Origin of the sequence: Rhizobium sp. MHM7A (genome assembly GCF_005862215.1) — a bacterium.
GTDB lineage: Bacteria > Pseudomonadota > Alphaproteobacteria > Rhizobiales > Rhizobiaceae > Rhizobium > Rhizobium bangladeshense.
The window spans coordinates 166,653-278,180 of sequence record NZ_VCHT01000005.1; the positions used below are offsets into that span (position 1 = coordinate 166,653).

At 61.4% G+C, this 111,528-nt stretch carries 115 protein-coding genes, 2 tRNA genes and 2 pseudogenes (2 of these 119 running past the window's edge); 67 read left to right on the plus strand and 52 right to left on the minus strand.

Going from position 1 to position 111,528, the window contains the following annotated elements; genetic code table 11:
• Positions 1-743, minus strand: the beginning of a protein-coding gene (xseA, locus tag FFR93_RS19010; protein ID WP_138394353.1) for an exodeoxyribonuclease VII large subunit. 838 nt of this gene lie to the left of the window's left edge; only the first 743 of its 1,581 coding nucleotides appear in the window; its start codon is at positions 741-743; its stop codon lies beyond the left edge, outside the window.
• A gap of 335 nt (positions 744-1,078) precedes the next feature.
• On the opposite strand from xseA, the gene FFR93_RS19015 reads away from it, so the two are divergent.
• Positions 1,079-1,321, plus strand: a complete 243-nt coding sequence (locus FFR93_RS19015) for a hypothetical protein (protein WP_064707678.1) — start codon at positions 1,079-1,081, stop codon at positions 1,319-1,321.
• A gap of 28 nt (positions 1,322-1,349) precedes the next feature.
• Here FFR93_RS19015 and FFR93_RS19020 read toward each other — a convergent pair whose 3' ends face one another.
• Positions 1,350-3,197, minus strand: a complete 1,848-nt coding sequence (locus FFR93_RS19020) for a hypothetical protein (RefSeq protein WP_138394354.1) — start codon at positions 3,195-3,197, stop codon at positions 1,350-1,352.
• 164 nt (positions 3,198-3,361) lie between these two features.
• Between FFR93_RS19020 and FFR93_RS19025 the strand changes: the two genes are divergently transcribed.
• Both FFR93_RS19025 and FFR93_RS19030 read left to right on the plus strand, forming a co-directional pair.
• Complete coding sequence (locus FFR93_RS19025) at positions 3,362-4,369, plus strand: glycosyltransferase (RefSeq protein ID WP_138394355.1); 1,008 nt, start codon at positions 3,362-3,364, stop codon at positions 4,367-4,369.
• Positions 4,366-4,743, plus strand: a complete 378-nt coding sequence (locus FFR93_RS19030) for a GtrA family protein (protein WP_138394356.1) — start codon at positions 4,366-4,368, stop codon at positions 4,741-4,743. Before FFR93_RS19025 ends, FFR93_RS19030 begins: the two co-directional genes overlap by 4 nt.
• 9 nt (positions 4,744-4,752) lie before the next feature.
• On the opposite strand, the gene FFR93_RS19035 is transcribed toward FFR93_RS19030, so the two are convergent.
• Entirely contained in the window at positions 4,753-5,739 is a 987-nt protein-coding gene (locus FFR93_RS19035) for a Gfo/Idh/MocA family oxidoreductase (RefSeq protein ID WP_138394357.1), read from the minus strand.
• Between the two features lie 181 nt (positions 5,740-5,920).
• Here FFR93_RS19035 and FFR93_RS19040 point away from each other — a divergent pair, with 181 nt between their 5' ends.
• Complete coding sequence (locus tag FFR93_RS19040; protein ID WP_138394358.1) at positions 5,921-6,883, plus strand: aldo/keto reductase; 963 nt, start codon at positions 5,921-5,923, stop codon at positions 6,881-6,883.
• The gene (locus FFR93_RS19045; protein ID WP_138394359.1) at positions 6,880-7,323 is read left to right on the plus strand and encodes a GNAT family N-acetyltransferase; all 444 of its coding nucleotides are present in this window, start codon (positions 6,880-6,882) and stop codon (positions 7,321-7,323) included. The genes FFR93_RS19040 and FFR93_RS19045 overlap by 4 nt, the downstream gene beginning before the upstream one ends.
• Here the strand turns inward: FFR93_RS19045 and FFR93_RS19050 are convergent.
• A complete protein-coding gene (locus tag FFR93_RS19050) occupies positions 7,313-7,930 on the minus strand; it encodes a hypothetical protein (RefSeq protein ID WP_138394360.1) in 618 nt (205 codons plus the stop codon). The two genes, FFR93_RS19045 and FFR93_RS19050, sit on opposite strands and share 11 nt — an antisense overlap.
• Before the next feature lie 147 nt (positions 7,931-8,077).
• On the opposite strand from FFR93_RS19050, the gene FFR93_RS19055 reads away from it, so the two are divergent.
• Together FFR93_RS19055 and FFR93_RS19065 are read left to right on the plus strand one after the other, a co-directional pair.
• Positions 8,078-8,575, plus strand: a complete 498-nt coding sequence (locus tag FFR93_RS19055; protein ID WP_138394361.1) for a ferritin-like domain-containing protein — start codon at positions 8,078-8,080, stop codon at positions 8,573-8,575.
• Positions 8,576-8,860: 285 nt separating this feature from the next.
• The gene (locus FFR93_RS19065; RefSeq protein ID WP_064707669.1) at positions 8,861-9,220 is read left to right on the plus strand and encodes a nuclear transport factor 2 family protein; all 360 of its coding nucleotides are present in this window, start codon (positions 8,861-8,863) and stop codon (positions 9,218-9,220) included.
• A gap of 81 nt (positions 9,221-9,301) precedes the next feature.
• On the opposite strand, the gene pheT is transcribed toward FFR93_RS19065, so the two are convergent.
• From pheT to infC, 5 genes are all read right to left on the minus strand, one after another.
• The gene (gene pheT, locus FFR93_RS19070; protein WP_138394363.1) at positions 9,302-11,725 is read right to left on the minus strand and encodes a phenylalanine--tRNA ligase subunit beta; all 2,424 of its coding nucleotides are present in this window, start codon (positions 11,723-11,725) and stop codon (positions 9,302-9,304) included.
• Positions 11,726-11,741: 16 nt separating this feature from the next.
• Positions 11,742-12,824: a phenylalanine--tRNA ligase subunit alpha gene (gene pheS, locus FFR93_RS19075; protein WP_138394364.1), complete on the minus strand. Its 1,083-nt coding sequence runs from the start codon at positions 12,822-12,824 to the stop codon at positions 11,742-11,744.
• Positions 12,825-13,067: 243 nt separating this feature from the next.
• The gene (gene rplT / locus FFR93_RS19080) at positions 13,068-13,472 is read right to left on the minus strand and encodes a 50S ribosomal protein L20 (protein ID WP_064693455.1); all 405 of its coding nucleotides are present in this window, start codon (positions 13,470-13,472) and stop codon (positions 13,068-13,070) included.
• 39 nt (positions 13,473-13,511) lie between these two features.
• The gene (gene rpmI / locus FFR93_RS19085) at positions 13,512-13,715 is read right to left on the minus strand and encodes a 50S ribosomal protein L35 (protein WP_011423646.1); all 204 of its coding nucleotides are present in this window, start codon (positions 13,713-13,715) and stop codon (positions 13,512-13,514) included.
• Positions 13,716-14,162: 447 nt separating this feature from the next.
• A complete protein-coding gene (gene infC / locus FFR93_RS19095; RefSeq protein WP_082928060.1) occupies positions 14,163-14,699 on the minus strand; it encodes a translation initiation factor IF-3 in 537 nt (178 codons plus the stop codon).
• Positions 14,700-14,876: 177 nt separating this feature from the next.
• Here infC and FFR93_RS19100 point away from each other — a divergent pair, with 177 nt between their 5' ends.
• Together FFR93_RS19100 and FFR93_RS19105 are read left to right on the plus strand one after the other, a co-directional pair.
• Positions 14,877-15,701 carry an alpha/beta hydrolase gene (locus tag FFR93_RS19100; protein WP_138394366.1) on the plus strand — a complete coding sequence of 275 codons (825 nt, stop codon included), beginning with the start codon at positions 14,877-14,879 and terminating at the stop codon, positions 15,699-15,701.
• A gap of 163 nt (positions 15,702-15,864) precedes the next feature.
• The gene (locus tag FFR93_RS19105; RefSeq protein WP_064707664.1) at positions 15,865-16,464 is read left to right on the plus strand and encodes a transglutaminase-like cysteine peptidase; all 600 of its coding nucleotides are present in this window, start codon (positions 15,865-15,867) and stop codon (positions 16,462-16,464) included.
• A 248-nt stretch (positions 16,465-16,712) separates the two neighbouring features.
• Here FFR93_RS19105 and mbfA read toward each other — a convergent pair whose 3' ends face one another.
• Complete coding sequence (gene mbfA / locus FFR93_RS19110) at positions 16,713-17,696, minus strand: iron exporter MbfA (protein ID WP_064707663.1); 984 nt, start codon at positions 17,694-17,696, stop codon at positions 16,713-16,715.
• A 171-nt stretch (positions 17,697-17,867) separates the two neighbouring features.
• Between mbfA and FFR93_RS19115 the strand changes: the two genes are divergently transcribed.
• Positions 17,868-18,335, plus strand: a complete 468-nt coding sequence (locus FFR93_RS19115) for a truncated hemoglobin (RefSeq protein ID WP_138394367.1) — start codon at positions 17,868-17,870, stop codon at positions 18,333-18,335.
• Here FFR93_RS19115 and FFR93_RS19120 read toward each other — a convergent pair whose 3' ends face one another.
• From FFR93_RS19120 to FFR93_RS19130, 3 genes and pseudogenes are all read right to left on the minus strand, one after another.
• Positions 18,336-19,229, minus strand: a complete 894-nt coding sequence (locus FFR93_RS19120) for an EamA family transporter (RefSeq protein WP_138394368.1) — start codon at positions 19,227-19,229, stop codon at positions 18,336-18,338.
• A gap of 92 nt (positions 19,230-19,321) precedes the next feature.
• Positions 19,322-19,873, minus strand: coding sequence for a recombination regulator RecX (gene recX, locus FFR93_RS19125; protein ID WP_064707661.1), 552 nt, complete (start codon positions 19,871-19,873; stop codon positions 19,322-19,324).
• Positions 19,874-19,881: 8 nt separating this feature from the next.
• Positions 19,882-20,908, minus strand: a pseudogene (locus FFR93_RS19130) (histone deacetylase family protein).
• Positions 20,909-21,051: 143 nt separating this feature from the next.
• Between FFR93_RS19130 and FFR93_RS19135 the strand changes: the two are divergent.
• The gene (locus FFR93_RS19135) at positions 21,052-21,702 is read left to right on the plus strand and encodes an HAD family phosphatase (protein ID WP_138394370.1); all 651 of its coding nucleotides are present in this window, start codon (positions 21,052-21,054) and stop codon (positions 21,700-21,702) included.
• On the opposite strand, the gene FFR93_RS19140 is transcribed toward FFR93_RS19135, so the two are convergent.
• Positions 21,679-22,197 (minus strand): GNAT family N-acetyltransferase, encoded by a 519-nt coding sequence (locus tag FFR93_RS19140; protein ID WP_138394371.1) that lies wholly within the window; start codon positions 22,195-22,197, stop codon positions 21,679-21,681. The genes FFR93_RS19135 and FFR93_RS19140 overlap by 24 nt on opposite strands.
• A 24-nt stretch (positions 22,198-22,221) precedes the next feature.
• A complete protein-coding gene (locus FFR93_RS19145) occupies positions 22,222-22,791 on the minus strand; it encodes an XRE family transcriptional regulator (protein ID WP_138394372.1) in 570 nt (189 codons plus the stop codon).
• 138 nt (positions 22,792-22,929) lie between these two features.
• On the opposite strand from FFR93_RS19145, the gene tenA reads away from it, so the two are divergent.
• The gene (tenA, locus tag FFR93_RS19150) at positions 22,930-23,628 is read left to right on the plus strand and encodes a thiaminase II (protein ID WP_138394373.1); all 699 of its coding nucleotides are present in this window, start codon (positions 22,930-22,932) and stop codon (positions 23,626-23,628) included.
• 77 nt (positions 23,629-23,705) lie between these two features.
• Complete coding sequence (lepA, locus tag FFR93_RS19155) at positions 23,706-25,538, plus strand: translation elongation factor 4 (RefSeq protein ID WP_064707655.1); 1,833 nt, start codon at positions 23,706-23,708, stop codon at positions 25,536-25,538.
• Positions 25,539-25,621: 83 nt separating this feature from the next.
• Here the strand turns inward: lepA and FFR93_RS19160 are convergent, their stop codons facing one another.
• The 3 genes from FFR93_RS19160 to FFR93_RS19170 form a co-directional block, all read right to left on the minus strand.
• On the minus strand, positions 25,622-26,074 hold the full coding sequence (locus FFR93_RS19160; RefSeq protein WP_138394374.1) for a GFA family protein: 453 nt from the start codon (positions 26,072-26,074) through the stop codon (positions 25,622-25,624).
• Positions 26,075-26,148: 74 nt separating this feature from the next.
• Complete coding sequence (locus FFR93_RS19165) at positions 26,149-26,706, minus strand: sugar O-acetyltransferase (protein ID WP_064707653.1); 558 nt, start codon at positions 26,704-26,706, stop codon at positions 26,149-26,151.
• A gap of 11 nt (positions 26,707-26,717) precedes the next feature.
• Positions 26,718-27,455: a type 1 glutamine amidotransferase gene (locus tag FFR93_RS19170; protein ID WP_138394375.1), complete on the minus strand. Its 738-nt coding sequence runs from the start codon at positions 27,453-27,455 to the stop codon at positions 26,718-26,720.
• Between the two features lie 123 nt (positions 27,456-27,578).
• Here FFR93_RS19170 and FFR93_RS19175 point away from each other — a divergent pair, with 123 nt between their 5' ends.
• A complete protein-coding gene (locus FFR93_RS19175; RefSeq protein WP_011423629.1) occupies positions 27,579-27,872 on the plus strand; it encodes a SelT/SelW/SelH family protein in 294 nt (97 codons plus the stop codon).
• Positions 27,873-27,881: 9 nt separating this feature from the next.
• Here the strand turns inward: FFR93_RS19175 and FFR93_RS19180 are convergent, their stop codons facing one another.
• The gene (locus FFR93_RS19180; RefSeq protein ID WP_138394376.1) at positions 27,882-28,292 is read right to left on the minus strand and encodes a BA14K family protein; all 411 of its coding nucleotides are present in this window, start codon (positions 28,290-28,292) and stop codon (positions 27,882-27,884) included.
• Positions 28,293-28,459: 167 nt separating this feature from the next.
• On the opposite strand from FFR93_RS19180, the gene FFR93_RS19185 reads away from it, so the two are divergent.
• Positions 28,460-28,544, plus strand: a tRNA-Leu gene (locus FFR93_RS19185).
• 133 nt (positions 28,545-28,677) lie between these two features.
• Here the strand turns inward: FFR93_RS19185 and FFR93_RS19190 are convergent.
• A complete protein-coding gene (locus FFR93_RS19190) occupies positions 28,678-28,968 on the minus strand; it encodes a DUF982 domain-containing protein (protein WP_064707650.1) in 291 nt (96 codons plus the stop codon).
• Positions 28,969-29,279: 311 nt separating this feature from the next.
• Between FFR93_RS19190 and rfbF the strand changes: the two genes are divergently transcribed.
• The 8 genes and pseudogenes from rfbF (at position 29,280) to FFR93_RS19230 (ending at position 35,898) form a co-directional block, all read left to right on the plus strand.
• Positions 29,280-30,053: a glucose-1-phosphate cytidylyltransferase gene (gene rfbF, locus FFR93_RS19195; protein ID WP_064707649.1), complete on the plus strand. Its 774-nt coding sequence runs from the start codon at positions 29,280-29,282 to the stop codon at positions 30,051-30,053.
• The gene (gene rfbG, locus FFR93_RS19200) at positions 30,044-31,108 is read left to right on the plus strand and encodes a CDP-glucose 4,6-dehydratase (RefSeq protein WP_138394502.1); all 1,065 of its coding nucleotides are present in this window, start codon (positions 30,044-30,046) and stop codon (positions 31,106-31,108) included. Before rfbF ends, rfbG begins: the two co-directional genes overlap by 10 nt.
• Positions 31,105-32,340, plus strand: a complete 1,236-nt coding sequence (locus tag FFR93_RS19205) for a class I SAM-dependent methyltransferase (RefSeq protein WP_138394377.1) — start codon at positions 31,105-31,107, stop codon at positions 32,338-32,340. Before rfbG ends, FFR93_RS19205 begins: the two co-directional genes overlap by 4 nt.
• Positions 32,337-32,879: a dTDP-4-dehydrorhamnose 3,5-epimerase gene (gene rfbC / locus FFR93_RS19210; RefSeq protein WP_138394378.1), complete on the plus strand. Its 543-nt coding sequence runs from the start codon at positions 32,337-32,339 to the stop codon at positions 32,877-32,879. The genes FFR93_RS19205 and rfbC overlap by 4 nt, the downstream gene beginning before the upstream one ends.
• 2 nt (positions 32,880-32,881) lie before the next feature.
• Positions 32,882-33,073 (plus strand): annotated as a pseudogene (locus tag FFR93_RS19215) (glycosyltransferase family A protein); the annotation flags it as partial.
• Between the two features lie 196 nt (positions 33,074-33,269).
• Positions 33,270-34,418, plus strand: a complete 1,149-nt coding sequence (locus FFR93_RS19220) for a DegT/DnrJ/EryC1/StrS family aminotransferase (protein WP_138394379.1) — start codon at positions 33,270-33,272, stop codon at positions 34,416-34,418.
• A 32-nt stretch (positions 34,419-34,450) separates the two neighbouring features.
• Positions 34,451-35,209 carry a CmcI family methyltransferase gene (locus FFR93_RS19225; protein WP_138394380.1) on the plus strand — a complete coding sequence of 253 codons (759 nt, stop codon included), beginning with the start codon at positions 34,451-34,453 and terminating at the stop codon, positions 35,207-35,209.
• 23 nt (positions 35,210-35,232) lie between these two features.
• A complete protein-coding gene (locus tag FFR93_RS19230) occupies positions 35,233-35,898 on the plus strand; it encodes a GNAT family protein (protein WP_138394381.1) in 666 nt (221 codons plus the stop codon).
• 5 nt (positions 35,899-35,903) lie between these two features.
• Here the strand turns inward: FFR93_RS19230 and FFR93_RS19235 are convergent, their stop codons facing one another.
• Both FFR93_RS19235 and FFR93_RS19240 read right to left on the minus strand, forming a co-directional pair.
• On the minus strand, positions 35,904-36,236 hold the full coding sequence (locus tag FFR93_RS19235) for a hypothetical protein (RefSeq protein WP_064707641.1): 333 nt from the start codon (positions 36,234-36,236) through the stop codon (positions 35,904-35,906).
• A gap of 61 nt (positions 36,237-36,297) precedes the next feature.
• Positions 36,298-37,908, minus strand: coding sequence for a GumC family protein (locus FFR93_RS19240; protein WP_138394382.1), 1,611 nt, complete (start codon positions 37,906-37,908; stop codon positions 36,298-36,300).
• A 136-nt stretch (positions 37,909-38,044) separates the two neighbouring features.
• On the opposite strand from FFR93_RS19240, the gene FFR93_RS19245 reads away from it, so the two are divergent.
• The 12 genes from FFR93_RS19245 to FFR93_RS19300 all read left to right on the plus strand — a co-directional run bounded on the left by FFR93_RS19245 (position 38,045) and on the right by FFR93_RS19300 (position 53,778).
• A complete protein-coding gene (locus FFR93_RS19245; protein ID WP_138394383.1) occupies positions 38,045-39,094 on the plus strand; it encodes a glycoside hydrolase family 5 protein in 1,050 nt (349 codons plus the stop codon).
• A 2-nt stretch (positions 39,095-39,096) separates the two neighbouring features.
• The gene (locus FFR93_RS19250; protein ID WP_138394384.1) at positions 39,097-40,377 is read left to right on the plus strand and encodes a hypothetical protein; all 1,281 of its coding nucleotides are present in this window, start codon (positions 39,097-39,099) and stop codon (positions 40,375-40,377) included.
• Positions 40,378-40,431: 54 nt separating this feature from the next.
• The gene (locus tag FFR93_RS19255; protein ID WP_138394385.1) at positions 40,432-41,448 is read left to right on the plus strand and encodes an acyltransferase; all 1,017 of its coding nucleotides are present in this window, start codon (positions 40,432-40,434) and stop codon (positions 41,446-41,448) included.
• Between the two features lie 315 nt (positions 41,449-41,763).
• On the plus strand, positions 41,764-42,648 hold the full coding sequence (gene purU / locus FFR93_RS19260) for a formyltetrahydrofolate deformylase (RefSeq protein ID WP_138394386.1): 885 nt from the start codon (positions 41,764-41,766) through the stop codon (positions 42,646-42,648).
• A gap of 119 nt (positions 42,649-42,767) precedes the next feature.
• The gene (locus FFR93_RS19265; protein ID WP_138394387.1) at positions 42,768-45,707 is read left to right on the plus strand and encodes an aminotransferase; all 2,940 of its coding nucleotides are present in this window, start codon (positions 42,768-42,770) and stop codon (positions 45,705-45,707) included.
• 519 nt (positions 45,708-46,226) lie between these two features.
• Positions 46,227-46,421 (plus strand): hypothetical protein, encoded by a 195-nt coding sequence (locus FFR93_RS19270; protein ID WP_064707634.1) that lies wholly within the window; start codon positions 46,227-46,229, stop codon positions 46,419-46,421.
• A gap of 127 nt (positions 46,422-46,548) precedes the next feature.
• Positions 46,549-47,544 (plus strand): P1 family peptidase, encoded by a 996-nt coding sequence (locus FFR93_RS19275; protein ID WP_138394388.1) that lies wholly within the window; start codon positions 46,549-46,551, stop codon positions 47,542-47,544.
• A gap of 55 nt (positions 47,545-47,599) precedes the next feature.
• A complete protein-coding gene (locus tag FFR93_RS19280) occupies positions 47,600-48,520 on the plus strand; it encodes a LysR family transcriptional regulator (RefSeq protein WP_064707633.1) in 921 nt (306 codons plus the stop codon).
• Between the two features lie 149 nt (positions 48,521-48,669).
• Positions 48,670-50,196 carry an ABC transporter substrate-binding protein gene (locus tag FFR93_RS19285; protein WP_171049216.1) on the plus strand — a complete coding sequence of 509 codons (1,527 nt, stop codon included), beginning with the start codon at positions 48,670-48,672 and terminating at the stop codon, positions 50,194-50,196.
• Positions 50,197-50,548: 352 nt separating this feature from the next.
• The gene (locus FFR93_RS19290) at positions 50,549-51,496 is read left to right on the plus strand and encodes an ABC transporter permease (RefSeq protein WP_138394390.1); all 948 of its coding nucleotides are present in this window, start codon (positions 50,549-50,551) and stop codon (positions 51,494-51,496) included.
• Between the two features lie 66 nt (positions 51,497-51,562).
• On the plus strand, positions 51,563-52,363 hold the full coding sequence (locus tag FFR93_RS19295) for an ABC transporter permease (protein WP_246661340.1): 801 nt from the start codon (positions 51,563-51,565) through the stop codon (positions 52,361-52,363).
• A 23-nt stretch (positions 52,364-52,386) separates the two neighbouring features.
• Entirely contained in the window at positions 52,387-53,778 is a 1,392-nt protein-coding gene (locus FFR93_RS19300; RefSeq protein ID WP_138394392.1) for an amidase, read from the plus strand.
• A gap of 282 nt (positions 53,779-54,060) precedes the next feature.
• Here the strand turns inward: FFR93_RS19300 and FFR93_RS19305 are convergent, their stop codons facing one another.
• The 3 genes from FFR93_RS19305 to FFR93_RS19315 all read right to left on the minus strand — a co-directional run bounded on the left by FFR93_RS19305 (position 54,061) and on the right by FFR93_RS19315 (position 56,840).
• The gene (locus FFR93_RS19305; RefSeq protein ID WP_138394393.1) at positions 54,061-54,930 is read right to left on the minus strand and encodes an NlpC/P60 family protein; all 870 of its coding nucleotides are present in this window, start codon (positions 54,928-54,930) and stop codon (positions 54,061-54,063) included.
• A gap of 10 nt (positions 54,931-54,940) precedes the next feature.
• Positions 54,941-55,291 (minus strand): MarR family winged helix-turn-helix transcriptional regulator, encoded by a 351-nt coding sequence (locus FFR93_RS19310; protein WP_011423607.1) that lies wholly within the window; start codon positions 55,289-55,291, stop codon positions 54,941-54,943.
• A 157-nt stretch (positions 55,292-55,448) separates the two neighbouring features.
• Positions 55,449-56,840, minus strand: a complete 1,392-nt coding sequence (locus FFR93_RS19315; RefSeq protein ID WP_138394394.1) for a M17 family metallopeptidase — start codon at positions 56,838-56,840, stop codon at positions 55,449-55,451.
• A gap of 141 nt (positions 56,841-56,981) precedes the next feature.
• On the opposite strand from FFR93_RS19315, the gene FFR93_RS19320 reads away from it, so the two are divergent.
• The gene (locus FFR93_RS19320; RefSeq protein ID WP_064707628.1) at positions 56,982-57,821 is read left to right on the plus strand and encodes a tetratricopeptide repeat protein; all 840 of its coding nucleotides are present in this window, start codon (positions 56,982-56,984) and stop codon (positions 57,819-57,821) included.
• Between the two features lie 40 nt (positions 57,822-57,861).
• On the opposite strand, the gene FFR93_RS19325 is transcribed toward FFR93_RS19320, so the two are convergent.
• The 10 genes from FFR93_RS19325 to FFR93_RS19370 all read right to left on the minus strand — a co-directional run bounded on the left by FFR93_RS19325 (position 57,862) and on the right by FFR93_RS19370 (position 67,463).
• Positions 57,862-58,494, minus strand: a complete 633-nt coding sequence (locus FFR93_RS19325) for a LysE family translocator (protein WP_064707627.1) — start codon at positions 58,492-58,494, stop codon at positions 57,862-57,864.
• A 157-nt stretch (positions 58,495-58,651) separates the two neighbouring features.
• A complete protein-coding gene (locus FFR93_RS19330; RefSeq protein WP_064707626.1) occupies positions 58,652-59,638 on the minus strand; it encodes a type II secretion system F family protein in 987 nt (328 codons plus the stop codon).
• A 14-nt stretch (positions 59,639-59,652) separates the two neighbouring features.
• The gene (locus FFR93_RS19335; protein ID WP_064707625.1) at positions 59,653-60,660 is read right to left on the minus strand and encodes a type II secretion system F family protein; all 1,008 of its coding nucleotides are present in this window, start codon (positions 60,658-60,660) and stop codon (positions 59,653-59,655) included.
• 4 nt (positions 60,661-60,664) lie between these two features.
• Positions 60,665-62,143 (minus strand): CpaF family protein, encoded by a 1,479-nt coding sequence (locus FFR93_RS19340; protein ID WP_138394395.1) that lies wholly within the window; start codon positions 62,141-62,143, stop codon positions 60,665-60,667.
• Between the two features lie 32 nt (positions 62,144-62,175).
• The gene (locus FFR93_RS19345) at positions 62,176-63,453 is read right to left on the minus strand and encodes a CpaE family protein (RefSeq protein ID WP_138394396.1); all 1,278 of its coding nucleotides are present in this window, start codon (positions 63,451-63,453) and stop codon (positions 62,176-62,178) included.
• 14 nt (positions 63,454-63,467) lie between these two features.
• Entirely contained in the window at positions 63,468-64,220 is a 753-nt protein-coding gene (locus FFR93_RS19350) for a CpaD family pilus assembly protein (protein WP_138394397.1), read from the minus strand.
• Positions 64,217-65,713 (minus strand): type II and III secretion system protein family protein, encoded by a 1,497-nt coding sequence (locus tag FFR93_RS19355; RefSeq protein ID WP_138394398.1) that lies wholly within the window; start codon positions 65,711-65,713, stop codon positions 64,217-64,219. The genes FFR93_RS19350 and FFR93_RS19355 overlap by 4 nt, the downstream gene beginning before the upstream one ends.
• A gap of 12 nt (positions 65,714-65,725) precedes the next feature.
• Positions 65,726-66,541, minus strand: coding sequence for a Flp pilus assembly protein CpaB (cpaB, locus tag FFR93_RS19360; RefSeq protein ID WP_138394399.1), 816 nt, complete (start codon positions 66,539-66,541; stop codon positions 65,726-65,728).
• 110 nt (positions 66,542-66,651) lie between these two features.
• Entirely contained in the window at positions 66,652-67,164 is a 513-nt protein-coding gene (locus tag FFR93_RS19365; RefSeq protein ID WP_138394400.1) for a prepilin peptidase, read from the minus strand.
• Between the two features lie 122 nt (positions 67,165-67,286).
• Positions 67,287-67,463 (minus strand): Flp family type IVb pilin, encoded by a 177-nt coding sequence (locus FFR93_RS19370; protein ID WP_037100569.1) that lies wholly within the window; start codon positions 67,461-67,463, stop codon positions 67,287-67,289.
• Positions 67,464-67,841: 378 nt separating this feature from the next.
• Between FFR93_RS19370 and FFR93_RS19375 the strand changes: the two genes are divergently transcribed.
• From FFR93_RS19375 to FFR93_RS19405, 7 genes are all read left to right on the plus strand, one after another.
• A complete protein-coding gene (locus FFR93_RS19375) occupies positions 67,842-68,252 on the plus strand; it encodes a pilus assembly protein N-terminal domain-containing protein (RefSeq protein WP_138394401.1) in 411 nt (136 codons plus the stop codon).
• A gap of 113 nt (positions 68,253-68,365) precedes the next feature.
• Complete coding sequence (locus tag FFR93_RS19380) at positions 68,366-69,001, plus strand: TadE/TadG family type IV pilus assembly protein (RefSeq protein ID WP_064707617.1); 636 nt, start codon at positions 68,366-68,368, stop codon at positions 68,999-69,001.
• On the plus strand, positions 69,001-69,582 hold the full coding sequence (locus FFR93_RS19385) for a TadE/TadG family type IV pilus assembly protein (RefSeq protein ID WP_138394402.1): 582 nt from the start codon (positions 69,001-69,003) through the stop codon (positions 69,580-69,582). The genes FFR93_RS19380 and FFR93_RS19385 overlap by 1 nt, the downstream gene beginning before the upstream one ends.
• Positions 69,583-69,684: 102 nt before the next feature.
• Entirely contained in the window at positions 69,685-70,905 is a 1,221-nt protein-coding gene (locus FFR93_RS19390; RefSeq protein ID WP_138394403.1) for a phosphopentomutase, read from the plus strand.
• Positions 70,902-71,870: an adenosine deaminase gene (locus tag FFR93_RS19395; protein WP_138394404.1), complete on the plus strand. Its 969-nt coding sequence runs from the start codon at positions 70,902-70,904 to the stop codon at positions 71,868-71,870. The genes FFR93_RS19390 and FFR93_RS19395 overlap by 4 nt, the downstream gene beginning before the upstream one ends.
• A gap of 157 nt (positions 71,871-72,027) precedes the next feature.
• A complete protein-coding gene (gene upp / locus FFR93_RS19400; protein ID WP_020920114.1) occupies positions 72,028-72,657 on the plus strand; it encodes a uracil phosphoribosyltransferase in 630 nt (209 codons plus the stop codon).
• Positions 72,658-72,783: 126 nt separating this feature from the next.
• A complete protein-coding gene (locus FFR93_RS19405; protein ID WP_064707613.1) occupies positions 72,784-73,353 on the plus strand; it encodes a TIGR02281 family clan AA aspartic protease in 570 nt (189 codons plus the stop codon).
• A 6-nt stretch (positions 73,354-73,359) separates the two neighbouring features.
• On the opposite strand, the gene deoA is transcribed toward FFR93_RS19405, so the two are convergent.
• The 9 genes from deoA to FFR93_RS19450 form a co-directional block, all read right to left on the minus strand.
• Complete coding sequence (deoA, locus tag FFR93_RS19410; protein ID WP_138394405.1) at positions 73,360-74,667, minus strand: thymidine phosphorylase; 1,308 nt, start codon at positions 74,665-74,667, stop codon at positions 73,360-73,362.
• Between the two features lies 1 nt (position 74,668).
• Positions 74,669-75,445 (minus strand): deoxyribose-phosphate aldolase, encoded by a 777-nt coding sequence (deoC, locus tag FFR93_RS19415; RefSeq protein ID WP_064707611.1) that lies wholly within the window; start codon positions 75,443-75,445, stop codon positions 74,669-74,671.
• Positions 75,438-76,247, minus strand: coding sequence for a purine-nucleoside phosphorylase (locus tag FFR93_RS19420; protein ID WP_138394406.1), 810 nt, complete (start codon positions 76,245-76,247; stop codon positions 75,438-75,440). The genes deoC and FFR93_RS19420 overlap by 8 nt, the downstream gene beginning before the upstream one ends.
• On the minus strand, positions 76,244-76,633 hold the full coding sequence (locus tag FFR93_RS19425) for a cytidine deaminase (protein ID WP_138394407.1): 390 nt from the start codon (positions 76,631-76,633) through the stop codon (positions 76,244-76,246). Before FFR93_RS19425 ends, FFR93_RS19420 begins: the two co-directional genes overlap by 4 nt.
• A gap of 2 nt (positions 76,634-76,635) precedes the next feature.
• Positions 76,636-77,607 carry an ABC transporter permease gene (locus FFR93_RS19430; protein WP_138394408.1) on the minus strand — a complete coding sequence of 324 codons (972 nt, stop codon included), beginning with the start codon at positions 77,605-77,607 and terminating at the stop codon, positions 76,636-76,638.
• 10 nt (positions 77,608-77,617) lie between these two features.
• Positions 77,618-78,721 (minus strand): ABC transporter permease, encoded by a 1,104-nt coding sequence (locus FFR93_RS19435; protein ID WP_138394409.1) that lies wholly within the window; start codon positions 78,719-78,721, stop codon positions 77,618-77,620.
• Between the two features lie 7 nt (positions 78,722-78,728).
• Positions 78,729-80,240 carry an ABC transporter ATP-binding protein gene (locus FFR93_RS19440; RefSeq protein ID WP_138394410.1) on the minus strand — a complete coding sequence of 504 codons (1,512 nt, stop codon included), beginning with the start codon at positions 80,238-80,240 and terminating at the stop codon, positions 78,729-78,731.
• Between the two features lie 88 nt (positions 80,241-80,328).
• Positions 80,329-81,321 (minus strand): BMP family ABC transporter substrate-binding protein, encoded by a 993-nt coding sequence (locus FFR93_RS19445; protein ID WP_064707605.1) that lies wholly within the window; start codon positions 81,319-81,321, stop codon positions 80,329-80,331.
• A 319-nt stretch (positions 81,322-81,640) separates the two neighbouring features.
• A complete protein-coding gene (locus tag FFR93_RS19450) occupies positions 81,641-81,958 on the minus strand; it encodes a hypothetical protein (protein ID WP_064707604.1) in 318 nt (105 codons plus the stop codon).
• Positions 81,959-82,185: 227 nt separating this feature from the next.
• Here FFR93_RS19450 and FFR93_RS19455 point away from each other — a divergent pair.
• The 3 genes from FFR93_RS19455 to FFR93_RS19465 all read left to right on the plus strand — a co-directional run bounded on the left by FFR93_RS19455 (position 82,186) and on the right by FFR93_RS19465 (position 83,213).
• A tRNA-Ser gene (locus FFR93_RS19455) sits at positions 82,186-82,275 on the plus strand.
• 144 nt (positions 82,276-82,419) lie between these two features.
• Positions 82,420-82,629, plus strand: coding sequence for a KTSC domain-containing protein (locus tag FFR93_RS19460; RefSeq protein WP_138394411.1), 210 nt, complete (start codon positions 82,420-82,422; stop codon positions 82,627-82,629).
• 344 nt (positions 82,630-82,973) lie between these two features.
• Positions 82,974-83,213, plus strand: a complete 240-nt coding sequence (locus tag FFR93_RS19465) for a CrpP-related protein (protein ID WP_064707865.1) — start codon at positions 82,974-82,976, stop codon at positions 83,211-83,213.
• Here the strand turns inward: FFR93_RS19465 and pncB are convergent.
• The 7 genes from pncB to FFR93_RS19500 all read right to left on the minus strand — a co-directional run bounded on the left by pncB (position 83,195) and on the right by FFR93_RS19500 (position 91,993).
• The gene (gene pncB / locus FFR93_RS19470) at positions 83,195-84,499 is read right to left on the minus strand and encodes a nicotinate phosphoribosyltransferase (protein ID WP_064707603.1); all 1,305 of its coding nucleotides are present in this window, start codon (positions 84,497-84,499) and stop codon (positions 83,195-83,197) included. The two genes, FFR93_RS19465 and pncB, sit on opposite strands and share 19 nt — an antisense overlap.
• A 168-nt stretch (positions 84,500-84,667) precedes the next feature.
• Positions 84,668-85,030 carry a hypothetical protein gene (locus FFR93_RS19475; RefSeq protein ID WP_082928061.1) on the minus strand — a complete coding sequence of 121 codons (363 nt, stop codon included), beginning with the start codon at positions 85,028-85,030 and terminating at the stop codon, positions 84,668-84,670.
• Between the two features lie 144 nt (positions 85,031-85,174).
• Positions 85,175-86,131, minus strand: coding sequence for a glyoxylate/hydroxypyruvate reductase A (locus FFR93_RS19480; protein WP_138394412.1), 957 nt, complete (start codon positions 86,129-86,131; stop codon positions 85,175-85,177).
• An 8-nt stretch (positions 86,132-86,139) separates the two neighbouring features.
• Positions 86,140-87,777 carry an ABC transporter ATP-binding protein gene (locus FFR93_RS19485; RefSeq protein ID WP_064711845.1) on the minus strand — a complete coding sequence of 546 codons (1,638 nt, stop codon included), beginning with the start codon at positions 87,775-87,777 and terminating at the stop codon, positions 86,140-86,142.
• Entirely contained in the window at positions 87,774-88,922 is a 1,149-nt protein-coding gene (locus FFR93_RS19490) for an ABC transporter permease (protein ID WP_064711846.1), read from the minus strand. Before FFR93_RS19490 ends, FFR93_RS19485 begins: the two co-directional genes overlap by 4 nt.
• Complete coding sequence (locus FFR93_RS19495) at positions 88,922-90,010, minus strand: microcin C ABC transporter permease YejB (RefSeq protein WP_138394413.1); 1,089 nt, start codon at positions 90,008-90,010, stop codon at positions 88,922-88,924. The genes FFR93_RS19490 and FFR93_RS19495 overlap by 1 nt, the downstream gene beginning before the upstream one ends.
• A 150-nt stretch (positions 90,011-90,160) precedes the next feature.
• Positions 90,161-91,993, minus strand: coding sequence for an extracellular solute-binding protein (locus FFR93_RS19500; RefSeq protein WP_138394414.1), 1,833 nt, complete (start codon positions 91,991-91,993; stop codon positions 90,161-90,163).
• Between the two features lie 253 nt (positions 91,994-92,246).
• Between FFR93_RS19500 and mepA the strand changes: the two genes are divergently transcribed.
• From mepA to FFR93_RS19530, 6 genes are all read left to right on the plus strand, one after another.
• On the plus strand, positions 92,247-93,323 hold the full coding sequence (gene mepA / locus FFR93_RS19505; RefSeq protein WP_138394415.1) for a penicillin-insensitive murein endopeptidase: 1,077 nt from the start codon (positions 92,247-92,249) through the stop codon (positions 93,321-93,323).
• Positions 93,324-93,409: 86 nt separating this feature from the next.
• Entirely contained in the window at positions 93,410-93,790 is a 381-nt protein-coding gene (locus FFR93_RS19510; RefSeq protein ID WP_064707596.1) for a methylglyoxal synthase, read from the plus strand.
• Positions 93,791-93,807: 17 nt separating this feature from the next.
• Complete coding sequence (locus FFR93_RS19515; RefSeq protein WP_138394416.1) at positions 93,808-94,833, plus strand: glucokinase; 1,026 nt, start codon at positions 93,808-93,810, stop codon at positions 94,831-94,833.
• A 145-nt stretch (positions 94,834-94,978) separates the two neighbouring features.
• Positions 94,979-96,766 (plus strand): ABC transporter ATP-binding protein, encoded by a 1,788-nt coding sequence (locus FFR93_RS19520; RefSeq protein ID WP_064707594.1) that lies wholly within the window; start codon positions 94,979-94,981, stop codon positions 96,764-96,766.
• A gap of 15 nt (positions 96,767-96,781) precedes the next feature.
• The gene (gene dapB, locus FFR93_RS19525) at positions 96,782-97,606 is read left to right on the plus strand and encodes a 4-hydroxy-tetrahydrodipicolinate reductase (RefSeq protein ID WP_138394417.1); all 825 of its coding nucleotides are present in this window, start codon (positions 96,782-96,784) and stop codon (positions 97,604-97,606) included.
• 21 nt (positions 97,607-97,627) lie between these two features.
• Positions 97,628-98,263, plus strand: coding sequence for a 2,3-bisphosphoglycerate-dependent phosphoglycerate mutase (locus tag FFR93_RS19530; protein ID WP_138394418.1), 636 nt, complete (start codon positions 97,628-97,630; stop codon positions 98,261-98,263).
• A 43-nt stretch (positions 98,264-98,306) separates the two neighbouring features.
• On the opposite strand, the gene phnF is transcribed toward FFR93_RS19530, so the two are convergent.
• Positions 98,307-99,044, minus strand: coding sequence for a phosphonate metabolism transcriptional regulator PhnF (gene phnF / locus FFR93_RS19535; RefSeq protein WP_138394503.1), 738 nt, complete (start codon positions 99,042-99,044; stop codon positions 98,307-98,309).
• Positions 99,045-99,215: 171 nt separating this feature from the next.
• On the opposite strand from phnF, the gene phnG reads away from it, so the two are divergent.
• From phnG to FFR93_RS19610, 15 genes are all read left to right on the plus strand, one after another.
• Positions 99,216-99,692 (plus strand): phosphonate C-P lyase system protein PhnG, encoded by a 477-nt coding sequence (gene phnG / locus FFR93_RS19540; RefSeq protein WP_138394419.1) that lies wholly within the window; start codon positions 99,216-99,218, stop codon positions 99,690-99,692.
• Positions 99,692-100,300 carry a phosphonate C-P lyase system protein PhnH gene (phnH, locus tag FFR93_RS19545; protein ID WP_138394420.1) on the plus strand — a complete coding sequence of 203 codons (609 nt, stop codon included), beginning with the start codon at positions 99,692-99,694 and terminating at the stop codon, positions 100,298-100,300. Before phnG ends, phnH begins: the two co-directional genes overlap by 1 nt.
• Before the next feature lie 4 nt (positions 100,301-100,304).
• Positions 100,305-101,411 (plus strand): carbon-phosphorus lyase complex subunit PhnI, encoded by a 1,107-nt coding sequence (locus FFR93_RS19550; RefSeq protein ID WP_138394421.1) that lies wholly within the window; start codon positions 100,305-100,307, stop codon positions 101,409-101,411.
• Entirely contained in the window at positions 101,408-102,283 is an 876-nt protein-coding gene (locus tag FFR93_RS19555; RefSeq protein ID WP_064707587.1) for an alpha-D-ribose 1-methylphosphonate 5-phosphate C-P-lyase PhnJ, read from the plus strand. Before FFR93_RS19550 ends, FFR93_RS19555 begins: the two co-directional genes overlap by 4 nt.
• Positions 102,280-103,056, plus strand: coding sequence for a phosphonate C-P lyase system protein PhnK (gene phnK, locus FFR93_RS19560; protein WP_138394422.1), 777 nt, complete (start codon positions 102,280-102,282; stop codon positions 103,054-103,056). The genes FFR93_RS19555 and phnK overlap by 4 nt, the downstream gene beginning before the upstream one ends.
• A 30-nt stretch (positions 103,057-103,086) precedes the next feature.
• Positions 103,087-103,794: a phosphonate C-P lyase system protein PhnL gene (phnL, locus tag FFR93_RS19565; RefSeq protein WP_138394423.1), complete on the plus strand. Its 708-nt coding sequence runs from the start codon at positions 103,087-103,089 to the stop codon at positions 103,792-103,794.
• On the plus strand, positions 103,791-104,408 hold the full coding sequence (locus FFR93_RS19570) for a DapH/DapD/GlmU-related protein (protein ID WP_064707584.1): 618 nt from the start codon (positions 103,791-103,793) through the stop codon (positions 104,406-104,408). Before phnL ends, FFR93_RS19570 begins: the two co-directional genes overlap by 4 nt.
• A 117-nt stretch (positions 104,409-104,525) precedes the next feature.
• Positions 104,526-105,368, plus strand: coding sequence for a phosphonate ABC transporter ATP-binding protein (phnC, locus tag FFR93_RS19575; protein WP_064707583.1), 843 nt, complete (start codon positions 104,526-104,528; stop codon positions 105,366-105,368).
• A 69-nt stretch (positions 105,369-105,437) separates the two neighbouring features.
• On the plus strand, positions 105,438-106,349 hold the full coding sequence (gene phnD / locus FFR93_RS19580) for a phosphonate ABC transporter substrate-binding protein (protein WP_138394424.1): 912 nt from the start codon (positions 105,438-105,440) through the stop codon (positions 106,347-106,349).
• A gap of 68 nt (positions 106,350-106,417) precedes the next feature.
• Positions 106,418-107,398: a phosphonate ABC transporter, permease protein PhnE gene (phnE, locus tag FFR93_RS19585; protein ID WP_064707581.1), complete on the plus strand. Its 981-nt coding sequence runs from the start codon at positions 106,418-106,420 to the stop codon at positions 107,396-107,398.
• Positions 107,398-108,750 (plus strand): phosphonate ABC transporter, permease protein PhnE, encoded by a 1,353-nt coding sequence (gene phnE, locus FFR93_RS19590; protein WP_138394425.1) that lies wholly within the window; start codon positions 107,398-107,400, stop codon positions 108,748-108,750. Before phnE (FFR93_RS19585) ends, phnE (FFR93_RS19590) begins: the two co-directional genes overlap by 1 nt.
• A 119-nt stretch (positions 108,751-108,869) precedes the next feature.
• Positions 108,870-109,565, plus strand: coding sequence for a DUF1045 domain-containing protein (locus FFR93_RS19595; RefSeq protein ID WP_138394426.1), 696 nt, complete (start codon positions 108,870-108,872; stop codon positions 109,563-109,565).
• 13 nt (positions 109,566-109,578) lie between these two features.
• On the plus strand, positions 109,579-110,718 hold the full coding sequence (locus FFR93_RS19600) for an alpha-D-ribose 1-methylphosphonate 5-triphosphate diphosphatase (protein ID WP_138394427.1): 1,140 nt from the start codon (positions 109,579-109,581) through the stop codon (positions 110,716-110,718).
• Positions 110,715-111,320 (plus strand): phosphonate metabolism protein/1,5-bisphosphokinase (PRPP-forming) PhnN, encoded by a 606-nt coding sequence (gene phnN, locus FFR93_RS19605; protein WP_064707577.1) that lies wholly within the window; start codon positions 110,715-110,717, stop codon positions 111,318-111,320. The genes FFR93_RS19600 and phnN overlap by 4 nt, the downstream gene beginning before the upstream one ends.
• 9 nt (positions 111,321-111,329) lie before the next feature.
• A protein-coding gene (locus tag FFR93_RS19610; RefSeq protein ID WP_138394428.1) for a GrpB family protein crosses the window boundary here: on the plus strand, positions 111,330-111,528 show its start. The gene runs 305 nt beyond the window's last position; only the first 199 of its 504 coding nucleotides appear in the window; it begins with the start codon at positions 111,330-111,332; its stop codon lies off the right edge, out of view.

Consider the following 111,528-nt stretch of genomic DNA (forward strand, 5'->3'; position numbering starts at 1 on the left):
ACGGCGGAGATCAGCGGTATCCGGCTTGCGGCAGCAGCGCGCACGACGATCTCGTCGTTGAAACACCAGAGATCTTCCAGGCTGCCGCCGCCGCGCGCGACGATCAGCACATCCGGGCGCGGGATGGCGCCGGTCGGCTCGAGCGAATTGAAGCCGCGAATGGCGTTCGCCACCTCCTCGCCGGCCCCCTCTCCCTGAACCTTCACCGGCCAGACGAGGACATGCACCGGAAAACGGTCGGAAATGCGGTGAAGGATATCGCGGATCACGGCGCCGGTCGGCGAGGTGACGACACCGATCACATGCGGCATGAAGGGCAGCCGCTGCTTGCGGGCCGCATCGAACAAGCCCTCGGCGCCGAGCTTGCGCTTGCGCTCTTCGATCAGCGCCATCAGCGCGCCGGCGCCGGCCGGCTCCAACGTCTCGATAACGATCTGATATTTCGAGGAGCCCGGAAAGGTGGTGACCTTGCCGGTGGCAATCACCTCCATGCCTTCCTCGGGGCGGAACTTCAGCCGCGAGAACGTGCCTTTCCAGATAACGGCGTCGATGCGCGCACGGTCGTCCTTCAATGCGAAATAAGCGTGGCCGGAGGAGTGCGGACCGCGATAACCCGATATTTCGCCGCGCACGCGAACCTGATCGAAGGCGGTTTCGACGGTCCGCTTGATCGAGCCGGAGAGCTCCGAAACCGAATATTCGGCAAGGTTGGTCGGCGAATCGCTATCGAAGAGGTTGCTCATCCCTTCTTTCTATTTCCATTGGCGGGAAACGGGAAGATCGCGACCGCCGATGAGAACTGTTTTCCCGGCTGCTGAGCCGTTGGCGTGGAAAAAGGCGCCCATGCCATCAAAATCATGTCCAGGCATTGCGTGCATGCGCTCGTTGCAGCAGGTAAAATGACAAGAAAAACGGGAAAATTCGCTTCCCTGGGGAACGCATAGATAAAAGGCGCGTTTCCTATGAAAGGGATTGCTAACCACCGCAATACAAACGATTTTTGGCCGAGAGAGCCGGTAAATCTTTGTTAGTTGGCGCTTCCTATGCTTCCCCTCGTTCTCTCTGGGAAGGTGCTGAAATGATTATTCTCACAGCAGCAGCATTGGGCATCAGCGCCGGGTTAATGCGCTCGGCCGCCGGGATCGCGTTGGTCGCCGCGCTGATCGGCATGAGCTTCACGCTGGCGGCGATAACCTCGCCTGGGCCGGTGTCACTTCTGGCGCTTGTTTATGCCATTCTCGGCTATAATGGCGGCCTGATCCTCTTCGTCCTCGGGCTCTATGCCAGCGACCGTCTGCGGGCCCTCCGTACGTCGCACTGACGTCAGCGCATCATAAAGGCTGTCGGCGTCAATTCGCCGTCGGCCGGTAACGAAAGAACTGGATAACTGCGTCCGGAGCCTTCGGAAGTGGCTCAAGATAGGGCGGAATATTCCCTCTGCCGAGTTCAGCATAGAGACCATCCGGTTTCAGCTTTGCGAGCTCGCGCGTCTGCGGGTCCTTCGGGCAAAAGGCAAGCACCGTCACACCGGCCCCCTTCAGAAAGGCTTCCGCCTCTAGGGGCTTTGCCAGGCCGATATGCATCTCCGTCAGCATGCCGCCCTGATTGCGGTGATAGGGGGCGGAGAGAACCCGGTTTTGGGTGAAGCGCAGGATTGATACCCCCATTTCCGACGGCGCGGAGACCAGCCCGACCGAAAGCCCTGCAAGCGGCGCCAGCGCCTCCTTGGATGTGCAGGAAATCGCTTTTGTCGGCTCCCCTGCCTTCTTCTGCTGATCGTTTTCCATCTGCAGCGAGACAAGCCCGCCACCGATGGCCCAGACGGCCGGAACGCTCGCGAGTACGCTCATCACATAGACGAAGGCGGCGGCGATATTCTCGCTGTCGCTATTGGAGATGCGCCTGACATCGATGATCAGCAAGGCGAGCGGCAGGATGGAAAGCAGGTTAGAGAAAGCGGCGCCGCGCACCTGGACCAGCGCAATCGCCCAGCTCGTGGCCAGCAGGAAGAGCAGGACCAAGTGGATATGCACGCGGTCGCCCTGAATGATGCGAAAGATGCAGACGGCAATGCCGAGGAGGCCTGCCGCATAGAAGGCACCGATCGAGTGCGGATCGGTGCGCGCCAGCGCTAGGAGCGACTGGGCTTCCGAAACATGCCGCAGCCAGAGTTCGACCAGCATCGGATCGAGACTGCCCAGCGGATCGCTCAGGCATTGCGGTGAGATGAGGATCGCCGAACCGAAAACGCCGGCGCCGACAACGGCGAGAGCGGCAAAGCGCAAGGGCCGACGCAAGCGGCTTGCAAAAACCGCCGAAAACAGCAGGAGACTGCCGCCGATCGCCGCCAGACTGTAATAGCCGATCGAGAGATTGTCGCAGGTGACCATCGCATAGAGCCGGGGCGGCACCGTTGCGAAGAAAAGAATGTTGATCGCTATCGTCAGCGACAATCCGAATGCCCGGGCGGCGACGGCGACACTCTCTCCTTCCCATGCCCAGACCAGGGCGACTGTGAGGCAGACGGCAGCAACGAAAGGGGTCGTCTCAGCGCCGATGGCGATGGCGACAGCCGCGGCAACGCCGGCGATGGCATAGCACCAGCCGCGACGCTGCGGATCGACGAGCATCGCCACCATCGTCGCAACCAGCGCCAGTTGCACATTGTGATGATCGATGGCGCCCGGGGCGAAGCGGTTTCCGGTAAAGATCGTCAACGCGGTCAGACCGAGAGCGATGTGCATGCCGGCAATCCCGCCGATGCGCCGGCCGGCGAAGCCCATGGCAAGCATGACAGGAAAGATGAGCGATAGCGGCCAGACGGCGAGCGCCAGCGCCTCCGCCGTTTCGCGCGGCGCAAACAGGCCAAAGAACCAGATCAGCGAAGCGATCGGCAGATCGATCAGCCTCGACCAGTGCATCAGCGTACCGCCGGCAAGGCCGAGACGATATTGCATCAGATCGAACCAGCCCTGGCCGGCAAGAAAATCGCGAACCTCGACAAGACGCATGCCATCGTCATTGTCGGGACCGACATAGTCGGTGGCGCCGAAGAGTTTGGTAACAAGAATGACGGCGGCAAGGATGACGCTATAGGCGATGACGACCGGCCAGAGACGCGTCAGCAGCGCCCTGAGTCGGCTCCTCTGGGCGGCAGCGACGGACAATGCATTGGCGATCGGCTGCACGGCATTCATCGTGGTTAGTACTTCGTTTGCAGATGGCCGAACCTTAACGGGCGCCGATCAAGAAAGTGTAAAGCCGTCTGCGGATGCGGCCGATTTTGCCTGCGTCATAGGGTCTTATTAACGCTGCCTGTTTTAGTCTGGGTGACGGCTTCTTTAGTGTAACGAGTAGAGTCATGGCCCGAACGCGTACCGACCACCCGGACATTGCCGTCCTGCTTCCCTGCTATAATGAAGCTGCGACGATCGGCCCGGTGGTGCAGGGCTTCCGGGCGACACTCCCGGGTGCCGCGATCCACGTCTACGACAATAATTCCACCGACGGGACCGCTCTGCAGGCCATGCTGGCCGGCGCGCATGTCGTGCGCGAGCGGCGGCAAGGCAAGGGCCACGTCGTGCGCCGCATGTTCGCCGACATCGAGGCGGACATCTACATCATCGCGGATGGCGACGGAACCTATGCGCCCGGCGATGCCGAGGAGCTGGTGCGGACGCTTCTCACCGAACGCGCCGACATGGTCGTGGGCACCCGGCGAGGCGTGCATGCCGATGCCGGCCGTCAGGGCCATGCGCTTGGCAACCGGCTTTTCAACCTGCTCTACCGCACGATCTTCGGCCCCGACTTCACCGATATCTTTTCCGGCTACCGCGCTTTCTCGCGCCGCTTCGTCAAGAGCTTCCCGGCGGTATCAGGCGGCTTCGAGATCGAAACCGAAATGTCGGTGCATGCCTCCCGGCTGAAGCTTCCCGTCAGCGAACTGGAACTCGATTACGGCCGCCGCCCGGAAGGCTCCCACTCCAAGCTTTCGACGTTCCGTGACGGCGGCAAAATCCTCTGGATGTTCGCGATGCTGATGAAGGAGACCCGGCCCTTCGCCTTCTTTAGCGCGATCAGCGCCGCCTTCATGCTGACAAGCCTCGGCTTCATGGCGCCGGTGCTGGCGGAATATTTCGACACGGGCCTCGTCAGCCGCATGCCGACCTGGGTTCTGTCGATGGCGCTGATGATGATCTCCTTCATGCTTTTTACCGCCGGCGTCATCCTTGATTCCGTGGCTAGGGCCCGAGCCGAGCAGCTTCGCATCCATTATATGAGCCTGGAGACCCCGAGCGCCGCCAAGGCGCTGCTCACTGACGCAAAATCGGCATCGCGTAAACGTCCCGGAAAGGCGGATGCGGCATGAGAAAGCTCGTCCGCTTCGCGATCGCCGGGGGCATCGGCTTCCTTGTCGATGCCGGCATGCTGGCGGCGCTGCTCCATCTGACGCCGCTCGGGCCGTTTCTGGCGCGGTTCGTCGCCATCGCGGTGGCAATGGCGGCCACCTGGGCTTTCAACCGCAGCTTCACCTTCGATCGCTCCGGCCGTTCGCTTGCTGCCGAGGGCTTCCGTTACGGCTCGGTCGGGGTGACGGCGGCGCTTCTCAATTACGGGCTTTACTCTGCGCTGCTGCTTTCGCTGCCGACGCTCCAGCCGCTGGCGGCCATGGTGATCGCCAGCGTCGCCTCCATGGTCTTCAGCTTCCTCGGCTATTCGCGCTTCGTCTTCCGCCCGGAATGAGCGGAATAATCAGACTGCCTCCCAGCCGTCCTTCTCGCTGGCGCGGTAGATCGCATCTATCACCTTCTGGTTCAGCTTCGAGTTTTCGAGCGTGACGATCTCTTCCTTTCCGTTCTTTACCGCGCGAGCGAAGGCCTCGACCTCGCATCTGTATTGGCGGCTGTCCTGATAGCGGAAGATGCGCGATTCATTGTGGCTGCGATCGGCCAGTTCGATCTCTTCCGGCCCCCAGCGATTGGCGTTGAAGGGGGACTTGACCTCGATGTAACCTTCGGTGCCGTGGAAGACCATGACCTGGCGGTTGGCCATCTGCGTCGAGACATAGAAGCTCAGCTCGAAATCCCCGAAATCGGCCTTGACGCTCGAGTAGATGTCCGTGCCGAAGTCCGGATCGCGCTCGGTGGTCGCCTGGATCCGGAGCGGCTCCTTGCCGGTGGAAAAACGCGTGCTCATGACGGGATAGACGCCGATGTCGGGAAGACCGCCGCCGCCGAGTTCGGGAACGTTGCGCATGTTGGCGGGGTCGCGGTTGAAATAGGTGAAAGCGCCCTGCACATGGCGCAGCGAACCGATGGCACCCTCGCCGATCAGTGAACGCACCTTCTGCCAGACCGGGGCATAGGTGACCATGTAGGCTTCGGTGACCACCACGCGATTGCGGTCTCGGGCAGCGATCACGGCGTCAATATCATCGGCCTTCAGCGCCAGGGGCTTTTCGCAGAGCACATGTTTGCCGGCATCGGCTGCCTTGATCGACCATTCGATATGCTGCGAGGTCGGCAGCGGGATATAGACGGCGTCGATGACGTCGGACGCCAGCATTTCCTCATAAGAGCCGAAGGCATGCGGTACCGAGAAGCGATCCGCCATCTCCCTTGCACGCGCCAGATCGCGGCTGGCAACCGCGGTGACGACGCAATTTTCAGCGTCCTGGATGGCGGGCACGACATTGTCGCGACCGATCTTCGCCGTTGAAATGATACCGAAACGCAGCATGTGCGAGCCTCCCAAAATCGATGTTCGCGAACCATATTCAGGCCTCCGCCGCGACGCAATGGCGCGATATGAAATTGCCGAAGCCGGGTTTGCCTTGTGCCTGGATCGCGCTAGCTTAGCGGCGTTCTGCCTGTCCGCCGTTCAATACAGCCTTTGATATTTTATCCATTTGGAGAGCCTTATGGAAATGCGCCGGCTTGGAAAAACAGGTCTTTCGGTCGCACCGATCGTGATCGGCGGCAATGTCTTCGGCTGGACGGCCGACGAGAAAACTTCCTTTTCCATTCTCGACGCCTTTTTCGATGCCGGTCTCAACACGATCGATACGGCGGACGTCTATTCCGCGTGGGTTCCCGGTAACAAGGGCGGCGATTCCGAGGAGATCATCGGACGCTGGCTGAAACAGGCGCGAATCTCGCGCGACATGGCCGTCATCGTTACCAAGGTCGGCTCGGACATGGGCCTGGGAAGGACGCCGAAGGAGGGCTATATTCTGACGGCGGTCGAGGCGTCGCTGCGCCGGCTGCAGACGGACTATATCGATCTCTATCTCTCGCATTGGCCGGATGCCGATACGCCGCACGAGGAGACGCTCGGCGCCTATGCAAAGCTGAAACAGCAGGGCAAGATCCGCGCCATCGGCTGCTCGAACTACGATGCGGATCTGCTCCAGACGTCCTTCGACGCTGCCGAGAAAGCCGGCCTGCCGCGATATGACGTGCTGCAGCCGGAATATAATCTTTATCAGCGCGCGAGCTTCGAGGGGCCGCTTGCCGATCTCTGCGTCCGTCAGGATATCGGCGTTATCACCTATTTCAGCCTCGCCGCCGGCTTTCTCACCGGCAAATACCGCAGCAAGGCAGATACGCAAGGACGGGCGCGCGAAGGCCGCGTTTCGCAATATCTCGACGCAAAGGGCCTGCGCATTCTCGCCGCGCTCGACCGGGTGGCCGCCGAAACGGGCGCCAAGCCCGCGGAAATCTCGCTTGCCTGGCTGTTGCGCAAGAAGGGAGTGACGGCGCCGATTGCCAGCGCGACCAGTCTGTCGCAGCTTGAAAGCCTTGTGAAGTCGGCGACACTCTCCCTTTCCACTGAGGCAATGGCGCTGCTCGACGAAGCCGGCGCCGAAAGAAGACAGTCATGACCGCAACGATACGTGATGCCCGCCCCGAGGACCAAGCCCGCTGGCGCGAACTCTGGGCAGCCTACCTCACCTTTTATGACGTAACTGTCGATGCCGATATCACCGACCAGACGTGGCGCCGGATTTTCGATCCAGGCTCGGCGATCGGCATGCGCGTCGCCGAGATCGACGGCAGGATGGTGGGCTTTGCACTTTTCCTGACGCATGAGGGCACCTGGATCCGCGGCAGGGACTGCTATCTGGAAGACCTCTTCGTCGATCCCGATGCGCGCGGCAGGGGCGTCGGCCGGGCGCTTATGGACGATCTCGTCGCGCTCTGCAGGGCGAAGGGATGGTCGCGGCTCTATTGGCATACGAGCGAGAAGAACAAGACGGCCCGCGCGCTCTACGACAGCTATGTCGAAAGCGACGGCCACATCCGCTATCGCATCAGTTTCTGAGGGCCGGAAATCCCTTGTAGAAAGCACCGTGGTCACCTTCCCAGTTCGCCATACCTGGCTTTGTCAGAATGCCGCGCGGTCTGACATAGCTCTGGATCACCCGCCTCGGCCGTTCGTGCCACTGGATATTGAAGGCCCAGAGCTTCGGAAAGAAGCAGAGCGATGCGTAGGGCAGATGGTCGTGGATCCACCAGGCGAGCCGCTGCCAGTCGCTTTCATCGCGGTAACGGTCAATCATCCACGGCACGGCAATGCAGGCGGCGGCGCCCATGCACCCGTCGAAATCTCTGATATCCCAGATGTGATGCGCAGCGGTGGCGGCATTGGTGGAACAGTTCAGCTTGTTCTCGTTGCCAAACCGGTTGACCTCGGGCGAGCGGTAGCCGGAGCGAATGTGCAGGCGTCCGAACGTCGCTTCCAGCGGCTCCAGCAATTCCTCGCAAAGTCTTTTCCCGGCTTCGATCGCCAGTTCGGGATCCTCGGGAATATTGGGAATGCGGTAGAAATCGGCGATTTCCGAATGCAGGAAATCGCGGAAGAAGAAGTTTTGCGACAGCCGCACGCGGCCGAGATCCTCCAGACCTTTCATCGAACCCGGCTTTCGCATGCGTTTTCTTCCTCCACGTCAGCGGCGGGATGATTGCCCGGAGCGGTTTTGCAGTCCACCCGAAATCGATCGGGAACAATTAGCGCGATCTTCGCTTCTTAGTGTGTCGCCGCGTTCGCGGCCTTTCCCAAAAAAAGGATGGAGAAAATGGCCAAGGAAAAGACGTTGGAAGATCTCTTTTACGACACGCTCAAGGACATCTATTTCGCCGAGCGGCAGATATTGCGCGCTCTGCCGAAGATGGCGCGCGCCGCCCAGTCCTCCGAACTGAAGGCGGGCTTCGAAAAGCACCGCGAGGAAACCGAAGCGCAGGTCGAGCGCCTGCAGCAGGTTTTCGAAAAGTTCGGCAAGCGCGCGCAAGGCAAGACCTGCGAGGCAATCCAGGGCATCATTGCCGAGGGCGAAGAGATCATGGAGGAATTCAAGGGCACACCGGCACTGGATGCCGGGCTGATCTCCGCTGCGCAGGCAGTCGAGCACTATGAAATCGCCCGGTATGGCACGCTGAAGACCTGGGCAGCAACGCTCGGCCTGAAGGATGTCGTCGCCCTGCTCGACCAGACGCTGCAGGAGGAGACGGCCACCGACAAGAAGCTTTCCCAGCTCGCCACGACGGCGGCAAACCAGAAGGCGAAAGCTGCCTGACGGAACGACGAACCGGGCGGCCGTGCCCTTTTATCGGCCGCCCTTATCCTCGACATGTCTGAAGAAATCGATGAAGGCGCGCATCTGCCGCCGGCTCGTATGATAGACAAATGGCGGCCCCGGATAAGGCGCGCACCAATCCTCCAGCACCCGCACGAGCCTCCAGCTGTTCCGCATGAACCCGCACATCTGTAAATCGAAAGAAGCCACGGTCGGGAAGCGGCCGGGCTTGCCTTCGCAGCCCGCTAAACTATCTAACAGCATCTCGGAGAACGGGATGAAAACATGTCGGACAGGCAAGCAGTCGAACAGACGGTTCATCTCTATGTCGAAGGCATGGCCTTCGCCAATGCGGCAGCCTTGAAGAAGGCCTTCCACCCGAAAAGCTCGATCATCGGTTATTACCAAAACGCCGTCGAATGGCTGACACGGGACGAATTCATCGCCGCGATCCTGGCGGAGGAGCCCGCCCCGCCTGGCACACAGCCCTTCATGGATATTCAGAGCGTCGATGTCGAGGGCGACGCGGCGAGCGTGAAGGTCACCGACGACTTCGCCGGGATGCGCTTTACCGACTATCTCTCGCTGCTGAAGATCGAAGGCCGCTGGACGATTGTCAGCAAGCTCTACCATCTTCATACGTGAAAGGCGGACACGCGATGAAAAACCGGCCGCCTCGCGCGTCCTTTCAGGCACCCGGAGGGGAGCGGCCGGTTACTGTACGGATCAGCTTCTGAGCACGCCGCCGGTGAATTTCGTGACGCTCGCCACGACCTTCTGCGTCAGCGCCTCGAAATCCTCGTCCGTCAGAGTGCGATCGACAGGCTGGATCTGAACCTCGATTGCCACCGACTTCTTGCCCTCGCCGACCGAAGCGCCCTCGAAGATGTCGAAGACATTGACGCCAGTGATAAGCTTGCGGTCGGCGCCGGTCGCAGCCTTGACGATCGCGCCTGCTTCCACCGTCCTGTCGACGACGAAGGCGAAGTCGCGCTTGACCGCCTGGAAAGGCGAAAGATCGAGCGCCGGCTTGGTGCGGGTCGCCTTCTTCTTCGGCTCGGCCATGGCATCGAGATAGACTTCGAAGCCGCAGAGAGCGCCGGAGACATCGAGCGTTTCCAGCGTCAGCGGATGGAATTCACCGAAATAGCCGAGCACGATCTTCGGCCCCATCTTGATCGTGCCGGAGCGGCCGGGATGATACCATTCGGGGCCGCCCTGCTCGATCTGGATATTGCCCATCGGCAGGCCGCAGGCTTCGATGACGGCGAGCGCATCGGCCTTGGCGTCGAAGACGTCGACAGGCTTTCCGCCACCCTTGGCGACGTTCGACCACATGCGGCCGGCGCCGGCGAGCGATGCCGTGCCGCGGCGGATGCCGCCGGCGACGCGGCGCTGGCCTTCCGGCCTGTCGTTTTCATAGGTGCCGGAGACCTCGAAGATGGCGACGTCGGCATAACCCTTGTCCGCATTGCGCTGAGCTGCGGTCAGCAGACCCGGCAGCAGAGACGGGCGCATGTCAGACATTTCGGCAGCAATGGGATTGGCAAGCTTTAGCCCGGGCGAGCCACCGCCGAAGAGCTTCGCCTGACCTTCCGGAATGAAGGACCAGGTGACGGCTTCCAGCATGCCGCGCGCGGCAAGCGCCCGTTTGGCGACGCGGGTGCGAATCTGCAGCGTCGTCAGGATCCTGCCGTTGACGGCCGCATGGCTTTCGAGCGGCGCCGGCTTGATATTGTCGACGCCGTGGATGCGCATGATCTCCTCGACGAGATCGGCCTTGCCGTCGACATCGGGGCGCCATGAGGGAACGGCGACGGAGACGCGCTGGCCGGAACCGGTGACAGTGAAGCCGAGACGGGTCAGGATCGTGTTGCTTTCCTCATTCGAGACTTCAAGGCCGGTCAGGCGCTTGACCTCCGAATAGGGGAAATCGACAATTTCCGGTTCGTAGCCGCGATAGCCGACAACCTCGGCTCTGGCAGCGGTGCCTCCGCACAGTTCCAGCACCAGTTCCGTCGTGCGCTCGAGACCGGGAACCATATATTCCGGATCGACGCCGCGTTCGAAGCGATAGCGGGCATCGGTGATGATGCCGAGGCTGCGGCCCGATTTGGCGATGTTCATCGGATCCCACAGAGCGGATTCGATCAGGACGTCGACGGTGTTGTCGTCGCAGCCGGAATGTTCGCCGCCCATGATGCCTCCGATCGATTCGATGCCCTCTTCATCGGATATGACGACGTTGTTCGGGCCGAGCTTGTATTCGCGCTGGTCGAGCGCCAACACGGTCTCACCTTCCCTCGCGCGGCGGACGGTGAGATTGCCCTGGATCTTGGCGGCATCGAAGACATGGATCGGCCGGCCCTGATCGAAAGTCATGTAATTGGTGATATCGACCAGCGCATTGATCGGGCGCAGGCCGATGGCGGTGAGCCGCTGCTGCATCCAGCGGGGGCTCGGGCCGTTCTTGACGCCGCGCACGAGGCGCAGCGCAAAGCCGGGGCAGAGTCTGGGATCGTCGAGATCGAGCGTCAGCTTCACCGGCGTTTCGCCGTCGATGGCGAAGGACGGCGCGGACCGCGTCTTCAGCGTGCCGAGACCGGAGGCGGCGAGATCGCGGGCGATGCCGTGGACCGAAGTGCAGTCCGGCCGGTTCGGCGTCAGGTTGATCTCGATGACCGGGTCGTCGAGATGGGCGTAAGCCGCGTAACTCTGGCCGACGGGCGCATCCTCCGGCAGATCGATGATGCCGTCATGATTTTCAGAGATCTGCAGCTCCTTTTCGGAGCACATCATGCCGCGGCTTTCGACGCCGCGGATGTTGCCAACGGCAAGCGTCACCTCGATACCGGGAACGTAGGTTCCGGGAGCGGCGAAAGCGCCGACGAGGCCGGCGCGCGCATTCGGAGCGCCGCAGACGACCTGAACCGGCGCGCCGGATCCGGTATCGACCATCAGCACCTTCAGGCGATCGGCCTGCGGATGTTTTTCCGCCGAGAGGACTTTGGCGATGACGAAGGGCTTGAACGCCGCCTTGTCGTCGACATCCTCGACTTCCAGGCCGATCTCGGTGAGACGGGCGCAGATTTCATCGAGCGTGGCATCCGTTTCTAGATGCTCTTTCAGCCAAGAGAGCGTGAATTTCATCGTCCCAAATCTCCGTTCAAGCGCTCAGACCGCCGAACAGCGTCGGCATGTCGAGCGGGCGGAAGCCGTAATGCGTCATCCAGCGGACGTCGGCATTGAAGAAGTCGCGCAGGTCGGGCATGCCGTATTTCAGCATGGCGATACGATCGAGACCCATGCCCCAGGCAAAACCCTGATATTCGTCCGGATCGAGCCCGCCGTAGCGCAGCACGTTCGGGTGGACCATGCCGCAGCCGAGGATCTCCATCCAGTCCGTGCCCTCGCCGAACTTGACGATCGGGCCGGAGCGGTCGCACTGGATATCGACCTCGAAGGACGGCTCGGTGAAGGGGAAGAAGGACGGGCGAAAACGCATCGTCACGCTATCGACCTCGAAGAAGGTCTTGCAGAATTCTTCCAGCACCCAGCGAATGTTGGCGACATTGGCCTTCTTGTCGATGACCAGACCTTCGACCTGATGGAACATCGGCGAATGCGTCGCGTCAGAGTCCTGGCGGTAGGTCTTGCCCGGAATGATGATGCGGATCGGCGGCTGCTGCGCTTCCATGGTGCGCACCTGCACCGGCGAGGTATGGGTGCGCAGCACCTTGCGCTCACCGTTCTCATCCGGATTGAAGAAGAAGGTGTCGTGCATCTCGCGGGCCGGATGGCCTTCGGGGAAGTTCAGCGCGGTGAAATTGTAGTAATCGGTCTCGATATCGGGACCTTCGGCGATCGAGAAGCCCATGTCGGCGAAGATCGCGGTGATCTCGTCGACGATCTGGGTGATCGGGTGGATGCGGCCGCGTTCGGCGGGCGAAGAGCGCACAGGCAGGCTGACATCGACCGTCTCGGCCTTCAGCCGCGCATTGACCGCCGCCATCTTCAGCACCGATTTGCGCTCGGTAATGGCGTCAGTCACGTCGTTTTTCAAGGCGTTGATCGCCGCGCCCCGGGTCTGGCGTTCCTCCGGCGTCATGGCGCCGAGCGTCTTCAGCAGTTCGGAGACCGAGCCCTTCTTGCCGAGAGCGGACACGCGCACGGCTTCGAGCGCCGGCTCATCGCCAGCGGCGGAAATTTCGGCAAGCAAGGAGGATTTAAGCTGGTCGATATCTGACATTGTCTTCTTTCCGTCCAGATCAGGCGGCGTTCGAAAGGTAGGCCGGCGGCCGGCGCAAGGAGTAAAGAGAAAGAAAAACCCGCGCTAGCCCAAACCAGCGCGGGTTTCCCAAAATTCAAAAAAGCGTCAAGCTTGGGAAGCGCTGGCAGCGCATGTCCCGTGTGGGCGAAGCCCGCTCGAAAGGTACATGCGCCACTTTAAGCAGTTGAGCCAGCTTTGCGCGTTCTTACGAACGCGCGCGGCTCAACGAACCGCGCCTTCAAACTCGTTCGCCGTGCCGGTTTCCTTGAGGTACTCAAGGGCCTTCTTGGCGGCAGCAACCAGCGCGCCGAATGCTTCCGGCTCGTGGATTGCCATGTCGGAGAGAACCTTACGGTCGACCTCGATGCCAGCCTTGTTCAGGCCGTCGATGAAGCGGCCATAGGTCAGGCCGAATTCGCGGACGGCAGCGTTGATACGCTGGATCCAGAGGGCGCGGAAGTTGCGCTTGTTGACCTTGCGGTCGCGGTAGGCATACTGCTTGGCGCGATCGACGGCAGCCTTGGCGGTACGGATGGTGTTCTTGCGGCGGCCATAGAAGCCCTTCGCCTGCTTCAGAACCTTCTTGTGCTTGGCGTGGGCAGCAACGCCTCTCTTTACACGTGCCATTTCATGATCTCCTTAATCTAACGCGTTACCGGAATAGTCTCAGAGACCGTTCGGCAGATAGTTCTTCACGACCTTGCGGCCATCGGGTTCTGCGAGAACCATCGTGCCGCGCGCATCGCGAATGAACTTGTTCGTGCGCTTGATCATGCCATGGCGCTTGCCAGCGGCAGCCGCCTTGACCTTGCCGGATGCGGTGATCTTGAACCGCTTCTTGGCAGCGGACTTCGTCTTCATCTTGGGCATTTTGCTACTCCTTCTGTCCTCCCTGCGCGCTTCATCAAAAAGCCCTCCTCGCGAAGTCCGGTTCTCCGGCCGTCGCAACAAGGTGCGGGAGCGTTTGTTGTTGATCTGCGGCATCGGCGACGAACCGTTCCGCAAGCATTCGAAACTGCCACGGCATGCCCTGCCGGTCAGTTCGGACGCGCGCTTATAACCGCAGCGTCATGAAAGTGCAACGGGGCCGCGGAGGAATCTTCGCTAGCGCATCGGCCCGAAAATCGGAATTGAGTTCCGGAAAGCACGATGCGCAGGTTCGAAGTGTTGCGGCGTCCTTTGCGCGGCGCTGCAATGCATGTCGCCCGGACGTGTGCGCGTTCCGGGATAAGACATGCATAAAAGACCGAGAAGCAGGTTAGCCGAAAGCACAAAAGCCGCCCTTACGGACGGCCTTGGGCGAAAAGTGGCCGGCGCTTACTTCGGCGCCAGCACCATCATCATCTGGCGGCCTTCGAGCTTCGGCTCGGCCTCGACCTTGGCGATTTCGGTCGTATCGGCCTTCACCTGCTGCAGCAGCTTCATGCCGAGCTCCTGGTGGGCCATCTCACGGCCGCGGAACTTCAGCGTCACCTTGACCTTGTCACCCTCGTCGAAGAAACGGCCCATCGCCTTCATCTTCACCTCATAATCATGGGTGTCGATGTTCGGGCGCATCTTGATTTCTTTGACTTCGACGATCTTCTGCTTCTTGCGCGCCTCGGCAGCCTTCTTCTGGTTGGCATATTTCAGCTTACCCAGATCGAGGATCTTGCATACCGGCGGTTCGGCATTTGGGGAAATTTCGACGAGATCGAGGCCGGCGTCTTCCGCCATTCTCAAGGCCTGGTCGGTGGGCACGACGCCCATATTCTGTCCGTCAGCCGCGATCAGCTGAACTCGGGGAATGCGGATTTCACGGTTCGAGCGCGGTCCGTCCTTCACGGGCGCATCGGTCTTAAAAGGTCTGCGAATGGTCGTATTCTCCTCGCGTTGTTTCGGAACGTTGCAGCTGCGCGCTCCCGATCAGGGGGCACAAACCTATCTCGTTATCGCTGCAACGGAGTCAATATCACCCTTTAGCGGAAAAATCACCTGCTGTCAGCCTGCCAAGAATCTGTTTTATAGGCCAAAACAAAAGGAGTTTCACTGATGTCCGATCCGATGCCCGACGCCCAGCCGCAATTCATGACGGTCGGTGACGGCGAGGCGGCGCGTGAAATCGCCATGCTCGTTCGCCCCGCCCAAGCCGGCAATACCGCCCCGTCGCTCGTTTGGCTATCCGGCTACCGTTCCGACATGAGCGGTACCAAGGCCCTGGAGCTCGACGGGCTGGCGGGCGAACTTGGTGTCGCCTGCATCCGCCTCGACTATTCAGGCCACGGGCTTTCCGGTGGCAGCTTCCGCGACGGCACGATCTCTCGCTGGCTGGAGGAAGCCCTTGCCGTCATCCGCCACCTCGCGCCCGACCGGATCATTCTCGTCGGCTCCTCGATGGGAGGCTGGATCGCGCTCCGGCTGGCGCAGGAACTCGCCCGACAGGGCGGTCCAAAGCTCGCCGGCATGGTGCTGATTGCGCCAGCGCCCGATTTCACCTCCGAGCTGATCGAGCCCAATCTGACGGCCAAGGAGCGCAAGTCGCTGGCGGAGCGCGGCTATTTCGAAGAGCGCTCGCAATACAGTCCGGAACCGAACATCTATACGCGGGCACTGATCGAGGACGGACGCAAAAACCGGGTGCTCGATGGCATGATCGAGACGGGCTGCCCCGTGCATATTCTCCAGGGCATGAAAGATCCCGACGTGCCGCATGCGCACGCGATGAAGCTTCTGGAGCACCTTCCCGCCGATGACGTGGTGCTGACCTTCGTCCGCGACGGCGACCACCGCCTTTCCCGCCCCGGCGACATCGCCCTTCTCCTCAGCGCCGTCAAAGGCATCATTCGTTCATCAACAAATGTGCAGATGCCCATTTGAACAGCACCGACCGAGAAATTCCCCTAACGCAAGCCGCCAACCCGTTGCATTTTAACCATGTTGGCGCGTCGAAAAGCGCTCCCAAGAAGTAACGATTGACTCTTCTCGGCCCTCTCCATTAACAGTTTGTTAATAATTAGGGGCGATCGAGGAAAGAGCGGGCGTGCGATTCAAAGGTATCTTTGTGGCCATGATGGCCGTGTTTGCGATGGCGACTGCCGCCATCCCAGCTCCAAGCAGAAATGCTTCCATGGTAACAGGCAACGCCACCTCACAACCGATCGGCCATTACGATTTCTGTCAGATCCACAGCAGTGAATGCGGCGCAAACCGCAATGCAGGCCCGGTCGAGATGACGCCTGCGAAGTGGTCGCTCGTCCGTTCGGTCAACGCCACGCTTAACGGCACCATTAAGCCGATGACCGACAAGGAAATCTACGGCAAGGACGAGGTCTGGGCCTACCCGACCACTGCCGGCGACTGCGAGGATTTCGCGCTGCTGAAGCGCCGCATCCTAATTCAGCGCGGCTTTCCGGCCGCCGACCTGCTGATGACCGTCGTGCGGAAACCTGACGGTGAAGGCCATGCCGTCTTAACGCTGCGCACCGCCGAGGGTGACTTCGTGCTCGACAATCTTGCTGCCGACGTGAAACCCTGGTTTGCGACGCCCTATACATTCGTCAAGCGCCAGTCGAGCTACAATGCCGGCCGCTGGGTCACCATCGAGAACGGCCGCGACCTTCTGGTCGGCGCTCTTCGCTAAGGAATTCTCAAAAGGGGATGCGGGGGAAAAGGCCGGCGGAAGCCGGCCTTTTGCTTTTGGGTGATGGTTCTCTCTTTCCGATGCGGGAGCGGGCTATCGCTAGCTGCCCTTCGCTTGCTCGCTAGCGAAGGGCAAGGCCTGCTTGATGCCTAGTATGCCACCGTCTCCCGGCCCTGCGCATGGCTCCGGGCGTTCGCTGCTGCAATCGATTCACTGGATCGATTGCTCGGGCTGCGCCCGACCGCAGCTCACCCATTCCCGATCAGAATACCGGCGGCGAGCACCAGGCTGCCGCCGAGCACCACCTGGAAGGCGGCGCGTAGGAAAGGGGTTTCCATGTAGCGGTTCTGGATGAAAGCAATTGCCCAGAGTTCAAAGAAGACAATGATCGCAGCGGTGATCGTTGCCGTCCAGAAATGCGGGATCAGATAAGGCAGCGCATGGCCGAGGCCGCCGAGCGCGGTCATGATGCCGCAGGCAAGGCCGCGCTTGACCGGCGAGCCCCTGCCGGAAATCTTGCCGTCGTCATGGGCGGCTTCGGTGAAGCCCATCGAGATGCCGGCGCCGACGGAGGCGGAAAGACCGACGAGGAAGGTCTGCCAGGTATCCTGCGTGGCGAAGGCGGCGGCGAAAATCGGCGCCAGCGTCGAGACCGAGCCGTCCATCAGCCCGGCAAGGCCGGGCTGCACATAGGTCAGCACGAATTGCCGGTGCGCCGTCTCGTCCTCATTGCGCCTGACATCCTCAGGCGTATGCTTGTCGCCCAACATGCGGGCAATATCCTCATGCCCCTGTTCGGCGAGCGCGAGGTCGCCGAGGAGCTCACGCGTCGAGGCGTCGGCGGTGCGCTTAGCCGCCGCGACATAAAACCGATAGGCTTGGTCCTCCATCGCCTCGGTCTCCTGCCGCATCGCATCGAGCGACAAATTGGCTCTCAGCCAGTCCGGCTTGCGCTCGTAAAAACCCTGCACGTGCTCGCGCCGGATCAGTGGGATGCGCTCGCCGAAACGCTGGCGATGGATTTCGATCAGCGATTTGCGGTGCGTGTCCTCGACCTCCGCCATATCTTCAAAGACCTTGGCCGAGGCCGGAAATTCAGGGCGCAGTCTGTCGGCATAGGCGAGATAAATGCGGGCATCGTCTTCCTCGGAGGCAATCGCAAGGGCAAGAATCTCCTGCTCGGAGAGAGAGTCAAAAGACCGTTTCGGCGACCTGAAAAACCGCGCCAGCATAAAACATCCCCTATAACTTAGAATTATTCTAAATCTAAAGAAGGAGGCGATGGCGGTCAAGTGGCCGGGCGGACCGGCTGACAGATTGCCGCAAGCGGCACAAGCGGCTTTGGTTCGCAGCCGTAAAGACCTATATGAGGGCTGCCGCATCAGGCGGCGCCGGGATTTATGATGAACAATGACATTCAGGGCCGCCCCGCAAATATCGCGGCCATCCGCGAAAGGGCGGAGGCCGAAATGCGAGCGATGGGCGTCGACGAGGCCTTCATCGGCAGGCTGGTCGAGACTTTCTACGGACGCGTGCTGACGCATCCCGATCTCGGCCCCGTATTCGATGCCAGGCTCTCCGGCCGATGGCCGGAGCATATGGTGAAGATGAAGAGCTTCTGGTCGGCCGTTGCGTTTCGCAGCGGCGCCTATGGCGGCAAGCCGGTGCAGGCGCATACGGGCGTTCAGAACCTGACGCCAGACCTCTTTCCGAAGTGGCTGACGCTGTTTGCCGCAACGCTTGACGATGTCGCCCCCTCACCGGAAGCTAAGGACTGGTTCATGACGACCGCAGAACGGATCGCCAAGAGCCTGACGCTGTCGCTGTTCTACAATCCCGCTCTCGACGATCCCGCGAAAAAAGCGGGCTGATCACTGCCTTGCGGAAAAGGTCGCGCCGGCGCTTGCCGCGACCACCAGGGCAGTTCCGGCCATCTGCAGCAGTGTCATCGGCTGTGCGAGAACGATGAAGCCTGCGAGTGCCGCGATGGCCGGCTCGAGGCTCATGAGAATGCCGAAGGAGGCTGTCGGCATGCGCCTCAGGGCAACCAGCTCCAGCGTGTAGGGCAGCAGCGGCACAAGAATGGCAAGGCCAACCATTTCAACCAGGCCGTAAGCATCAAGGTTCGGTACGGCGCGGGCAAAGCCGAAGGGTGTCGCGACAAGAGCGGCAGCCAGCAGCGATACGGAAAGCCCTTCCAACCCCTTGAAGCTCGCACCGATCTTTTTTGTCAGGACAATATAGATCGCCCAGCCAGTTCCCGCGCCAAGTGCAAAGAAAATACCCTCGATATCGCCGACCCAGCCTTCACCGTCATGAGCAAGCGCGAGAACACCAAGCGCAGCAATGAGCGGCCAGAGGAGACGCCGGCTGAGGCCATAGCCGATGGTCGCAACGGAGAGCGGACCGAGAAAATCGATCGCCACGGCAAGGCCGAGCGGAATGCGCTCGATCGCCGCGAAGAAGCTCATAGTCATCAGTGCTGTCGTCGCGCCGAGAACCAGTGCGCTCGTCCATTGCGCCCTGTTGTAGCTGACGACGCGCGGCCGCACGACAAGGGCGAGAATGATGGCCGCGAAGGCGAGGCGCAGCCAGCTTGCTCCAGCCGGTCCGTAGCTCGCGATGGCCTCAGAAGAAAGAGCTGCACCGAACTGGATCGAAGACATGGAGAGGAGGCACATCAGCGCGCCAGCCGCCAGGCCGGAGGACGTGGCAGGCGTTTCCAATGCCAGTACGCCGGCGCCGTCGTTCGTCCCGTCTTTCATCTCAGTCTCCGATTGCGCCCTATTCCTACGGAGGCCACCTGTGCTGGACAAATTCAATCTACTGATCCAGCCAGCAATAGGCCTGATGCATTTCAGAGGCGGCCGGCGAGGATCACCTCTTCGGCATCTTCGAAGCTCATGTCGAAGACCTTCCTGCCGATCTCGAAGCTGAAGCCATTGCGGGCGAAGGCGGAGAGTTCCTTTGCCTTCCGCTTGTCGTCGAGTTCGACGCGACGGAAAGGACCGAAGGCGCGTTTGCGGGCAAAGATCGTCGCGGCATAGAGGTCATCCGCTTCTTCGAGCGCGGCCTCGACCCTGTCGCTGGAGACGCCCTTGGCCGCAAGTTTCTGGGCGATGACGCGCTTCGATCTGCCGCCGCGCACGGCGGAGCGCGTGTTGATCTCCGCATATGCGCCGTCGTCGAGCGCCTTGTTGTCATAGGCGAATTTGACGGCAAAATCGGCAAGGGCCTTGAGTTGCGCCGCGCTGATATGCTCGAACTTCTCCTTCGCCTTGCGGGAGATGGCGTCAAACAGCTGCTTTTCCGTCATCATCCGCCGCTCCAGCCGATAGATGGCGGAGTTGCGCGCCCAGCTCAGCATGCGTGCTGTCGGTATATCGGATGAAACAGTGTCGTCGGTCATTCAAGCGATCAGGCTTCCAGACCCGTGAGGACATTTTGCGACGTTGAGGCCGATTTCCGGCACGCCGTAACCGCCCTCCATGCAGGTGACGACGGGCAGGCCGGCAGAAGAGATCATCTCTCCCATGCGAATGAAATCCTCGGATTTCAGCTGGAAGAAGGAGATCGGGTCGCGCTCGAAGGTATCGACGCCGAGGGCCACGACAATCGCCTCGGCGCCGAAAGCCTTGATGCGGGCGAGCGCATCGGCAAGGGCAGAAGACCAGACCGGCCAGGGTGTGTGGGGCGGCATCGGATAGTTGCGGTTGGTACCGGTGCCCTGCCCTTCGCCCTCTTCGTCGGCATGGCCGAGGAAATAGGGAAAGGCAAACATGGGATCGCCATGCAGCGACGCGGTGAAGACATCGCCTCTGTGATAGAAGAGATCCTGCGTGCCGTTGCCGTGATGGAAATCGACATCGAGCACGGCGACCTTCTTTGCACCGTGATTAATGAGCCGCTGGGCGGCGACGCCAGCATTGTTGATGAAACAATAGCCGCCAAAGAGATCGATGCCGGCATGATGGCCGGGCGGACGGCAAAGCGCAAAGGCGAAACGGTTGCCGGCATTCAGCCAATCTGCACCTGTGATGGCGCAACGCATGGAGGCTATCGCCGCTTCGTAAGAGCCTTTGGTGATGGAGGTGTCGGCGGCATTGGCGTAATGGCCGATTGCGCCGACGATATTATCTGGCACGCGCTGGCTGGTGCGGCGGACCGGGAAGGAATTGGCGATCGCCTCACCCTCGAAGCCGGCCGCCACCCAGCGGTCCCAGACGGTCGCGAGAAAATCGAGATAGGCGGGATCATGCACTTTTTCGGCCGTTTCCAGTCCGTGAGGATCCGGCGCCACGACATCGGCAAAGCCCGCCTCCCTGACCGCCGCCAGGATCCATTCAGCGCGGAACGGCGCCTCGAAGGGCGTCACCAGCTGGCCGGCATGAAGCTCTGTTCTGGCGTCGCGCAGCTTGTGGTCTTCGGAATAGATGACGCGCATTTCAGATCCTGTCCTTGAACGAAAACCGATTGCCGAGATCGACACTTACATGGAGCGGGGCCAACAAAAAAGCGGCATGGCGCTCTTGATTGCCCAAGCAAACGAAGTCACCTTCGCCGGTTCCGGAGCGAGGATTCTGCCGCATGAAAGTGTTGATGGTCGATGTCGATGGCGTGCTCATTCATGGGCGTCCAGCCGACGGCCTCCCTCTCTTCACATTTCTGGAGCGCGATCTGGGACTCAGTCTCGAGCTGCTGCAGCGGGAATTCTTCCAGACCCACTGGGGCGAAATCATCGTCGGCCGCGAGGCGCTGGAACCGAGGCTCGCCCAAGTGCTGGCAAAAATCGCGCCTCACCTCAGCGCTGCGACGCTGATCGATTACTGGTTTGAAAACGATTCCCGCGTCGACCGCAATCTCCTGGAAGAGCTGGTCGCGCTTCGGCATAGCGGTATCACGCTCTTTCTGGCAACCAACCAGGAGCATAGGCGGGCGCGTTACCTGATGGAACAGGCCGGCCTTGGTGCACATTTCGACGATATCCTCTATTCCGCAGATCTCGGGCACAGGAAACCTTCGCCAGACTTCTTCAGGCTTGCAACCGAGCGCGCCGCCGTGCTGCCCGGTGAGATCGCCTTCATCGACGACATGGCGGAAAATATCGAGGCGGCGCGGCAGTTCGGTTGGCACGCGGCGCAGTGGACGGCGGGCGCCACACTTGCGGGTGCGTTGCCGGCATTCGGCCAGCTGGTTCGATCCGATCTGGCGCAATCAAGCGAGCCGCTTGTAAAATAGGGTGGTGTCGCAGAATCCGCCTTGCGGCCACAGCGCATAATCGGGAATGACGCCGACGCGCTGCCAGCCCAGGCGGGGATAGATCGCCTCGGCATCGCTGCCGGTTGCCGTGTCGAGCACCAGCAGGGTTTTGCCGCGAGCGGCCGCCTCGCGTTCAGCAGCTTCCATCAACAGACGCGCAAGGCCCTTGCCGCGGGCGGAGCGATGCACCAAGAGCTTCTTCAGATCGCCGCGATGCGGCTGGTTCGGCATCTGCGCGGCTCCTACCTGCACAGTGCCGACGATCCGGCCATCGAGTTCGGCGACCAGCAACAGGCTGCCCCCGCCGGCGACCGCATCAGCAACGTCTGACCAATAGAACTCGGCATCTTCGGGCCCGTAGGGATGCATGAAGCCGACGGAGGCGCCGCCCGCGACACAATCTGCGAGCACGTCCGAAAGATCAGAAATGGCGGCGCGAGCTTCCTCGGCCGAAAGGATACGAATGTCACGCACGATTTTCTCCCAAAATGAATGTCGTTATCGGCTGCCGCGATCGAGCACGACGCAATAGCGCGCCGGCGCGTTGCCGGGATTGTGGAAAACGTGGCCTTCGCCGACGGGCATGAAGAGGCAATCGCCGGGGCGCAGCCGGTAGACCGCCTCTCCAGTCATCATCTCCATCTCGCCATCGAACAGCCAAACATGCTGCGTCATGCCATGAGATGCGGCGTGCGGGGGAAAGCTGACGCGAGCGCCCGGAGGAAATTCGACTTCGACGATATCTACTGCTGAGGCGGTGCCGGGCGCCGAGACCGAGCGCCTGAGGTAACCGGTTTCCGGATCGCGCCAGACCTGCTGCTCCTGACGGCGCGCGAGCGGGGAAACCTGGTGCCCATCCTCGGCGAAGAAAGCTGATAGCGACCGGCCCAGCGCGGCGCAGATCCTTGCCAGCAATGACGCAGTGGGGCTCGCCTCCGCCCGCTCGATGCGCGAGATCATTGCGCGACTGACGCCGGACGCCTCTGCAAGTTCATCCAGCGTCAGGCCCTTTTCCTGCCGCAGCTTGCGGATGCGGATGCCGATTGCCTGTTCGAGGTTTTCTTCCATTGTCGACCCATGTTTCCACTATAAGAGAAATACAGTATCCAATGATAGAATCAACCCTCGAGCCGATCGCGGATCCCGGCTTGCCTTCAATGCGCCGCCGCCGCTATATGACAGCGGCGTTCGAGACGGGAGGACACCATGGACGGCAGCATGCAGCATACGGATACGACAGGAAGCTTCACTGCCGCCGCCTGGAGCCGTATCAAGCCGATCATGGCCGAGATCGAGCGGCTGCCGTTGCTGGAACGGCTTTCGGACGGCACGCTGCCGCCAGAGATTTTCCGCCACTATATCCTGCAGGACGCAATCTATCTGAAGCATTACGCCCGGTGCCTGGCCATCGTCGCGGCAAAGGCGCCAGACAACGCGCAGGTCCTGCGTTTCCTCGGTTCGGCGCAGAAGGCCATTACCGTAGAACAGGGTCTGCATGCCGGCTTCCTCTCGCAGTTCGGCATTTCGAGCGCGGATGTGACGGCCGCCGAGCCCTCGCCTTCCTGCTTCGCCTATACGAATTTCCTCCTGGCGACCGCTTATCACAGCTCCTATGCCATTGCGCTTTCGGCCATCCTGCCGTGCTTCTGGATCTACATGCATGTCGGCGAAGGCATCAAAGGCAGGCCGGCGATCGAAGGCAATGTTTTTCAGGCCTGGATCAACACCTATGGCGATCCGCAGTTTGCCGCCGGCGCCCGCGAGGTGATCGCGCTGACCGATATCGCCGCCCGCGCCGCATCGGAGACGGAGCGCGCCGAGATGATGGACGTTTTCGTGCGCGCCTCGCAATATGAATTGATGTTCTGGGATTCGGCCTGGCGGCTGGAAACGTGGCCGGTCTGACGCACCTTGGGCAGAGCGGCAAAATAGCGTAAATTCCGGGATAATTACCGCTTTGCGGCACGGGGCGGCGCTGCTATATGGCGCGCATGAGCACCAATTCGACCACTCCGCTGTCCCATATCCGCAACTTTTCGATCGTGGCCCATATCGACCACGGCAAATCGACGCTGGCCGACCGCCTGATCCAGACGACGGGCGGACTTGCCGAGCGCGAAATGTCCGAGCAGGTGCTCGACAATATGGAGATCGAGCGCGAACGCGGCATCACCATCAAGGCCCAGACCGTGCGCCTGCACTACCAGGCGAACAATGGCGAGAAATATGTTCTCAACCTGATCGACACGCCCGGCCACGTCGACTTCGCCTATGAAGTCTCGCGGTCGCTGTCGGCCTGCGAGGGCTCACTGCTGGTCGTCGACGCTTCGCAGGGGGTGGAAGCGCAGACGCTCGCCAATGTCTACCAGGCGATCGACAACAACCACGAACTCGTCACTGTCCTCAACAAGATCGACCTGCCGGCCGCCGAACCCGACCGAATCAAGGAACAGATCGAGGAAGTGATCGGCATCGACGCTTCGGAGGCCGTGCTGATTTCGGCCAAGACCGGCCTCGGCATTCCCGACGTGCTCGAGGCGATCGTCCACAAGCTGCCGGCGCCGAAGAGCCCGGGCGGCGAGAAGGCGCCGCTGAAGGCGCTGCTCGTCGACAGCTGGTACGACACCTATCTCGGCGTCATGGTTCTCGTGCGCATCATCGACGGCGTGCTGACCAAGGGCCAGACGATCCGCATGATGGGCACCGGTGCAAAATACCAGGTCGAACGCGTCGGCGTGCTGACGCCGAAGATGGTCCATGTCGACAGCCTCGGCCCCGGCGAGATCGGCTTCATCACCGCCTCGATCAAGGAAGTGGCCGATACCCGCGTCGGCGACACGATCACCGAGGACAAGCGCCCGACCGCCGAGGCCTTGCCGGGCTTCAAGCCGGCGCAACCCGTCGTCTTCTGCGGCCTGTTTCCGGTCGATGCCGCCGATTTTGAGGATCTGCGCGCCGCGATGGGCAAGCTTCGCCTCAACGACGCGTCCTTCTCCTTCGAGATGGAATCGTCTGCCGCTCTTGGTTTCGGCTTCCGCTGCGGCTTCCTCGGCCTCTTGCATCTTGAAATCATCCAGGAGCGCCTGGAGCGCGAGTTCGACCTCGACCTCATCGCAACGGCACCTTCCGTCGTCTATCAGCTGACGATGACTGACGGCAGCGAGCGCGAGCTGCACAACCCGGCCGACATGCCCGATGTCGTCAAGATTGCCGAAATCCGCGAGCCCTGGATCAAGGCGACGATCATGACGCCGGACGACTATCTCGGCGGGATTCTGAAGCTCTGCCAGGACCGCCGCGGCATCCAGACCGAGCTGACCTATGTCGGCACCCGCGCGATGATAACCTATGAACTGCCGCTCAACGAAGTCGTCTTCGACTTCTACGACCGTCTGAAATCGATCTCGAAGGGTTATGCATCCTTCGACTATCACCTCGAAGGCTACCGCGAAGGCAACCTCGTGAAGATGTCGATTTTGGTCAACGGCGAGCCGGTCGATGCGCTGTCGATGCTCGTGCACCGCACCGCAGCTGAAAAGCGCGGCCGCGACATGTGCGAGCGGCTGAAGGAGCTGATTCCGAAGCACATGTTCAAAATCCCGATTCAGGCGGCGATCGGCGGCAACGTGATTGCCCGCGAAACCATCTCGGCGCTGCGCAAGGACGTGACGGCCAAGTGCTACGGCGGCGACGCCACCCGCAAGCGCAAGCTGCTCGACAAGCAGAAGGAAGGCAAGAAGCGCATGCGCCAGTTCGGCAAGGTGGAGATCCCGCAGGAAGCCTTCATTGCAGCGCTGAAGATGGGCGACGAATAACGCTTCTCAATGACGTCTTATGCGCATATGACTTGCGCATAAGACGAGGAAATCGGACTTTCTCTTCCAAGGCTTCTAAGCCCTCACCCTCTGCCCATATACTCCTTCACCAGCCCCTCATAGGCATCCATCTCAGGCAACGCCGGGTAGCTGTAGACCGCTCCGGTCTCGGCGAAAGACAGCTTCTCGCTCGTCCATGTCTCGATGAAGGGCGTGAACCAGCTGGGGTCGTCGAGCATGGTGACGCGCAGATTGACGAACCAGTCCATGCCTTCCGGCCGGGTGAACATCCAGCTCATGCAGTGCGGGCAGAAATAATGCTTGCTGGCGCCGTGCAGGCCGCCAATAACAGGCTCGCCCTTGGTTACCTCGAAGCCTTCGCTGGGAATGGCGGCGCTTAGTGAATAGGCGCTGGCAGTCATCTTCTGGCAGCCCGTGCAATGGCAAGCCATGGTGAGCAGCGGCGGCGCGCTGATCTTCAACCGCACTTGGCCGCAACGGCAGCCGCCTTCCATCGGTAAATTCTCTACTGGCATGGCATCACTCCCCTTCGCCTCTCTCATCTAGCAGAGCCGGCGGCAATGTCGAGAAGCCAAGACAAGCGCGAATCTCAGGCGGGGTTTATCGGCCTTGCCGGATTGCCGACCACCGTAGCGCCCGCCGGCACATTCTTCGTGACGACGGCGCCCGCGCCGACGATCGCGCCATCGCCGATCGTCACCCCACCGAGGATGATAGCGCCGCCGCCGATCCACACATCGCTGCCAATGGCAACAGGCCGTGCGATCTCGATTCCCGCGCTGCGAAGCGCCAGGTCCTTGTGATGCTCGGCGCAATAGATCTGCACGCCGGGACCGAACATGGTGCGGTCGCCAATCGTCACGCTGCCGGAATCGAGGATGGTGCAGCCGGCATTGAAATAGACGCGCTCGCCGAGCGTGATGTTGATGCCGTAGGAGCAGTGAAACGGCGCTTCGATGAAGATATCGGAGGCAGCCTGCGCAAAAAGCACCTTGAGGGCAGGTGCTACTGCGCCGCGCTCGTCCGGCGGCAGCGTATTATGGGCGTGGACCGCGAGCCGCGCCTGCCGGCGCAGGAGATCGAGCTCGCCGTCAAGGCAGCAATACCACTCACCCGCCGCCATCTTCTCGCGTTCGCTTGCCGTCATTGCATCCCCCGTCAAGCCGGGACCTGCGACAGCATCTCGACCCCTTGCCGCTCGATCTGTCCGACCCAGGCGCGGGCGATGGCAAGGCCGGCGGCATCGGCTGCACCAGCATGCCGCGCAGCCAGCTCGGCATAGCTTTCCAGCCAGCCCGGCGCGATGCGTTTTATCGTGTCAGGGAATTCCGCCTTCCATTGCTCGACCACCGTTCTATCTGCCTCGAAATGAAACTGGGTGCCGTAGACGGCGCGGCCGATGCGGAAGGCCTGGTTTTCCGCGACAGGGCTCGTCGCCAGACGCACCGCTCCATCAGGCAGGGAAAAGGTGTCGGCATGCCATTCGAAGATGGTGAATTCGCCGCCAAGCGCCGAGAGTAGTGGATCGGCGCGGCCTTCATCGGTGACGCCGATCCTGTGCCAGCCGAATTCGCGGGCGGTCCCGAGATGATTGTCGGCTCCATAGGCGCGAGCAAGAATCTGGCTGCCGAGGCAAATGCCGAGCACCGCCTTGCCGGCGTCGCCGAAGCGGCGCGCGAGCCGGGCGAGTTCCGGCAGGTAGGGATGCGTTTCGTCATCCAGCGCGCTCTGCTCGCCTCCGAGAACGACCAGCGCGTCATGGCCGGATATATTCCGAGGCAGAATGCCATCCCTCCAGACCCGGAACCACTCGACTGCAGCACCCGCCTCGTCGAGCGCGATGGCAAGCGCGCCGAGACCGGTGTTGCGCATATTTTCGACGACTGCGACTCGCATAGGTTCTCCCCGGTGGTGGCAGGAAGAGACCATGCTGTAGAACGGCGCGCAAGATGCTTGCGCATGCGCGATTGCGTCCGCACGCTGCAAGAGCTTAAATCGCTCCAAACGAAAGGAAACGCCATGACCGAAAAAGCCCGCGTCTCGATTCTCTACTGCACCCAGTGCAACTGGCTGCTGCGCGCCGCCTGGATGGCGCAGGAGCTGCTGAGCACCTTTTCCGACAGTCTCGGCGAAGTGGCGCTGATCCCCGGCACCGGCGGCAACTTCGAAATCCGCGTCAATGGAGATCTCATCTGGGAGCGCAAGCGCGACGGCGGCTTTCCCGGGCCGAAAGAACTCAAGCAGCGCGTCCGCGACATCATCGAGCCCGGCCGGGATCTCGGCCATGTCGACCGCGTCTCGCACGAAAGCTGACCAAGCCCGTCAGCGATAGGGCGATCGGCAAACCCTGTAGACGCCTTCATAAGTGAGGAAGTGATCCGTCCGCGGATTATAGGAACGGTATTCATTGGTGCACCAGGCGATATGCTTGTTCATATCGCGCGCCGCCGGCTGCACGCGCTGCACCGGCGGCGGGTCATAGGTCAGTTGCGGCCGTCCCGCCGCGCCCGGCAGATAATAGGTCGGCCCCGCACCGCGCGGACGGTAATTCGGCTGGACATAGGCCGGGCGATGCCATTGCTGCGGCCCGAAACCGAAGCAGCCGCGAAAATCGCAGAGCGTCGATCCCGTGTTGAGCGGCCCGACGCCCCGCTTCGGCGATTCGGCGCTGGCCATGGCAGGCGCGAGAACGGCGAAAAGGCCGGCGAACAGAAGCGTGCGGGCAACAGGCATGAGGCATTCCTTTCGATATTCCCTCTATATAGGGCGCGGGGAACAAAGCGCTATGCTCACTCTGCGGCGCTCTCCCCATGTGATACGCAGCTTTTTCGCCAACTGTCAGGAAAACTTCAAAAACCCAGTTGACAGTCACGAGCCACCCCCTTACATCGCTCTCCGTCGCCCAGATGGCGGAATTGGTAGACGCGCAGGTTTCAGGTACCTGTGCCGCGAGGCGTGGAGGTTCGAGTCCTCTTCTGGGCACCATTTCCTTTTGATCGCTGCCAAGATCAAATATCCAAACTTCTGCAAAATTGCGCATTTGGCTCTGTTGTCAGGGGCCATTGACGACGTGCTTGTCCGGATACCGGTTCCAGGAGCAGTGCAGGTTGAAGGCCTTTCACGCCGCCATGTGAGGTGTCGTCTTCCCGCTATCGGATATGACCGACAAAGCCGTAATGCCGGCTTCCCTGGCGGCGAGAAGAAGTAATTCCCTCAATTCCTCCATTCCGCCCTCTCCCGCGATGGCATCGTCGCAAGCCTTCACTGCCGCGACATATTCCTCTCCATCATCGAACGGCCAATCAATAATCAGAACTTCGGCTGCGTCTCGGAGCGACTTGACGACCCTTCGCCGACCGCCAAGAAAGAGGACAAGAGGCGCAAAATTCGGCGATGCGTTCCATTGCATGACACTTTCTCCCCAAGGGTTAGAATATTAGTAATGAAGCAAGAACCATGCCGGGGAGCGGGAGGCGCGTTCGCTGTTGATAGAGCAGCGCTCCATGAATGATCTCGGCAAGAGATGGAATGAGCGGTGCGGACGCGGTCCCATTGTTCAGCGCTCCTGAAACCGAGTCCCTCTTCTGGCGCGCCCCACAAGCCTCGCACAAGAACGAAATCGGATACCGGGTCAGGGATGAACATACGGCCGTTCCGCCTGCGATGAGCCGAGCAGCTCACGAGGGGAAGCTTGGCCAGAGACTCTGGAGTTCGCTTGGGATGAAAGTCGTAATTCTCGCCGGTGGCCTTGGCTCGCGTCTTGCCGAGGAAACCAGCGTCCGCCCCAAGCCTCTGGTCGAAATCGGCGGCATGCCGATCCTCTGGCACATCATGAACATCTACGCCCATCATGGCCTCAATGATTTCATTATCTGCGCCGGCTACAAGGGCTACATGATCAAGGAATACTTCGTAAACCTTGTTCTGCATCACAGCGACATCACCGTCGATCTCGGCGCCAACAGCATCCAATATCACGGCGGAACACGCCCCAACTGGCGCGTGACCGTGGTCGATACCGGCATGCATTCGATGACCGGCGGCCGCATCGGGCGTATTCGCGACCATCTGATCCCGGGCGAGCCCTTCTGTATGACCTATGGCGACGGCGTCGGCGACATCGACATCGCTGCTGAGGTCTCCTTCCATCGCAGCCACGGCCTGAAGGCGACAATGTGCGCGGTGTCGCCGCCCGGACGCTACGGTGCCACGAACATTGAAGGGCAGTTCATCACCTCCTTTGTCGAGAAGCCGAAGGGCGACGGTCAGCGCATCAATGGCGGCTTCTTCGTGCTCGACCCTTCGGTGGTAGATCTCATCCCCGGCGACGATACCATCTGGGAAGCCGGGCCGCTGGAGTGGCTTGCCGCCAACAACCAGCTCGCCGCCTTCAAACATGACGGCTTCTGGCAGCCGATGGATACGCTTCGCGAGCGCACTCATCTGGAAGAACTCTGGAATTCCGGAAAGGCACCGTGGAAGCTATGGGCCTGACGAACTTCTGGAATGGCAGGCGCGTATTCCTGACGGGGCACACCGGGTTCAAGGGATCATGGCTCTCGCTCTGGCTGGAAAAGCTCGGAGCAGAGGTGACGGCCGTCTCACTGGAGCCCGAAACCAATCCTTCCCTATATCGGCGGCTTTCACCTTGGAGCGGACAAGGCCATCACATAGCCGACATCCGTGACGCTGCCGCGTTCAAGCAGCACCTCATCGCTTTCGAGCCCGAAATTGTCATCCACATGGCAGCCCAGGCCCTGGTGCGACGCTCTTATGAAAACCCTGCCGAAACTTTCGCGACCAATGTCATGGGAACAGCGAATGTTCTTGATGCCGTCCGCGAGGCGGCCTCGGTCAAGACCGTTCTGGTCGTCACGTCGGACAAGGTCTATGCCAATAACGGCAGCGGTGTTCCCTTCATCGAAACGGATACACTCGGCGGCAAGGACCCCTACTCCAACTCCAAAGCCTGTACCGAACTCGTCGTCCAGAGTTATCGCGACAGCTTCTTCAAAGGGCGCGACATCAGGGTCGCCACCGTCCGCGCCGGCAATGTCATCGGCGGCGGCGACTGGTCGAGGGACCGGCTGATCCCGGATTTCATTCGCGCTTTCGAAAGCAATCAGCCGATCATGCTCCGTTATCCCGAGGCAATCCGCCCCTGGCAGCATGTGCTGGAGCCGCTCGGCGGCTATCTGGCCTTTGCCGCGGCTCTGACGCTTTCGGGCCGGGATGAATTGCCCGCAGCCCTCAATTTTGGCCCAGATCCGCAGAGTTTCGCGACAGTGTCGGACCTTGCCGAAGCTCTGGGTCTTGCCCATGGCGTCAAAGACGTCTGGAGACTGGCACCGGGAGCGCATCTGCCGGAAGCACCCGCCCTGACTCTGAGCTCCGAGCTCGCGTTATCGGCCATCGGCTGGCGACCGCGCCTGAGCCTGCAACAGACAATCGACTGGACAGCCGCCTGGTACAAGGCCAACCGCGAAGGAGCAGACATGCGCGCCTTCTCGCTCGGGCAGATCGCGGCCTATGAGGAAGCAATATCATGACAGCGCATAATTGCCGGTTCTGCCGCGCTCCCTTGAAACATCGCTTCGTCGATCTGGGCTCGACGCCGCTTGCCAACGCCTATCTCACGGAAGAGCAGCTCAAGCAGCCGGAGCCTTCCTATCCGTTGCGCGCCTTCGTCTGCTCCGAGTGCTGGCTGGTGCAGGCCGATGCCTTCGTTCCGCCGGAAGACATCTTCAGCCACTACGCCTATTTCTCCTCCTACAGCGACAGTTGGGTTGAGCATGCGCGCCAGTTCACCGTCATGGCGCGCAATCGTTTCGGCCTCAGCCAGGCATCTCGGGTGATCGAGGTGGCGAGCAATGACGGTTACCTCCTCAAGCATTTTGTCGAGGCCGGCGTGCCGGTGCTCGGCATTGAGCCGGCCGAAAATGTTGCAGAAGTTGCGCGGCAGATCGGTGTTCCCACGGAGGCCCGGTTCTTCGGCAGGGAAACGGCCGCCGATCTCGTTTCCCGCGGCCTTGCCGCCGACATCGTCATTGGTAACAACGTGCTGGCGCATGTCCCCGACATCAACGATTTCGTCGGTGGGCTCTCTGCCGTTCTGAAGCCGGATGGCATCGTCAGCGTCGAATTCCCGCATCTGTTGCGGCTGATGGAAAACATCCAGTTCGATACCGTTTATCATGAGCATTTCTACTATCTGTCGCTGCTGGCCGTCGAGAAGGCCTTTGCGGCGCACGGCCTTACCGTATTCGATGTGGAAGAATTGCCGACCCATGGCGGGAGCCTCCGCGTGCTCGCCTGCCGCACGACGTCGACCGCTCATCCGACCGGCCCCGGCGTCGCCAAGGTGCGCGCCGACGAAGCAGCCGCAAGCTTCGACACGGTCCAAACCTACGAGGCTTTCCAGAGCCGCGTAGCGCCGATCAAGGATGGGCTGCTGACCTTCCTCAAGCAGGCTAAGCGTGACGGCAAGTCGGTCGCGGCCTACGGGGCCGCCGCCAAGGGCAACACGCTCCTGAATTTCTGCGGCGTCGGCACCGACCTCATCGATTACGTGGTCGACCGTAATCCGCACAAGCAGGGACATTACCTGCCGGGCAGCAAGCTGCCGATCTATGCGCCGGAAAAGATGGACGAGACGAAGCCGGATTACGTTCTCATCCTGCCGTGGAACATCAAGAACGAGGTCGTAGCAGCCAACAGCAGGGTCAGCGCCTGGGGTGGACGCTTCGCCGTCGCCGTCCCTGAACTGACGGTGATCGGATGAAATTCGTTCCGACCGCGGTTTCGGGTGCTTTTGTCGTCGAAGTCGACGCGCGCTCTGACGAACGCGGGCTGTTTGCCCGGACTTTCGATGCCAAGAGCTTTGCCGATCGCGGCCTCGTGCCTGTCTACCCGCAGTGTAATGTCTCACAGAATCACAAGCGCGGGACGTTGCGCGGCATGCATTACCAGGCTGATCCCCGGCCGGAGATCAAGCTGGTGCGCGCCACGCGCGGCAGGGTCTTCGACGTGGCGCTCGATCTGAGACGGGATTCCCCAACCTATCTCCAATGGGCCTCCGTCGAGCTCGATGCTCGCAGTCACAATGCCTTCTACATACCTGCCGGATGCGCACACGGCTTCCTGACGCTAGAGGACGACTGCGAGCTCTTCTACCAGATGTCGGAAGTCTTTGTGCCGGAGCTTGCCCGCGGCGTCCGCTGGGACGATCCCGCCTTTTCCATTGCCTGGCCGTTCGAGCCGAGCGTCATCAGCGAGCGAGACGCCGCGCTTGAAAGCTACAGCCGGGAGACGAGCATTTGAGCGACATCAACTATAGGTTTGACTTTCCCTTCGAAATCGTCATCTGCGACAACGCCTCCACTGACGGCACCCGGCGGGTTGTCGAGGAATTCATCAGTCACGGATTGCCGATCCGCTATTACAAGCGTGAGGTTGCTGTGCGCCTCGGCAGGGGTGAATATCTCATCTATCTCGCCGACGACGACATACTGATTCGCTGGAGAGCACCGCCGTCTTCGTCAGCGCTGACCGCGATCGGAAATATTTCGTGGCACTCGGCTACCTGCCCAATCTCGTGTTCCACGAACATGATCTCGCTCGGCACATCATCATGTGAGCCTCGCACCAGTTTCAGAAACTAGGGTCGCGGCGGGCGGCTGCGTCTTGATCCATTCAACAGAAATTAGCGGCATGACAAACAGGATCTTCTATACCAAGCCTTCCATCACCCAGCTTGAAACCGATTATGCCACGGATGCGGCAGCAACCGGCTGGGGCGCACGCTGTTACGACTACATCAACCGCTTCGAACGCGACTTCAAGACCTATCTCGGCAGCGACTTCGCCATTGCAACTTCGAGCTGCACGGGCGCCATGCAAATGGGCCTGGCTGCACTTGGTGTCGGCGAAGGCGACGAAGTGATCCTTGCTGACACCAACTGGGTCGCTACCGTCTCGCCAATTTTCCACCTTGGCGCCAAGCCTGTTTTCGTCGATGTGCTGCCGGATTCCTGGTGCATCGATCCGCACGAGGTCGAACGGCACATAACCCCGAAGACCAAGGCGATCGTCGCGACTCACATTTATGGCAATCTCTGCGAGATGGATGCGCTGCTCGAAATCGGCAGACGTACCGGCATCCCTGTGATCGAGGATGCGGCCGAAGCGATCGGTTCCGTCTACCACGGCCGCCGCGCCGGCTCGATGGGCGCCTTCGGCACCTTTTCCTTCCATGGCACGAAGACGCTGACGACCGGTGAAGGCGGCATGTTCGTCACCAGCGATGCCGCGCTTTACGAGCGGGTGCTGACGCTCAGCAACCACGGCCGCGCACGCGGCCAAACCAAGCAGTTCTGGCCCGACGAGATCGGGTTCAAGTACAAGATGTCCAACATTCAGGCGGCCATCGGCTGCGGACAGCTCGAGCGCATCGAAGAGCTGGTCGCCCGAAAGCGGGAAATCCTCGCCGCCTACATGGTACGGCTTTCCGCCCTGCCCGGCCTTTCGATGAATCCGGAATACAGCGGCACGATCAACGGGGCGTGGATGCCGACTGCGGTGTTTCATCCGTCGACCGGCATTACCCGCGAGATGATGCAGCAGGCTTTCGAGGCCGCCAATATCGACGCCCGAGTCTTCTTCTATCCCCTCTCCAGCCTCTCCATGTTTGAGGATCGGCCGGAGAACGTGAATGCCTGGAGTATTCCCGACCGGGCGATCAATCTGCCGAGCTACCACGACATGAGTGAAGCCGATATCGATAAGGTAGCGGCGACGCTGCTCGATGTGGCCGCCGGGCGAACCTACCACAACAGCCCGGCACTGCAGCAGTCGGCCTGAGACAGCCATAGAGCGAAGGATAAACATTAGTCATGACCACCAAGGACGACCGTCTCGAATTCGAAGCCCACAAGCGGGAAATGTCGCTTGCTCTCGGCCAGGACGAGGCAAGCTTCCAGCAGTCGCTGAACACCCTCATCGGGCTCGACAAATTCGACTATTTTTATCTGTGGTCATGGATGGGCGTGCCGATCATTCAGCTTCCAGCCGATATCCTCGCGACTCAGGAAGTCATCTGGGCAACGAAGCCCGATGTCATCATCGAAACCGGCGTGGCGCGCGGCGGCTCGCTAATCTTCATGGCGTCGATCCTCGCCGCTACTGGTAACGACAAGGCCAAAGTCATCGGTGTCGACATCGACATTCGCGCTCACAATCGTGAAACGATCGAATCTCATCCCATGTCGGGGCGGATCAAAATGATTCAGGGCGGCTCGGTCGACGACGAGGTGCTTGCTGCCGTGAAGGCCGAGATTTGGCCGGGCGCCCGCGTGATGGTGGTGCTCGACAGCGACCATTCCTATCAGCATGTTCTTGCCGAATGCCGCGCCTACGGCCCTCTGGTAAGCGAAGGCTGCTACCTTGTCGTCGCCGACACCCTCATCGGCCACCTGACCGAGGAGCAGGCATTCACCAAGCGGTCCAAGGTCTGGCTGCGCGGCAACGAGCCGCTGCAGGCGATTACGGACTATCTGGCGGAAACCGATCGTTTCGAAGTCGATCCCGTGCTCAATGGAAAGCTCGTTCTGTCTTCCTCGCCGGGCGGCTATTGCGTCTGCCGCCAGGCCTGATCAGAGGACAGATGTAATCGCGCATGCCGCAAATCGATATCGTCAGCATCAAGGGCAATGCGGATGCGAGCAAACGGCTCCGTCTGCCAATCAGAAGCGATAGCGGTCGGTTCGTGGGTGAATTGCAATGCATCGACAGGTCGATGCTCGATGAGCCCGACTTGATCGCTGACCTGACGGCGTGGCGAAACCAGTCGATGCCGTTCTTCCTGACGCAGTTTGCCGCCACAGAGGAGCGCACACGCAGCTGGCTCGAGAGCATTTCGCTACCTGCCCCAGACCGGATCCTGTTCGTCATTTGCGATCTCGACGGAAACAGGCTCGGCAATTTCGGCGTCTGCAACATCCGGCCCGGCGCGGCCGAATTTGACAATGTCATCCGCGGGCGGATGAGCGATATTCGCAACCTCATGCTCCACTGCGGCGAGGCATTGCTGGAATGGATGTTTTCGGTGCTTGGGGCCAAGACAGCCGAGCTGTACGTCTTCTCGCATAACGAAAAAGCGATCGGGCTTTACAAGCGGCTGGGCTTTGCGGCGGCCGAAAGCCTGCCGCTGCGGCGAACCGAGGAAAAGGACGCAGTCAGCTATTCGGTCATAGATCGATCGCAAGCAAATGCGGGCTTCGACTATCTCAGGATGGAGCTTCCGGTTGAACGTTTTGAAGATCGCATCCGCAGGCGCTTTTGAGCGCCTCACCGCACTGGCTGGTAATGGCCACGGAGCGGAACTTTGCGGCCCATGGTGACAAAGCCGTCGCGGTCGCAGACATACATCAGCGTCGGCATGCCACCGGACCGGAAGATTTCATCATAGCGGCGGCGGACCTGCACGGTCTCGGTGCGGCAATTATAGGATTCCTCTTCCTTCTTGTCCGGCTGTGCCTTGACGCCGGGAAGGTCCCTGTAGGGATAAAGAGGTTTGACGTCCGATTGAATGGGTTTCGTCCAATCGACGGCGAAGGCCGCCGCCGGGGCGAGGCCAGTCACGGCAAGGAGCGATATCAGAAGCATCATCAACAGCCGCATGGGAACTCTCCTGCCGGCGATAGGCCGCCTTCTGCCGATGTAGGAAAGGCGGGGCGCTTGATCAAGCCGCCGTGGCGGGCGATTTCCTGAAATAGCCTCTGATGACGGGGTGGCCGAAGAGGCCGGCCAAAATGGCAAAGGCGGCGCCCAGGAAGAAACCAGCGAGGAAGCCGCCGATGATGCCGGCGAACATCAGGATCTTCTTTCCCGGGCCATCGGCCTTGACCGGCGGTTCGGCCGGCGAGATGACGCGGATGTTGCTTTGACTGAGGCTCTGCTCCTCGCTCGTCTGGCTGGAGCGTTTCAGCACCGTCTCGTAGATATCGCGCGCCGCCGTCGCCTTGCGCTGCAATTCGTTCAGTTCCACCTGCTTGTCCGAACTCGTCGCCTGCAGCGCCTTCTGGACGGCAAGCTCCTTGGCGATGCTATCCTCGGCTGATTTGGCCTGCTCATATTCGCCCCGTGCGGAGATGGCGAGGCGCTGCAACTCGCCCTTGATCTCGCCCGATATGCTCTGCAGCGAGGAGCGGGCCGCCTGCAGACGCGGATGACGCGTGCCCATCTGGCTTTCGAGGCTGCCGACGGCGGCGGCCTGGGCGGCATATTGCTGACGCAGGCTGACGAGCGGCGAGGTGGCGCCGCCTTCCATCTGGTTGCCGGCGACGATGTCCTCGACGCGGAGACTGGCGACCGCATCGGCACGGGCCTTGGCCTGAATGGTCTTTTCCTGTGCCGTCACCAGCAGCGTGTTCAGTGATGCGAGCCGCTGATCGGAAATCAGGTTGCCCTCGGTCGCGGCCATGTCGTTGTCAGCGCGGAAGGTTTCGACCGCCTGCTCGGCCTCCAGCACCTTCCGGCGCAGATCGTCGAGACGTCCGTCGAGTGTCGAGGAGGTGTTTTCGTAGAGGCCGTTCGAGGCGCTGTTTTCCTCCTCGGTAAAGGAAGCGACGACCTGGTTGGCAAGCTTTGCGGATTTCTCCGGGTCATTCGTCGTCGCGGCGAGCGAAACGACATAGGTGCCGGTCTGGCGGGTGATGACAAGCGCCTTCTGCAGGGCGCCGATCACGGCCGCGCCATCCGTCCTGCCGCCGTTAAATTCCGGATCCTGGTCGAGCTTCATCGCCTCGACGACGCGGCGCAGCACATTGCCCGAGGTCAGAATCTGCACCTGGCTGTCGATGAGTGCCGAAATCATCTCCGGCGATGGACCTGAAGATTGCGCGCCCGTCTCGGCAAGGCCGATCTGGCGCGGGTCGAAATAAAGGCTGCTGACGGCCGTGAATTTCTGGCCGATCAACGGCGCCATCACGCCGCCCCCGACCGCTCCGAATAGGGCCAGTGCGAGAACCACCAGCCGGCGGCTCCAGATTGCGGCGATGCCGGAACGGAGGTCGAGAAGCGGGGCGCCAGGTGCGGATGTCCCCTGCAGCCGAATATCGGCCGCAGCCTCTCCGGCGGGTGCCGGCGAAGCCTCGCCGTATCGGCGGGTTTGGGCAGGCCTTACGGACGGCGGCACCAAAGGCGGAGCGGCAGTTTCGAGCTCCTGACGGGCGAAGTCATCCGGACGAACGACCGGACTGCGCAGGCGCACGCCTTCCGACGCAGTCTGAGACGGCTCATAACTACGCCAGCCGGGCAGCCGGCTCACCCTGTTCCTGTCATACTGGCTCATACGCGCACTCGTGTCCCGCCCAGCGTGAAAGACTGAAGCCGAGGTGCTGCGACTTTAGAAATTCTTAGCTAACGGACCGTTAAGATGAATGCAGCGACCATCGACGTCGCGCTTTGCCGTGATTGCGAGGATTGTCATGGGGACGACACGACATCTGGTGGCGCTGCTGCTTGCGGCCGCCCTCACCCCATCGCCGGGCTTTGCGGCCGGCGCGCCGTGTTATCGCGGCGTCAATCTTTCGGGCGGCGAATACGGCGAGCGCGGCGCCATCTACGGCACGAACTACATCTATCCGAGCGAGCAGACGATCCGCTATTTCGCCGAAAAGGGCATGACGATCATCCGGCTGCCCTTCCGCTGGGAGCGGCTGCAGCCGGCGCTCGGCGGGCGGCTCGACGAGGATGAAATCAAGCGGATCAAGGACACCGTTGCCCTGATCCGCAAGCACGGCATGGCCGTTCTGCTCGACCCTCATAATTTCGGCTATTACGACAAGGCACAGGTCGGCACCGCACCGGCGTCGGACGCCGCATTCGCCGACTTCTGGGCAAGGCTGGCGGTCGAATTCGCCAATCAGGACGGCGTTCTCTTCGGCCTGATGAACGAACCCTATGACATCATGGCGACGGATTGGCTCGATGCCGCCAATGCTGCCATCCGCGCCATCCGCGCCGTCGGCGCACGCAACCTCATCCTCGTACCGGGCACGTCCTGGAGCGGCGCTCACAGTTGGGAGAAGGATGTGATCGGCGGTGCCAACGGCACGGTGATGCTGGGCGTGCGCGATCCGCTCGACTTCTACGCTTACGAAGTCCACCAATATCTCGACGTCGATTCTTCAGGAACCCATGCCACATGCGAAGGTGCCGCCGCCGCTGTCGAGGCGATCGTCGGCGTCACCGCCTGGCTGAAGCGGAACCATAAGCGCGGCTTTCTTGGCGAATTCGGCGCCTCCACCGACAAGGACTGCATGAGCGGCCTGACCAAGATCTACGCCACCATGTCGGAGAATAGCGATGTCTGGCTCGGCTGGTCCTACTGGGCGGCGGGCGAATGGTGGCCGGCAGACGAGCCTTTCAACGTTCAGCCGGGCAGGGGTGCCGAGCGACCGCAGATGCGGCTTCTCGCCGCCTCGGCGAAAACCGATGCCGACGCCTGCAGCGCCGTCAAGTCCAAGGGGAACTGATTGTGGCAGCCGTCGATCAGAAGGCAGCGACTTTCACCATGGCGAACAAGCCGCTCCATGTGGCCGGGAGGACACCGCGCGTCGACCATCCGGTGCTTTGGCTCGGCCTGCTTTCGGTGCTCTATAACGGCATTCTCGCGTTCATAAACCATAACATCACGCCGCTTTCGATGACGCATGTCGCCGCCAGCGAAGGCCTGCTTCTGGCAAGCGCCATCATCTACATTCTCCACAAGGGGATCTACGAGACGGATCTGCCGGCCTTCCTGTTCCTGCTGTTCACGCTTGTCGTCACCATCTATGTCAGCGTGCTCAATCGCGTGCCGTTCGTCGACAACTTCCGCAATGTGCTGATCATGTTCTGCTTTTCCGGCCTCGGCGGCTGGAGTAACGAGAAAACAATCAAGCTTACCTTCCGCTGGGCAAGCCTTGCGGTGTTGATTTTCCTGATCTTCGAGATCGTCAGCGTGCCTTTCTATGTTAGCATCGTGCATCCGTCCGATTATTTCGCCAATACACGCGGGCTGCTGCCGCTGAGCTACAACAAGACAGGCCTGTTCCAGAATGCGCTCGGTTTTCCCGAGCGCTTCTCCTTCGGCATCATCGACCACCGCTCCTCCTCGATCTTCCTCGAGCAGGTGTCGCTCGCCAATTTCTGCGGCGTGATCGCGATCTACCTCGTTTCCATGTGGGAAAGGACTGGCCGCTGGGACCGGCTACTCTTCATCGGCACGGCCGTGCTGATCCTGGTAACGAACGATACGCGCACAATGCTGATCTTCTGTTTTGCCTGCATCGTCGGTTATTTCGTCTTTCCGAAGATCCCAAGGAATTTCAATCTGGCGCTGATGCCGCTGATCATCGCCGCGGGCTTCCTCGTCTACACCATGAAGCCCAATGCGACGGGCGACAATTTCACCGGTCGCATCAACCTGACCATGAAGAAGATCATGGAGCTCGATCCCCTCGCCGTTCTCGGGCTGTCGGTCGACAGGGTCGCCGAGTTCGCCGACAGCGGCTACGTTTATCTGATCTACGCAGCGACGATCTTCGGCGTCATCGCCTTCTGGATGTTCGTCTGTCTCTTCCCCGCCGGCCGTACGGCAGCACAGAGGCGATGCGCCCATTCACTTTCTCTTTTCATTTTTCTGAATATGATGATCGGGGGCACCGCTGTTTTCTCGATGAAGATTGCCGGCCTCTTGTGGTTCGTCGTCGGATATATGCGCTTCCACGACAGCCCGCGCATCCTACAGGGTCGTGCGGCAGATGTACCGAGTTGACCGCAGCGGCACGGTAGAAGCCGGCGCCCGCGAGCCTGAGGAGCAAGACATCGGATGCTTGTCCAGCTTCAATATCTGCGCGCTGTTGCGGCACTGATGGTCGTTTATTTCCATGCGATCTTGCAGCTTGCCAAGGTCAATCCCGCCGTCGACGCCACCGCTTTTCTGTATGGTGAAACCGGCGTCGACATCTTCTTCGTCCTGAGCGGCTTCGTGATGTGGCTGACGACGAGCGGGCGCGCGATGAGTCCCATCGATTTCGCCCGCCGTCGCATCAGGAGGATCGTCCCGCTCTATTGGCTGGCAACATTGTTTTCGGCTGTCGTGGCGCTGGTGGCCCCATCATTGCTCAAATCGACAGTGTTCGACCTTCCGCATCTCATCGCCTCGCTGTTCTTTCTGCCATGGGCCAATGCCGCCGATCCAAGCACGATTGCCCCCGTCGTCGTGCCGGGCTGGACGCTGAATTACGAGATGTTCTTCTATTTCGTGTTTGCGCTGTTGCTGCCGCTCTCGGAAGCCCGGCGGATTCCAGCGATGTTTGCCGTCTTTGCCGTGATCCTGATTGCCTGCCGGCTGCTGCCGCAAACGGCAGGCACGCGGTTCTACGGCGAACCGATCATGCTGGAGTTCCTCGCCGGCGTAGTGCTCGGCTGGCTTTACGGGCAGAAGGTGCTTCTGCCGAAACGCTGGGCATGGGCGGCACTGGCCACCGGCTTTGCCTTCCTCCTCGTCAACGAAGCGCTGATGCCGCCGGAGAGCCGGTTCTACGCCTGGGGAATCCCCGCGATTTTTATCGTCTACGGGGCAGTTTCCATCGACTTCTCCCGGCTACCGGTCCTGGGATGGCTGAATTATCTCGGCGACTGCTCCTACAGCATCTATATCACCCACGCCTTCACTCTCGCTTTCCTGAGGGTGGCTTCGGACCGCCTGCAGATCGACATCCTGCAGCAGCCGGTATTTTTCGTGATCCTGTCGCTGGTGCTCTCGTCGATCGGCGGCGCAATCGTCCATGAAATCACCACGCCGCGCCGGAAAGCGGCGATCGTGAGCCGACCGCCAGCCTAGATGTAAACCTTCGGATTCAATTTTCGCCCTTCACATCCTTGGTTTCCCGCCTCTCGATGTCGCAATTTGCCCATCAGCTTTCAGCGGCATGCTTTAATTTCGCTCACTGAAGGCGAGAATACACATCCGGGCGGCGCTGGCGGCACAGCGTTTCGAGCAACTTCTCCTAAGCTGATGCCAGCCATGAGAGAACTTGCAGGAACGTGATGGTTTATCTTGCAATTTGTCGCATAAATGAAAGTGCGCCGGCCTGTTCGCGGCTTGAGCTTTGATCTAAGCACGGGCTGCGACCTCCAAGAGGGAAGAGGGAGAGACATGAAAAGCTATGTATTGACGGTATCCTGCCAATCGACGCGCGGGATCGTTGCGGCGATTTCGAGCTATCTGGCCGAGAAGGGCTGCAACATCATCGATTCCAGCCAGTTCGACGACCTCGATACCGGCAGGTTCTTCATGCGCGTCAGCTTCATTTCCGAGGAGGGGCTTTCCGGCCCCGAAATCAGCGCCGATTTTGCCGCCGTCGCCGCGCCCTTCGAGATGGATTACGAATTCCACGACAGCGACAAGCGCATGAAGGTGCTGCTGATGGTGTCGCGCTTCGGCCATTGTCTCAACGACCTGCTCTACCGCTGGAAGATCGGGGCGCTACCGATCGACATCGTCGGCGTCGTCTCGAACCATTTCGACTACCAGAAGGTCGTGGTCAACCACGACATCCCCTTCCACTACATCAAGGTGACGAAGGAGAACAAGCCGCAGGCCGAGGCCCAGCTCGTCGACCTCGTCGAGCAGACCGGCACCGAGCTGATCGTGCTCGCCCGCTACATGCAGGTTCTCTCCGACCAGCTCTGCAAGCAGATGTCGGGCAGGATCATCAACATCCACCACTCCTTCCTGCCGAGCTTCAAGGGCGCCAATCCCTACAAGCAGGCCTATCAACGCGGCGTCAAGCTGATCGGCGCCACCGCCCATTACGTCACCGCCGACCTCGACGAAGGCCCGATCATCGAGCAGGACACGGCGCGCATCACCCATGCGCAGTCGCCCGACGACTATGTCTCGATCGGCCGCGACGTCGAAAGCCAGGTGCTGGCCCGCGCCATCCACGCCCATATCCATCACCGCACCTTCATCAACGGCAACCGCACCGTCGTCTTCCCGGCCAGCCCGGGAAGTTACGCATCCGAACGCATGGGGTGAGTCGGTAGAGGCCGCGCATCTCTTTTGCTGGCAGACAACAATCTCCCGTTGCCTGCCAGCGGCAAGTATTTGATTATCGCGTTTAAGGGGTAATCGAATCATACTGGGGGATGGGTGTCATGACCGACGAGGCGCTTGTTGATCGCATGGCGCTGCCGCGTCCCGACGTCAGCGTTTCTGACGCGGAAGAAATCCTTCTTGCCCATTACAGCCTGTCCGGCACACTCGCTGAACTCGGTAGCCAGCAGGATCGGAACTACCGCGTCGACAGCGATCGCGGTCGATACGTCCTGAAGATCTGCCATGCCGCCTACGAGGCCCGCGAGCTCGAAGCGCAGAATGCAGCGCTCCATCACCTCAAAAGCCGTCAGGATGCGCCACGCGTTCCGAACGTGATCCCCACGAATGACGGGCGGGAGATCGTCGTCCTGACCGTGCGCGGGCACGGCTATCAGGTCCGGCTGCTGGAATATCTGGAAGGCCAGGGGCTGACGGAGAAGGGATATCTGGCGCCGGCTTCCGTCGCGGCGCTCGGCGCGCTCTGCGCGCGGCTGGCACAATCGCTTGCCGATTTCGACCATCCCGGCCTCGACCGCAGCCTGCAGTGGGATTTGAGACGCGCCGGCCCTGTCGCCGTACAGCTGCTTTCCGCCATCACCGACAGCGCTGCCCGCGACCGGATCGCCAAAACCATGGTGAAGGCCGTTCGCCGCATCCAGCCCCTGGCGCCGTCGCTTCGGCTCCAGGCTGTCCATCACGACGTCACCGGCGACAACGTCGTCGGCCACCGCGACGCCCATGGCCACACGATCCCCGACGGGGTCATCGATTTCGGCGACATTATCCGCGGCTGGCTGGTCGGCGACCTAGCCGTCACATGCGCTTCACTGCTGCATCAGGCGAATGGCGATCCCTTTCATATCCTGCCCGCCGTCACCGCCTATCAGGCGATCTATCCGCTGAGCGACGAGGAACTGAAGGCGCTCTGGCCGTTGATCGTCGCACGAGCGGTCATCCTGGTGGCCAGCAGCGAGCAGCAGATATCGATCGATCCCGATAACGACTATGTCCGCAGCAATCTCGACCGCGAGCGGGCGATCTTCGATACGGCGATGTCGGTTCCATTCGAACTCATGGAAGCTGCGATCCTCAAGGCGGCCGGTGCAGATGTCGCCGCTCCGCAGCCGTCAGCATGGCTGCCCTTGCTGCCCGATATCGATCCGGCTGCGATCGCCTATGTCGACCTTGGCGTGCGGAGCGCGCATTTTTCCGCCGGAAACTGGCTGAACGCCGATATGGACTGGCGGCTGCTTGCCCGGGCTGCTACCGAAAACGGCACAGCGGCGACGCGCTACGGTGAATATAGGCTTTCCCGCGCTGCCCTCGGAAACACCGCGGGACAGGCGACCTTCGCCCTGCATGTCGACATCTGCCTTGCCGCAGGAAGCGCGGTCGCCGCGCCCTTTGCCGGCCGCATCGGCTGGAAGGACCAGCATGTGACACTGTCGGACGACAGCATGACCCTTCATCTAGACGGGCTCGACCCTTTGATCGAGGGTGGGGTCGAGGATTGCGCCGTGCTCGCCGCCGGCGATCCGCTCGGTTCGGTTTTCGGTGAAGCGTCGTCGCTCGGCGGCCTGCGCCTCCAGCTCTGCAGCGTAGCAGGCCTCGAACCCCCGCTCTTTGCCAAGCCGCGGGAGGCGGCAGCCTGGTCGGTGCTCTGCCCTTCGCCTTCATCCCTCCTCGGCCCGGGAGCGGATGCGCCGCCACCGGAGACCGCCGAGCTGCTCGCCAGGCGGCAGGCCCATCTCGCCAGCGCCCAGAAGAACTATTATGCCGCGCCGCCGCAGATCGAGCGCGGCTGGAGGGAACACCTGTTCGATGTCGAGGGCCGCGCCTATCTCGACATGGTCAACAATGTGACGATTCTCGGCCACGGCCACCCCAGGATGGCGGCGGCAATCAACGCCCAATGGCAGCGGCTCAATACGAATTCACGGTTCCACTATGCGGCGATCGCGGAATTTTCCGAACGTCTCGCGGCGCTCGCGCCGGACGGGCTCGACGCGGTCTTCCTCGTCAACAGCGGCTCTGAGGCCAATGATCTGGCGATCCGGCTGGCGCAATCCCATAGCGGCGCGCGCAACATGCTCTGCCTGCTCGAAGCCTATCACGGCTGGTCGGCGGCGAGCGACGCCGTCTCCACTTCGATCGCCGACAATCCGCTGGCGCCGACCACCCGCCCGGATTGGGTGCATGCGGCCGTTTCGCCGAATACCTATCGCGGTGCGTTCCGCGGACCCGACACAGCGGCGAGCTACCTCGGCGCCGCCAAGCCGATATTCGAGACGATCGACGCGGCCGGCCAGGGCCTTGCGGGCTTCATCTGCGAATCAGTCTACGGCAATGCCGGCGGCATTCCCCTACCAGAAGGTTACCTCAAGGAAATCTATGCTGAGGTGCGAGCCCGCGGCGGGCTCTGCATCGCCGATGAGGTGCAGGTCGGTTATGGCCGGCTCGGCCATTATTTCTGGGGCTTCGAGCAGCAAGGGGTCGTGCCCGATATCATCACCATCGCCAAGGGCATGGGCAATGGCCATCCGCTCGGCGCCGTCATCACCAGACGGGAGATTGCGCAGTCGCTGGAGAAGGAGGGGCCCTTCTTCTCCTCCACCGGCGGCAGCCCGGTCAGCTGCGTCGCCGGCATGACGGTGCTCGATATCATGGCCGAGGAGAAGCTCCAGGAAAATGCCCGCACGGTGGGAGATCATCTGAAGGCGCGGCTCGCCGCGCTGATCGACCGGCACTCGATCGCCGGCGCCGTCCATGGCATGGGTCTCTATCTCGGGCTGGAATTCGTCCGCGACAGAACGACGCTGGAGCCGGCGACGGAAGAGACGGCGGCGATCTGCGATCGGCTTCTCGAGCTCGGTGTCATCATGCAGCCGACTGGCGATCACCAAAATGTGCTGAAGATCAAGCCGCCGCTCTGCCTCAGCATCGAAAGCGCGGATTTCTTCGCCGACATGCTGGAAAAGGTGCTCCAAGAAGGCTGGTGATCCACGCTTTCGGGCGTTAACCAAATCGGTCATTTCGAGGCATTACGAGTTTTACCGACGTAGCCCATTGCCGGAATCAGACGGACTTCCTATCTCTGCTGCGGCGATCGAGAGATTTCGATCCTGTCATGCGAATTTTACGAAGAGCTGATATGTTTCTTTCCGTAAGTTCGGGCCATGATGGAATTGTTTTTTTCGGATCGTCGATATTTTGACACGTTTCGGAATATGTTTCCGACAGGCTGTCCATTAATCTCTACTAAGTTAGTAGATATTGAAGACAACCATCACCGGCCCTGGGCTCTTCCGGGACCCTCGAGCGCAACGCCAACGAAAGGAACGAGACATGATATACATCGATATTCTCGCCACTCTCCTTGGGCGATCTGTGCTTGGCAATGACCGTCCGGGCGCCCTCTCCCGCCCGAACTGTCGAATGTGACGTTCGTCCTCCTTTCAACGGTACCAGACAAGTCAATTCGCCATGGCTGCGCCTGTTGCGCGGCAGGAGTTCTATCTATGAAGAAGCAAGTTATCGAATATGCAGGCGTTCCCGTCGGCATCGTTATCCCCGACGAAGACCGGCTGAAGTTCATCGCCGTGAAATTCCACGTCCACGACCTCGACGAGCAGCGGTTCGGTTCGCCCGACGAGGTGCGGCTGGCCATTCACGACCTGATGACCCGCCGTCACCCGAAGCCGATTCATGCCTGACGCGGAAAGCCTCAGCGGCTTTTAGTGCACTTCCGATGTCCGACCGGTCCTGCCACACAGGGCCGGTCTTGTATTTTTGAGCCAGTTGCAGTCCTATCGGCGGCCCTTCGTGCATAAGGATCCGCCCTTGCCCGACCTTCTCAACCTGATCACCGATATCGAAGGCGTCTCCGTCGGCCATGCGACCGACCTCGCCTTGGGATCCGGTGTCACAGTCATCGTATTCGACGAGCCAGCCGTCGCATCCGGCACGGTGCTCGGCGGCGCACCGGGCGGACGCGACACCGGCCTGCTCGACCCGTCGATGACCGTCGGCGCCGTGGATGCCTTCGTGCTCTCCGGCGGCTCGGCTTTCGGCCTCGATGCCGCCGGCGGGGTGCAGGCGGGATTGCGCGAGATCGGCCGCGGCTTCGCCGTGGGCACCGCGCGCATACCGATCGTGCCGCAGGCGATCCTGATGGATCTGCTGAATGGTGGCGACAAGGATTGGGGTCTGCATTCGCCCTATCGCGACATGGGTTACGCCGCGATGAAAGCCGCGACCAAGGGCGCTTTCGCGCTCGGTACCGCCGGCGCCGGCACCGGAGCGACGACAGCCACTTTCAAGGGGGGGCTCGGCTCCGCCAGCGCCGTCAGCAGCGCCGGCCATCACGTCGGGGCGCTCGTCGCCGTCAATGCGCTCGGCTCCGCAACGATTGGCGACGGGCCGCACTTCTGGGCGGCACCCTTCGAGAAAGACGGAGAATTCGGCGGGCTTGGCCTGCCTGCGACGGCCGACCACAGGATGCGACTCAAGGGGATGACCACGCCGGCGACGACGATCGGCGCGGTAGTCACCGATGCGCAACTGACGAAGGCGGAGGCGCATCGGCTTTCAATTGCAGGTCATGACGGCCTTGCCCGGGCGCTGCTGCCGGCGCATCTGCCGCTCGACGGAGATACCATCTTTGCCGCTTCGACAGCCAAACATTCGAGAAGCGACATGGCTAGCCTGATGGAGCTTTGCCACCTAGCCGCTATCGTCATGGCGCGGGCGGTCGCGCGCGGCGTCTACATGGCAAGCACCCTTCCGTCCGAGGGCGCGCAAGAGGCATGGCGAGACCGCTACCCGAACGCCGATTGATTGGATAGGGTCAAACCCGGACAGGTCGAACAGGCCGAATGGCGGAGAGACGTGAATGCAGATCCGGGCGCTGATGTATTTCGACGAGCTGGTGAGGACCAATTCCATGCGCCAGGCGGCCGAGAACCTCAATGTCGCGCCGACGGCGATCAGCCGGCAGATCGAGAACCTCGAATATCATTTCGGCGCGCCGCTGGTCGAACGCAGCGCCCGCGGCGTCAAGCTGACGGCGGCCGGCGAGCTTCTCGCTGCGCGCGCCGGCCGGACGCTGCGGGAACTCGATCACGTGCAGCAGCTGATCGAAGACCTGAAGGGACTGCAGCGCGGCCGTGTCAGCATCTATGCCAATGGCGCCACCGTCGCCAATCTCTTGGCGCCGGCGCTTGCCGAATTCAGCCTGAAATATCCGCAGCTGCGTTTCACCGTGACGATCACCAGCGCGCGGCAGGCGGTCGATGCCGTCAACAGCGCCGAAGCCGATATTGCGGTGACGCTGTTTGCGCCCGTCATATCAGGCACCAAGGTGCGGCTGCGCTCCGAGATCGCCTATGATTTCATTGTCACGCCGCAGCATCCGGCGGCCGCCCTTGCCGAAATCCCCATCCGGGAACTCGCCGATTACCCATTGGCGCTGCCGGATCAATCCTTCGGTTTCCGCCAGGCCTTCGATGCGCTGTTCGAGAAGGAGGGGCCCAGCCTCGATCCCGTCTTCGTCACCAGTTCGCTCGAAATGCTGAAGGAACTGGTGCTCAGCGGGGCTGCGGCGACGCTGCTGCCGGCGCTGACCGTCCGCCGCGAAATCGAAGCGGGCCAGCTCCTGGCCATTCCGCTTGCCGGCAAGACCGGCATCCGCACCCATGTCGATCTCTGCGTCGCGCCGGACCGGCAGCTGTCCTTCGCGGCGACGAAACTGCTCGACTTCATCGAGAGGTTCATGCGCGAGCGTACGAACGGCCGAGCCGGGACCAAAGACTGACGCTTCAAGCTTGCATTGCCCGCAAATATCAGGTGTAGCTTTTTCGGCTACACCGAGCACACAAAATCGTCATTGTGTGTGCACTGCTGTGGTGCAATCTATTCGCAAAGGCCTTCGTCATCGACGCACGGCCAGACAAGGGAACCATGATGACCAAGCTTTCGTTTGCGCCTTCGCGTTTCGTCAGGCGGCTTTCCCTCGCTGCCGCGCTTTCGGCCGGTCTGGTGATGACGGTCATGACGCCGGCGGAAGCGGCGAAGACCACCCTCACCCTCGGCATGAGCGTCGAGCCGGCCGGCCTCGATCCGACGATCGCGGCCCCGGTCGCGATCGGCCAGGTCACCTGGCAGAATGTGTTCGAGGGGCTGGTGACGATCGACCAGGCCGGCAAGGTCCAGCCGCAGCTGGCGAAAAGCTGGGAGATCTCTCCCGATGGCCTGACATATACGTTCAAGCTGCAGACCGGCGTCAAATTCCACGACGGCGAGGCCTTCGATGCCGCGAGCGCCAAGTTTTCGCTCGACCGCGCCCGCGGGGCGGATTCGGTCAATCCGCAGAAGCGCTTCTTCGCCTCGATCGCCTCGATCGAGACGCCGGATGCCGAAACGCTGGTGCTGCATCTATCGGCGCCTACCGGCAGCCTGATCTACTGGCTCGGGTGGCCGGCCTCAGTGATGGTCGCGCCGAAGACGGCCGCCGAGGACAAGGTGACTCCGATCGGTACCGGTCCTTTCAAGTTCGCCAGTTGGACGAAGGGCGACAGGGTCGAACTTATCAGGAATAGCGACTACTGGAACAAGGATGCGGCTGCCAAGCTCGACAAGGTGACCTTCCGCTTCATCGCCGATCCGCAAGCGCAGGCGGCCGCGCTGAAATCCGGCGATCTCGATGCCTTTCCCGAATTTGCAGCCCCCGAGCTGATGACTTCCTTCGTCGGCGATGGGCGGCTCATCACCGAGATCGGCAATACCGAACTCAAGGTCGTTGCCGGCATGAACAATGCCAGGAAGCCCTTCGACGACAAGCGCGTGCGCCAGGCGCTTATGATGGCGATCGACCGCCAGACCGTGATCGACGGGGCGTGGTCCGGCCTCGGCACGCCAATCGGCAGCCACTACACTCCGAACGATGCGGGCTATAAGGACATGACAGGCGTCCTGCCCTACGATGTCGAAAAGGCGAAGGCGCTGCTTTCCGCAGCCGGCTACCCAAACGGCTTCACCTTCACAATCAAATCGCCGCAGATGGCATATGCGCCGCGCAGCGCCCAGGTGATGCAGGCGATGTTTGCGGAAATCGGCGTGACGATGAACATCGAACCGACGGAGTTTCCGGCGAAATGGGTGCAGGACATCATGAAGGATCGAAACTTCGACATGACGATCGTTGCCCATGCCGAACCGCTCGACATCGACATCTACGCACGCGATCCCTATTATTTCAATTACAGAAATCCGGCCTTCGACGCGCTGATGAAGGAGGTCCAGGAGACGACCGATCCCGACGCGCAAAATGCGGTCTACGGCGAAGCGCAACAGATCCTCGCCGAGGACGTACCGGCGCTCTACCTCTTCGTCATGCCGAAACTCGGCGTCTGGGACAAAAAGCTGAAGGGGCTGTGGGAGAACGAGCCGATTCCGTCGAATGTGCTGTCGGGGGTTTATTGGGAGGAGTGAGCAAGCGGTGGAATTAATGGGCGCGGCGTGGGCTGGGAAAGAGCGAGATGAATTTCGTCTATGTAGTACACAGCCCTCTCCATCCTTCACCAAGTCAGCTCTGCTTGGACCGTAGTTGTTTGGTTCCCCTGGAAGATGCCATTCCTGACGCGGGCGCCGACTCTTTAAACGGATTCCTCCGTCCGCCTCCGTCGTGCTCGGCCTTGAGCCGAGCATCCACACCGCTCCCATCAACAGTAGTGGCATTGATCCTCGGCTCAACGCCGAGGATGACGGAGCGTGGGGTTGGTTTTCCAACCAAACTCACCGACTCATGGCGGAGCCGCCGCGCCACACCGAAAGCGTGGCACGCATGATCGCGCTTGTCCTTCGCCGCTTCCTCGGCCTCCTGTTCACGCTTCTCATCGTCTCGCTGTTGATCTTTGCCGTTATGGATCTCCTACCAGGCGACCCCGCCTCGATCATGCTCGGCACCTCGACAAGCCTGGAAACCCTGTCGGCATTGCGTCACGAGCTTGGCCTCGACCAGCCGCTCATCCTGCGTTACGGACGATGGCTGGCCGGCGTCATGTCGGGCAATCTCGGCCAATCCTACACCTATGGCGTTCCCGTTGCGGGGCTGATCGCTGAGCGGCTGTCAGTGACCCTGCCGCTGGCGCTGATGGCGATCATGCTGTCGGTGGCGATTGCCCTGCCGCTCGGCGTGCTGGCCGCTTCGCGGCGCGGCAGTATCTTCGCCGTCATCGCAACGCTCTTCTCGCAGATCAGCATCGCCTTGCCCGCCTTCTGGGTGGCGCTGCTCTTGATCATTCTGTTTTCGACGATGCTCGGACTGATGCCGGCGGGCGGCTTTCCCGGATGGAACGAGGGGTTTCTGCCGGCATTGCAGGCGCTTGTCATGCCGGCCGTGGCGCTGGCGATGCCGCAGGCGGGGGTGCTGACGCGCGTCGCACGTTCGGCCGTGCTTGAGACGATGCATGAGGATTTTGCCCGCACCGCGATGGCCAAGGGCCTGTCAAGCAGTGCGGTGCTGTGGCGGCATATCGTGCCGAACGCGCTGATCCCGATCCTTACAATGATCGGGCTGCAGTTCACCTTTCTCGTCGCTGGCGCGGTGCTGGTGGAGAACGTCTTCAACCTGCCCGGTCTCGGGCGGCTCGCCCTTCAGGCGCTCTCCCAGCGCGACATCATCGTGATGCAGGATGTCGTGCTGTTCTTCGCGGCTCTCGTTATTGTCATGAACTTCATCGTCGATCTCTCCTATCTGGCGATCGACCCCAGGATGAGAAAGGCTGTCTGAAGCGTGTCCCAGATCGTGCCCTTCGCCATCGCCGGCCGCCGAAGAGCTGCTGTATTTAGCCGGCGAATGAATCTCATCGCGGGCGCCGTCATCATCGGCCTGCTGGTGACGGTGGCGCTGCTGTCGCTCGTCTGGACGCCTTTACCACCGGCGAAGATGCAGATCATCCATAAACTACAGCCGCCGCTTGCCTTCGGTCTGCTTGGAACGGATCAGTTCGGGCGCGACGTGCTGTCGATGCTGATGGTGGGATGCTGGAACTCACTCTCGGTCGCCATCACCGCGGTTGCGATCGGCGGGACGCTCGGCTCGATCGCCGGCGTCTCCGCAGCAGCGATCCGCGGTCCATCCGAAGCGCTGCTGATGCGCATCTGCGACGTCATCTTCGCCCTGCCGCCGATCCTGTCGGCCATGATGCTCGGCGCCTTTCTTGGGCCGGGGCGGTTCACCGCGATCACAGCGATCGCCGTGTTCATGATTCCGGTCTTTGCCCGAGTGACGCTGGCAACCTCGCTGCAGGCTTGGAGCCGCGATTATGTGACGGCGGCGCGCGCGATCGGCAATACGCGCCTGACCATCTCGCTGCGCCATGTGCTGCCGAATATCATCAGCCAGATCATCGTGCATGGGACAATCCAGCTTGGACTGGCGATCCTGACGGAAGCGGGTCTGAGTTTTCTGGGGCTAGGCTTGGCGCCTCCGGCACCGACATGGGGCCGAATGCTTGCCGATGCGCAGACCTATCTGGCGCTAGCCCCCTGGCTTGCCGTCCTGCCCGGCCTTGCCATCGCGCTTGCCGTCCTCGGCTTCAACATGCTCGGTGACGGCTTGCGAGACCTTCTTGATCCACGCGAGGCGAGCCGCTGATGCCCTTCCGAAACGAAATGCCAATGGCCCAAATCGACCTTCCCATCCGCGAACTCAGACGACGTTTCGCCGATAAGAGCCTCTCGCCGCTCGAATACTGGCTCGCCCTCGAAGACCATATCGCCGCCTGGGAGCCGCAGATCTCCGCCCTCTATCTCTACGACCCGGAGGCGGCGCGTGCGCAGGCGAAAGCTTCCACGGAGCGCTGGGCGACGGAACAAACGCTCGGCGCGCTCGACGGCATCCCGGTCACGCTGAAAGAACTGATCGCGACGAAAGGCCAGCCGGTGCCGTTCGGCACCAGGGCGGTGGAACTGAAGCCAGCGGAGGCCGACGCGCCGGCTGCCGCGCGGCTGCGCGAGGACGGCGCGGTGATCTTCGCCAAGACCACCTGCCCCGATTACGGCATGCTCTCCTCCGGCCTGTCGAGCTTTCATCCCCTCAGTCGCAATCCCTGGGACGTGACTCAGAACCCCGGCGGATCGAGCGCGGGCGCCGCGGCGGCGGCAGCGGCCGGTTACGGGCCTTTGCATATCGGCACGGATATCGGCGGCTCGGTGCGGCTCCCCGCCGGCTGGACCGGTATCTTCGGCTTCAAGCCGAGCCACGGACGCATTCCAGCCGATCCCTATTATGTCGGGCGATGTCTCGGCCCGATGACCCGCACCGTCGAAGACGCAGCTTTTTCGATGGCGACGCTGTCACGGCCCGATTGGCGCGACGGCACGAGCCTGCCGCCGAACGATTTCGACTGGATGGACCTCGATATCGACGTGTCGGGCATGAAAATCGGCCTGATGCTCGACGCCGGCTGCGGGCTTGCGGTAGACGACGAGATCCGAGGCGCCATCGAAGCGGCGGCAAAATGTTTCGAGCGCGCCGGCGCGACCATCATCTCCGTTCAACCGGTGCTGACACGCGAGATGCTTGACGGGCTCGACGCGTTCTGGCGCGCCCGCCTCTGGAGCGATATTGCAGGCATGGATGAAGAGCGGCGTGAAAGCATCCTGCCTTACATCGGCGACTGGGCGAGGACAGGCGCCGAGATAAGTGGGGTCGCTGCAGTCCGCGGCTTCAACCAGACGATCGAAATGCGCAGGAGCTGCGGACAGTTGTTCACCACGGTCGACGCCCTGCTTTCGCCGACCAACCCGATCATCTCCTATCCGGCCGAATGGGCATCGCCGACCAACGATCCGACAAGGCCGTTCGAACACATCGCTTTCACCGTGCCGTGGAACATGTCGGAGCAGCCGGCTGCCTCAATCAATTGCGGCTTCTCCCGGTCGGGCATGCCGATCGGGCTGCAGATCGTCGGGCCGCGCTTCGACGACATGCGGGTGCTCAGACTGTCGAAAGCCTTCGAGGATTGGACCGGCGGCGTGAGCGCCTGGCCACAGCGGCCGATCACTTAGAGCCTTTCCGCGTTAGATTGAAGCATTCTGCCGGAGCAGGTTTTCGTCAGGGCAAAGGCGATTGGCGAAGGGCATACCCCAGGTACGTTCGAGCCGATCGCCTTTGATCCTGACGGAAACAAGCCCCGCCCACCGGCCGCAACGCTTCGCCGAGGCGAAGCGACAAGTGCGTCCGGTGATTCTGGGGTCTTGCAGATTTGCCAGGCAAATCTGCGGGAGGTTGGCTGAAACGGGCCGGCTGATCGACCGGCCGACTCCGGTTCAGCCCACAGAATGATCAAGCTAACCCGGAAAGGTTCTAAACGGGCGGCGATAGCCGGTCGGTCGTTCGTACAGCACGCCGATGCGCTCGACGGCCGCCTCGAAATTTTCACGCGCCACCGTCATGCTGTGGCCGTTGGCGTGGAGAATGGTTTGGGGATCTTCAAAGATAGCGACATGGCCCTTCCAGAATACGAGGTCGCCGCGGCGGATTTCGGAGCGGTCGATCGGTTCGCCGAGGCCGGAGGCCTGCATATCGGTATCGCGCGGCGCCTGTCTGCCCGTCATCAGCATCGCCAGTTGGATAAGGCCGGAGCAATCAATGCCGAGGCCGGAGCGGCCGCCCCAGAGATAGGGTGTCTCCAGGAAACGGGCGGCGATGCCGACATAATCGTCACCGTCGAGAGCGCCGATCGGCTGGACGTGTCTGGCGAAGATCGCCGTGCCGTCCGCCAGTACGACGTAGTGATTGCCGCGCGCTTCCGCATCGCCAGCGACATGAATGCGGCTTCCCATCGACAGGATAGCCCGGTGCGGTTTGCGCAGTTCCGGCTCCGGATAGAGGAAGGTGCGCTGTACGGTGACGATGTGGGTCGGCTCTGGCCCTCCTTGCGTGAGCGCCTCTGCCTCGAGATAGCCGACATAGCCGTCCGAGACGGCTTTCACCCAACACCAATCGTCGGCGCGATCATAAACGGTCACCTCCTCACCGAGGAGCAGTTCGGTATCGATGCCGCGTGCAAGCTCCGGTTCAGGCCGCAGAGCGACGACGGGAAGGGCAACGCGCGCCGGAGCGCCTTCCACGAAGCGAGACGCCTGCACCTTGCCCTCGAGCCCCGCTTCGGCGAGATCCGGCCTATAGGCATGCAGGCGGCGGTCGAGCATCGTCATTGTGTTCCTTTCAGATCGGCAGCCGGCGGCCCTGATCCCGGACAAGATCGCCGAGCTTCTCCAGGTAAAGCGCGCCACCGACTGTGCGTTTGATGATCACATTGCGCCGGTCTGCATCATCGCGCACGCGATCCACCAAGCCCATCTCACCCATCGTATCCAAGGCGCGGGTGATAACCGGCTTTGTGACGTTGAGCGTGGCGGCAAGCCCGCGCACCGTGTGGGGCGGCGGAACCAAGTAAATATGCAGCAGGATTGCCATCTGGCGCAATGTCAAATCGCGGTCGTCATGGCGAACCTGATCGAGCGCCACGCCATGCCAGAGCCCCAGCGCCTGCGAGGCGGTCAGTTCGATCGGCACGGCCCCTCCGGAAAATCGTTACGCTAGCGTTTCATTTTCCGGCAGTTGTGATGGACATGCAAGGGGTGGCAGGAACTGCCGCCCGGCAGGGTGAATAAAATTTTAACGATCGGCATGAGGCGCCCTTGGTGAAGCGGGCCCGCCCTGTTTGCATCCGTCAGCGCAGGCTCCCACGGATATGGTGAAAAAGCGCGCGGATCGCCTGTGCTTCGCCGCCACCCGGTGAATGCGGTCGTTCTGACGGAGCCCAGCCGTAAATGTCGAAATGCACCCAGCTTTTGGCCTTGCTGACGAAACGCTTGAGAAAAAGTGCGGCGGTGATCGACCCCGCCATGCCGCCGGCCGGCGCGTTGGTGAGGTCGGCAAATTTGGTGCGGATATCCTTTTCATAGCCGGCATAGAGCGGCAGGCGCCAGATTGGATCGTCGGTTTCCAGGCTCGCTTCGGTCAGCTCATGCGCCAGATTGGCGTCATCGGTAAAGAAGGGCGGAAGATCCGGACCGAGGGCAACGCGGGCAGCGCCTGTCAGCGTCGCCATGTCGATCAAGAGTTCAGGCTCCTCCTCGTCGGCATAGGCAAGCGCATCGGCCAGGATTAGGCGGCCTTCGGCGTCGGTATTGTCGATCTGGACGGTCAGGCCTTTGCGGCTGCGGTAGATGTCGCCGGGGCGGAAGGCATTAGAGGAGATCGCGTTTTCGACGACCGGGACGATGACGCGCAGATCGACCTTCAGCTTGGCGTCCATGATCATCAGGGCCAGCCCCATGACATTCGCCGCACCACCCATGTCCTTCTTCATCAGCAGCATCGATGCGGCAGGCTTGATATCGAGACCCCCGGTGTCGAAGCATACGCCCTTGCCGACGAGGGTCACCTTGCGATGGCCCTTTTTGCCCCAGCGCAGTTCGAGGAGACGCGGCGCGTCGGCGCTGGCGCGACCGACGGTATGGACGAGCGGGAAATTCTGCTTGAGCAGTTCGTCGCCCGTGATCACCGATATCTCCGCCTTGTAATGTCCGGCTAAGGCGCGGAAAGCGGCCTCAAGCTGGTCCGGCCCCATATCGTTCGTCGGCGTATTGATGAGGTCGCGGGCAAGAAAAACACCGGCCAGCTGACGCTTGATATCGGCGCCGTCGGCATCGCGGGGGATCATCAAGGTCGCTCTCGGCGATTTTTCCGATTTGTAGCGATCGAACCGGTAGCTGCCGAGTCCGAAACCGAGGGCCAGGCGATTTGCCGTCAGCGGCGCGGTCTCGATGTGCCATTCGCCGGCGGGCAGCGCGCGGGCCAGCCTGCCGGTGATGTAAGGCTGTTCGGACGGATTGGTGCCGAGGCCGTAAAGCGCGCCGCCGAGATGACCTTCGGCCGTCGGAATCAGCAACAGCGAGCCGCTTTCGGCCTTGTAGCCAGCCTTGCGAGCCCAATCGAGGGCGATCGGGTCGATCGTGCCGGTCTCGATATGGGCAGGCGTGACAGCAAAGATAGGCAGCGTGGAACCACCCTTCGTGTTGAAGGGAGTCGGTCTTTCGATGAACTGATAGGGGGCCATGATTGTCCTTCGGCAGTCGCCAGGAATCGTTCCTTAACGGTCTGTTAGGGTTAACAGACTATTGCTGGAGCGAAGATTGCGTCAAACCTTTCCCTGTTCCGCTTCGAGGTCAGGCGCCGATTTCGGAATCAGGAACGCATCATGCCTGCCTCGCTCACCGCCATATCGATAAATCGTATCCTGCAGGGCGCTGCGGCATCGCTGCTCGTCCTTGCGCTTGCCGGCTGCTCGACGACGCCCAAGGACCGGATGACGACAGGTTCGGTGCCAAAACTTGCCAAGCCGGTGGAACAGATGGATGCGACCGAGCTGCGCTCGGCGACGGACCGGGTCGGCGAAGCCTACGAAAAGAACCCGCGCGATCCCGTCAACGGCGTCAACTATGCCAACCTGCTGCGCATGAGCGGCCGCGACGCCCAGGCGCTCGCCGTCATGCAGCAGGTGGCGATCGCCAATCCGGGCGACCGCAATGTATTGGCAGCCTATGGCAAGGCGCAGGCGGCGGCCGGACAGTTCCAGCAGGCGCTCGACACGATCGGCAGAGCCCAGACACCGGATCGTCCCGACTGGAGGCTGATCTCGGCCGAAGGCGCGATCCTCGACCAGATGGGCCGGGCCAGTGAGGCCCGGCAGCGCTACCGCAGCGCGCTCGACATCCAGCCGAACGAACCTTCCATCCTTTCCAACCTCGGCATGTCCTACGTGCTGACCGGCGATCTGCGCACGGCCGAAACCTATCTGCGCTCTGCGGCAGGCCAGCCGGCCGCCGACAGTCGCGTTCGGCAGAACCTTGCCCTCGTTGTCGGGCTGCAAGGGCGTTTTGCGGAAGCGGAACAGATCGCGCGGCGGGAACTTTCGCCACAGCAGGCGGATGCCAACGTCGCCTACCTCAGGGGCATGCTCTCACAGCAGAATTCCTGGCAGAAGCTCGCTGCCAAGGACAAGACGCCGGGCGCAGCGGACGGCAGCAACACCAACTGACCCCGTCGTTTGCCGGATGATCACGCCTTCTCCGGCTGATCTACCTGACGCTCAGGCCCGAAAGAATGAGCCGCAGACCAAGGCCGCCCATCACCGCACTTGCGGTCCGGTCGATCCAGCCCTTGGCATGGAGATAGAGCCGCCGCGGGTGGCGGGCCGAAAAGGCGAGCGCCACGATCGCATACCACCCCGCCTCCACTGCGAAAACACCGACCGGCAACGCGACGAGGAGATCGAGCGGCACCGTCCTCGGCAGAAGCGCCGCAAAAAGGCTCGCATAGACGATGATGGTTTTCGGGTTGCTGAGCTGCGTCAGCAATGCGGTCATGAAGCTGCGCATGGGCGCACGATGGCCATTGACGGCATCGGAAAGCTCGATCGGCTTTGCGGCGCCTCTCCAGATATTGACAGCGATGTAGAGGAGATAAGCCCCGCCCGCCACCTTGAGCAGCACATAGAGCCATTCGAACTGCGACAGCAACGCCGTCAGACCGGCGAGCGCCAGCCCGGCGAAAACGACGCCGCCGGCGCCCATGCCGAATGCGGCCGCAAGTCCATCCAGCCGTGAACGCGAGATGGCGATCCTGGAGACGACGACGAAGCTCGGACCGGGGCTCATCGCGCCGACGGCCAAGGCTGCCATGATGCTGATGAAAATGCCTGTAGAAGACATCGGAATCTCTCTTTCTGTGGGACGAGCGCCGAGAAAACCGCATCCGCGCCGGCCGATCATCGTTCGTCCCGTTTAGCAGTTATGCCGGTGCCGGTCACGCGCGCTGATCGCAAATCGCCTTCTGCTAAAAAGCGGCATCCGGTTTCGGTACGTTCCGTCAGAACTTGTCTGCCACCTGGATGCCGGCCGGACCGAGGATGACGGCGATAAGCACCGGCAGGAAGAACACGATCATCGGCACCGTCAGTTTCGGCGGCAGGGCGGCCGCCTTCTTTTCCGCTTCGTTCATGCGTTCGTCGCGCCCTTCCTGGGCGAGGACGCGCAGCGCCTGTGCTACCGGCGTGCCGTAGCGATCAGCCTGGATCAGCGCCTGGGCCACCGAACGCACGAGCTCGAGCTGCGTGCGCGCGGCGAGATTTTCGAGCGCCACGCGACGATCGGGCAGAAAGGACAGTTCGGCCGTCGTCAGCACCATCTCTTCGGCAAGCGGCGGCGACTGCTCGCCGAGTTCTTCGGAGACGCGACGCATCGCGGCCTCAATAGAGATGCCGGATTCGACGCAGATCAGCATCAGGTCAAGCGCATCCGGCCAGGCACGCTTAATCGAGTGCTGGCGCTTTCCCATGCGGTTCGAGATATAGATGTTCGGCGCATAGAAGCCGAGATAGCCGACGCCGATGACGGCGAGGAGGCGGATGGGCATACCCCGTTCGGCGAGATTGCCGAGGCCGAAGACCCAGAAAGCGGCGAGCGCCAGGAAAAAGAACGGCAGCAGGAAACGCGCGACGAGGAAGGTATTCAGCGCATTTTCCGAGCGGAAACCGGCGGCGCGCAGCTTGTTGACCGTATTGTCGTCTACGAGCGCCTTACGCAGGTTGAAACGCTCGACGATCTGGCGAACCGAGCGGTTGTTCTGGCTCCTGAGCGAAGCCTTGCCGGCGCCGGGTTCGCTGTTCATGCGGGCGCGTTCGCGGGCGCGGATCTGCTCGCGCTCGGTCGAAACGGCCTTCATGCGCTTGTCGAGATCGCCACGTTCGAAGAAGGGGATGGCAATCGTATAAAAGGTGGCGAAGACGGCGATCGCGACGAGGAGCGCAATCAGCATGCCCGGATTGGTCAGGGTTGCGGCGAGCTCCTGCGACATGGTGCCTCCTCCGGCTAGATATCAAAACTGATCATTTTGCGCATGAAGAAGATGCCGATCGACATCCAGACCGCCGAGAAACCCATGATGAAATGGCCACGCGGATCGGTGAAAAGGATCATCATGTAGTTCGGCGACGTGAGGTAGACGAGGGCCGCGACGATGAAGGGCAGAGCGCCGATGATGGCGGCCGAGGCCTTGGCTTCCATTGAGAGCGCCGAAACCTTAGCCTTCATCTTCCTGCGCTCGCGCAGCACCTTTGACAGGTTGCCGATCGCTTCGGAGAGGTTGCCGCCGGCCTGCGACTGGATGGCGATGACGATCGCAAAGAAATTGACCTCCTGAAGCGGCATATGAAGCGTCATGCGGGCGCAGGCTTCGGGAATGCTGAGGCCCACCTGCTGGGCCTCGATGACGCGCCGAAACTCGCTCTTGACCGGCTCGGTGCCTTCGGTTGCGATTAGGCGGATCGCATCGTTGAGCGGCAAGCCCGATTTGATGGAGCGGGTGATGACGTCAAGCGCATTGGGAAGCTCGTTGAGAAACCTGTTCTGGCGGCGCTTGATCAGGAAACCGATGACCCAACGCGGCAGCCCGAGTCCGGCCACGAAAGCGATCCCGATCATGACCATCCACGACGCGCCGATGATGAAGGACGTCAGCAGCAGTACCGAAGCGAAAATGGCGCTGAAGAGATAGAATTGCGTCAGCGTGACCCCCAGGCCGGCCTGCACCAGTCGCGATTTCATCGACAGGGTCTTCTTGGTCTTTTCGTTCTGGCGCTTCTCCAGATCCCTCAGGTTGTCCTGCACCGATTTGCGCCGCTTCGACATCTCCTGCACCCGGTCGCGGGCAGCCTTGACCTTGGCGCGGTCGACCTCTGCCGATTTGACACGGTTGATGCGGCTTGCCGATTTCTTGTCGGCCTCGATCCGGGAAAACAACAAGGCATAGGCGACCGCCGCGGCGGACACAGCGGCGAGGATGACGATTGCCAGGACTACCGGATCGAATCCGAACATCACCCTATTCCTTCGATTTCGCTTCCATCGCGTCGAGGGCGGCGGCCAGGCGCTTTTCCTCGTTGAAATAGCGAGCCCGATCCCAAAAATGCGGCTTGCCGACACCGGTCGACATGTGCCGGCCGATCAGTCGGCCGCCCGCATCCTCGCCCTCGATCTCATAGCGCATCAGATCCTGGGTGATGATGACGTCGCCTTCCATGCCGATCACCTCGGTGATCTGGGTGATGCGACGCGAGCCGTCGCGCAGGCGCGCCGCCTGGATGATGACGTCGACCGAGGTGGAGATGATCTCGCGGACCGTCTTTGCCGGCAGCGAGAAGCCGCCCATGGCGATCATCGATTCGATACGGCTCAGGCATTCGCGCGGTGTGTTGGCGTGGATCGTGCCCATCGAGCCGTCGTGACCGGTGTTCATAGCCTGCAGCAGATCGAAAACCTCAGATCCGCGCACTTCGCCGACGATGATGCGTTCCGGACGCATGCGCAGGCAGTTCTTGACGAGATCGCGCATGGTGATCTCGCCCTCGCCTTCGATGTTTGGTGGACGCGTTTCGAGACGAACGACATGCGGCTGCTGCAGCTGCAGTTCGGCCGTGTCCTCGCAGGTAATAACGCGCTCGTCCCGGTCGATGTAATTGGTGAGGCAGTTCAGGAGGGTCGTTTTGCCCGAGCCGGTGCCCCCCGAGATGATGACGTTGCAGCGCACGCGCCCGATGATCTGCAGCACGGTTGCGCCTTCCGGCGTGATCGCGCCGAAACGCACGAGCTGATCGAGCGTCAGCTTGTCCTTCTTGAACTTGCGGATGGTGAGCGCCGGCCCGTCGATCGACAGCGGCGGCGCGATGACGTTGACGCGCGAGCCATCGGGCAGGCGCGCGTCGCAGATCGGGCTCGACTCATCGACGCGGCGGCCGACTTGGCTGACGATGCGCTGGCAGATGGAGAGAAGCTGCGCATTGTCGCGAAAACGGATTTCCGACTCGATCGTCTTGCCGCCGACTTCGATGAAGGTCTGGCCGGCGCCGTTGACCATGATGTCGGCGATGTCGTCGCGCGCCAGCAAGGGCTCCAGCGGACCGTAGCCCAGAACGTCATTGCAGATATCCTCGAGCAGTTCTTCCTGCTCGGAGATCGACATCGCAAAGTTTTTGATGGTGATGATGTCATTGACGATGTCGCGGATTTCCTCGCGCGCGCTTTCACTGTCAAGCTTGGAAAGCTGCGAGAGATCGATCGTGTCGATCAGCGCGGAAAAGACCTGCTGCTTGGTATCGTAATATTCGTCGGTGCGAACCGGCCGCTTGCGCTGCGGCGCATCCATCGGTGGCGGCGTCACCTGCTGACGCTGGGACTCCCGCGCAGGTTCGACCAAAATGGAGGGAGAGGAAGCCATGGGCGAGGCGGCGGCCGGGGCCGGCGGCGGAGGAGCGATCGCGCCTCCCGCCTTTCCGAAACCTTCGTTTCCGCGTTTTCCAAACATGCCGCTTAATCCAATCTCTTCGGTCTAACCGTCTATTTACGCTTCAGGAGGCCGAGCAGGCCGCCCTTCTTCGCCTTCTTGATGGCGACCCGCCCGGTGACGATGTGCGATATCTGCGAAAAGGTTTCGGCCGTCGGCGACTTCGGATCGACTTCCGATATCATCCGACCGCTATTGGCGGCGTTGCCGAACAGGTTGATGTCAAAGGGAACGATCGCGATCGGATCGGTCTCCAACGGCTCACAGAAATCCGACGGTGATATCTCCGGCCGTTTCGGCATGCCGACCTGATTGAGGATGAGATGCGGCGGCTTGTCATTCGGCCGCATCTTGCGCAGCGCGTCCAGCATGTTTTTGGTGTTGCGCAGGTTGGCAAGGTCGGGAACCGCCGTGATGACGACTTCATCGACGCTCGCCAGCACCGAGCGCGTCCATTCCGACCATGCATGCGGAACGTCAAGCACGGTGACAGGCGCACTGCGCTGCAGGACGTCGAGCACCGGCTGGAAGGCCTGGGCGTCGAAATCATAGGCGCGATCGAGCAGCGAGGGTGCTGCAAGCAGGGAAAGGTGCTCGGAGCATTTCGTCAGCAGGCGGTCGAGGAAGACCTCGTCGAGCCGATCGGGCGCAAAGACCGCTTCGGCGATGCCCTGGGCCGGATCCTGATCGAAGTCGATGTTCGCCGTGCCATAGGGCAGGTCGAGATCGGCGAGAATCGTCTCGGTGGAGAAGAGGTTGGAAATGCCGAAAGCGCAATTATGCGCGATTGTCGAAGCGCCGGTGCCGCCTTTCGAGCCGATGAAGGCGATGCTGCGCCCGAGCGGCTCGGCTTCCGGATCGACGAAGATCGAGCCCATTGCCGTCAGAATATCGGGCATGGCGACCGGCTGCACCATATATTCGGAAATGCCGTTGCGGATGAGTTCACGATAGAGCCCGATATCATTGTAATTGCCGACGATCACGACCTTCGTCGTCGGATCGCAGACGGCGGCGAGGGGCGCGAGTTCGCCAAGCAGGCTCCCGGAATTGGCTTTGGTCTCGAGAATGATCAGGTTCGGCGTCGGTGCACCGGCAAACATGTTGGCAGCAGCCGCTATGCCGCCGCTGGTGATGCGCATGCTGACCTTCGCCATACGCCGGTCATTGGCGCAGCGTTCCATGACATGCTGCAGCGCTTCGCTCTCACAGAAAGCGTGAACGGAAATGCGCGGCAGTGGCCGCATATTTTCCAAATCCGCCATGCGCACCGCCTCCTCGGCGTGGCGAAGCTCGCTCGGATTTCTGATGTCGTATTCGATCGCGCTCATCGTCCCGTTCCGTCTCAGAATCCGCTGCTGCCGCTGTCTTCGATCGTCGTCGTCGTCGTCCGGTATTCCTGGATGGCGTTGTTGCGCCGCTGCGCGTCGATTGGGGTCATGCCGCGGGGCGCCACCAGGTCTTCCGGATTGGCGATCTGGGCGGCAAGGTTGTTTTGCGAGGCGCAGCCGAAATTATAATAGTTCTGGTTGGCGAAATCGTTCGAGATATCCTTCGGCCACTGGCCGCATTGCGTGGTGACCGCGGTCGTACCGGTAAAGCTCAGCCGGATCGGCGCGGCATCGCCGGCACCGGCGGCGGCATAGGACGTATTTATGATCTTCGAGCTTGCGATCCCTCTTGTCGCCAGCTCGACTCGCACCTGATTGCGCAGCTGATAGGCGGCCGCGGAATTGGGCGAACCTTCCGGCGACAGGACGTAAACCGGGCCCGAGGCGCGTGAAATATAGTTTGCGGCAAAGCCGCGGATGAGATCGCGCTGGGCGATGGTCAGGCGGCGATCGGTCGAGGCGACTGGTATATCCACCGTCTGCTCGGCCTCCGTCACGATGATCGGATGGCGGGCGCGGTAGTCGTCGGGTATCCCGCCTGTCGTCAGCTGGTCATGCGGACCGGCGCATCCGGAAAGGATCGCTAGCGACATGATGGCCGTGGTAAAAAGGGCCCTGGAGTTACCGAGGCGGGGTTTCGTCGCATCCATATGGGCCATCGCCTGATCCCTGTTCTGTGCCATTGCTGCCGGTCGTGCCCCGCTCATTTGTAGATGAACCCGATCGAGCCGTGGAACTGCGCGTCGGCGACGGGCGCCTCGCGGCGGCCGTAGACCTTGTTCACACGGTTGAGGAAAAAGGTTGCACCGTCATTCTCAGGGCTGAAATTGTCATCCGGCCGGTTGAGCTGGTTACGCGCCACCGGGCGCACCAGATAGGGTGTAGCGATGATGACAAGTTCGGTTTCCTGACGTTCGAAACCCTTCTGGCGGAAGAGCGTGCCGAGCAGCGGGATCTTGGAGACGCCAGGTGTGCCGCCCATCGTCTGGGAGACATTGTCTCGGATGAGGCCGGCCAGAGCGATCGAGCCGCCCGAAGGCAGCTCAACCGAGGTCTCCGCCGAACGGCGCTGATAGGTGGCGTTGCCGCTGCCGGCCACCGGCTCCGAGACGTTCGTCTTGATTTCAAGAGCAATGCGTCCAGACGACAGCACGACCGGCTTGAAAGCAAGATTGATACCGTAGTTGAAAGGAACGACGGTGACGTTGCCGTCATTGTCGGTCGTCGAATACAGTTGCTGGCCACCGGAATTGAAGGTCGCCGCCTGGCCTGATATCGCCGTCAACGTCGGCTCGGCGAGGGTCCTGACAACCTTGGCCTGCTCCAGTGCGTTCAAATAGGTGGAAATGTCGTATTTGCCGATCGAGCTCTTGAAGAGAGCCGCGAGGCCGCCACCGACGGTTGCCGTTGCGCCGTCGGCGTTGGGACTGCCGAGCTGGGCGACCGTCATGCCGGAGGAGTTGGAGACGAGGTTGTCGAAACCGAGCTGCTTCAGGACCTCGCGGCGAACCTCGGCGATCGTCACCTTGAGGGTGACCTGGTCCTCACCCTGGATCTGCAGGAGGTTGACGACCTGCGAGGTCTGGCGGCCTTCGGCGAAGAGCGCAACCGAACTGTCGCCACCCGTGCCGGAAGCCGTCTCGGTTCTCGTCGTCGCTTCTCCGCCCTTCAGAAAGACCTGCGCCAGATCAGCCGCCTGCGTGGCATCCTGCGGCGTCCGCACAGTGCCGGTCAGCACGATATTATCGGAGACGATTTCGACTTTGATGTTGGAGTCGGAAATGAAGCGGCGGAGATTGGTTTCGAGGCCGGAGACGTCGCGTTCGATCTCGATGTCGAGATTGACGATCTCCTGCCCACCGGCGCCGAAGACAAAGATATTCGTCTGGCCGACCTTCTTGCCGAACAGGTAGATGCGCCGCGAAGTGCGGGTAACGGCATCGGCCATTGTCGGGTCGGAGACGAGGATATCATGGGCATCCTCCGGCAGATCAACGACGACCGCTTTGTTGAGCCCGAGCTTCAGCCGGCGATGGGCGTCGGGACCGGTCTGCGAGATGCGGACAAGGTTTTCAGCGGCGCGCGCCTTATTCACAGTGAAAAGCGGACCGAAAGAGGCTGGCACCATGCCGGTAGCGCCGATCGCCAACGAAAGACAGCCTGTCAGGAGAAGCTTGGCGCGCCGCGTTGAATTGCCCATTTGCACGTCCCCTTACTCCGCCTTCGGCGCTGCGCCGGCATCCGTCACGATGGAGCCTGACTTGATGACCTGAATGATCGCGCTGCCGTTGTCGCCGCTCAGCAGATAGTCTGCCGCACTGGTATCCTGCTCCTGCGCATCGGCGACCGAGCGCAGCGCGAGCGACAGCCGGTCCGCCATCTGCTGGGCGACGGCGAGAACTTTCGTCTGGTCTGGGGTCAGCTCGAGTGTCGCGGTCGTGCCGACCACGGCCTTGGAGCCATCATCCTTTTCCTGGATCTGCTGGTCGATGGCGAGGACGCGGACATTGCTCAGTACGGTTTCGGTGATGAGCTTGTTGGCTTCGGTGCCCTTGCGCACCATGATGACGTCGACCCTATCGTTCGGCAGGATGAAACCGCCAGCGCCTGTTGCGACCGAGATTTCGGTCGCCACCGCGCGCTTGCCGGCCGGCAAAAGCGACGAGAGAATGCGGCTGTTGGAGTCGGCAACCTTTTCGGAGCGGATCGGCTCGCCTTCGAAGATCGGCAGACGCACGACGGCGCCCTGCAGCTCCTTGATAGCATCCGGCTTGTCGGCTTCGGTGATAAAGCCTTGCACGACGCCGTCCTTCGGCCAGGCCATCCAACGCACCGACTCGTCGCCCAGTCTTGCGCCGACCGGCAGATTGCTGCTCGAGACCAGGATATTGACTGTCGGTTCTTTCTCGATAACCGACTGGACCTCGGTGACGACGCCACCGTTGCCGGCCATACGCATTGCCAGGAGCCCGGCGAGGCCGGCTGCCACCACGGCGACAGCTAGAACTATAAGGCGGGCCGGTTTCATAAATCATTCCTCAAGGCACGATATGTACGCCCCGCAGAATGCTCAGCAATTGGTATAATTATGGTTAATGGAATGCTTACATTTTAAGTTAATGGGCATTTAAAATGCCGTTATTTCAAGCTTTCCAGCGCAGTAATGAAGAGCGGCGAGGACGGGAAGGCCATGAAGCCGCCGATCGCGATGGCGATGCCGTAGGGAATCTTCTTGGCAAGCAGCAAAGAATTGGGCACCGGTAGGCCGATCGCAAGGATGGTATTCGACTGTGCCCTCACCAGCAAGATGAGCAGGGTGATGAGGCCGCCGGCAATGGCAACATCGGTCATCAGGAAAAGCAGGGATTCGTTCAGGCCGAACCAGAGTGCGGTCGCAGTCAACAACTTTGCGTCTCCGCCGCCCATTACATTGAAGGCAAACAGAGCGAAGCCTGCGGTAAAGACGATGGCGCCGGCGGCAAGATGCATGCCAATCGCCGGCAGGCCAAGACCGGACAGCGGCGCGACAACGAAGAAGGAGGCGATGAGGATCAGCGAAACGCGGTTCGGGATCGTCATAGTGAACAGATCCGAGAACGCCGCCGTGGCGAGGCAGAATGGAAAAACCAGAAGGAGTGCGGTTACGATCATCTTTTCACCTGCCCCAAGTCCTTGTCCGCCCCGAGTTTTATCTGCCCAAGACAAGCAGGCTCACGGCGGTTCGCTCGTGAGCCTGACCTTACTAAACCAGAGCCGCGCTCCAGTAATCATTATTAGTTCACAGCGTCGTCCAGCTTGCCACCCAGTGTCACGAACGTAGAGTTCAGCTTGTTGCCAAGCGTAGTAGCACCGGCCACGAGGGCTACGGAAATGAGCGCGGCGATCAGGCCGTATTCGATTGCGGTCGCGCCGGATTCGTCCTTCAGAAAACGGCTAAAAAGCTTGGTCATGGGTACTCCTAACTCCAGTTGATGTTCAGCACGTCCGCCAACTGTTGCCGTTGATCGGATGACCATAATCTAATGAATGGGCGTTTCCATCGGCTTAAGAAAAAGAGTTAACAGCTCGTGAAACCGGCCAGAGGCTCGCACAGGGTGAGCTTTACCTTATTCATTTCACTCAATATTTAATGATATTCAGAGGTTAACAGCGGGTTTTATCTGGAAATAGTACAGGCGCCGCATCAAGCCGCAACATACACCGGCCGAAGCCAGTGCCAAATCGGATCATCCTGCCTCACTGCGAAACAGCACGCGTGCTTAAGGCTTCATTCACCATTTTTTTCCATCCTATGCGCCTATTGCGCTGTGATCGTGAAAGAGGACCAAATGTCATCGAGCGGCAAAACAATTCTCTTTGCCGGCATGATCGCCGTTTCGGGGATTTCGGGAGTTTCCTCGGCCGCAGACGATGACATGCTGCGCGTCTATATGGATCACGCGCGTGTCCTGAAGCTCGACCGCCCCGTCAGCAAGGTCATCATCGGCAACGCCCAGGTCGCCGACGCGACCGTCGCCGATTCCAAGACGATCGTGTTGACAGGCCGCAGCTTCGGCACCACCAATCTCGTCCTTCTGGACGCCGACGGCAACGCAATCCTGGACGAGCGCATCCTTGTATCGATAGACGAGGGCAATACGGTACGCGTCTACCGGCAGACCGAGCGCTCGGTGCTGTCCTGCACACCCAATTGTGAGCAGCATGCGCAGCAAGCGGCCGGTGGCACAACGTCACCCTGATCGCCCCGGCTCCGATCTTCTGCCATTCGTTAAAATCATCGTATCGGTCTGAAACGGAAAATCAACGAACGGACCCTAGTGTGGCAGGCTTAGATGTCGCTCGGGTCCAGGCAATGACGGTAGTTGATCAGAAGACGGATGAGGAGCGCGCTTTCGCGCCGTACCGTTTCTCCCGCTTTCGCGCTGTCGCCCGCTCGCGCGACGGCGCAGCGGCGATCGAATTTGCCTTGCTCGCGATCCCCTACTTCGTCGTGATCTTCGCTATCCTCGAAACCTTCATCGCCTTCGCCGCCGAAGAACTCGTCTCCAATGCCGTCGATACGATGAGCCGCCGGATGCGCACCGGGCAGATCACCTATAATCTCGGCCGCACGACCGATATGAGCCAGACGCAATTCCGCCAGGCATTTTGCAGCGAGATATCGATCCTGCTCAAGTGCTCGACAAGCGAAGCCGCCACGCCGAGCAAGCTTTACGTGGATGTGCAGACGTTCAGCTCCTTTTCGGCCATTCCGACGACGATCCCCAGAGTTTCGAGCGACCGATATGCCGACATCAACACTGCAGCCTTCAAATATACACCTGGCGGCGCCGGCACGATCAACATGCTGCGCGCCTACTATCGATGGGAAATCATCACGGATCTGGTGCGGCCCTATATTACGACAATCCGTCCGTCCGATGGTTCGATGCCGACGCAATATCTGATTATCGCAACCTCGGCCTTCCAGAACGAGCAGTATCCATAATGGTGTTGCGCAACCCGTTCACCAGACTGGTACTGACGGCTCGTCGGCTGGCGCGAGAGCGCAAGGGCGCTGGAGCGATCGAATTCGCGATCCTTTTTCCCGTGCTCGTCATGCTCTATATCGGCGCTTTCGAGATCACGATCGGCCTCAGCGTCAGCAAGCGCGCGACACGCGCCGCTGGTTCGATCGCCGACCTCGTCACCCAGCAGCAATCCGTCACGAAGAGCGCGCTCGCGCAGATGTCGTCGGTCGCGACATCGATCTTCGTGCCTTACAAAACGACATCGCTCACCCTGAAAATCACCGGGATTACCATTGACGCCGGCGCCAATGCGAAAGTGCTCTGGTCCTGGGCGCAGGACGGTACGGTGCCTTATGCCAAGAGCGCGACGGTGAGCAATGTGCCAACGGATATGAAGACGGCCAACAGCTTCCTCGTCCGGACCGAACTCAGCATCCCCTATACGATGTTCCTGTTCGCGCCGGACTTCATGCCGGACGGGATGCGCACGATCACTATTAGCCGCAGTTACTTCTACCGCCAACGGCAAGGCGACTCGATCCCCTGCGGCGACTGCTGACACCCTTCCCATCTCGAATTTGCCAAGGCAGGCGCGGCATTATATGCGTGGGCTTCAGCCTCCGGGTTCCGGAGGTCCGCGATCGGTCCTTTCGGGGGTAAAATGGCGCGCGCCTTTCTTTTCGTTCTCGATTCTTTCGGCGTCGGCGGGGCGCCGGATGCGGCGGCCTATGGCGATGAGGGCGCCAATACGCTCGGCCATATCGCCGAATTCTGCGCGGCCGGAGCCGGAGATCGTGCCGGGCTGCGCAGTGGGCCGCTTTCCTTGCCCAACATGTCGGAACTCGGGCTTCTGCACATCGCCCGTGCCGCCTGCGGCCAGTTTCCCGCCGGCGTGCCCCTGCCCGAAAAAGTCTACGGTATTTATGGTGCTGCCAGCGAAATCTCCCGCGGCAAGGATACGCCGTCCGGTCATTGGGAGATCGCGGGGACCCCCGTCAGTATCGATTGGGGATATTTTCCGACGGAAGGCGACGCCTTTCCCCCGGGGCTTATCGAGGCATTATGCCGTGAGGGTGACATCCCCGGCATTCTCGGAAATTGCCACGCCTCAGGAACCGACATCATCGCCAGGTTCGGCGAGGAACATATCCGCACCGGCAAGCCGATCTGCTACACCTCTTCGGACTCAGTCTTCCAGGTCGCGGCGCACGAGGTGCATTTCGGCCTGGATCGGCTGCTCGCCTTCTGCCGCACAGCCCGAGCCCTTCTCGATTCCTACAATATCGGCCGTGTCATCGCCCGACCCTTCATCGGCCACTCGGCCTCCACCTTCCAGCGCACCGGTAATCGGCGCGACTTTTCCGTGCTGCCGCCGGAGCCGACGCTGCTCGACCGCCTCGTTGAGCACCGCCGGCATGTGCATGCCGTGGGTAAGATCGGCGACATCTTCGCCCACCAAGGCATTTCCAGGCTGATCAAGGCCAACGGCAACGAGGCGCTGATGGATGCGTCGCTGTCGGCAATCGACGAGGCCGAGGACGGCGATCTGGTCTTCACCAATTTCGTCGATTTCGACATGATCTACGGCCATCGCCGCGACGTGCCCGGTTATGCGGCGGCGCTTGAGGCCTTCGATGCACGTCTACCTGAGGTTCACAAGAAGCTGAAACCTGGCGACCTCGTCGTGCTCACCGCCGACCATGGATGCGACCCCACCTGGCGCGGCACGGATCATACGCGTGAGCGCGTGCCGATCATCGCCTACGGCCCCGGCATCCGGTCGCGTTCCATCGGCGTTCGCCGCACCTATGCCGATATCGGCGAAAGCATTGCGCGCCATCTCGGCATCCCGGCTGGAGCGCATGGAAGGAGTTTTCTGTGACATCGCATTTAAAGAAGGTCGAGCTGCACTGCCATCTGGAGGGTGCGGCACCGCCTGCTTTGACCGCGGCGCAGGCGCGGAAATACGGCGTCGACATCAGCGGCGCGCTTCGCGAGGGCGCCTATGTCTGGCACGATTTCGCAAGTTTTCTGGAATGCTACGACAAGGTTTCCGAGGTCTACAGGACGGAGGAGGATTATGCGCTTCTGACCGAAACCTATCTCGAAGAACTTGCCGGCATCAATACGATCTACAGTGAGCTCATCGTGTCGCCCGATCACGGCAAGCGCATCGGGCTCGGTGCCGATGCCTATATATCAGGCGTCTGTGAGGGCATCCGGCGGGCCAAGGCCAAGAGCGGCATCGAGGCCCGGCTGATCGTCACCGGTGAACGGCATTTCGGTCCGGAGAGCGTGATCGGAGCGGCCGAATATGCGGCAAAGGCCGGCAACCCTTTGATAACAGGCTTCAATCTCGCCGGCGAGGAGCGCATGGGCCGCGTCGCCGATTATATCAGAGCCTTCGACATCGCCCGCGATGCCGGCCTGGGCTTGACCATCCATGCCGGCGAGGTCTGCGGCGCCTTCAGCGTTGCCGACGCGCTCGATGCCGTGCGTCCCGCACGCATCGGCCATGGCGTGCGCGCCATCGAGGATCTCGATCTGGTGAAGCGGCTTGCCGATCTCGGCACCGTGCTTGAAGTCTGTCCGGGCTCTAATATCGCACTCAGGGTCTTTCCCGATTTCGCCTCCCATCCACTGCGGCGGCTGAAGGAAGCCGGCGTGCGGGTGACGATCAACTCGGACGACCCACCGTTTTTCCATACGTCACTGAAGCGGGAATATGAACTTGCCGCCGATGCCTTCGGCTTCAGCGACACGGAGATCGACGCCATGAGTCGCACGGCGATCGAGGCAGCCTTCGTCGATGAAGAGACTCGCAAGGCACTGTTCGCCCGGCTTTGAAGATGAGTGTCTTTTTATGCATGCCGTTATCCCGGAACCGCTGCACACTTCCGGGCGACATGCATTGGGGAAGATCGGAGCAAATTTGCCACCGCTCTTGCGGTCGGGCCGATTTCCGTGAAAGAAACATTCGATAGAAAGAATGAAAGGCTTCCCCATGGACGGCGTCACGGTCATCGATCACCCGCTTGTGCAGCACAAGCTCACCATCATGCGACGCAAGGAGACATCGACGGGGAGTTTCCGGCGCCTGCTGCGCGAAATCTCCACGCTGCTCTGTTACGAGGTAACCCGCGATCTCGAATTGACGATGGCAACGATCGAGACGCCGCTGCAGACGATGGACTCGCCGATCCTCGAAGGCAAGAAGCTGGTCTTCGCCTCGATCCTGCGCGCCGGCAACGGGCTGCTTGAGGGCATGCTCGATCTCGTGCCGTCCGCCCGCGTCTCGCATATCGGCGTCTACCGCGATCACGAGACGCTGCAGCCGGTCGAGTATTACTTCAAGGCGCCGGAGGACGTAGCCGAGCGCCTGATTATCGTCGTCGACCCGATGCTGGCGACCGGCAATTCCTCGATCGCGGCAATCGACAAGCTCAAGGAGCGCGGCGCCCACAATATCCGCTTCCTCTGCCTGCTCGCCGCTCCGGAGGGCATCCGCAACTTCCGCGCGGCGCATCCCGATGTTCCGGTCTTCACCGCGGCGATCGACAGCCATCTCAACGAGAAGGGCTACATTATGCCGGGCCTCGGCGATGCCGGCGACCGCATGTACGGGACCAAATGATTTCAGCCTTCCTTTACCAATCGAAAGCCTTTATGGCCCGGACGGTTTGTTCCGGGCCTTTTTGCTCCCGATTTTAGCAAGTTATCAGGATTTTAGGCTTAGCAAGCTGGGAGCATGAGGCCCTGCATGAAGCAGGGTTTATACAGGAAGGATTTCTGTTTCATGCTCGCTCGTACTGTCATATTCGCCAGCATCGCCGCGGTGCTGGCCACACAGGTGCCTTCCTTCTTCGGAAGCGCAAGCCAGCAGCCTTCCGACGCTCCCTCCGCCAATTACGTCTCAACCGACACAAGCCGGCCCGTTGCACAGACGCCCGCCAATGGCGGCAATACGATCCGCCTGCAGGCGGATGCTCAAGGACACTATACCGGTAGCTTCAAGATCAACGGTAAGCCGGTGCCGGGGCTGATCGATACCGGCGCCACCTATGTCGCCCTCAACGAAGCACTCGCCCGCCGGCTCGGCTTCACGGCAAACCAGCTCGACTTCCGCTATAGTGTCAACACGGCGAACGGCCAGACGAAGGCCGCGCATGTGACCCTCGACCGTGTCGAAATCGGCAGCATCCGCGTCCGGAATGTCGAGGCCTTCGTCCTGAAGGATGACGCGCTGACGACCACGCTGATCGGCATGAGCTTCCTGCAGAAGCTTGCCTCCTATTCCGTCGCCGACCGCTCGCTCAGCCTCAAACAATAAAGCGCATCAGATCAGGCCTGCAATGACAGGGGCCAATTCGGGCTTGTCGTCAGCGATGCGGTAATGAGCGGCCAGGGCCGCAGCTGCTTCTTCCGCCGCGGCTTCGTCGGCAGCGTGAACGACGGCGATCGGGTCGCCCGCATTCACCCGGGTGCCAAGAGGCAGTAGGCCGGAGAAACCGACGCGATGATCGATGCGATCTGCCGGATGCCGGCGACCACCGCCGAGATCTATGACGCTGATGCCGATACCGCGAGCGTCGCAGTCGGCAAGCCAGCCCGACCTGGCGGCCCGGACTTCTTTTTCGACAGGCGCCCTGGCCAGGTATTTCTGCGGATTTTCGACGAGATCGGCCGGTCCGCCGAGCATGGAAACCATACGTCCGAAGACTTCGGCCGCCTGTCCCGACGACAGGGCCCGGCGCGCCATCCCATCGGCTTCATCAGAGGACGCGGCAATGCCCGATTTCACCAGCATCTCGGCGGCAAGGGCAAAAACCACGGTCTCGAGCCGAGTGCCAGTCTTCCTGCCCGCCAGGAAATCCAGGCAGTTGCGTATCTCGACGGCATTGCCGGCGCTATCGGCAAGCGGCTCATTCATAGCGGTGATCAAGGCGGAGGTCTTCACGCCGGCACCATTGGCAACCTCGACCAGGGATTGCGCCAGCATCGCCGCCTGACCTCGTTCAGCCATGAAGGCGCCGTTGCCGGCCTTGACGTCGAGCACCAGCGTCTGGAGTCCGGCCGCGAGCTTCTTAGACAGGATCGAAGCGGTGATGAGCGGAATGGAATCGACGGTGGCGGTTACATCGCGCACGGCATAAAGCCTGCCGTCGGCGGGCGCCAAGATCCCTGTCTGGCCGATAATGGCGCATCCCGCCTGCTTGACGACCCTGTGGAAAAGGTCCGCATCGGGGGTGATCGTATAGCCGGGAATGGATTCGAGCTTGTCGAGCGTGCCGCCGGTATGACCGAGGCCGCGCCCTGAGATCATCGGAACGGCGAGGCCGCAGGCCGCCGCGATCGGCGCCAACATCAGCGAGACATTGTCGCCGACGCCCCCGGTCGAATGTTTGTCGGCTATCGGGCGGTCGATATCGGCCCACTCCAGCCTATCTCCCGAGTCGGCCATCGCCAGCGTCAGGGCCACGATTTCCTCGCGGGACATGCCCTTGAACCAGACGGCCATGGCGAAGGCGCCGATCTGGCCTTCGGACAGCCGACCGGCAGCGAGCGCGGCGATGAAGGACCTGATATCGGCGGCGTCCAATTCCTCGCCGTCGCGTTTACGTCGGATGATCTCCTGCGGAATCATCTCAGTAGCTCGACGCCGCAGCCTTCGCCGGCTGCGCTCCATTCAGGACCGCCAGTATGTCGTCGAGCAGGCCGGAAGCGCCGAAGCGAAAGGTCGAGGGCATCGCCCAGTCCGGCGCCATGATAGTTTCGGCAAGGCTCAGATAGAGCGCCGCATCGGCCACCGAGCCGATGCCGCCAGCCGGTTTGAAGCCGACCTTGCGCCCACTTTCACGAATGGCCCGGATCATGATGTCGGCGGCCTCGAGAGTCGCGTTGACGGCGACCTTGCCTGTGGACGTCTTGATGAAATCCGCGCCGGCTTCAATGGCGAGTTCGGAGGCACGGCGGATCAATGCCGCATCCTTCAACTCGCCGGTCTCGATGATCACCTTCAGCAGGACGGGACCGGCACATTCGGCGCGCACAGCCTTGACCATGTCGGTCACTGCCTCCTCATTGCCTGATATGAGCTTGCGGTAGGGAATGACCAGATCGATCTCATCGGCGCCATCGGCGATCGCCTCGCGGGTTTCGGCGGCGACGTCGGCCACTTCCATATCGCCTGCCGGGAAATTGACGACGGTTGCGATCCGCACGGCATGGCCGGCACCGAGAATATTACGGGCATGGGCGACGAAACGCGGCCAGATGCAGATCGCGGCGCTGTTGCCGTAAGGGGTCTGAGCGCGGGCGCAGAGCACGTCTATTTGCGCCTCAGTGCAATCATCCTTCAAATTGGTGAGGTCGAGAAGGGAAAGGGCGACCGCCGCCGTTTCCCGGATGGAATGGCTATTCATTTTCGCTTCCTCCAGCCGCAATCATTTCTTTCAATATGGCGGCAAGACGGGCGCCGCCGATGGGCGCCATGTCCTTGGTTTCCTCATGGCTGAGTTCATTGCCGGTCATGCCTGCCCCATAGTTGGTGATAACGGAGGCGGCGGCAACCCTGAGACCCAGCATTCTTGCAATGATAACCTCCGGCACAGTCGACATGCCGACGGCATCGGCGCCCAGGATGCGCGCCATGCGGATTTCGGCCGGCGTTTCGAAGCTTGGGCCGGAGAACCACATGTAGACGCCTTGTGCCAGCGCGATCTCGTGCTTAGCGGCCGCACTTTGCATCGCCGCGGCGAGGTCAGCGTCATAGGCATTGGTCATGCCGACGAAGCGATGGTCGCTCTCCTCGCCGATCAGCGGGTTCATGCCGGAATAGTTGATGTGATCGGTGATCTGCATCACCGAGCCGGGCGGCATGTCGTCGCGCAGCGATCCTGCCGAATTGGTCAAGATCAGCGCGTTGACGCCGAGCGCCTTCAGCACCTCGATCGGGAGGCGCATGGCATTGGCGTCACCCTTTTCATAATAATGCACGCGGCCGGAGAGCATGATGACGGGCTTTCCGCCGAGGCGGCCGGCAACGACCTCACCCGCGTGCCCGGAGACGGCGCTGACGGGAAAGCCCGGCAGATCGCGATAGGGAATACGGACGGCGCTCTCCAGCTGACCAACGAGGGAACCAAGGCCGGAGCCGAGTACGATTCCGTGGCGCGGCTTGATCGCACCCAGCAATGCGGCAAGCAGTTCGACCGTCGCCTTCATCCGAGTTCCGTCTCAAAACTGAAGGGAAGAAGCTCTTCCATCGTCATGGTCTTCTTCACGCCCGCCTCGTCGCAGAGGTAGATCTTCGTGTCCTTGGCGGCGAATTCGGAGATCTTCTGGCGGCAGCCGCCGCAGGGCGGGCAGAGCGGCAGCTTCTCGGCGATGACGGCCATTTCGACGATCTTCCGGGCGCCGCCCATGATCATGGCGCTGATCGCCGTCGGCTCGGCGCACCATCCTTGCGGGAAGGAGAGGTTTTCGATGTTGGCGCCCGTATAGATCTTGCCGTTGTCGGCGCGGATTGCCGCACCGACCGGGAATTTCGAATAGGGGGCGTGCGCAAAGGCCATGGCGCCGCGAGCGGCTTCGAACAGGTCGTGGGACATGATCAACGTTCCTTGGTATAGGGCACACCGCCGGCCTTCGGCGGAATTGCGACACCGATGAAGCCGGCAAGCAGGATGCAGGTCAGGATATAGGGCAGCGCCTGGAAGACCTGGACCGGCACTTCACCGACCAGCGGCACCTGCTTGCCCTGCATGAAGTTCGCCAAAGCATCGAGGAAGCCGAAGAGCAGGCAGGCGAACATGACCGGTACCGGCTTCCACTTGGCAAAGACCAGCGCCGCCAGCGCTATATAGCCCTTGCCGGCAGACATGTCCTTGATGAAGGCGGCGGACTGGGCGATCGCGAGATAGGTGCCGGCAAAGCCGCAGAGAATACCGGCGCACATCACCGCGCGATAGCGCAGCCAGGCGACCGAAATGCCTGCCGTATCGACCGCGCCCGGATTTTCGCCGACGGCGCGCAGCCTGAGGCCGAAGCGCGTGCGGTAAAGCACCCACCAGGAGAAGGGCACGGCGAGGAAAGCGAGATAGGTGAGTATGTTGTTGCCCGATATGACGTTGGCATAGAGCGGACCGACGATCGGTATGTCACGGACGGCATCGGCACCCGCCAGGATGATCGGCGCGAAGCGCGCCTCCGGCGGCAACTGCGGCGTGCGCCCGCCCTGGCCGAACCAGGCCTGGCCGAGCACGATGGTAATACCCGCGATAAAGAAGTTGATCGCGACACCCGATACGATCTGGTTGCCGCGATTGGTGATCGAGGCAAAGCCGTGCACAAGGCTCAGCGCCACCGAACAGACGATGCCGGCACCGAGCCCGAGCCAGGCCGAACCGGTGAGATAGGCCACGCAGGCGGCGGCGAAGGCCGATCCCAGCATCTTGCCTTCGAGGCCGATATCGAAAACACCCGCGCGCTCGGAAAACAGCCCGGCGAGCGCGGTAAAGATCAGCGGGATGGAGAGCCGAACCGTCGAGCTGAGGACATTGATGAAGATGTCGTAGTAATCCATCGTCCGCTCCTCAAGCCCGCACGAACTGTTGGTAGAGGTGCACCATTGCCGGCCGGAACATATATTCCAGTGCGCCGGCGAACAGGATGACCAGGCCCTGGATGACGAGGATCATTTCCCGGGTGATGTTCGGCATTTCGAAAGAGATCCAGTCCCCACCCTGATAGAGAGTGCCGAAGAGGATCGCTGCGAAAATGATCCCGAGCGGATGGTTCCGGCCCATCAGCGATACGGCGATGCCGACGAAGCCCGCGCCGCCGACGAACTCCACCTGTAGACGAGCGGATGAGCCCATGACGGGATTGAGGGCCATCATTCCGGCGAGCGCGCCGGACAGCAGCATGGCGATGATGACGGTGCGTGCATAAGGAATGCCGGCATATTCAGCCGCCGTCGAGCTCACACCGAGTGTGCGCATCTCGAAACCGAGCTTGGTGCGCCAGATGAGGATCCAGACAAACCAGGCGGCAAGAAGGGCGATGATGAAGGAGACGTTGAAGGGTGCGGCACCCAGCTTACTGCCGAAGATGCTCATGACCCAGCCAAGCTTCGGAAGCTGTCCCCCCTCAAGGAAGGTGCGGGTTTCCGGCGCCATCTTGCCCGGCACGATCAGCACGTGCACGAGCAGGTAGACCATGAGAGCGGCGGCAATGTAGTTGAACATGATTGTCGTGATGACGATATGGCTGCCGCGCTTGGCCTGCAGGAAAGCGGGAATGAAAGCCCAGGCTGCGCCAAAGACTCCGGCGCCGACGATGGCGATCGGCATCGTCACATACCAGGGCACATAATTGTCGAGCGCCAGGGCTACCAGTGCACAGCCGAGACCGCCGATATAGGCCTGGCCTTCGGAGCCGATGTTGAAGAGACCGGCATGAATGGCGACAGCCACGGAAAGGCCGGTGAAGATGAAGCTCGTCGCATAGTAGAGCGTGAAACCGACACCTTCGCCGCTGCCAAAGGCGCCCTCGATCAGCAATGAAAGTGCGGCAAGCGGGCTCTCGCCGATCAGCCAGACGACGAAGCCGGAAATCAGGAAGGCAACGAGAAGGTTCAGAAGCGGGATCAGGCCGTAACTGATCCAATTTGGCAGCGGAACGGAAGCAGTGCTCATAAAGGCCTCACGCGGCAATGCCGGCCATCATCAGGCCGAGGGTCTGTTCACCGGCATCGGGCGTCTTCTCGCCGACGACGTGGCCGGCAAACATGACAAGGATACGGTCTGAAAGGGCGCGGATCTCGTCAAGTTCGACGGAGACGAGCAGGATCGCCTTGCCCGCATCGCGCATCTCGATGATCCGGCGGTGAATGAATTCGATGGCGCCGATATCGACACCGCGCGTCGGCTGGCCGATGATCAGCATCTTCGGATCGCGTTCGATCTCGCGGGCGACGACGATCTTCTGCTGATTGCCGCCAGAGAAATTCGCCGTCTTCAGCCGCGGATTCGGCGGGCGGATGTCGTATTTTTCAATCTTCTCCATCGCGTCCTTGCGGATCGCTTCGAGATCGAGCAACGGGCCTTTGCTGTAGCCAGCACGACGGTGGTAGCCGAGCACCGAGTTTTCATACTCCTCGAATTTCAGCACCAGCCCCATGTGGTGGCGGTCTTCGGGAATATGGGCAAGGCCGAGATCGCGCAGGCGGGCGGGATCGGCCTTGTCGATCGTTTGGCCGTCGAGAAGAATCTCACCGGAGGTGGGCTTGCGGATGCCGGCAATAGCCTCCAGCAATTCGGACTGGCCGTTGCCGGCAACACCGGCAATGCCGACGATCTCGCCGGCGCGCACGTCGAAGGAGACGTTGTCGACCATGGTAACGCCGCGATTGTCCTTAACCGTAAGATTGCGCACGGCGAGCACGGCGGTCCCCGGATTGCCCTCCCCCTTCTGCACGCGCAGCAGCACGCGGCGGCCGACCATCAGCTCGGCAAGCTCCTCCACCGTCGTTTCCGCCGTCTTGCGGGTCGCGACCATCTCGCCGCGGCGCATGACGGAAACCGTATCGGTGATCGCCATGATCTCCCGCAGCTTATGGGTGATCAGAATGATCGTCTTGCCCTGGTCGCGCAGCACCTTGAGGATGCGGAAGAGGTGATCGGCTTCTGCCGGCGTCAGCACGCCCGTGGGTTCGTCGAGGATCAGGATTTCAGCGCCGCGGTACATGGCTTTGAGGATTTCGACGCGCTGCTGCAGGCCAACCGGAAGCTCTTCGATCAGCGCATCCGGATCGACCTCGAGGCCGTACTCCGTTTCCAGCCGCTTGAGCTCGGCGCGCGCTGATGCAACGCCTCGTGCCAGCAGCGAACCGCCTTCTGCGCCGAGCATGACATTCTCGAGCACGGTAAAATTATCAACCAGCATGAAATGTTGGTGCACCATGCCGATGCCGGCGGCGATCGCCGCCTGGCTGTCACGGATGGTGACGGGATTGCCGTTGACGCGGATCTCGCCGCTGTCGGCGTGATAAAAACCATAGATGATCGACATCAGCGTCGATTTGCCGGCGCCGTTTTCACCGATGATGCCGTGGATCGTCCCCTTGGCAACGGTGAGGTTGATGTCCTTGTTGGCATGGACGGCACCGAATTTCTTATCGATGCCGACAAGCTCGATAGCGGGCTTATCTGTCACTACAGGCTCCAAATAAGAAAAGGGCGCATGGCGAAAATCCCCTCCGCCATACGCCCGATCTCAATCGTCGATTACATCAGGGCGCGGGTCACTTCGGGCAAGCGTTGTCCGTGGTATAATCGTGAACCTTGACGGTTCCGGCAATGATATCGGCCTTGGCCTTATCGACGGCGGCCTGCATTTCCGGCGTAATCAACGACTTGTTGTTGTCGTCGATCGCGGCGCCGACACCGTCTTCCTTGACGCCGAGCGCCTGGACGCCTCCGGTGAACTTATCGTTCTTGGTGTCGGTGTAGGCGTTGTAGACGGCGAGGTCGACGCGCTTGACCATCGAGGTCAGGACCGAGCCCGGATGCAGATGGTTCTGGTTGGAGTCGACGCCGATCGACAGCTTCTTATTGTCGGCGGCAGTCTGCAGCACGCCGAGGCCTGTGGCGCCGGCTGCCGCGTAGATGACATCGGCGCCCTGGTCGATCTGGTTCTTGGTGAGCTCGCCGCCGCGAACCGGGTCATTCCAGGCCGCACCGGTGGTGCCGGTCATGTTCTGGAAAACCTGGATATCGGCCTTGGCGGCGCGCGCGCCCTGCTCATAGCCACATTCGAACTTGCGGATCAGCGGAATGTCCATGCCGCCGACGAAGCCGACCTTGCCGGTCTTGGATGCCATGCCAGCGAGAATACCGACGAGATAGGAGCCTTCTTCTTCCTTGTAGACGACTGAGCGGACGTTCGGCTTCTCGACCACGGAGTCGACGATGACGAACTTGGTGTCGGGGAATTCGGCTGCGACCTTCTCGATGGCCGAAGTCCAGGCGAAGGAAACGGCAACCACCGGATTGAAACCGCGGCTTGCGAAGTTGCGGATGGCCTGTTCGCCCTGCGTATCGCCAGTCGGCTCGAAGTCGCGATAGGCGATGCCGGTTTCGGCCTTGAACTTCTCGGCACCGTTATAGGCCGCTTCGTTGAAAGACTTATCGAACTTCCCGCCAGTGCCGTAAACCAGCGCCGGCTTGACATCGGCGGCGAGCGCCGTCGTCGACATGGCAGCCATGGCAAGAAGGGTGAGAAGGGATTTTTTCATGAGTTGCAGCCCTGTTGTTGCTATTTGTTTGGGGTCCTCCCGCAAGCCCTTTTCGGACATGTCTGCGGAACCACCGACCTCCCCCCGGAGGCCTGGCTGCGCGCATCCTTGCATGGCTCACGGAAAAATTCACCAGAAATTTTTCGGCTGGTAAAGATTTGCAGCGATTGCCGAAAATCAGTTCTTCCCGGCTGATTTTTTGAACAGTTGCCCATCGCGGGTGCTGATTTTCCAGCCAATCCGCCGGCAGGTGCCAAGGACACGGGAGACCCCATGCGCAGCAGCTTTCGCCGCGCCGCGCCGGCTCAAGCAGAGTTCGCTATGCGATGAAGCGGCCCGATACCTGTGGCTTCTTATAACCGATCATCCAGAGAAGCAGCGCGATCGCCAGAAATACCGCGAAGGCTGGCTGGAGCATCAGCCAATGAAAGATGAAGGCGTAGAACCGCGGGTGGATATAGTAGGAAAGCGCGGATTGCAGCGACGTCAGCGTCTCGGGGCTCACATCCTGCCAGGCATCCGACATCGGCGTCATCACCACGGCGGAGGCGGCAACCGATTGGATCGAATCGATGGTCCCGGCAATAACGGCCGCCGCAAGCGCGACAAGACTCGCCAGACGCAACAGGAAACGCATCAATTCCTCCGACGCTTCGATATGCCGGGTAATTCCGGCGAACCCGCGCCATTCTCCACCTTGAGAAATACATAGTCATCGATGAGGTGAAGCACAATGGGATGGGCCGAGGGGAGTTTTATCGGAAGAAGTCAAAAAACTGTTAGATTTGGGTTGATCGGCAAAAATTCATCGGTATATATCGCGCCGTTCCGACGATTTGCTCCTATCCGGGCGCGAACGCCAAAGGACAGGTGGCCGAGTGGTTTAAGGCGCACGCCTGGAACGCGTGTGTACGTGAAAGCGTACCGAGGGTTCGAATCCCTCCCTGTCCGCCATTCACTTCTCTCCCGCATATCCTACCCCAGTGCCAACCGAAGCTCGGGGCGCCCTAAGATTCCAGATTTTTTACCACGCTGCTTCACTGCGTCTTTGCACGTTTGGGTTTAGGTTCTGCCAAACCAAAAACAGAGGTAAAACAGGTGGAAGAACTTGCGGTTAAGTCGAAGATCATCAAATCCGTATATTTCAGCCAGGAAGACGGGCGGCTCAGGATTTGCTTCAAAAACGGCGAGGAGCGTCTGTTCGAGGGCGTGCCGTCTTCGGAAGCCCATGCGATGACGGCAGCGCCGTCTCCCGGGCATTATTATCTTGACCGGATCCGGACGCGGTTTCGCAGACTGGCCGCCTAAATTCGAGGGATCGCTTCGAATTGAGACGAGGCCAGTGGATATTTACCTCTGGTTAACTCTCGCCTTCATCACAATTGGATCGGCCCAAGCGGAAAGCGTCAATTTATCATTGCTGCCGCTTTCAGAGATTCGGTCAGCCGGGAGGCTCGGTGGCGGACCCCAGCCAGGAGCCGGGCCTCCCCGTCACGCTCCCCGTTTGGCAATGGCCCGGGCCTTGCCGCAATGGCCATGAAATAGCGAATTGGGGCTAATCCTGTGAAAAACCGGAATGATCACATCCGGACTCGACAATGCTTCATTAGCATGATTGCATAAACCCATGGAACGGGAGGGCCGGGGTGATGATGTTCGAGAATCTGCTTGAGATGCAGGAGCGCGGCGTGCGCGACCGTGCTCTTGGCCGCAGCCTGGCGGACAACCCGATGTCGAAGCCGGATGTTCTGCCGATCACCGATCTGCAGGAATGGTATTCGATGTACGACGCCTGGCGTTTCGGCTGGTCGATCGAGGATGCGATGGCCGGGCATATCGATCTACCCCGGGATGGCCGCGCTTCACCTCGTGCCTATACCAGGACCGTCTGATCGACCCGGTCCTCGGCGCCGAAGAATTTCAGGTAGCGTTCGACCTCCGCCGGATCGCCGGTCGCCTTCTGCGGGTTGTCTGAGAGTTTCACCGCGGGGCGACCGTTAGCGTCGCTGACTTTGCAGACGACGGAAATCGGATTGAGGCCGGAGATTTCTGTCGGCGCGCAGCCGGCGAAATCGTTCGTCAGATTGGTGCCCCAGCCGAAGCTCATGCGCACGCGGCCTTCGAAATGCCGGTAGGTGTCGATAATGGCGTCGACATCGAGGCCGTCGGAGAAGATCAAGAGCTTCTGGCGCGGATCGCGGCCCATCTTCTTCCACCAGTCGATGATCTTTTCACCACCTTCGATCGGCGGGGCGCTGTCGGGACGAAAACCGGTCCAGTCGGCGACCCAGTCCGGGGCGTCGCGCAGAAAGGCTGCGGTGCCGAAGGCATCCGGAAGGACGATCAGCAGGTTGCCGCCATAGAGCTTGTTCCAGTCCCGCAGGATCTTGTAGGGGGCATTGCGGAGCTGCTCGTCGGTTTGGGCCAGGGCGGCGGCCACCATCGGCAGCTCGTGTGCATTGGTGCCGACGGCCTCAAGATCGGAATCCATCGCCAGCAATACGTTGCTGGTGCCGGTAAAGGCCGGACCGATGCCTTCCTTCAATGCCTCGACGCACCAGCGCTGCCAGAGGAAGCTGTGGCGCCGGCGGGTGCCGAAATCGGAGATGCGCAAGCCCGGCAGCTCCCTCAGCCGCTCGACCTTGGACCACATCTTGGCCTTGGCGCGGGCATAGAGCACATCAAGGGTGAAGGGACCGAGCGCCTTCATCGCCGAGCGCGAACGCAGCTCATTGACGATGGCGAGCGCCGGGATTTCCCACATCGTGGTCTCCTTCCACGGTCCATGGAAATCCAGGACATATTGCCCGTCCTTCTTCGACAGCTCGTATTCGGGAAGCTGGAAGTTGGAGAGCCAGGCAAGAAATTCCGGCTCAAAGATCTGTGCGCGGCCGTAGAAACTGTTACCCGCCAGCCAGATCATCTCCTTCTTGGAGAGCCTCAGCGTGCGCGCATGATCGAGCTGTTCGCGCAACGCGCCTTCGTCGATCTCCTCGGCCAGGCGCACACGCTTGGTGCGGTTGATCAGGGTGAAAGAGGCATTGACGTCAGGATAGAGCTTCCAGATCATCTGCAGCATTAGCAGCTTGTAGAAGTCGGTATCGATCAGGCTGCGGATGATCGGGTCGAGTTTCCAGGCGTGATTATAGACACGTCTCGCGATATCAGTCTTGGCCATGAGATTCCTGCCCCTGTCCACTCCGGTCAGGCGCTGCCAAGTTCCGGGCCGGCGCACGAAACCGGTTCGTGCGCCTTCTTATCGAAAAATCGGCGGGCAAAGTCCAGACAAAACATAAACATCCCGCCGCAGGTGGCGGCGGGATGCGGGAGATCATCTGTCGAACACTTACTGCGCCGGCGCCGCAGGTTGGGCCGGTGCAGCAGGCGCGGTATTGGGGGCGGGCGCCGTCTGCGGCGTCTCCGTTGGAACCGCATTTCCATTCTGCAGCGTCGGCGCGGGTGCTGCGTCCGATTGTTGCTGCTGGAGCTGCTGGCCGGGCTGCTGCGGCGCCACCTCGTCCGCCTCGCGATTGCCCCAGATCTCCACCGGGATCCAGACCACGAAAGCAAGGATCAGCGCCACGAGCAGCACGGTCAGAATACGATAACCCATGCGTCCCTGCTTTGCCTTCACCGGCGGGATCTGCTGCTCCTCATGGAGCTTGCCGTCGGATTTTTCCCAGCGCGTTTCAGTCTGATGAGCCATCATCGTCTCCTTCCGCTGCCTTGGCGGCCGACCGGGCCGCGAAGAACTTCGGAAAGAAAACGGGTGGCCGTCTGGAAGGTTCCGGGCTCAAACATGCCACGGCCTTTCCGAATAGCCAAACTGCTGCACGTTTTCGTCCGAATGCCGCTAATAGCCGACGGCGCGATCGATCACAAACTGCAGCGTCTCGCCGCGCTCAAAACGGGCGATCTGCGTCTCGACATGGCGGAACAGCGCGTTCTCTTCGGAGACTGCCGCGTCATGCGGGGTGATAAAGACGTTCTCCAACTCCCATAACGGGCTGTCGGCGGCGAGCGGCTCCACTTCAAAAACGTCGAGAGAAGCGCCGCCGAGCGTCCCCTCCCTGATGGCCGAGACGATGTCGCTCTCGATCTGGCTTTTGCCGCGGCCGGCATTGATGAAGACCGGCCGTCCGAGCGCACCACCGCGAAGCTTCTTAAATAGCCCTCTATCATAAAAGCCGGTCGTCTCAGGCGTCAGCGGCAAGAGGCCGACAAGAATGTCGGTCCTGCCTAGAAATCTGTCCAATCCGCCCGCGTCGAATGTCTCGACGCCGTCGATTGACTTGCGGGTGCGCGACCAGCCGATGACGTCGAAACCCAACACTTTCAGCTTGGCCACCGCATCCTGGCCGAGAATTCCGAGACCCATGACGCCGACGGTCACCTCCGCCGCTTCCGGCGCGATCAATTTGGCCCATTCGCGCCGCCTCTGCTTGATGTCATGAGCATATTGCGCGCGCAGATGCATCAGGCACTGCATGACAACCCATTCGCTCATGCGGGTCGTCAGGCTGTGGTCGACGAAGCGAACTATCGGAACATCAGGCAGGCCATCCATGCCGATGATGTGATCGACGCCGGCACCGCCCGAGAAGATGACCTTGAGGTGTCGCGCCCGGCTGAAAAGGTCGCCATCAGGCTTCCAGAGAAGAGCATATTCGACAGCACGGAGATCACGCGCGGCATCGGCCGGATCGGCGAGATTGATGCTTCCGCGATCGGGAAAAGCCGTCTTCAGCGCATGGGCAATACCTTCGGGGTTGAATTTGAGATCGACGAGAACGGGAGAAGGTGCGGACATGATTTTCTTTACTGCTGCACGGCGGGCGTCGGCACCGCCTCGATGTTGAAAGCCGCCGCCATGAGTGCTTTGGTGTAATCGTCCTTCGGCGCACGGAAGATTTCCGATGACGGTCCCTGCTCTACCACCTTCCCAAAACGCATGACGATGACGTCATTGGCAAGCGCCTTCACCACCTTCAAATCGTGGCTGATAAAGAGATAGGCGAGATCGTGCTTCTTCTGCAGATCGCGCAGGAGATCGACCACCTGGGCCTGCACGCTCATATCGAGCGCGGATGTCGGCTCGTCGAGCATGACGAAACGCGGCTTCAGCACCATGGCGCGGGCAATCGCGATGCGCTGGCGCTGGCCGCCGGAGAATTCATGCGGATAACGCCAGCGGGTCAGCGGATCGAGGCCCACCTCCTCCAGCGCCCAGCAGACACGCTGGTCGCGCTCCTCGGCGCTCAAGGCGCGCTCATGCACCTTCAGCCCCTCGGCGATGATATCGCCAACCGACATGCGGGGGCTGAGCGAACCGTACGGATCCTGGAAGACGATCTGCAGCTGGTTGCGCAATGGCCGCATCTCGTTGAAAGAGTAACCGGCTATATCCCTGCCGACAAAGGCGATCCGTCCTTGCGAAGAGATGAGACGGGTGAGCGCCAGGCCGAGCGTTGTCTTGCCGGAACCGGATTCGCCGACGACGCCTAGCGTCTGCCCGGCCCGCAGCGAAAGATCGATGCCATCGACCGCCTTGACGTGATCGACGACGCGGCGCATCAGCCCCGCCTTGATCGGGAACCAGACGCGGATATCGGAGCCTTCCATCACCACCGGTTTCGACGGATCGCCAACCGGCGGCTCGCCGCGCGGTTCGGAGGCAAGGAGGTGACGGGTATATTCGTGCCTCGGATTGGCGAAAACCTCGGCGACCGTCCCGGTTTCGACGATCCGGCCTTTGGTCATGACGCAGACGCGATCGGCGAATTTGCGCACGATGCCGAGATCATGCGTGATGAACAGCAGCGACATGCCGTGCGCCGCCTTCAATTGCCGGAGAAGCTCAAGGATCTGCGCCTGCACGGTGACGTCGAGCGCGGTAGTCGGCTCGTCTGCGATCAGCAGTTCCGGCCGGTTGGCAAGCGCCATGGCGATCATGACGCGCTGGCGCTGACCGCCGGAGAGTTCGTGCGGATAGGCCTTCAACCGCTTCTCAGGCTCGCGGATGCCGACCTGGTTCAACAGTTCCAGCACGCGCTCGCGCGCCGCCTGGCCGGTGAGCCCCTGGTGCAAGGCGAGAATCTCGGCGATCTGCTTCTCGATCGTATGAAGCGGATTGAGCGAGGTCATCGGCTCCTGAAAGATCATGGTGATGTCGTTGCCGCGCACCTCGCGCAACGCCCTCTCCGGCGCCTTCAACAAGTCCTGCCCCTTGAACAGGATTTCGCCGGAGGGATGGCTTGCCGACGGATAAGGCAGAAGCCGCAGGATCGAATTGGCCGAGACCGACTTGCCGGAGCCGGATTCGCCGACGAGCGCCACGACCTCGCCCTTGGCGATATCGAAGGAGATGCGATCGACGGCGAGCGAGGTCTCGCCACCCTGATGGAAGGCAACCGAGAGATCGCGGACGGAGAGGAGCGGTTCTGTCATGTCACTCATTGAAACGTCTTCCTCGGATCGAAGGCGTCGCGCACGGCTTCGCCGATGAAGATCAAAAGGGAAAGCATGATCGACATGGTGAAGAAAGCCGTCAGGCCCAGCCAGGGCGCCTGGAGATTGGTCTTGCCCTGGGCGATCATCTCGCCGAGCGAAGGTGAGCCGGGCGGCATGCCGAAGCCGAGGAAATCGAGCGAGGTCAACGTCGTAATCGAGCCGGAGAGAATGAAGGGCAGGAAGGTGAGCGTCGCCACCATGGCGTTCGGCAGCAGATGGCGCCACATGATGGTGCGGTTGTTGACGCCGAGCGCGCGGGCAGCGCGGACATATTCGAAATTGCGGGCGCGCAGGAATTCGGCGCGCACGACGCCGACGAAGCCCACCCAGGAAAAGAGCAGCATGATGCCGAGCAGCACGAAAAAGCCGGGCGGCAGGATCGCAGCGATGATCAGCAAGATGTAAAGCACCGGCATCGACGACCAGATTTCGATCAAGCGCTGCAGCAAGAGGTCGGTCCAGCCGCCGAAATAGCCCTGCACGGCGCCTGCGGTGACGCCGATGACGGCCGAGCAGATGGTGAGCGCCAGGCCGAAGAGCACCGATATGCGGAAGCCGTAGATGACGCGCGCCAGCACGTCGCGGGCCTGGTCGTCGGTGCCGAGCCAGTTGAGATTGCCCAGCGTGCAGGCGGGATCATTCGCCCCTTGGGGATAACCGGAGCAACGCTCCTCCTTCGTCATCAGCCAGAAGGGGGCGGTCGGCGCCGAATGCGGGATGTTCGAATTAACCGAGCGGTAGGAATAACGGATCGGCGGCCAGATCATCCAGCCATTGGCATTGATCTCGTCCGATATCACCGAGGAACGGTAGTCGGTTTCGGCTAGAAAGCCGCCGAACTTCTCCTCGGGATAATCGATCAGTACGGGAAACAGGATCTCGCCCTTGTAGGAGGCGACGATCGGCCGGTCGTTGGCGAGGAATTCGGCAAACAGGCTTAGCACGAACAGCAGCAGGAAAAGCCACAGCGACCAGTAGCCGCGGCCGTTCGCCCGGAAATTCTTCCAACGACGGATGTTGGTCGGCGACAGCAGCCCCTTGCGCGGCGGCTTGACGGGAGTTGCAGTGACGGGATTTGCGGCGGTGTCCATCAGACATCCCTCCGCTCGAAATCGATGCGCGGATCGATCCAGGTATAGATCAGGTCGGAAATCAAGCTGACGAACAGACCGAGCAGCGAGAAGATATAGAGTGTCGCGAAAACGATCGGATAATCCCGGTTGACGACTGAGAGATAGCCCAGGCGGCCGAGGCCATCGAGCGAGAAGATATTTTCGATCAGCAGCGACCCGGTGAAGAAGGCCGAGATGAAGGCGCCGGGAAAACCGGCAATGATGATCAGCATGGCATTGCGGAAAACGTGGCCGTAAAGCACCTGCCGCTCATTCAGGCCCTTGGCGCGGGCGGTCACGACATATTGCTTCTTGATCTCCTCGATGAAGGAATTCTTGGTCAAGAGCGTCGTCGTCGCGAAAGCGGCAAGCGAAAGCGAGATCAGTGGCAGGGTGAGGTGCCAGAAATAATCGAGCGGCTTCTGCCACCAGGCGAGCTGGTCGAAATTGTCCGAAACCAGGCCCCGCAGCGGAAACCAGTCGTAGAAGGAGCCACCGGCGAAAAGCACGATCAGCAGAATGCCGAAAAGAAAGCTCGGCACGGCATAACCGACGACGATGACGCCCGAGGTCCAGACATCGAAGGTCGACCCATCTTTCACCGCTTTGCGGATGCCGAGCGGGATGGAGATCGCATAGGAGAAAATCAGGATCCAGACGCCGAGCGAGATCGACACCGGCAGCTTCTCCTTGATGAGATCGAGCACGGAGGTGTTACGGAAGAAGCTCTCGCCGAAATCGAAGCGGATGTAATTCCACATCATCTCGCCAAAACGCGTCAGCGGCGGCTTGTCGAAGCCGAACTGTTTCTCGAGCTTGGCGATCAGTTCCGGATCGAGCCCCTGGGCACCACGATATCTCGAACCTTCGTCCCCTCCTCCGTCGCCCATCAGGTCGCCGCCCCCGGAGAGGCGCTGATCGGCGCCATCGGCCTGGCCGGTCAATTGAGCGATCACCTGCTCGACCGGACCGCCGGGGGCGAATTGAACAACGATGAAGGAGATCGCCATGATGCCGATAATGGTCGGGATCATCAAAAGCAGGCGGCGAATGACATAGGCTCCCATCAGCCTTCAGCCTCCGGAAATCTTCTTCTTGTCTGCCTGCCGTCCAGTCTAATGCCGCTCAATCCGCCAGCCTTCCCTTGCCGGCCCTGCCGGCTTGTCGTGATTCGCTCGTGCCATTTGGAGCCCAGAGCCCCAGCATTGCAAGCCCGCTCATTTTGCCGAGGCCGACCACCAGACATCGGGGAAGCCGAGGCTATAGGCCGGGTATTCGGCGGGATGAGTGATCGTGTTCCAATAGACGATGTTCTGGGTACCGCGGTAGAACAGCGGGATGACGTAGTGGTTTGCAAGCAGGACCCTGTCCATCGCCTTGATCGCCGCGACCTGTTCATCGCGGTTCGGCGCGAAGATGATCATGCGGATGAGTTCGTCGATTGCCGGATTGGCGATTCCGGCATAATTCTGGGAGCCTTGCTGGTTCACCGAGCCGGATCCCCAATAGTCGGCCTGCTCGTTGCCGGGGTTCATCGACTGCGCCCAGACATTCCAGATCATATCGTAGTCGAAGCTGCGTTCGCGGTTGACAGCTTGCGATGCATCAACTGTCCGCACGCGCGCATCTATGCCGATTTTCTTGAGATTGTTGGCATAAGGCACCGCCCAGCGCTCCAACATGGGGCTCGACAACAGTATCTCAAAGCTCATCGGCTGGCCGGTCTTGGTACTGACCATGCGATTGCTCTTGATCTCCCAGCCAGCCTCTTTCAGCAGTGCAATCGCCTTGCGAAGGTTGTCGCGGCTTTTCTGCGGGTCACCGCCGACGGGATTGGTGTACGGTGTCGTGAAGACCTCGGGCGGAACCCTGTCCTTCATGCCCTCCAGTATTTCCAGTTCACGACCCTGCGGCAGGCCCGAAGAGGCAAGCTCGGTGTTCCAAAAATAGCTGTCGATGCGCTTGTAGCTGTTGAACGCAACCGTGCGGTTCAGCTCCTCGAAATCGAAACCGTAGTTCAGCGCTTCGCGAACCCGCTCGTCTTTGAAGAGATCACGGCGCATATTGGGCACGAGAGCCTGCATGATTCCGGTGGAGCGCAACGGGTTTGCAACCTCTTCCTTCTTGACGCGTCCTTCCTTCACCGCGGGGAAATCATATCCCGTCGCCCAGCGGGCAGCTGTGGTTTCCTGCCAAAAGTCGCTGTTGCCGGCGCGAAAGGCTTCAAACTCGACGTCCCGATCACCGAAATAGGTGTAGATGACGTTGCGGAAATTGTTCTGGCCGACATTCACATTGAGATCCTTGCCCCAATAGTCGTCACGCAGTTCATAACGGATTGTCGCTCCGGGCGAGAAGGACGCAATCTTATAAGGTCCGGACCCCATTACGGGCTCGAGCGTCGTCTTTGAAATATCGCGGGGCTTGCCGTCCGGTCCCTGGCCCTCCCACCAATGTTTCGGTACGACAACCAACTGGCCGAGAATATTCGGGAGCTCGCGGTTGTTCTTCTCGTCGAAAGTGAAGGTGATGTCACGATCGCCGGTTTTTTCGGCCTTTACCACGTGCCGATAATAGTTCGCGGTGACGGGATTGAGCTCCTTGGTCTTATCCAGGCTGAAGATGACATCCTCGGGCGTGACCGGTTGCCCGTCCGCCCATTTTGCCTCCGCGCGCAGGCGAAAGGTCGCACTCGAGACATCGGCGGGGAAAGACAGTCCTTCGGCAAGCAGGCCGTATGAGACAAGCAGCTCGTCATCGGCCGGTTTCATCAGCGTGTCGTAAACGAGCGCCAAGCCAACTGCCGCCTGGCCCTTGGCAAGCACCGGATTGAAGGTGTCGAAGGCCCCACTAGCGGAAAGGCGCAAATCTCCGCCCTTGGGAGCGTTGGGATTGACGTAATCGAAATGAGCAAAGCCAGGTTTATATTTCATCTCGCTGATGACCGAGCTCCCGATCTGAAACGGCTGCTCTTCACCTATTGCCGCGAAAGGCGTCAAAGCACCCGCAAGTGACAGAAACAGACCGATTTTCGACCAAAAAGCCGCCATTCCCACTTCCCCTGAATATTGATGGATTCGACAATACGAGAAATAGGGGCGAAAAACAGGAAAGAGTTTGGTTTTTGCCGGGCTCGCGAATTTTTGAACCGGCCCGTACCTGACAAAGGGCAGCTTCGGCGGCGCTGCGGCGATCCGCCACCGGCTCCTCCTGCGCCCGTCCGTCAAATCATCGATTCACCAAAATCGCTTTTCACGATAGATTCGAACGCAAATCACTTCGGCATCGACTTAAGGGAACAGCATGGCTCTCGGCTTCGCCCAGGCTTTCAGAACATTCGGCAGACTAACGCTTGCCGGCGCGATCGGCGCAGGCCTCGCCGCCGGCGACGTCGGCGCACAGCAGAAGACGCCAAGCCCAGGCAGCGCCAAGGCTCTATTTGCAGGCGCCAGCCTGCCGACGCAGGGGCCGGCGCAGCCGATCGGCTTCTATGCAAAGGGCTGCATGACCGGCGCGGTGGCGCTGCCGACCGACGGGCCGACCTGGCAGGCGATGCGGCTTTCACGCAACCGCCGCTGGGGCAACCCGGCGATGATCGCGCTCTTGGAACGGTTTTCGCAGGACGCGGTCAAATATGCCGGCTGGCCTGGCATTCTCGTCGGCGATATCGCGCAGCCGCGCGGCGGACCGATGCTCAATGGCCATTCCTCGCACCAGATCGGCCTAGACGCGGATATCTGGTTCACCCCGATGCCGGCGCGCCGCATGACGCCCCAGGAGCGCGAGGACCTGCCATTCACCAGCATGCTGCAGAAGGACAAGTTCCTCACGGTCAACCCGAGGGTATGGACGGAATCGCGCGCGCGGCTCTTGATGCTGGCGGCGAGCTATCCCGAAGTGGAGCGCATCTTCGTCAATCCGGCGATCAAGAAGAAAATGTGCGATACCTGGGCCGGCGACCGAACCAACCTTGGCAAGCTCCGGCCGATATACGGGCATGACTCGCATTTCCACATTCGCATCAAATGCCCGCCCGGTGCTGCCGGATGCACGCCGCAGGCTCCCGTCGCCGCAGGGGACGGCTGCGACAAGTCGCTCGCCTATTGGTTCACGCCGGCGCCCTGGGCGCCACCGAAACCACCCAAGCCCGGCGCCAAGCCGCCGAAGCCGCCGCGTGAGATGATGGTCTCCGATCTGCCGAAGGCCTGCGCCGCGGTTCTCGATGCCGCTTCCGTCGCTTCGATGCAAGCCGCCACCTATGGCGGGCCCTCCGCCGCAAGCGCGTTCGCCGCCGCTCCGGCGGCCGCGTCGGCTGACGATAGCGATGACGCATTGCCGGATGTCGGCCCGGTCCCGAACGACAAGCCGGCGCTCCAATGAAGTGGCGGACGCTCTGTCTTTCAAATCGCAAATTCTTGGTATAAAGCGATCAAATCGATTGAATTGTTGGGGCGGAGATTCACTTCATGGCCGGCAGCAAATGCCTTGCGCTGATCGCGCATGACCAGAAGAAGGACGACATGGCGGCATTCGCCCGCGCCAATCAGGACCTTCTCTCGCGCTGGAAGATCGTCGCGACGGGCACGACCGGCGGCCGGGTGCTTGACGCCGCTCCCGATCTCGACGTCACCAGGCTCAAAAGCGGTCCGCTCGGTGGCGATCAGCAGATCGGCGCGCTGATTTCGACCGGTGAGGTCGACGCCCTGATCTTCTTCGTCGACCCGCTGACCCCGATGCCGCATGATGTCGACGTGAAGGCACTGATGCGGTTGGCGATCGTCTACGACATTCCGATGGCGCTCAACCACGCGACCGCTATAAAGCTCCTTCCCACACTCGAAGCCTGATCAGCACGGAACCGGCCATGCCAAAACCGAACCACAGCACCGCTCCGCTGCCTTTCCCGATCCTGATCGGCGATATCGGCGGCACTAATGCCCGCTTCTCCATCCTGACCGACGCCTATGCCGAGCCGAAGCAGTTTCCAAATGTGCGCACTGCGGATTTTTCCACGATCGACGAAGCGATCCAGAGGGGCGTGCTCGACAAGACGGCGGTGCAGCCGCGTTCGGCCATCCTCGCCGTCGCCGGTCCGATCAACGACGACGAGATTCCTCTGACAAATTGCGATTGGGTAATCCGGCCTAAGACGATGATCGGCGGCCTCGGCATAGAGGATGTGCTCGTCGTCAACGATTTCGAGGCGCAGGCGCTGGCAATCGCCGCCCTATCCGATGAGAACCGTGAGCGCATCGGCAATGCCACGGGCGACATGATCGCCTCGCGCGTCGTTCTCGGACCCGGCACCGGCCTCGGCGTCGGCGGGCTCGTACATGCCCAGCAGAGCTGGATCCCGGTTCCCGGCGAAGGCGGTCATGTCGATCTCGGGCCGCGCAGCAAGCGCGATTATGAAATCTTTCCGCATATCGAGACGATCGAAGGCCGCGTTTCGGCCGAACAGATCCTCTGCGGGCGCGGCCTCGTCAATCTCTATAACGCCATCTGCGTCGTCGACGGCATCCAGCCGACGATGAAGGATCCCGCCGACATCACCTCGCATGCGCTTGCCGGCAGCGACAAGGCGGCCGTTGAGACCGTCTCGCTGTTTGCCACCTATCTCGGCCGCGTGGCGGGCGACATGGCGATGGTGTTCATGGCGCGCGGCGGCGTCTATCTCTCCGGCGGCATCTCACAAAAGATCCTCCCGGCGCTGAAGAAGCCGGAATTCCGCATCGCCTTCGAAGACAAGGCGCCGCATACAGCGCTGCTTCGCACCATTCCCACCTATGTGGTGACGCATCCGTTGGCAGCCCTTGCCGGGCTTTCCGCCTATGCCCGAATGCCGGCGAATTTCGGCGTATCGACGGAAGGCCGCCGCTGGCGGCGTTGACCCCGCGCTCAAGGCAGGCAGAGCGTGCTGGCCCGCCCAGTCGGACGCGCGGCGCTCTAGCCAAACCAATCCTAACTCTTTATAGAGCCGCCAAAAGCGCGTGCCGCCTCCATGGCGCGCCGGCACAGGACAGGAAAGCTCATTTTTGGAAGCCGCAGAAAGCAGAAAGCAGAGCGTCAACAGCGATACCGTGACCGGCATCCTGAAGCGCATCATCGCTGAAAACGGCCGCGACCATCTCTGGGGTTATGTCTTTGCGATCGCCTGCCTCGTGGTTGTGGCGCTTTCGACGGCGTTCACCGCATGGATCATGCGGGCGATCATCGACGAGGCCTTCGCCAACCGCCGCGCCGACGTCGTCTGGATCATCTGTCTTTCGATCTTCGTGGCCTTCGTGTTGCGCGGTTTTGCCAGCTACGGCCAGGCCGTGGCGCTTTCCAAGGTCGGCAACAATATCGTCGCCCGATATCAGCGCCGCCTCTATGCGCATCTGATGACGCTTTCTGTCGGCTTTTTCAGTGAGGCACGGTCGGCCCATATCGCCGCGCAGGTGAGCCAGAACGTCAGCGGCATTCGTGACGTGCTCAACCTGACGATCACCTCGACGGTGCGCGACCTCCTGACCTTCGTTTCGCTGATCGGCGTGATGGTCCTTCAGGACCCGCTGCTCAGCCTCGCCGTGTTCATCATGGCCCCGCCGCTGCTCTATGCGCTGCGTTATGTTTCCAAACGTCTTCGCTCGGCAACCCGCGAGGCCGTGCATCTGAACAGCCACGTGCTGGGGGCCATGCAGGAGACGATCCAGGGTATTGCCATCGTCAAAGCCTTCACGATGGAAGAGGAGCTGGAGAACAAGGTCAACAAGCTCATCACGGCCGCAGAAAACCGGGCGAATCGGATAGCCCGGCTGTCCGAGCGCACCTCACCGCTGACAGAAAGCTTCGCGGGCTTTGCCGTCGCCAGCGTGCTCGCCTATGCCGCCTATCGCTCGATCTATTACAATGTGGCACCGGGCGCCTTCTTCTCCTTCGTAACGGCGCTGCTGCTTGCCTATGACCCGGCCCGGCGCCTCGCCCGCCTGCAGGTGCAGATGGAGCGCGCCGTCGTCAATGCGCGGATGATCTACGAATTGCTCGACATGGAGCCGCGCCAGCGCGACCTGCCGGATGCGCGACCGCTGACAGTGACGCAGGCCAGGATCGAATTCCGCAACGTTTCCTTCGCCTATGGCAATGAGAGCGTGCTGAACGGCGTCAGCTTCGTCGCCGAGGGCGGCGCCACAACGGCGCTCGTCGGCCCCTCGGGTGCGGGCAAATCCACTGTCATCAGCCTCATACCGCGTTTCTACGATCCGCGCGAAGGCGAAATCCTGATCGATGGACAGGATATCGCCCATATCACCAAAAAGTCGCTGCGCCAGCAGCTCGCCTATGTCTCACAGCAGCCCTACCTGTTCGAGGGCACGATCCGCGACAATATCCGCTACGGCCGGCCGGATGCGACCGATGCCGAGGTGGAGGATGCCGCCCGGCTCGCCTACGCGCATGATTTCATCTCAGCTCAGCCGCTGGGCTACGATACGCCTGTCGGTGAAAACGGCGTGACGCTTTCAGGCGGCCAGCGCCAGCGTCTGTCAATCGCGCGCGCTTTGGTGCGCAATGCTCCGATCCTGCTCCTCGACGAAGCGACGTCGGCCCTCGACACCGAATCCGAGGCCGCGGTGCAGAAGGCGCTCGACGAGGCGATGACGGGGCGCACCGTCGTCGTCATTGCCCACCGGCTGTCGACCGTGGTGCGCGCCGACAAGATCGTCGTCATGCAGCAGGGCCGGGTCGTCGAGGAAGGCAATCACGAGGCGCTTGCGAAGGTCAGCGACGGTCTTTACGCTCGCCTCAACAACCTGCAGAGGCCTTCGGCCTCCGATTCAAACTAACTTGGTGAGACGGACATGAGCGATGCTGCGATGAAACTAGTGGTGGTTGGCGCGGCGGGACGCATGGGACAGACGCTGATCCGGCTCGTCCATTCGATCGACGGCGTGACATTGCACGCTGCCGTCGAGCGTGTCGGCTCGCCCTTCGTCGGCAAGGATGCTGGCGAGATGGCGGGCCTCGGCCCGACCGGAGTCATGATCGGCGACGACCCGCTCCAGGCATTCCTCCATGCCGAAGGCGTGCTCGACTTCACCTCGCCTGCCGCAAGCGTGGAATTCGCCGGCCTCGCCGCGCAGGCCCGTATCGTTCATGTCGTCGGCACGACGGGCTGCTCGACCGAGGACAACGCGAAGATCGCCGCCGCGGCACGCCATGCCCGCATAGTCAAGTCGGGCAATATGAGCCTTGGCGTCAATCTGCTCAGCGTCCTGGTCGAACAGGCGGCGCGGGCGCTCGATCCTATTGATTGGGACATCGAGATCCTGGAAATGCATCACAAGCACAAAGTCGACGCCCCTTCCGGCACTGCACTTCTTTTCGGCGAAGCGGCGGCCAGGGGCCGCAATGTCGATCTCGCCTCGAAATCGGTCAGGGTGCGCGATGGACATACCGGCGCCCGGGAGGCGGGTACGATCGGTTTTGCGACGCTGCGCGGCGGCTCCGTCATCGGCGAGCATTCCGTGCTTTTCGCCGGCGAAGGCGAAATCGTCAGCCTGTCGCACAGTGCGGCCGACCGTTCGATCTTCGCACGCGGTGCCATCAAGGCGGCGCTCTGGGCGCGCGACAAGAAGCCGGGGCTCTATTCCATGCTCGACGTGCTCGGGCTTTCTTCCCAATAAAGATATTACGGAGGCATATTCATGAGCGGTACCCTCGTCCTCGTTCGCCACGGCCAGAGCGACTGGAACTTGAAGAATCTCTTCACCGGCTGGAAGGATCCCGATCTGACCGAGCTCGGCATCCAGGAAGCCAATGCGGGCGGCGCCGCACTTGCCGAATACGGGATCAAATTCGACATCGCCTATACCTCGGCTCTAGTGCGCGCGCAGCACACGCTGAAGCTCATTCTCGACAAGGTCGGTCAACCTGACCTCGAGACGATCCGCGACCAGGCGCTGAACGAGCGTGACTACGGCGACCTCTCGGGCCTCAACAAGGATGATGCGCGCGCCAAATGGGGCGAGGAACAGGTGCATATCTGGCGCCGTTCCTATGACGTGCCGCCGCCCGGTGGCGAGAGCCTGCGCGACACCGGCGCGCGCGTCTGGCCTTACTACCTCACGGATATCCTGCCGCGCGTGCTGCGCGGCGAGAAGGTGCTGGTTGCCGCGCATGGCAATTCGCTGCGTTCGCTCGTCATGGTGCTCGACAAGCTCAGCAAAGAAGGCGTGCTTGCCCTCAACCTCGCGACCGGCGTTCCCATGGTCTACAAGCTGAATGCGGATTCCACCGTCGCTTCCAAGGAAGTGCTGGGCGATATGTCCGGCGCGCATTGAATTCAAGTAGGCGTGCCACCGGAGCCGGTCGGCACGCCAAGCCTCAATTCTCGATGGTGAACTGCACCCGATCAGCCGCAAACCGGCTAATGGAATATTGCACCGGCACGCCATCAAGATCGGTGTTCATCGCCTTGGCGATCAGAAGGATCGCGCCAGGGGTGAGCTCCAGGTCAGCCAGATCGGCAGTAGCAGCATGCGCCGCCGTTACCTCGGTTGTCGCCCGGACGTAGTCCACCAGCCCGAGTTCGGCGAAAGCCTTGGTGATCGATTCGTGCTTTCGGTAGGCCTCGCCGATCCCGGCGAAACGTTCGGCGTGAAACCAGCTCGTCGCCCTTGAAACCGGCCGCTTGTCGGCCTCGCGCAGCGTTTCAAGCCGGATCACCTCTGCTCCCGGCTTCAGGCCAAGCCAGCGAGCGACCTCGGCGCTCGCCTCCTCCTTTGCCTCCTCGAGCAGAAGTCCTCGCATCTCGCGCGCCTGATCGCCGATACCGGCGGTAAAGCGGGTGCGCCGCGTGATCGGGAAGTTGAAGCGCTCCTTGCGCTCGATCAGCGTGCCGCGACCTTGCACCGCACGCACGATGCCTTCCTGCGCCAGCGCCGCCAGAGCGCTGCGCACCGTATGCCGGTTGACGCCGAACTGCAGCGCCAGCCCGGTTTCTGGCGGCACCATTCCAGTTTCGTCATAGGCGCCGGCGCTGATCGCCTCGCGTATCCGGTCGGCAATCTGACGCCAAAGCGCCACACCCGTTTGCCTTTGCACCTGCTTCAATCCCGCCATTCCACCCTGCCACTTCATTCCCACTGCTTGGATCAAAGCGTTACAGAGTCGCCTGCGCAGCGAAAAGATGCGTTACGCCTGAGATGTCACACCCTTGTCACGACTTCGATCTAAGCCTAGAAATATCTTGTATAGTTGTCTATATCAATAGACATTTCCGGGAAGATGGCGATGATATCAGCGGAGAATAGGGACGCTGCGTCACAGAGGGTGTCGGCGCGCAAACGCGCCGCCGATCTGCTGGCGCGCGCAAAACGGAGCGAACTCTCGGCGGTCTGGGATGCGTTGCCGGAAAAGCCTCAGGTGCAGCCGGTGCGCGGACCCGAAACCGGCCTGGTGATGGTGCGCGGGCGCATCGGTGGCGGCGGAGCCGCCTTCAATCTTGGGGAAGTGACGGTGACGCGTGCTTCGGTCCGGCTCGACTCCGGATCGGTCGGGCATGCGCAGGCGCTCGGCACCGACCGGGAAAAGGCCCGTCTTGCGGCGATGTTCGACGCGCTCTGGCAGCAGGAGGCGACCAGGGATTTTGTGGAACAGGCCCTGCTTCTGCCGATCGAGGAACGGATAGCCGCTGCCGAACGCCGTAGGGCGGATGAGACGGCGGCAACCCGCGTCGACTTTTTCACTATGGTGCGGGGTGACGACTGATGGGTCTGAAGATAGAAGCCCTGACCGGCGGCTTTGCCGCCCCGGTGTTCCACTCCCAGAGCGTTTTCAAGATGCTGATGGACGGCATGGCCCGTCCCGGCACGATCCAGACCGTTGAGCCCGATATCGCTCCGCCCGGGCCGTTCGGCATCGCCGCCGGCGCGATCGCGCTGACACTTTGCGACCATGACACGCCGGTCTGGCTTTCGCAGGGATTGGCCAAATCGGCTGTGCCGGAATGGCTCGGCTTCCACACTGGCGCTCCGCTGACGAGCGAAAAGGCCGAGGCGCGCTTCGCTTTCACGGAAGCCGGTACCGCGCTTTCCTCCTTCGGCGTCTTTGCATCGGGCACGCAGGAATATCCCGACCGTTCGACGACCATTATCATCGAACTCGCCGAGCTGGAGGGCGGGCGCAGATTGGCACTGATCGGCCCCGGCATCCAGAGCGAGACTGAGATCGCGCCCAGGGGGCTGCCCGAGACCTTTCTGCCGCTTTGGACGGACAATCGTGCGCTCTTTCCGCGCGGCATCGACATCGTGCTGACATCGGGCAAACGCTTCCTCTGTCTGCCGCGCACCACCAAGATCACAGCAACGGAGATCTGAGCTCATGTATGTTGCCGTCAAGGGTGGCGAGGCCGCCATTGCCAATGCCCACCGCCTGCTTGCCGACCGCCGCCGCGGCGACCGTTCTCTGCCGGCGATCGGCATCGACCAGATCGTGGCGCAGTTGGGCCTCGCCGTTGACCGCGTGATGGCGGAGGCCTCGCTTTTCGACCGCACGCTTGCAGCGCTCGCCATCCGCCAATCGCGCGGCGATATGATCGAGGCGATCTTCCTGCTGCGCGCCTACCGCACGACTCTGCCGCGCTTCGGCTATTCAAGGCCGCTCGACACGGCTGATATGACGATCGAACGGCGCATCTCGGCGACCTACAAGGATCTGCCGGGCGGCCAGCTTCTTGGGCCTACCTTCGATTATACCCATCGGCTGCTCGATCCCTCGCTGCTTCAGGACGAAGCGGTCGAGGCGCCTGCCCAGCGTACGGCGGAGACCGGCCGCGTCATGCGCGTGTCCGAAATTCTCGGCGAGGAAGGCCTGATCGAGGCAGACGGCGACATGCCGCAAGATCACGAGATCGGCGACCTGACCCGCGAGCCGATGGAATTCCCGATGACCCGCGACCTGCGCCTGCAGGCGCTTGCCCGGGGCGATGAGGGCTTCCTGCTGGCGCTCGGCTACTCCACCCAGCGCGGCTATGGCCGCAATCACCCCTTCACCGGCGAGATCCGCATCGGCGAAGTCGAGGTGGAATTCGACGTGGCGGAGCTCGGCTTCGCCGTCTCGCTCGGCGTAATCCAAATCACTGAATGCCAGATGGTCAACCAGTTCAAGGGATCGGCCAAGGCGCCGCCGCAATTCACCCGCGGCTACGGCCTCGTCTTCGGCCAGAGCGAGCGCAAGGCTATGGCGATGTCTCTGGTCGATAGGGCGTTGCGCGCCGAAGAGCTCGGCGAGGACATCACCGCGCCTGCGCAGGATGAGGAATTCGTCATTTCCCATTCCGACAACGTCCAGGCGACCGGTTTCGTCGAGCACCTGAAGCTTCCGCATTATGTGGACTTCCAGGCCGAACTCGATCTCGTCCGCCGCATGCGCCGCGAATTCGAAGCCGCCCGCAGTGCTGGCGAAGACATGAAGGAAGCCGCCGAATGAGCGATCTCGCCAGCTACAACTTCGCCTATCTCGACGAGCAGACCAAGCGGATGATCCGCCGCGCCATCCTGAAGGCAATCGCCATTCCAGGCTACCAGGTGCCTTTCGCTTCCCGCGAAATGCCGATGCCCTACGGCTGGGGCACCGGCGGCGTGCAGGTGACGGCCTCGATCATCGGGCCTGACGACGTGCTGAAGGTCATCGATCAGGGCGCCGACGATACGACCAACGCCGTTTCCATCCGCGCCTTCTTCCAAAAGGTCGCCAATGTCGCGGTGACGACGCATACCAGGGATGCGACGATCATCCAGACGCGCCACCGCATCCCGGAGGAAAAGCTCGGAGCCGGCCAGGTGCTGGTCTATCAGGTGCCGATCCCAGAGCCGCTGCGCTTCCTCGAGCCCCGCGAGACCGAGACCCGCAAGATGCATGCGCTCGAAGAATACGGCCTCATGCATGTGAAGCTCTACGAAGACATCGCCCGAAACGGCCGCATCGCCACCACCTATGCCTATCCGGTCAAGGTGCATGGACGTTACGTCATGGATCCTTCGCCGACACCGAAGTTCGATAACCCGAAGATGCACAAGTCGGAAGCGCTGCAGCTTTTCGGCGCCGGTCGCGAAAAGCGCATCTATGCCGTGCCGCCCTATACCGACGTCGTCAGCCTGGACTTCGAAGACCATCCCTTCGAGATTCAGCGCTTCGGCAAACCCTGCGCGCTCTGTGGCGCAGAGGATGTCTACCTCGACGAGGTCATCCTCGACGACAAGGGCGGCCGCATGTTCGTCTGCTCCGATACCGACCATTGCGAAGATCGCCGGGCGCAGGGGCATGCCGGCGAAATGCTGGCCCGGGAGGCTGCGGAATGACCGACACGGCGCTTCTCAAAGTCAACGACCTCTCAAAATTCTACGGCAATCGCATCGGCTGCCGGAACGTCTCCTTCGAGCTCTGGCCCGGCGAGGTGCTCGCCATCGTCGGCGAATCCGGTTCGGGCAAGACAACGCTGCTCAACTGCATCTCCACCAGGCTGATGCCGACCACCGGCAGCGTCGAGTACCACATGCGCGACGGCAGCTACCGCGACCTCTACCATATGAATGAGGCCGAGCGCCGCTTCCTGATGCGCACCGACTGGGGGTTCGTACACCAGAACCCCGCCGACGGGCTGCGCATGACCGTCTCGGCCGGCGCCAATGTCGGTGAACGGCTGATGGCGATCGGCGACCGGCACTACGGCAAGATCCGCTCGGCCGCCATCGACTGGCTTGAACGTGTCGAGATCGACGCAGAGCGCATCGACGACCAGCCGCGCGCCTTTTCCGGCGGCATGCGCCAGCGCCTGCAAATTGCCCGCAATCTCGTCACCGGGCCGCGCCTCGTCTTCATGGACGAGCCCACAGGCGGTCTCGACGTTTCGGTGCAGGCGCGCCTGCTCGATCTGGTGCGCGGCCTCGTCAACGATCTTGGCCTCTCGGCCATCATCGTCACCCACGATCTCGCCGTCGCCCGGCTTCTCTCGCACCGGATGATGGTGATGAAGGATGGCTGCGTCATCGAACACGGTCTGACAGATCGTGTTCTCGACGATCCGCGGGAGCCTTACACCCAGCTGCTCGTCTCCTCGATCCTGCAGGTCTGAGCCATCGTTAGAAACCAGGAAAGAACAATCATGGCCACGCCCCTCGTCGTTTCCGAAGTCTCGAAAAGCTTCACCATGCACCTGCGCGACGGCATCAGGCTGCCCGTCGTCTCCGACGTCGCCTTCTCTGTGTCGTCAGGCGAATGCGTCGTGCTCGGCGGCCCCTCTGGCATCGGCAAGAGCTCGCTGCTCAAGATGATCTACGGCAATTATGCCGTCGATACCGGGCAGATCCTCGTCCACCACGACGGGCGCATCGTCGATCTTGCCTCGGCCGACCCGCGCACCGTGCTCAACGTGCGGCGCCATACGCTCGGCTATGTCAGCCAGTTCCTGCGCACCGTCCCGCGTGTCGCGGCCATAGACGTAGTGGCCGAGCCGCTTGTCGCACGCGGCGAACAGGCCATGGCGGCGCGGGAAAAGGCCGGTGCCCTGCTCGCCAAACTCAACCTGCCCGAAGCGCTCTGGCAGCTTCCGCCCGCTACCTTTTCGGGCGGAGAACAACAGCGGGTCAACATCGCGCGCGGCTTCATCACCGACCATACGATCCTGCTTCTCGACGAACCCACAGCGTCGCTCGATGCACGAAATCGGGCCGTCGTCGTCAGCATGATTGCCGAAAAGAAGCGGGCGGGCGTTGCTCTCCTCGGCATCTTCCACGACGAGGAAGTGCGCGAAGCCGTCGCCGACCGCATCCTCGATGTCCAGCAGTTCTCTCCACGAAAGATCGCTGCATGAACCGGAAGCTGGGCCTTGAGCCCTATATCGACGAGACTGCATCCGTCAGCGATTCCACCCTCGGGCGCTATACCGAAATCTCGGAACGCTGCCGCATCAGCGAGGTAACCTTCGGCGACTATTCCTACATCATGCAGGACGGCTCCATCTGGTGCGCGACGATCGGCAAATTCGTCAATATTGCCGCCGCCGTTCGCATCAACGCCACCAACCATCCGACCTGGCGCGCGACGCTGCACCATTTCACCTATCGCGCCGCAGATTACTGGCCGGACGGCGACATGGAGGAGGATTTCTTCGCCTGGCGGCGCTTGAATCGCGTGACGATCGGCAATGACGTCTGGATCGGCCATGGGGCGACGATCCTGCCGGGCGTCAGCGTCGGCAACGGCGCGGTGATAGGCGCCGGTGCCGTCGTATCGAAAGACGTCGCGTCCTACACGATCGTCGGCGGCGTCCCGGCCCGGCTGATCCGCGATCGGTTTTCTAAGGCGCTAGGAGAACGCATGGACGAACTCGCCTGGTGGGATTGGGAACATGACCGGCTGCGCCTGGCACTCCAGGATTTTCGCAACCTGAGCGCGGAAGATTTCCTCTCCCGCTACGGCGGCTAAACCTCCGATACGAGCGCCAGGAAATGTGACAAGACTTACACAAATATGACATCTGAGGGTCATCAAGCGGGACTAATGCGATCCTGATAAAGGCCCGGAATGCAGGGGAAGAGCATGATGTTCGCGCTGAAGGATGTCACACGTCGTTTCGGAAACAAACTCGCAGTCGACGCCGTCACACTCGAGATTTCTCAGGGTCAGATGGTTGGCATCATCGGCCGCTCCGGCGCCGGCAAGTCGACGCTCCTGCGCATGATCAACCGGCTCCAGGAGCCGAGCTCCGGCTCGATTCACTTTGCCGGCGTCGAAGTCTCCGGACTTCGTGGCCGAGCGCTGCGCAACTGGCAGCGCGACTGTGCGATGATCTTCCAGCAGTTCAACCTGGTGCCGCGCCTTGATGTTCTCACAAATGTCATGCTCGGCCGGCTCAATCACCGCTCGACGCTTCTGAGCCTGCTCAGCGTCTTCACACGCGAGGAGCGTATTCACGCCATCGCCGCGCTCGAACGCCTCGGCATTGAGCAGACGGCGCTGCAGCCGGCCGGCACGCTTTCCGGCGGACAACAGCAGCGCGTGGCGATTGCCCGCGCGCTCATGCAGAACCCGAAGATGGTTCTCGCCGACGAGCCGATCGCCTCGCTCGACCCGCTGAACGCCAAGATCGTCATGGATGCGCTGCGCGATATCAACGAGCGCGAGGGCATCACCGTCATCACCAATCTGCACACGCTCGACACCGCCCGCAACTACTGTGAGCGCATCATCGGCATGGCCGGTGGCCGCGTCGTCTTCGACGGAAAGCCCTCGGAGCTGACCGCGGAGGCTGTCAAGGAAATCTACGGGACGGATAAGGACGGCGCCGGCATCGACGAAACGGTGACCTCGACCAGCCTTGAATCCACTCGTCGCCCCGAAATCGCATCATCCGGCATGACGGCCAAAGCCGCCGCCATGCATTGAACCGTTTCCGGCCGACGGGACAACGGCCGGAGAACCAACTGACAAGCCACGTCACAAAAGGAGACTTCCATGTCTGCATTCCGCAATATCCTGATGGCAACCATCGCCGTAGCCGCCCTCGCCGGCAATGCCGCCGCACAGGACGTCAAGGTACTCCGCATCGGACTCGATGGCGGTGAAAACGAGGCCGACCAGGTTCGCCGCACCGAGTGCGTCAAGCCGGGCCTGACCGCTGCCACCGGTGTTTCCGAAGTCCAGCTCTTCCCATCGCCGAACTACAACGGCGTCATCCAGGGCCTGCTCGGTGGCACGATTGACCTCGCCGTCATGGGCGCTGCCTCTTACGCCGCGGTTTATATCAAAGATCCGAACGCCGTTACCCCGGTTCTGACCACGAAGCAGGCCGACGGTTCGACAGGCTACTATTCGATCATGGTTGCCCGCAAGGATTCCGGCATCAAGACGCTCGCCGACGCCAAGGGCAAGAAGCTCGGCTTCGCCGATCCCGACTCCACCTCCGGTTACCTCGTTCCTAACGTTGCCCTTCCGAAAGACACCGGCGCTCCCGTCAAGCAGTATTTCTCTGAAACCGGCTTCGGCGGCGGCCATGAGAACCTCGTTCTCGGCGTTCTCGACAAGAAGTTCGACGTCGGCACCACCTTCGGTTCCGGTCAGGGCGAGTGGGCGCAGGGCTACACCTCCGGCAACCTACACCAGATGGTCGCCAAGGGCCTGCTCGACATGGACGATATCGTCGAGGTCTGGAAGTCGCCGCTCATCCCGAACGGTCCGCTGATGGTTTCTCAGAAGCTGCCGGCCGATCTCCAGAAGAAGGTTACCGCCTACTTCGCCGAGCTGCCGAAGACCGACAAGAGCTGCTTCGAATCGTTCACCGGCGGCGGCTACGTTGACTGGGCACCGGTGGACCAGAGCTTCTACCAGACAATCATCGACGCCCGTAAGGCCGTGATCGGCGGCTGATCCTCAGTCTGAACAGTCTTGCGGCGGCATTATGATGGTGCCGCCGTTTTCCAAAAAGGAAGCCAGATATGGCGCACTCGGCCGGCGCGAACTCTCTGAACGGATTGCAGGAGAGCTCCCGCACCATCCTCGATCATTATCAGAGCCAAGTTCGAACGCGGCGGATCTACACCATCGTTTCAATCGTGGTCTTCCTCATCATCCTCGGCGCCTCGCTCGACTTCGCCAACAGCGCGAATTCGGGCAAGTTTTTCGAACGCCTTCCCTATTTCTTCGATTTCATGAAGAGTTTTGTGCCGGACAGCCCGCTGGAGATCTTCCGCGCCATGTTCGACCTGCCGTCGCCCTTTTCCGACGGTTCGATAAAATACGACTATACAAGCGACCGCGTCTGGATCACCGACAGTTTCTACATTCCGAATTTCTTCTACCAGCTCGCGATCACGCTCAACATCGCCATCGTCTCCACCATTCTTGGCGCAAGCGGCGCGTTCATGCTCTGCTTTTTCGCTTCCACCAACCTCGTCGGTGCAGGCGTAACCCGATGGATCGTGCGGCGCATCATGGAAATCATGCGCGCTTTTCCGGAAATCGTCATCGCCGGCCTGCTCGCGGCGATCCTGTCGATCGGGCCTATCTCGGCGATCATCGCGGTCTGGGTCCACACCGTCGGCGCGCTTGGAAAGCTGTTCTTCGAAGTCGTCGAGAACGCCGACATGAAGCCGGATGAGGGCCTGCGCGCAGTCGGCGCAGGATGGATCGAGCGTGTGCGTTTCGCCATCCTGCCGCAGGTGCTGCCGAACTTCGTCTCCTATACGCTGCTGCGCACCGAGATCAACGTGCGTGCCTCAACCATTATCGGCGCTGTCGGCGGCGGCGGCATAGGCGAGGTCTTCAGCCTGTCGATTGGTCGCGACCATGCCGCCAAGACTTACGCGATCATCATCCTGCTGCTGATCACCGTCATCTGCGTCGACCAGTTCTCCGCCTGGCTGCGCCGCCGGCTGATCGGCAAGCAGTCCTTCGAATTCGGCAGGGGAGCAGCGTGATGTCCTCTGTCTTGACCCTCGACACCGCCGAGCGCAACCGCCTGCTGACCGCCTATCCGGATGTCTTCCATCGCAGCTTCATGCAGCGCTGGGGTCTCCTCCTCATTTCGGCGGCAGTCCTCATCTATCTTGGCTTCTGCTTCGCCTTCTTCAACGTCATTCCGACTTTCGTGAACGGCAACTGGGACCGTGCGGCGATCTATGTCCAGGACTGGTATTCCTGGCGTGCCCAGCCACGCTTGCGTTTCCAGAACGATCAGGTCGTTCCCCAATGGACAAGTCGCCGGCAGTATCCCGAAGGCGCCGATATCGACTGGCTGAAGCCTAGTGCCGACGGGAGCAGATACATTGTCACATTCGGCAGCGACGCCGACCGGCTGGAAGTAAGCCCGAGCCGCGTCGATGTCTATATCGACGGCAAGCTCTATCCCGTGACCATCACCCGCGACCGCGCCTCCATGCCCGCAAATGCGCCAGCCCAGATGCACCAGGACGACAACAAGGTGAATGTCTATTACGGCTTTGCCGGACAGGCAGAAATTCGAACTAGCCAGGTCTATGTGCAGCGCCGTTTTCTCGGCTGGGCGAACTTCTTCTTCGATACGCAATCGCCCTTCTGGGGCCGCAGCCTGCCCGAGGTCATCGGCCTGATCTTCTCCGGCGAACGGCTCGATGCCAATCAGTCCAATGCATCGCTGGCGTTCGACAACTTCCTCAACAATGCGAGTTGGCAGCACGGCGACATCCTGTCGAAACTGATGCAGACGCTGGTCATGGCCTTTGTCGGCACGCTGTTCGGCACCCTGGTCGCTTTCCCGCTCGCCTTCATCGGCGCGCGCAACATCATGCGCAGCCGCGCCGTGAACTGGGGCACGAAACGGCTCTTCGATTTCCTGCGCTCGATCGACATGCTGATCTGGGCACTGTTCTTCACCCGTGCCTTCGGCCCCGGGCCGCTTCCAGGGATCGCGGCAATCTTCTTCACCGATACGGGCGCACTCGGAAAAGTCTACGCCGAAGCGCTCGAGAACATCGACGACAAGCAACGCGAGGGCGTCAAGTCGGTGGGTGCGGCGCCGGTCGCCGTCCAACGTTTCGGCGTCATCCCACAGGTTCTGCCAGTCTTCATCTCGCAATCGCTCTACTTCTGGGAATCGAATACCCGCTCGGCGACCGTGATCGGTGCGGTCGGTGCGGGCGGCATTGGCCTCAAGCTGCTGGAATCCATGAAGACCAATTCGGACTGGGACAAGGTCGCCTATATGGTGCTTCTGATCCTCCTGGTGGTCTTTGCCTTCGACAATCTCTCGAATGCGCTGCGCTCGCGCGTGATGGGCAAAAAGAACCACTGAAGAGCTGCCGCATCATCATTCTGTCACGGAAATCTTTTAGCCGGGGAGCCTGCTTGCGGTTCGCCGCCAAATCACTGCACATTGCGCTCCCCATCTCGACGATCCCCAGGATAACAGCCTTGCGCTACGCTCTCTATTTCTCGCCGCCGAAGGATGATCCCCTGACCGGCGCGGCCTCGCTCTGGCTCGGTCGTGACGCCTTTACGGGCGAGACTTATCCTGCACCGAAACATGAGATGCTCGGTGCCGCGGAACAGTTCGAGCTGACCGCCGAGCCGCGCCGCTACGGCTTTCACGCCACGATCAAGGCGCCGTTTTCGCTCGCCGCCTCCGTCACCGAGAAGGATCTGATGGCGGTTGCCGAAGAGTTTGCTGCGCGCACGCCGGCCTTCGAGATTCCCGAACTCGTGCTCGGCCAGCTCGGCCGATTTTTTGCCCTTGTTCCCGGCTCTCTTCATCAACCACTTCAGGATTTCGCCGCGAAGGTGGTAAAATCCTTCGAGCCCTTTCGCGCAGCGCTCTCCGATGCCGACATCGCGCGGCGCAACCCGGAGAAGCTCAGCGAAAGCCAGCGCGCAAATCTGCATCGCTGGGGTTATCCTTACGTCATGGAGGATTTCGGTTTTCACATGACCCTGAGCGGCCAGGTACCCGCCGAGCGCGCCGATGTCATGAAGGCGATCCTGACTGAGCGTTTTGCCGGTTTCATCGGCCGGCCGCTTTCGATTTCCGGCCTTGCCGTCTTTACCGAGGAGACGCGCGGCGCCCCATTCAAAGTTCATTCCTGGCTGCCGCTCAGCGGCGCCAAAAGCTGAAAGACCTGACGATATGAGTAAAGAGACCGTCTTTTCCAACGCCCGCATCGTTCTCGAGGACGACATCCTCTCAGGATCGATCCTCATACGCGACGGCAAGATCGCTGACATCTCCGAGGGCAGTTCGGTAGCCGGCGAAGATTTTGAAGGCGACTACATTATTCCCGGCCTCGTCGAACTGCATACCGACCATCTCGAAGGCCATTATCAGCCGCGTCCGGGCATCCGCTGGCACAAGACGGCTGCCGTCCAGGCGCATGACGCGCAGATCGTCACATCGGGCATCACGACGGTCTTCGACTGCCTGCGCATGGGCGCGGACGAGGACGGCGGTTTCGAACATGGCGAGATGCGCGAGATGGCTGACGCCATCCAGTCGGCCGAAAAGGAAGGCAGGCTACGCGCCGAGCACCTCATCCACCTGCGCTGCGAAGTGTCGGCCGACAACGTGCTCGAACATTTTGCCGATTTCGAAAACGACCCGCATGTGCGGCTGGTCTCGCTGATGGATCACGCGCCGGGGCAGCGCCAGTTCCAGACGATGGATCAGTACATCTTCTACTATCAGAAGAAGCGGGGCCTGAGCAATGAAGCCTTCGCCCGGTTCGTCGCCAAACGACAGGCGGAATCGGCGCGCAACTCGACGCCGCATCGCGCCGCCATCGCCAAGGTCTGTGCCGAGCGCGGCATCACGGTCGCAAGCCATGACGATGCCACGCTTTCCCACGTCGACGAGGCGATCGATAATGGCGTCCGCCTTGCCGAGTTCCCGACAAGCTTCGATGCCGCCCGGGCATCGCACGAGCACGGCATGAGCGTGCTGATGGGCGCGCCCAACATCGTTCGCGGCAAATCCCATTCCGGCAACATCGCCGCCCGCGACCTCGCCGAAATGGGCGTGCTCGACGTCCTGTCGTCCGACTACGTGCCGCTCAGCCTGCTGCATGCACCCTTCATCCTCGCAGACGAGGTGGAGAGCATCACTCTTCCGAAAGCGATCGCAATGGTGACTTCGACTCCTGCTCGCACCGTCAGCCTCGACGATCGGGGCCGGATCGCGACCGGACTTCGTGCCGACCTCGTCCGCGTCCACCGCTCGCATGGCGTGCCGGTGACACGCTCCGTCTGGCGCCAGGGACGCCGTGTCGCATGACCCCGCACGAACCCCATGCGGCAGCCGGAGCCGAACGCGGCATCATGGTCGTCGTCGTCGGGCCGAGCGGCGCCGGCAAGGACACGCTGATGAACCTCGCTGCGCGGCGTTTTTCCGGCCGCGACAATGTGCATTTCGCCCGCCGCGTCATCACACGCCATCGCGATGCCGGCGGCGAGGATCATCTTTCCGTCTCGCTCGAAGGCTTTGCAGCCATGGAGCAGTCAGGATCCTTCGCCGTCTGGTGGGAAGCGCACGGCCTGAAATACGGAATCCCCGCCGAGGTCTCGGTGGCGCTATCAAGGGGCCATCTCGTCGTGGCCAACGGCTCACGCTCGGCGCTTCACCGCTTCCAGGCCGCTTTCCCGCGACTGAAGGTCATCAATGTCACGGCCCGCCCCGAAGTGCTCGCCAGCCGGCTGGAAGCGCGCGGGCGCGAGACACATGAGGACATCATGGCCAGGCTTGCCCGCGGCCCGCTCACCGTGCGTGGCGACTACGACGTGACGGAACTCGACAATAGCGGCTCGCTCGAAGAAGCCGAGCAGAAGATGATCGCAATCCTGGACGGGTTACTGGCCGAAGTGCACTCGACACAGTAGAGCAGCAGGATGCGCGCCATCAAAGTCGTCGATTACGACCCTTGCTGGCCGCGGCTCTTTGCTGAAGTCAGCATCGAGATATCTGCGTTGCTCGGCGAGGTCGTGCTTACCATCGATCACATCGGCAGCACGTCGGTGCCCGGCTTGGCGGCCAAGCCGAAGATCGACCTCGATGTCGTCATGATCTCAGACGAGGTTCTGCCGATGG

Coding starts and splice junctions, on each gene's coding strand:
- pheS (WP_138394364.1), bottom strand. CDS start 12,824: ATGTCAGATATCGACCAGCTTAAATCCTCCTTGCTTGCCGAAATTTCC.
- FFR93_RS19405 (WP_064707613.1), top strand. CDS start 72,784: ATGAAGCAGGGTTTATACAGGAAGGATTTCTGTTTCATGCTCGCTCGT.
- purU (WP_138394386.1), top strand. CDS start 41,764: ATGAAAAGCTATGTATTGACGGTATCCTGCCAATCGACGCGCGGGATC.
- FFR93_RS19490 (WP_064711846.1), bottom strand. CDS start 88,922: ATGGACACCGCCGCAAATCCCGTCACTGCAACTCCCGTCAAGCCGCCG.
- FFR93_RS19450 (WP_064707604.1), bottom strand. CDS start 81,958: ATGCGTTTCCTGTTGCGTCTGGCGAGTCTTGTCGCGCTTGCGGCGGCC.
- FFR93_RS19365 (WP_138394400.1), bottom strand. CDS start 67,164: ATGATCGTAACCGCACTCCTTCTGGTTTTTCCATTCTGCCTCGCCACG.
- FFR93_RS19425 (WP_138394407.1), bottom strand. CDS start 76,633: ATGTCCCACGACCTGTTCGAAGCCGCTCGCGGCGCCATGGCCTTTGCG.
- FFR93_RS19480 (WP_138394412.1), bottom strand. CDS start 86,131: ATGTCCGCACCTTCTCCCGTTCTCGTCGATCTCAAATTCAACCCCGAA.
- FFR93_RS19445 (WP_064707605.1), bottom strand. CDS start 81,321: ATGAAAAAATCCCTTCTCACCCTTCTTGCCATGGCTGCCATGTCGACG.
- FFR93_RS19015 (WP_064707678.1), top strand. CDS start 1,079: ATGATTATTCTCACAGCAGCAGCATTGGGCATCAGCGCCGGGTTAATG.
- FFR93_RS19280 (WP_064707633.1), top strand. CDS start 47,600: ATGCAGATCCGGGCGCTGATGTATTTCGACGAGCTGGTGAGGACCAAT.
- FFR93_RS19220 (WP_138394379.1), top strand. CDS start 33,270: ATGACAAACAGGATCTTCTATACCAAGCCTTCCATCACCCAGCTTGAA.
- phnC (WP_064707583.1), top strand. CDS start 104,526: ATGTTCGCGCTGAAGGATGTCACACGTCGTTTCGGAAACAAACTCGCA.
- cpaB (WP_138394399.1), bottom strand. CDS start 66,541: ATGAAACCGGCCCGCCTTATAGTTCTAGCTGTCGCCGTGGTGGCAGCC.
- phnL (WP_138394423.1), top strand. CDS start 103,087: ATGGCCACGCCCCTCGTCGTTTCCGAAGTCTCGAAAAGCTTCACCATG.
- FFR93_RS19530 (WP_138394418.1), top strand. CDS start 97,628: ATGAGCGGTACCCTCGTCCTCGTTCGCCACGGCCAGAGCGACTGGAAC.
- FFR93_RS19175 (WP_011423629.1), top strand. CDS start 27,579: ATGACCGAAAAAGCCCGCGTCTCGATTCTCTACTGCACCCAGTGCAAC.
- deoA (WP_138394405.1), bottom strand. CDS start 74,667: ATGATTCCGCAGGAGATCATCCGACGTAAACGCGACGGCGAGGAATTG.
- FFR93_RS19050 (WP_138394360.1), bottom strand. CDS start 7,930: ATGCGAAAGCCGGGTTCGATGAAAGGTCTGGAGGATCTCGGCCGCGTG.
- FFR93_RS19515 (WP_138394416.1), top strand. CDS start 93,808: ATGCCAAAACCGAACCACAGCACCGCTCCGCTGCCTTTCCCGATCCTG.
- phnD (WP_138394424.1), top strand. CDS start 105,438: ATGTCTGCATTCCGCAATATCCTGATGGCAACCATCGCCGTAGCCGCC.
- FFR93_RS19345 (WP_138394396.1), bottom strand. CDS start 63,453: ATGAGCGCGATCGAATACGACATCAGAAATCCGAGCGAGCTTCGCCAC.
- phnN (WP_064707577.1), top strand. CDS start 110,715: ATGACCCCGCACGAACCCCATGCGGCAGCCGGAGCCGAACGCGGCATC.
- FFR93_RS19500 (WP_138394414.1), bottom strand. CDS start 91,993: ATGGCGGCTTTTTGGTCGAAAATCGGTCTGTTTCTGTCACTTGCGGGT.
- rpmI (WP_011423646.1), bottom strand. CDS start 13,715: ATGCCCAAGATGAAGACGAAGTCCGCTGCCAAGAAGCGGTTCAAGATC.
- FFR93_RS19225 (WP_138394380.1), top strand. CDS start 34,451: ATGACCACCAAGGACGACCGTCTCGAATTCGAAGCCCACAAGCGGGAA.
- FFR93_RS19375 (WP_138394401.1), top strand. CDS start 67,842: ATGTCATCGAGCGGCAAAACAATTCTCTTTGCCGGCATGATCGCCGTT.
- FFR93_RS19145 (WP_138394372.1), bottom strand. CDS start 22,791: ATGGAAGAAAACCTCGAACAGGCAATCGGCATCCGCATCCGCAAGCTG.
- FFR93_RS19430 (WP_138394408.1), bottom strand. CDS start 77,607: ATGGATTACTACGACATCTTCATCAATGTCCTCAGCTCGACGGTTCGG.
- mepA (WP_138394415.1), top strand. CDS start 92,247: ATGGCTCTCGGCTTCGCCCAGGCTTTCAGAACATTCGGCAGACTAACG.
- dapB (WP_138394417.1), top strand. CDS start 96,782: ATGAGCGATGCTGCGATGAAACTAGTGGTGGTTGGCGCGGCGGGACGC.
- FFR93_RS19055 (WP_138394361.1), top strand. CDS start 8,078: ATGGCCAAGGAAAAGACGTTGGAAGATCTCTTTTACGACACGCTCAAG.
- FFR93_RS19370 (WP_037100569.1), bottom strand. CDS start 67,463: ATGACCAAGCTTTTTAGCCGTTTTCTGAAGGACGAATCCGGCGCGACC.
- FFR93_RS19285 (WP_171049216.1), top strand. CDS start 48,670: ATGACCAAGCTTTCGTTTGCGCCTTCGCGTTTCGTCAGGCGGCTTTCC.
- deoC (WP_064707611.1), bottom strand. CDS start 75,445: ATGAATAGCCATTCCATCCGGGAAACGGCGGCGGTCGCCCTTTCCCTT.
- FFR93_RS19495 (WP_138394413.1), bottom strand. CDS start 90,010: ATGGGAGCCTATGTCATTCGCCGCCTGCTTTTGATGATCCCGACCATT.
- phnE (WP_064707581.1), top strand. CDS start 106,418: ATGGCGCACTCGGCCGGCGCGAACTCTCTGAACGGATTGCAGGAGAGC.
- recX (WP_064707661.1), bottom strand. CDS start 19,873: ATGACCGACGACACTGTTTCATCCGATATACCGACAGCACGCATGCTG.
- FFR93_RS19475 (WP_082928061.1), bottom strand. CDS start 85,030: ATGATGGCTCATCAGACTGAAACGCGCTGGGAAAAATCCGACGGCAAG.
- rplT (WP_064693455.1), bottom strand. CDS start 13,472: ATGGCACGTGTAAAGAGAGGCGTTGCTGCCCACGCCAAGCACAAGAAG.
- FFR93_RS19160 (WP_138394374.1), bottom strand. CDS start 26,074: ATGCCAGTAGAGAATTTACCGATGGAAGGCGGCTGCCGTTGCGGCCAA.
- FFR93_RS19330 (WP_064707626.1), bottom strand. CDS start 59,638: ATGTCGCAGGAGCTCGCCGCAACCCTGACCAATCCGGGCATGCTGATT.
- FFR93_RS19290 (WP_138394390.1), top strand. CDS start 50,549: ATGATCGCGCTTGTCCTTCGCCGCTTCCTCGGCCTCCTGTTCACGCTT.
- FFR93_RS19240 (WP_138394382.1), bottom strand. CDS start 37,908: ATGAGCCAGTATGACAGGAACAGGGTGAGCCGGCTGCCCGGCTGGCGT.
- upp (WP_020920114.1), top strand. CDS start 72,028: ATGGACGGCGTCACGGTCATCGATCACCCGCTTGTGCAGCACAAGCTC.
- FFR93_RS19045 (WP_138394359.1), top strand. CDS start 6,880: ATGACCGCAACGATACGTGATGCCCGCCCCGAGGACCAAGCCCGCTGG.
- FFR93_RS19385 (WP_138394402.1), top strand. CDS start 69,001: ATGGTGTTGCGCAACCCGTTCACCAGACTGGTACTGACGGCTCGTCGG.
- FFR93_RS19165 (WP_064707653.1), bottom strand. CDS start 26,706: ATGACGGCAAGCGAACGCGAGAAGATGGCGGCGGGTGAGTGGTATTGC.
- FFR93_RS19320 (WP_064707628.1), top strand. CDS start 56,982: ATGCCTGCCTCGCTCACCGCCATATCGATAAATCGTATCCTGCAGGGC.
- FFR93_RS19205 (WP_138394377.1), top strand. CDS start 31,105: ATGACAGCGCATAATTGCCGGTTCTGCCGCGCTCCCTTGAAACATCGC.
- FFR93_RS19230 (WP_138394381.1), top strand. CDS start 35,233: ATGCCGCAAATCGATATCGTCAGCATCAAGGGCAATGCGGATGCGAGC.
- FFR93_RS19065 (WP_064707669.1), top strand. CDS start 8,861: ATGTCGGACAGGCAAGCAGTCGAACAGACGGTTCATCTCTATGTCGAA.
- FFR93_RS19555 (WP_064707587.1), top strand. CDS start 101,408: ATGAGCGATCTCGCCAGCTACAACTTCGCCTATCTCGACGAGCAGACC.
- FFR93_RS19390 (WP_138394403.1), top strand. CDS start 69,685: ATGGCGCGCGCCTTTCTTTTCGTTCTCGATTCTTTCGGCGTCGGCGGG.
- FFR93_RS19035 (WP_138394357.1), bottom strand. CDS start 5,739: ATGCTGCGTTTCGGTATCATTTCAACGGCGAAGATCGGTCGCGACAAT.
- FFR93_RS19135 (WP_138394370.1), top strand. CDS start 21,052: ATGAAAGTGTTGATGGTCGATGTCGATGGCGTGCTCATTCATGGGCGT.
- FFR93_RS19180 (WP_138394376.1), bottom strand. CDS start 28,292: ATGCCTGTTGCCCGCACGCTTCTGTTCGCCGGCCTTTTCGCCGTTCTC.
- FFR93_RS19235 (WP_064707641.1), bottom strand. CDS start 36,236: ATGCGGCTGTTGATGATGCTTCTGATATCGCTCCTTGCCGTGACTGGC.
- FFR93_RS19570 (WP_064707584.1), top strand. CDS start 103,791: ATGAACCGGAAGCTGGGCCTTGAGCCCTATATCGACGAGACTGCATCC.
- FFR93_RS19255 (WP_138394385.1), top strand. CDS start 40,432: ATGCTTGTCCAGCTTCAATATCTGCGCGCTGTTGCGGCACTGATGGTC.
- FFR93_RS19510 (WP_064707596.1), top strand. CDS start 93,410: ATGGCCGGCAGCAAATGCCTTGCGCTGATCGCGCATGACCAGAAGAAG.
- FFR93_RS19040 (WP_138394358.1), top strand. CDS start 5,921: ATGGAAATGCGCCGGCTTGGAAAAACAGGTCTTTCGGTCGCACCGATC.
- FFR93_RS19340 (WP_138394395.1), bottom strand. CDS start 62,143: ATGTTTGGAAAACGCGGAAACGAAGGTTTCGGAAAGGCGGGAGGCGCG.
- FFR93_RS19265 (WP_138394387.1), top strand. CDS start 42,768: ATGACCGACGAGGCGCTTGTTGATCGCATGGCGCTGCCGCGTCCCGAC.
- FFR93_RS19435 (WP_138394409.1), bottom strand. CDS start 78,721: ATGAGCACTGCTTCCGTTCCGCTGCCAAATTGGATCAGTTACGGCCTG.
- FFR93_RS19020 (WP_138394354.1), bottom strand. CDS start 3,197: ATGAATGCCGTGCAGCCGATCGCCAATGCATTGTCCGTCGCTGCCGCC.
- mbfA (WP_064707663.1), bottom strand. CDS start 17,696: ATGCTGGCGCGGTTTTTCAGGTCGCCGAAACGGTCTTTTGACTCTCTC.
- FFR93_RS19170 (WP_138394375.1), bottom strand. CDS start 27,455: ATGCGAGTCGCAGTCGTCGAAAATATGCGCAACACCGGTCTCGGCGCG.
- FFR93_RS19350 (WP_138394397.1), bottom strand. CDS start 64,220: ATGAGCGGGGCACGACCGGCAGCAATGGCACAGAACAGGGATCAGGCG.
- tenA (WP_138394373.1), top strand. CDS start 22,930: ATGGACGGCAGCATGCAGCATACGGATACGACAGGAAGCTTCACTGCC.
- lepA (WP_064707655.1), top strand. CDS start 23,706: ATGGCGCGCATGAGCACCAATTCGACCACTCCGCTGTCCCATATCCGC.
- FFR93_RS19030 (WP_138394356.1), top strand. CDS start 4,366: ATGAGAAAGCTCGTCCGCTTCGCGATCGCCGGGGGCATCGGCTTCCTT.
- FFR93_RS19295 (WP_246661340.1), top strand. CDS start 51,563: ATGAATCTCATCGCGGGCGCCGTCATCATCGGCCTGCTGGTGACGGTG.
- FFR93_RS19025 (WP_138394355.1), top strand. CDS start 3,362: ATGGCCCGAACGCGTACCGACCACCCGGACATTGCCGTCCTGCTTCCC.
- phnK (WP_138394422.1), top strand. CDS start 102,280: ATGACCGACACGGCGCTTCTCAAAGTCAACGACCTCTCAAAATTCTAC.
- FFR93_RS19120 (WP_138394368.1), bottom strand. CDS start 19,229: ATGAAAGACGGGACGAACGACGGCGCCGGCGTACTGGCATTGGAAACG.
- rfbG (WP_138394502.1), top strand. CDS start 30,044: ATGGGCCTGACGAACTTCTGGAATGGCAGGCGCGTATTCCTGACGGGG.
- rfbC (WP_138394378.1), top strand. CDS start 32,337: ATGAAATTCGTTCCGACCGCGGTTTCGGGTGCTTTTGTCGTCGAAGTC.
- FFR93_RS19115 (WP_138394367.1), top strand. CDS start 17,868: ATGAACAATGACATTCAGGGCCGCCCCGCAAATATCGCGGCCATCCGC.
- phnF (WP_138394503.1), bottom strand. CDS start 99,044: ATGGCGGGATTGAAGCAGGTGCAAAGGCAAACGGGTGTGGCGCTTTGG.
- FFR93_RS19465 (WP_064707865.1), top strand. CDS start 82,974: ATGTTCGAGAATCTGCTTGAGATGCAGGAGCGCGGCGTGCGCGACCGT.
- FFR93_RS19300 (WP_138394392.1), top strand. CDS start 52,387: ATGGCCCAAATCGACCTTCCCATCCGCGAACTCAGACGACGTTTCGCC.
- FFR93_RS19100 (WP_138394366.1), top strand. CDS start 14,877: ATGTCCGATCCGATGCCCGACGCCCAGCCGCAATTCATGACGGTCGGT.
- phnH (WP_138394420.1), top strand. CDS start 99,692: ATGGGTCTGAAGATAGAAGCCCTGACCGGCGGCTTTGCCGCCCCGGTG.
- pncB (WP_064707603.1), bottom strand. CDS start 84,499: ATGGCCAAGACTGATATCGCGAGACGTGTCTATAATCACGCCTGGAAA.
- FFR93_RS19325 (WP_064707627.1), bottom strand. CDS start 58,494: ATGTCTTCTACAGGCATTTTCATCAGCATCATGGCAGCCTTGGCCGTC.
- phnG (WP_138394419.1), top strand. CDS start 99,216: ATGATATCAGCGGAGAATAGGGACGCTGCGTCACAGAGGGTGTCGGCG.
- FFR93_RS19355 (WP_138394398.1), bottom strand. CDS start 65,713: ATGGGCAATTCAACGCGGCGCGCCAAGCTTCTCCTGACAGGCTGTCTT.
- FFR93_RS19270 (WP_064707634.1), top strand. CDS start 46,227: ATGAAGAAGCAAGTTATCGAATATGCAGGCGTTCCCGTCGGCATCGTT.
- FFR93_RS19335 (WP_064707625.1), bottom strand. CDS start 60,660: ATGTTCGGATTCGATCCGGTAGTCCTGGCAATCGTCATCCTCGCCGCT.
- FFR93_RS19315 (WP_138394394.1), bottom strand. CDS start 56,840: ATGGCCCCCTATCAGTTCATCGAAAGACCGACTCCCTTCAACACGAAG.
- FFR93_RS19380 (WP_064707617.1), top strand. CDS start 68,366: ATGACGGTAGTTGATCAGAAGACGGATGAGGAGCGCGCTTTCGCGCCG.
- FFR93_RS19305 (WP_138394393.1), bottom strand. CDS start 54,930: ATGACGATGCTCGACCGCCGCCTGCATGCCTATAGGCCGGATCTCGCC.
- FFR93_RS19600 (WP_138394427.1), top strand. CDS start 109,579: ATGAGTAAAGAGACCGTCTTTTCCAACGCCCGCATCGTTCTCGAGGAC.
- FFR93_RS19190 (WP_064707650.1), bottom strand. CDS start 28,968: ATGCAATGGAACGCATCGCCGAATTTTGCGCCTCTTGTCCTCTTTCTT.
- FFR93_RS19485 (WP_064711845.1), bottom strand. CDS start 87,777: ATGAGTGACATGACAGAACCGCTCCTCTCCGTCCGCGATCTCTCGGTT.
- pheT (WP_138394363.1), bottom strand. CDS start 11,725: ATGAAATTCACGCTCTCTTGGCTGAAAGAGCATCTAGAAACGGATGCC.
- FFR93_RS19245 (WP_138394383.1), top strand. CDS start 38,045: ATGGGGACGACACGACATCTGGTGGCGCTGCTGCTTGCGGCCGCCCTC.
- FFR93_RS19420 (WP_138394406.1), bottom strand. CDS start 76,247: ATGAAGGCGACGGTCGAACTGCTTGCCGCATTGCTGGGTGCGATCAAG.
- rfbF (WP_064707649.1), top strand. CDS start 29,280: ATGAAAGTCGTAATTCTCGCCGGTGGCCTTGGCTCGCGTCTTGCCGAG.
- phnE (WP_138394425.1), top strand. CDS start 107,398: ATGTCCTCTGTCTTGACCCTCGACACCGCCGAGCGCAACCGCCTGCTG.
- FFR93_RS19550 (WP_138394421.1), top strand. CDS start 100,305: ATGTATGTTGCCGTCAAGGGTGGCGAGGCCGCCATTGCCAATGCCCAC.